110 protein-coding genes, 1 tRNA gene and 2 pseudogenes (2 of these 113 only partly in view) are annotated in these 112,337 nt (G+C 61.7%); 48 read left to right on the top strand and 65 right to left on the bottom strand.

What is annotated here, in order from left to right; translation table 11 throughout:
- The 3 genes from FQP90_RS06290 to FQP90_RS06300 form a co-directional block, all read right to left on the bottom strand.
- Positions 1-426, bottom strand: partial view of a transketolase family protein gene (locus FQP90_RS06290; RefSeq protein ID WP_144648835.1) — the 5' portion only. 570 nt of this gene lie to the left of the window's left edge; the window shows 426 of its 996 coding nt (coding positions 1-426); it begins with the start codon at positions 424-426; the stop codon falls past the left edge of the window.
- Positions 423-1,334 carry a transketolase gene (locus FQP90_RS06295; RefSeq protein ID WP_144648836.1) on the bottom strand — a complete coding sequence of 304 codons (912 nt, stop codon included), beginning with the start codon at positions 1,332-1,334 and terminating at the stop codon, positions 423-425. The genes FQP90_RS06290 and FQP90_RS06295 overlap by 4 nt, the downstream gene beginning before the upstream one ends.
- A gap of 63 nt (positions 1,335-1,397) precedes the next feature.
- Positions 1,398-2,735 (bottom strand): MFS transporter, encoded by a 1,338-nt coding sequence (locus tag FQP90_RS06300; protein ID WP_144648837.1) that lies wholly within the window; start codon positions 2,733-2,735, stop codon positions 1,398-1,400.
- Positions 2,736-2,939: 204 nt separating this feature from the next.
- Here FQP90_RS06300 and FQP90_RS06305 point away from each other — a divergent pair, with 204 nt between their 5' ends.
- From FQP90_RS06305 to FQP90_RS06325, 5 genes are all read left to right on the top strand, one after another.
- Positions 2,940-3,782 (top strand): sugar phosphate isomerase/epimerase family protein, encoded by an 843-nt coding sequence (locus tag FQP90_RS06305; protein ID WP_144648838.1) that lies wholly within the window; start codon positions 2,940-2,942, stop codon positions 3,780-3,782.
- 22 nt (positions 3,783-3,804) lie between these two features.
- Positions 3,805-4,578, top strand: coding sequence for an SDR family NAD(P)-dependent oxidoreductase (locus FQP90_RS06310; RefSeq protein WP_144648839.1), 774 nt, complete (start codon positions 3,805-3,807; stop codon positions 4,576-4,578).
- Between the two features lie 40 nt (positions 4,579-4,618).
- The gene (locus FQP90_RS06315) at positions 4,619-6,358 is read left to right on the top strand and encodes a dihydroxyacetone kinase family protein (protein WP_144648840.1); all 1,740 of its coding nucleotides are present in this window, start codon (positions 4,619-4,621) and stop codon (positions 6,356-6,358) included.
- A 9-nt stretch (positions 6,359-6,367) separates the two neighbouring features.
- Entirely contained in the window at positions 6,368-6,826 is a 459-nt protein-coding gene (locus FQP90_RS06320; RefSeq protein WP_144648841.1) for a ribose-5-phosphate isomerase, read from the top strand.
- Between the two features lie 237 nt (positions 6,827-7,063).
- Entirely contained in the window at positions 7,064-7,525 is a 462-nt protein-coding gene (locus FQP90_RS06325; protein WP_144648842.1) for a phage tail protein, read from the top strand.
- 28 nt (positions 7,526-7,553) lie between these two features.
- Here the strand turns inward: FQP90_RS06325 and dnaB are convergent, their stop codons facing one another.
- Positions 7,554-8,939 carry a replicative DNA helicase gene (gene dnaB / locus FQP90_RS06330; RefSeq protein WP_018779423.1) on the bottom strand — a complete coding sequence of 462 codons (1,386 nt, stop codon included), beginning with the start codon at positions 8,937-8,939 and terminating at the stop codon, positions 7,554-7,556.
- A gap of 591 nt (positions 8,940-9,530) precedes the next feature.
- On the opposite strand from dnaB, the gene FQP90_RS06335 reads away from it, so the two are divergent.
- The 3 genes from FQP90_RS06335 to FQP90_RS06345 are packed head-to-tail and all read left to right on the top strand — an operon-like array spanning position 9,531 to position 11,041.
- Positions 9,531-10,004, top strand: coding sequence for a hypothetical protein (locus FQP90_RS06335; protein WP_144649105.1), 474 nt, complete (start codon positions 9,531-9,533; stop codon positions 10,002-10,004).
- A gap of 7 nt (positions 10,005-10,011) precedes the next feature.
- On the top strand, positions 10,012-10,587 hold the full coding sequence (locus FQP90_RS06340) for a hypothetical protein (protein ID WP_144648843.1): 576 nt from the start codon (positions 10,012-10,014) through the stop codon (positions 10,585-10,587).
- A 28-nt stretch (positions 10,588-10,615) separates the two neighbouring features.
- On the top strand, positions 10,616-11,041 hold the full coding sequence (locus tag FQP90_RS06345; RefSeq protein WP_144648844.1) for an acyl-CoA thioesterase: 426 nt from the start codon (positions 10,616-10,618) through the stop codon (positions 11,039-11,041).
- A gap of 52 nt (positions 11,042-11,093) precedes the next feature.
- On the opposite strand, the gene FQP90_RS06350 is transcribed toward FQP90_RS06345, so the two are convergent.
- The 7 genes from FQP90_RS06350 to FQP90_RS06380 all read right to left on the bottom strand — a co-directional run bounded on the left by FQP90_RS06350 (position 11,094) and on the right by FQP90_RS06380 (position 18,208).
- Positions 11,094-11,447, bottom strand: coding sequence for a zf-TFIIB domain-containing protein (locus FQP90_RS06350; protein WP_244296541.1), 354 nt, complete (start codon positions 11,445-11,447; stop codon positions 11,094-11,096).
- A gap of 49 nt (positions 11,448-11,496) precedes the next feature.
- The gene (locus tag FQP90_RS06355) at positions 11,497-12,123 is read right to left on the bottom strand and encodes an FMN reductase (RefSeq protein ID WP_144648846.1); all 627 of its coding nucleotides are present in this window, start codon (positions 12,121-12,123) and stop codon (positions 11,497-11,499) included.
- A 90-nt stretch (positions 12,124-12,213) separates the two neighbouring features.
- Entirely contained in the window at positions 12,214-13,188 is a 975-nt protein-coding gene (locus FQP90_RS06360; RefSeq protein WP_144648847.1) for an alpha/beta hydrolase, read from the bottom strand.
- A 48-nt stretch (positions 13,189-13,236) separates the two neighbouring features.
- Positions 13,237-14,313 carry an alpha/beta hydrolase gene (locus tag FQP90_RS06365; protein ID WP_144648848.1) on the bottom strand — a complete coding sequence of 359 codons (1,077 nt, stop codon included), beginning with the start codon at positions 14,311-14,313 and terminating at the stop codon, positions 13,237-13,239.
- Positions 14,314-14,376: 63 nt separating this feature from the next.
- Positions 14,377-14,889 carry a GNAT family N-acetyltransferase gene (locus FQP90_RS06370; RefSeq protein WP_144648849.1) on the bottom strand — a complete coding sequence of 171 codons (513 nt, stop codon included), beginning with the start codon at positions 14,887-14,889 and terminating at the stop codon, positions 14,377-14,379.
- Between the two features lie 38 nt (positions 14,890-14,927).
- Complete coding sequence (locus FQP90_RS06375; RefSeq protein ID WP_144648850.1) at positions 14,928-17,438, bottom strand: ABC transporter permease; 2,511 nt, start codon at positions 17,436-17,438, stop codon at positions 14,928-14,930.
- Positions 17,438-18,208 carry an ABC transporter ATP-binding protein gene (locus tag FQP90_RS06380; RefSeq protein ID WP_144648851.1) on the bottom strand — a complete coding sequence of 257 codons (771 nt, stop codon included), beginning with the start codon at positions 18,206-18,208 and terminating at the stop codon, positions 17,438-17,440. Before FQP90_RS06380 ends, FQP90_RS06375 begins: the two co-directional genes overlap by 1 nt.
- Before the next feature lie 135 nt (positions 18,209-18,343).
- Between FQP90_RS06380 and FQP90_RS06385 the strand changes: the two genes are divergently transcribed.
- Positions 18,344-19,594, top strand: coding sequence for a CaiB/BaiF CoA transferase family protein (locus FQP90_RS06385; protein ID WP_144648852.1), 1,251 nt, complete (start codon positions 18,344-18,346; stop codon positions 19,592-19,594).
- Complete coding sequence (locus FQP90_RS06390) at positions 19,591-20,580, top strand: hydroxymethylglutaryl-CoA lyase (RefSeq protein WP_144648853.1); 990 nt, start codon at positions 19,591-19,593, stop codon at positions 20,578-20,580. Before FQP90_RS06385 ends, FQP90_RS06390 begins: the two co-directional genes overlap by 4 nt.
- A 4-nt stretch (positions 20,581-20,584) precedes the next feature.
- Here the strand turns inward: FQP90_RS06390 and FQP90_RS06395 are convergent, their stop codons facing one another.
- Together FQP90_RS06395 and FQP90_RS06400 are read right to left on the bottom strand one after the other, a co-directional pair.
- Positions 20,585-21,034, bottom strand: coding sequence for an SRPBCC family protein (locus tag FQP90_RS06395; RefSeq protein WP_144648854.1), 450 nt, complete (start codon positions 21,032-21,034; stop codon positions 20,585-20,587).
- Positions 21,035-21,115: 81 nt separating this feature from the next.
- The gene (locus tag FQP90_RS06400; RefSeq protein WP_144648855.1) at positions 21,116-21,409 is read right to left on the bottom strand and encodes a DUF4287 domain-containing protein; all 294 of its coding nucleotides are present in this window, start codon (positions 21,407-21,409) and stop codon (positions 21,116-21,118) included.
- Between the two features lie 125 nt (positions 21,410-21,534).
- Between FQP90_RS06400 and FQP90_RS06405 the strand changes: the two genes are divergently transcribed.
- Positions 21,535-21,936, top strand: a complete 402-nt coding sequence (locus FQP90_RS06405; protein WP_244296543.1) for a hypothetical protein — start codon at positions 21,535-21,537, stop codon at positions 21,934-21,936.
- A 133-nt stretch (positions 21,937-22,069) separates the two neighbouring features.
- Positions 22,070-22,957 carry a hypothetical protein gene (locus tag FQP90_RS06410; RefSeq protein WP_244296545.1) on the top strand — a complete coding sequence of 296 codons (888 nt, stop codon included), beginning with the start codon at positions 22,070-22,072 and terminating at the stop codon, positions 22,955-22,957.
- 5 nt (positions 22,958-22,962) lie between these two features.
- Here FQP90_RS06410 and FQP90_RS06415 read toward each other — a convergent pair whose 3' ends face one another.
- Both FQP90_RS06415 and FQP90_RS06420 read right to left on the bottom strand, forming a co-directional pair.
- Positions 22,963-23,700: a GAF and ANTAR domain-containing protein gene (locus FQP90_RS06415; RefSeq protein WP_144648856.1), complete on the bottom strand. Its 738-nt coding sequence runs from the start codon at positions 23,698-23,700 to the stop codon at positions 22,963-22,965.
- A gap of 59 nt (positions 23,701-23,759) precedes the next feature.
- Positions 23,760-24,659 carry a diacylglycerol/lipid kinase family protein gene (locus tag FQP90_RS06420; protein ID WP_144648857.1) on the bottom strand — a complete coding sequence of 300 codons (900 nt, stop codon included), beginning with the start codon at positions 24,657-24,659 and terminating at the stop codon, positions 23,760-23,762.
- Between the two features lie 199 nt (positions 24,660-24,858).
- On the opposite strand from FQP90_RS06420, the gene FQP90_RS23580 reads away from it, so the two are divergent.
- Positions 24,859-25,962, top strand: coding sequence for a hypothetical protein (locus FQP90_RS23580; protein WP_244296547.1), 1,104 nt, complete (start codon positions 24,859-24,861; stop codon positions 25,960-25,962).
- Positions 25,963-26,089: 127 nt separating this feature from the next.
- On the opposite strand, the gene FQP90_RS06430 is transcribed toward FQP90_RS23580, so the two are convergent.
- Complete coding sequence (locus tag FQP90_RS06430) at positions 26,090-27,145, bottom strand: hypothetical protein (protein ID WP_144648858.1); 1,056 nt, start codon at positions 27,143-27,145, stop codon at positions 26,090-26,092.
- A 101-nt stretch (positions 27,146-27,246) separates the two neighbouring features.
- Here FQP90_RS06430 and FQP90_RS06435 point away from each other — a divergent pair, with 101 nt between their 5' ends.
- Positions 27,247-28,416: a flavin reductase family protein gene (locus FQP90_RS06435; RefSeq protein ID WP_144648859.1), complete on the top strand. Its 1,170-nt coding sequence runs from the start codon at positions 27,247-27,249 to the stop codon at positions 28,414-28,416.
- 102 nt (positions 28,417-28,518) lie between these two features.
- Here FQP90_RS06435 and FQP90_RS23585 read toward each other — a convergent pair whose 3' ends face one another.
- Positions 28,519-29,157, bottom strand: a complete 639-nt coding sequence (locus tag FQP90_RS23585; protein ID WP_242703174.1) for a LysE family translocator — start codon at positions 29,155-29,157, stop codon at positions 28,519-28,521.
- An 82-nt stretch (positions 29,158-29,239) separates the two neighbouring features.
- Between FQP90_RS23585 and FQP90_RS06445 the strand changes: the two genes are divergently transcribed.
- Positions 29,240-29,713, top strand: a complete 474-nt coding sequence (locus FQP90_RS06445; protein WP_144648860.1) for a MarR family winged helix-turn-helix transcriptional regulator — start codon at positions 29,240-29,242, stop codon at positions 29,711-29,713.
- Positions 29,714-30,759: 1,046 nt separating this feature from the next.
- On the opposite strand, the gene FQP90_RS06450 is transcribed toward FQP90_RS06445, so the two are convergent.
- Positions 30,760-31,119 carry a cupin domain-containing protein gene (locus FQP90_RS06450; RefSeq protein ID WP_144648861.1) on the bottom strand — a complete coding sequence of 120 codons (360 nt, stop codon included), beginning with the start codon at positions 31,117-31,119 and terminating at the stop codon, positions 30,760-30,762.
- A 294-nt stretch (positions 31,120-31,413) separates the two neighbouring features.
- Between FQP90_RS06450 and FQP90_RS06455 the strand changes: the two genes are divergently transcribed.
- Positions 31,414-33,021, top strand: coding sequence for an MFS transporter (locus tag FQP90_RS06455; RefSeq protein WP_144648862.1), 1,608 nt, complete (start codon positions 31,414-31,416; stop codon positions 33,019-33,021).
- Between the two features lie 349 nt (positions 33,022-33,370).
- On the opposite strand, the pseudogene FQP90_RS06460 reads toward FQP90_RS06455, so the two are convergent.
- The 7 genes and pseudogenes from FQP90_RS06460 to FQP90_RS06490 all read right to left on the bottom strand — a co-directional run bounded on the left by FQP90_RS06460 (position 33,371) and on the right by FQP90_RS06490 (position 39,554).
- Positions 33,371-34,409, bottom strand: a pseudogene (locus FQP90_RS06460) (NAD(P)-dependent alcohol dehydrogenase).
- A gap of 12 nt (positions 34,410-34,421) precedes the next feature.
- On the bottom strand, positions 34,422-34,616 hold the full coding sequence (locus FQP90_RS06465; RefSeq protein ID WP_144648863.1) for a hypothetical protein: 195 nt from the start codon (positions 34,614-34,616) through the stop codon (positions 34,422-34,424).
- A 12-nt stretch (positions 34,617-34,628) separates the two neighbouring features.
- Positions 34,629-34,868 carry a hypothetical protein gene (locus tag FQP90_RS06470; RefSeq protein WP_144648864.1) on the bottom strand — a complete coding sequence of 80 codons (240 nt, stop codon included), beginning with the start codon at positions 34,866-34,868 and terminating at the stop codon, positions 34,629-34,631.
- Positions 34,865-35,983: a tartrate dehydrogenase gene (locus FQP90_RS06475; RefSeq protein WP_144648865.1), complete on the bottom strand. Its 1,119-nt coding sequence runs from the start codon at positions 35,981-35,983 to the stop codon at positions 34,865-34,867. Before FQP90_RS06475 ends, FQP90_RS06470 begins: the two co-directional genes overlap by 4 nt.
- The gene (locus FQP90_RS06480) at positions 35,980-37,527 is read right to left on the bottom strand and encodes an aldehyde dehydrogenase family protein (protein WP_144648866.1); all 1,548 of its coding nucleotides are present in this window, start codon (positions 37,525-37,527) and stop codon (positions 35,980-35,982) included. Before FQP90_RS06480 ends, FQP90_RS06475 begins: the two co-directional genes overlap by 4 nt.
- Before the next feature lie 44 nt (positions 37,528-37,571).
- On the bottom strand, positions 37,572-38,849 hold the full coding sequence (locus FQP90_RS06485; protein WP_144648867.1) for an NAD(P)/FAD-dependent oxidoreductase: 1,278 nt from the start codon (positions 38,847-38,849) through the stop codon (positions 37,572-37,574).
- Positions 38,850-38,879: 30 nt separating this feature from the next.
- The gene (locus FQP90_RS06490) at positions 38,880-39,554 is read right to left on the bottom strand and encodes a haloacid dehalogenase type II (RefSeq protein ID WP_144648868.1); all 675 of its coding nucleotides are present in this window, start codon (positions 39,552-39,554) and stop codon (positions 38,880-38,882) included.
- A 359-nt stretch (positions 39,555-39,913) separates the two neighbouring features.
- On the opposite strand from FQP90_RS06490, the gene FQP90_RS06495 reads away from it, so the two are divergent.
- The 7 genes from FQP90_RS06495 to FQP90_RS06525 all read left to right on the top strand — a co-directional run bounded on the left by FQP90_RS06495 (position 39,914) and on the right by FQP90_RS06525 (position 47,239).
- Positions 39,914-40,849 (top strand): ABC transporter substrate-binding protein, encoded by a 936-nt coding sequence (locus FQP90_RS06495; RefSeq protein ID WP_144648869.1) that lies wholly within the window; start codon positions 39,914-39,916, stop codon positions 40,847-40,849.
- A gap of 7 nt (positions 40,850-40,856) precedes the next feature.
- The gene (locus tag FQP90_RS06500) at positions 40,857-41,792 is read left to right on the top strand and encodes an amino acid ABC transporter permease (protein ID WP_242703073.1); all 936 of its coding nucleotides are present in this window, start codon (positions 40,857-40,859) and stop codon (positions 41,790-41,792) included.
- Positions 41,789-42,556, top strand: coding sequence for an amino acid ABC transporter ATP-binding protein (locus FQP90_RS06505; protein ID WP_144648870.1), 768 nt, complete (start codon positions 41,789-41,791; stop codon positions 42,554-42,556). The genes FQP90_RS06500 and FQP90_RS06505 overlap by 4 nt, the downstream gene beginning before the upstream one ends.
- A gap of 2 nt (positions 42,557-42,558) precedes the next feature.
- On the top strand, positions 42,559-43,695 hold the full coding sequence (gene solA, locus FQP90_RS06510; protein ID WP_144648871.1) for an N-methyl-L-tryptophan oxidase: 1,137 nt from the start codon (positions 42,559-42,561) through the stop codon (positions 43,693-43,695).
- Positions 43,696-43,774: 79 nt separating this feature from the next.
- Positions 43,775-45,028 (top strand): aspartate aminotransferase family protein, encoded by a 1,254-nt coding sequence (locus FQP90_RS06515; RefSeq protein WP_144648872.1) that lies wholly within the window; start codon positions 43,775-43,777, stop codon positions 45,026-45,028.
- A gap of 25 nt (positions 45,029-45,053) precedes the next feature.
- Positions 45,054-46,508: an NAD-dependent succinate-semialdehyde dehydrogenase gene (locus FQP90_RS06520; RefSeq protein WP_144648873.1), complete on the top strand. Its 1,455-nt coding sequence runs from the start codon at positions 45,054-45,056 to the stop codon at positions 46,506-46,508.
- Between the two features lie 38 nt (positions 46,509-46,546).
- Positions 46,547-47,239 (top strand): GntR family transcriptional regulator, encoded by a 693-nt coding sequence (locus FQP90_RS06525; protein ID WP_144648874.1) that lies wholly within the window; start codon positions 46,547-46,549, stop codon positions 47,237-47,239.
- Between the two features lie 190 nt (positions 47,240-47,429).
- Here the strand turns inward: FQP90_RS06525 and FQP90_RS23240 are convergent, their stop codons facing one another.
- Positions 47,430-47,741: a hypothetical protein gene (locus FQP90_RS23240; protein WP_167510421.1), complete on the bottom strand. Its 312-nt coding sequence runs from the start codon at positions 47,739-47,741 to the stop codon at positions 47,430-47,432.
- Positions 47,742-47,743: 2 nt separating this feature from the next.
- Between FQP90_RS23240 and FQP90_RS23980 the strand changes: the two are divergent.
- Positions 47,744-48,252, top strand: a pseudogene (locus FQP90_RS23980) (glycogen debranching N-terminal domain-containing protein); the annotation flags it as partial.
- A 989-nt stretch (positions 48,253-49,241) separates the two neighbouring features.
- On the opposite strand, the gene FQP90_RS06540 reads toward FQP90_RS23980, so the two are convergent.
- Together FQP90_RS06540 and FQP90_RS06545 are read right to left on the bottom strand one after the other, a co-directional pair.
- A complete protein-coding gene (locus FQP90_RS06540) occupies positions 49,242-49,994 on the bottom strand; it encodes a FadR/GntR family transcriptional regulator (RefSeq protein WP_167510422.1) in 753 nt (250 codons plus the stop codon).
- Between the two features lie 81 nt (positions 49,995-50,075).
- Positions 50,076-51,101 (bottom strand): threonine ammonia-lyase, encoded by a 1,026-nt coding sequence (locus tag FQP90_RS06545; RefSeq protein ID WP_144648879.1) that lies wholly within the window; start codon positions 51,099-51,101, stop codon positions 50,076-50,078.
- Between the two features lie 359 nt (positions 51,102-51,460).
- Here FQP90_RS06545 and FQP90_RS06550 point away from each other — a divergent pair, with 359 nt between their 5' ends.
- The 5 genes from FQP90_RS06550 (at position 51,461) to FQP90_RS06570 (ending at position 55,705) form a co-directional block, all read left to right on the top strand.
- Positions 51,461-51,979, top strand: a complete 519-nt coding sequence (locus FQP90_RS06550) for a RidA family protein (RefSeq protein ID WP_144648881.1) — start codon at positions 51,461-51,463, stop codon at positions 51,977-51,979.
- A 277-nt stretch (positions 51,980-52,256) separates the two neighbouring features.
- Entirely contained in the window at positions 52,257-52,991 is a 735-nt protein-coding gene (locus tag FQP90_RS06555) for an SDR family NAD(P)-dependent oxidoreductase (protein WP_144648883.1), read from the top strand.
- 35 nt (positions 52,992-53,026) lie between these two features.
- On the top strand, positions 53,027-54,433 hold the full coding sequence (locus tag FQP90_RS06560; RefSeq protein WP_242703175.1) for an NAD(P)/FAD-dependent oxidoreductase: 1,407 nt from the start codon (positions 53,027-53,029) through the stop codon (positions 54,431-54,433).
- 81 nt (positions 54,434-54,514) lie between these two features.
- A complete protein-coding gene (locus FQP90_RS06565) occupies positions 54,515-55,219 on the top strand; it encodes a GntR family transcriptional regulator (protein WP_144648885.1) in 705 nt (234 codons plus the stop codon).
- A 180-nt stretch (positions 55,220-55,399) separates the two neighbouring features.
- Positions 55,400-55,705, top strand: a complete 306-nt coding sequence (locus FQP90_RS06570) for a hypothetical protein (protein ID WP_144648887.1) — start codon at positions 55,400-55,402, stop codon at positions 55,703-55,705.
- A gap of 742 nt (positions 55,706-56,447) precedes the next feature.
- On the opposite strand, the gene otnC is transcribed toward FQP90_RS06570, so the two are convergent.
- From otnC to FQP90_RS06590, 4 genes are all read right to left on the bottom strand, one after another.
- On the bottom strand, positions 56,448-57,077 hold the full coding sequence (gene otnC / locus FQP90_RS06575) for a 3-oxo-tetronate 4-phosphate decarboxylase (RefSeq protein ID WP_144648889.1): 630 nt from the start codon (positions 57,075-57,077) through the stop codon (positions 56,448-56,450).
- Entirely contained in the window at positions 57,074-58,360 is a 1,287-nt protein-coding gene (otnK, locus tag FQP90_RS06580; RefSeq protein WP_207605258.1) for a 3-oxo-tetronate kinase, read from the bottom strand. The genes otnC and otnK overlap by 4 nt, the downstream gene beginning before the upstream one ends.
- A 29-nt stretch (positions 58,361-58,389) precedes the next feature.
- Positions 58,390-59,070, bottom strand: coding sequence for an aspartate/glutamate racemase family protein (locus FQP90_RS06585; RefSeq protein ID WP_144648890.1), 681 nt, complete (start codon positions 59,068-59,070; stop codon positions 58,390-58,392).
- An 82-nt stretch (positions 59,071-59,152) separates the two neighbouring features.
- Entirely contained in the window at positions 59,153-60,055 is a 903-nt protein-coding gene (locus FQP90_RS06590; protein ID WP_144648892.1) for a LysR substrate-binding domain-containing protein, read from the bottom strand.
- 168 nt (positions 60,056-60,223) lie between these two features.
- Between FQP90_RS06590 and solA (FQP90_RS06595) the strand changes: the two genes are divergently transcribed.
- The 6 genes from solA (FQP90_RS06595) (at position 60,224) to FQP90_RS06615 (ending at position 65,676) form a co-directional block, all read left to right on the top strand.
- Entirely contained in the window at positions 60,224-61,408 is a 1,185-nt protein-coding gene (solA, locus tag FQP90_RS06595; protein ID WP_144648894.1) for an N-methyl-L-tryptophan oxidase, read from the top strand.
- Positions 61,409-61,462: 54 nt separating this feature from the next.
- Positions 61,463-62,134, top strand: coding sequence for an HAD-IA family hydrolase (locus FQP90_RS06600; protein ID WP_144648895.1), 672 nt, complete (start codon positions 61,463-61,465; stop codon positions 62,132-62,134).
- 571 nt (positions 62,135-62,705) lie between these two features.
- A complete protein-coding gene (locus FQP90_RS06605) occupies positions 62,706-63,596 on the top strand; it encodes a site-specific integrase (RefSeq protein WP_242703176.1) in 891 nt (296 codons plus the stop codon).
- Entirely contained in the window at positions 63,593-63,838 is a 246-nt protein-coding gene (locus FQP90_RS23595) for a tyrosine-type recombinase/integrase (protein ID WP_244296549.1), read from the top strand. Before FQP90_RS06605 ends, FQP90_RS23595 begins: the two co-directional genes overlap by 4 nt.
- On the top strand, positions 63,831-64,184 hold the full coding sequence (locus FQP90_RS06610) for a helix-turn-helix domain-containing protein (RefSeq protein WP_144648897.1): 354 nt from the start codon (positions 63,831-63,833) through the stop codon (positions 64,182-64,184). The genes FQP90_RS23595 and FQP90_RS06610 overlap by 8 nt, the downstream gene beginning before the upstream one ends.
- A gap of 400 nt (positions 64,185-64,584) precedes the next feature.
- A complete protein-coding gene (locus FQP90_RS06615) occupies positions 64,585-65,676 on the top strand; it encodes a Fis family transcriptional regulator (protein ID WP_244296551.1) in 1,092 nt (363 codons plus the stop codon).
- 737 nt (positions 65,677-66,413) lie between these two features.
- On the opposite strand, the gene FQP90_RS06620 is transcribed toward FQP90_RS06615, so the two are convergent.
- From FQP90_RS06620 to FQP90_RS06645, 5 genes are all read right to left on the bottom strand, one after another.
- The gene (locus FQP90_RS06620) at positions 66,414-67,463 is read right to left on the bottom strand and encodes a PDDEXK nuclease domain-containing protein (protein WP_144648901.1); all 1,050 of its coding nucleotides are present in this window, start codon (positions 67,461-67,463) and stop codon (positions 66,414-66,416) included.
- A gap of 302 nt (positions 67,464-67,765) precedes the next feature.
- Entirely contained in the window at positions 67,766-69,100 is a 1,335-nt protein-coding gene (locus tag FQP90_RS06625) for a hypothetical protein (RefSeq protein WP_144648903.1), read from the bottom strand.
- Positions 69,101-69,176: 76 nt separating this feature from the next.
- Entirely contained in the window at positions 69,177-69,605 is a 429-nt protein-coding gene (locus tag FQP90_RS06630) for a DUF4913 domain-containing protein (protein WP_144648905.1), read from the bottom strand.
- Between the two features lie 15 nt (positions 69,606-69,620).
- Positions 69,621-70,061, bottom strand: coding sequence for a TraM recognition domain-containing protein (locus FQP90_RS06635; protein WP_244296555.1), 441 nt, complete (start codon positions 70,059-70,061; stop codon positions 69,621-69,623).
- A 200-nt stretch (positions 70,062-70,261) separates the two neighbouring features.
- Positions 70,262-70,636, bottom strand: coding sequence for an iron chaperone (locus tag FQP90_RS06645; protein ID WP_144648907.1), 375 nt, complete (start codon positions 70,634-70,636; stop codon positions 70,262-70,264).
- 214 nt (positions 70,637-70,850) lie between these two features.
- Between FQP90_RS06645 and FQP90_RS06650 the strand changes: the two genes are divergently transcribed.
- Positions 70,851-71,528 (top strand): ABC transporter ATP-binding protein, encoded by a 678-nt coding sequence (locus tag FQP90_RS06650; protein ID WP_144648908.1) that lies wholly within the window; start codon positions 70,851-70,853, stop codon positions 71,526-71,528.
- On the top strand, positions 71,515-73,062 hold the full coding sequence (locus FQP90_RS06655) for a DUF6297 family protein (RefSeq protein WP_208759954.1): 1,548 nt from the start codon (positions 71,515-71,517) through the stop codon (positions 73,060-73,062). Before FQP90_RS06650 ends, FQP90_RS06655 begins: the two co-directional genes overlap by 14 nt.
- Positions 73,063-73,064: 2 nt before the next feature.
- Here the strand turns inward: FQP90_RS06655 and FQP90_RS06660 are convergent, their stop codons facing one another.
- On the bottom strand, positions 73,065-73,916 hold the full coding sequence (locus FQP90_RS06660) for a PhzF family phenazine biosynthesis protein (protein ID WP_144648911.1): 852 nt from the start codon (positions 73,914-73,916) through the stop codon (positions 73,065-73,067).
- Positions 73,917-73,974: 58 nt separating this feature from the next.
- On the opposite strand from FQP90_RS06660, the gene FQP90_RS06665 reads away from it, so the two are divergent.
- Positions 73,975-74,397: a DUF1801 domain-containing protein gene (locus FQP90_RS06665; protein ID WP_144648913.1), complete on the top strand. Its 423-nt coding sequence runs from the start codon at positions 73,975-73,977 to the stop codon at positions 74,395-74,397.
- A gap of 141 nt (positions 74,398-74,538) precedes the next feature.
- Here FQP90_RS06665 and rplI read toward each other — a convergent pair whose 3' ends face one another.
- The 4 genes from rplI to rpsF form a co-directional block, all read right to left on the bottom strand.
- A complete protein-coding gene (rplI, locus tag FQP90_RS06670; RefSeq protein ID WP_017197273.1) occupies positions 74,539-74,991 on the bottom strand; it encodes a 50S ribosomal protein L9 in 453 nt (150 codons plus the stop codon).
- An 18-nt stretch (positions 74,992-75,009) separates the two neighbouring features.
- Positions 75,010-75,249, bottom strand: coding sequence for a 30S ribosomal protein S18 (gene rpsR, locus FQP90_RS06675; protein WP_003800144.1), 240 nt, complete (start codon positions 75,247-75,249; stop codon positions 75,010-75,012).
- 128 nt (positions 75,250-75,377) lie between these two features.
- Positions 75,378-75,959, bottom strand: coding sequence for a single-stranded DNA-binding protein (locus FQP90_RS06680; RefSeq protein ID WP_144648914.1), 582 nt, complete (start codon positions 75,957-75,959; stop codon positions 75,378-75,380).
- A gap of 50 nt (positions 75,960-76,009) precedes the next feature.
- Positions 76,010-76,315: a 30S ribosomal protein S6 gene (rpsF, locus tag FQP90_RS06685; protein ID WP_011776755.1), complete on the bottom strand. Its 306-nt coding sequence runs from the start codon at positions 76,313-76,315 to the stop codon at positions 76,010-76,012.
- Positions 76,316-76,546: 231 nt separating this feature from the next.
- Between rpsF and FQP90_RS06695 the strand changes: the two genes are divergently transcribed.
- Positions 76,547-76,885: a YnfA family protein gene (locus FQP90_RS06695; RefSeq protein ID WP_144648917.1), complete on the top strand. Its 339-nt coding sequence runs from the start codon at positions 76,547-76,549 to the stop codon at positions 76,883-76,885.
- Positions 76,886-76,972: 87 nt separating this feature from the next.
- Here the strand turns inward: FQP90_RS06695 and FQP90_RS06700 are convergent.
- Positions 76,973-77,055 (bottom strand) — tRNA-Leu (locus FQP90_RS06700).
- Positions 77,056-77,173: 118 nt separating this feature from the next.
- Between FQP90_RS06700 and FQP90_RS23245 the strand changes: the two genes are divergently transcribed.
- The gene (locus tag FQP90_RS23245; RefSeq protein WP_167510423.1) at positions 77,174-77,338 is read left to right on the top strand and encodes a hypothetical protein; all 165 of its coding nucleotides are present in this window, start codon (positions 77,174-77,176) and stop codon (positions 77,336-77,338) included.
- A 9-nt stretch (positions 77,339-77,347) separates the two neighbouring features.
- Positions 77,348-78,007, top strand: coding sequence for a DUF1345 domain-containing protein (locus FQP90_RS06705; RefSeq protein ID WP_244296557.1), 660 nt, complete (start codon positions 77,348-77,350; stop codon positions 78,005-78,007).
- Between the two features lie 94 nt (positions 78,008-78,101).
- Here the strand turns inward: FQP90_RS06705 and FQP90_RS06710 are convergent, their stop codons facing one another.
- The 4 genes from FQP90_RS06710 to FQP90_RS06725 form a co-directional block, all read right to left on the bottom strand.
- Complete coding sequence (locus tag FQP90_RS06710) at positions 78,102-79,505, bottom strand: amino acid permease (RefSeq protein ID WP_144648918.1); 1,404 nt, start codon at positions 79,503-79,505, stop codon at positions 78,102-78,104.
- 220 nt (positions 79,506-79,725) lie between these two features.
- Positions 79,726-81,033: a M18 family aminopeptidase gene (locus tag FQP90_RS06715; protein WP_144648920.1), complete on the bottom strand. Its 1,308-nt coding sequence runs from the start codon at positions 81,031-81,033 to the stop codon at positions 79,726-79,728.
- Positions 81,034-81,070: 37 nt separating this feature from the next.
- On the bottom strand, positions 81,071-81,997 hold the full coding sequence (locus tag FQP90_RS06720) for an intradiol ring-cleavage dioxygenase (protein ID WP_244296558.1): 927 nt from the start codon (positions 81,995-81,997) through the stop codon (positions 81,071-81,073).
- Positions 81,998-82,069: 72 nt separating this feature from the next.
- A complete protein-coding gene (locus FQP90_RS06725) occupies positions 82,070-83,011 on the bottom strand; it encodes a LysR family transcriptional regulator (protein ID WP_144648922.1) in 942 nt (313 codons plus the stop codon).
- Between the two features lie 123 nt (positions 83,012-83,134).
- Between FQP90_RS06725 and FQP90_RS06730 the strand changes: the two genes are divergently transcribed.
- The 3 genes from FQP90_RS06730 to FQP90_RS06740 are packed head-to-tail and all read left to right on the top strand — an operon-like array spanning position 83,135 to position 85,769.
- On the top strand, positions 83,135-84,127 hold the full coding sequence (locus FQP90_RS06730; RefSeq protein ID WP_144648924.1) for a DUF1852 domain-containing protein: 993 nt from the start codon (positions 83,135-83,137) through the stop codon (positions 84,125-84,127).
- Between the two features lie 20 nt (positions 84,128-84,147).
- On the top strand, positions 84,148-85,194 hold the full coding sequence (locus FQP90_RS06735; RefSeq protein WP_144648926.1) for a methionine synthase: 1,047 nt from the start codon (positions 84,148-84,150) through the stop codon (positions 85,192-85,194).
- A 2-nt stretch (positions 85,195-85,196) separates the two neighbouring features.
- Positions 85,197-85,769: a flavin reductase family protein gene (locus FQP90_RS06740; RefSeq protein WP_144648927.1), complete on the top strand. Its 573-nt coding sequence runs from the start codon at positions 85,197-85,199 to the stop codon at positions 85,767-85,769.
- Between the two features lie 118 nt (positions 85,770-85,887).
- On the opposite strand, the gene FQP90_RS06745 is transcribed toward FQP90_RS06740, so the two are convergent.
- The 5 genes from FQP90_RS06745 to FQP90_RS06765 form a co-directional block, all read right to left on the bottom strand.
- A complete protein-coding gene (locus FQP90_RS06745; protein WP_144648929.1) occupies positions 85,888-86,580 on the bottom strand; it encodes a response regulator in 693 nt (230 codons plus the stop codon).
- On the bottom strand, positions 86,577-87,866 hold the full coding sequence (locus FQP90_RS06750) for a sensor histidine kinase (protein WP_144648931.1): 1,290 nt from the start codon (positions 87,864-87,866) through the stop codon (positions 86,577-86,579). The genes FQP90_RS06745 and FQP90_RS06750 overlap by 4 nt, the downstream gene beginning before the upstream one ends.
- Positions 87,867-87,886: 20 nt before the next feature.
- Entirely contained in the window at positions 87,887-88,738 is an 852-nt protein-coding gene (locus tag FQP90_RS06755) for an ABC transporter permease subunit (protein WP_144648933.1), read from the bottom strand.
- A gap of 2 nt (positions 88,739-88,740) precedes the next feature.
- Positions 88,741-89,685, bottom strand: coding sequence for an ABC transporter ATP-binding protein (locus FQP90_RS06760; RefSeq protein ID WP_144648934.1), 945 nt, complete (start codon positions 89,683-89,685; stop codon positions 88,741-88,743).
- Positions 89,686-89,842: 157 nt separating this feature from the next.
- Entirely contained in the window at positions 89,843-91,345 is a 1,503-nt protein-coding gene (locus tag FQP90_RS06765; protein WP_144648936.1) for a bifunctional phosphatase PAP2/diacylglycerol kinase family protein, read from the bottom strand.
- Between the two features lie 79 nt (positions 91,346-91,424).
- Between FQP90_RS06765 and FQP90_RS06770 the strand changes: the two genes are divergently transcribed.
- Entirely contained in the window at positions 91,425-92,129 is a 705-nt protein-coding gene (locus FQP90_RS06770; protein ID WP_144648938.1) for a phosphatase PAP2 family protein, read from the top strand.
- Here FQP90_RS06770 and FQP90_RS06775 read toward each other — a convergent pair.
- The 7 genes from FQP90_RS06775 to FQP90_RS06805 all read right to left on the bottom strand — a co-directional run bounded on the left by FQP90_RS06775 (position 92,074) and on the right by FQP90_RS06805 (position 103,912).
- Positions 92,074-93,261: an MFS transporter gene (locus tag FQP90_RS06775; protein WP_144648940.1), complete on the bottom strand. Its 1,188-nt coding sequence runs from the start codon at positions 93,259-93,261 to the stop codon at positions 92,074-92,076. The genes FQP90_RS06770 and FQP90_RS06775 overlap by 56 nt on opposite strands.
- A complete protein-coding gene (locus FQP90_RS06780) occupies positions 93,258-94,025 on the bottom strand; it encodes a DeoR/GlpR family DNA-binding transcription regulator (protein WP_144648942.1) in 768 nt (255 codons plus the stop codon). Before FQP90_RS06780 ends, FQP90_RS06775 begins: the two co-directional genes overlap by 4 nt.
- Before the next feature lie 154 nt (positions 94,026-94,179).
- On the bottom strand, positions 94,180-95,862 hold the full coding sequence (locus FQP90_RS06785; RefSeq protein ID WP_144648943.1) for an ABC-F family ATP-binding cassette domain-containing protein: 1,683 nt from the start codon (positions 95,860-95,862) through the stop codon (positions 94,180-94,182).
- A gap of 69 nt (positions 95,863-95,931) precedes the next feature.
- On the bottom strand, positions 95,932-97,902 hold the full coding sequence (locus FQP90_RS06790) for a penicillin-binding transpeptidase domain-containing protein (RefSeq protein ID WP_167510424.1): 1,971 nt from the start codon (positions 97,900-97,902) through the stop codon (positions 95,932-95,934).
- Between the two features lie 115 nt (positions 97,903-98,017).
- A complete protein-coding gene (locus FQP90_RS06795; protein ID WP_144648945.1) occupies positions 98,018-101,866 on the bottom strand; it encodes an NPCBM/NEW2 domain-containing protein in 3,849 nt (1,282 codons plus the stop codon).
- Between the two features lie 112 nt (positions 101,867-101,978).
- The gene (locus FQP90_RS06800) at positions 101,979-102,635 is read right to left on the bottom strand and encodes a response regulator (RefSeq protein ID WP_144648947.1); all 657 of its coding nucleotides are present in this window, start codon (positions 102,633-102,635) and stop codon (positions 101,979-101,981) included.
- Positions 102,632-103,912: a sensor histidine kinase gene (locus FQP90_RS06805; protein ID WP_144648949.1), complete on the bottom strand. Its 1,281-nt coding sequence runs from the start codon at positions 103,910-103,912 to the stop codon at positions 102,632-102,634. Before FQP90_RS06805 ends, FQP90_RS06800 begins: the two co-directional genes overlap by 4 nt.
- A 194-nt stretch (positions 103,913-104,106) precedes the next feature.
- On the opposite strand from FQP90_RS06805, the gene FQP90_RS06810 reads away from it, so the two are divergent.
- Positions 104,107-105,186, top strand: a complete 1,080-nt coding sequence (locus tag FQP90_RS06810; RefSeq protein WP_144648951.1) for an ABC transporter permease — start codon at positions 104,107-104,109, stop codon at positions 105,184-105,186.
- A gap of 24 nt (positions 105,187-105,210) precedes the next feature.
- Positions 105,211-105,912 carry an ABC transporter ATP-binding protein gene (locus tag FQP90_RS06815; RefSeq protein ID WP_144648952.1) on the top strand — a complete coding sequence of 234 codons (702 nt, stop codon included), beginning with the start codon at positions 105,211-105,213 and terminating at the stop codon, positions 105,910-105,912.
- Here the strand turns inward: FQP90_RS06815 and FQP90_RS06820 are convergent.
- On the bottom strand, positions 105,875-106,303 hold the full coding sequence (locus FQP90_RS06820) for a winged helix-turn-helix transcriptional regulator (RefSeq protein WP_144648954.1): 429 nt from the start codon (positions 106,301-106,303) through the stop codon (positions 105,875-105,877). The genes FQP90_RS06815 and FQP90_RS06820 overlap by 38 nt on opposite strands.
- Positions 106,304-106,400: 97 nt before the next feature.
- Between FQP90_RS06820 and FQP90_RS06825 the strand changes: the two genes are divergently transcribed.
- On the top strand, positions 106,401-107,006 hold the full coding sequence (locus FQP90_RS06825) for an NAD(P)-dependent oxidoreductase (protein WP_144648956.1): 606 nt from the start codon (positions 106,401-106,403) through the stop codon (positions 107,004-107,006).
- A gap of 6 nt (positions 107,007-107,012) precedes the next feature.
- Here the strand turns inward: FQP90_RS06825 and FQP90_RS06830 are convergent, their stop codons facing one another.
- The 5 genes from FQP90_RS06830 to FQP90_RS06845 all read right to left on the bottom strand — a co-directional run.
- The gene (locus FQP90_RS06830) at positions 107,013-108,458 is read right to left on the bottom strand and encodes a phytoene desaturase family protein (protein WP_144648958.1); all 1,446 of its coding nucleotides are present in this window, start codon (positions 108,456-108,458) and stop codon (positions 107,013-107,015) included.
- Positions 108,451-109,962 (bottom strand): glycosyltransferase family 87 protein, encoded by a 1,512-nt coding sequence (locus FQP90_RS06835; protein WP_208759955.1) that lies wholly within the window; start codon positions 109,960-109,962, stop codon positions 108,451-108,453. The genes FQP90_RS06830 and FQP90_RS06835 overlap by 8 nt, the downstream gene beginning before the upstream one ends.
- Before the next feature lie 156 nt (positions 109,963-110,118).
- A complete protein-coding gene (locus FQP90_RS23250) occupies positions 110,119-110,259 on the bottom strand; it encodes a hypothetical protein (RefSeq protein ID WP_167510425.1) in 141 nt (46 codons plus the stop codon).
- A 600-nt stretch (positions 110,260-110,859) separates the two neighbouring features.
- Positions 110,860-111,441 carry a histidine phosphatase family protein gene (locus tag FQP90_RS06840; RefSeq protein ID WP_144648960.1) on the bottom strand — a complete coding sequence of 194 codons (582 nt, stop codon included), beginning with the start codon at positions 111,439-111,441 and terminating at the stop codon, positions 110,860-110,862.
- Positions 111,438-112,337, bottom strand: partial view of a CCA tRNA nucleotidyltransferase gene (locus FQP90_RS06845; protein WP_144648962.1) — the 3' portion only. It continues 570 nt past the right edge of the window; the window shows 900 of its 1,470 coding nt (coding positions 571-1,470); its start codon lies beyond the right edge, outside the window; its stop codon occupies positions 111,438-111,440. The genes FQP90_RS06840 and FQP90_RS06845 overlap by 4 nt, the downstream gene beginning before the upstream one ends.

A 112,337-nucleotide genomic window follows, 5' to 3' on the forward strand; every position in this document is an offset into this window, starting at 1 on the left:
CTCGGTGGCCTGGTGGCTGGGTCCGTAGCCGGTGGTCAGGCCGGGGAGTCCGCCGATGATGTTGACGTTAAGGTTGGGCTCGGCGATGTCCAGGCAGAGGAAGTCATACGCACGCCGGGCAGCGAACACCGAGTAGGTGGAGGCGAACGGGATCAGTCCGGTTTCGGCCATGCCGGCGGCGGCGCCGAAGAGGAGCTGCTCGGCCATGCCCATCTGGAAGAAGCGCTCAGGGAAGGCCTTGGCAAAGATGTGCATGTCCGTGTACTTGCCAAGGTCAGCGGTGAGTCCGACAATCCGGGAGTCCGCCTCGGCGGCTTTGACCAGCGCATGCCCGAACGGCGCGGACGTGGTCTTCTGGCCGGGATCAGCGAAGGACGCGATCATGGCGGAGGTCTTGAGTTTCGGTTTGGTGGTCACTGTGCTCATGCTGAAGCCGTCCCTTCGTATCCTGCGGTCAGCTGTTCGCGGCAGATCTGCCACTCGTGCTCTTCGATGCGCATGAAGTGCGCTTTCTCGCGGGTTTCCAGCAGCGGCACGCCGCGGCCTACCTTGGTGTCGCAGAGAATCACCGACGGCTGTCCGGAAGCAGAGGTTCCCGCAACCGCCCTGCGGGCGGCGATGTTGTCGAACGCTGCCAGCAGCGCCCCGACGTCGTTCCCGTCCACGCGCTGCGTGTACCAGCCGAATGATTCCCATTTCTCGGTGACCGGCTCCGTGCGGAGCACGGTGTCGGTGGCGCCGTCGGCCTGGAGGGCGTTGATGTCCACCATGGCCGTCAGGTTGCCCAGCTGGTGGTGGTGCGCGCCCATGGCGGCCTCCCAGGTGGACCCCTCATCGAGTTCGCCGTCGGAGAGGAAGTTGATCACGCGGGATGCGGAGCTTTGGAGGCGAAGGCCCAGAGCCATTCCGACGGCGATGGTCAGGCCGTGGCCCAACGAACCGCCGGAGATTTCCATGCCCGGGGTGTACGTGGACATGCCGGACATCGGCAGGCGGGAATCGTCGGAACCATAGGTTTCGAGTTCGGCTACTGGAACGATTCCGGCTTCGGCCAGCGCCGCGTAGTGGCCGATTGCGTAGTGCCCGGTGGAGAGCAGGAACCGGTCGCGGCCCTCCCAGTGCGGATCGTCAGCACGGTAGCTGAGTTGGTCAGCGTAGACGGCGGCCAGCATGTCAGCGGCGCCGAGAGCCTGGCCGACGTAACCCTGGCCTTGGACCTCGCCCATGGTCAGGGCGTAGTGGCGGATGCGGTAGGCGGCGGCGCGGATGCGGTCGATGCGTTCGGGTTCGGGGGCTGCCACGGCGGCAGCCGTTTCAACGGATGAGAGAGTCACTGGATTCCTTCCGGGGTCGGGCGCGTACCGATGGGGAGAACGCGCCCGACGTCGAGGGGTGCTTTAGGCGTTTACCGTCTGGGGAGTTTTGCTGGCGGCTTCTTCGGCGAGAGCTCGCTCGCGCCTGCCCCAGGTTTCACGGGTGATCAGCGCTGCCCACAGGCCGATGGCGGCGTAGACGCTGAACAGCAGGGCCGGGCCCATCCATCCCATGCTGACGAACAACAGGGTGGTGATAAAGGGGGTGAAACCGGAGACCATGGCGGAGATCTGGTAGGACAGCGACGCGCCGGAGGAGCGGGTCTTGGCCTGGAAAAGCTCCGGGAACCATGCACCTTGGGCGCCGGCCAAGGAGTTCTGGCAGACGGCGTAGGCGATGACGATGGTGGCGATGATGAGGAGGAACACTCCGGTGTTCACCAGCATGAACATCGGGATGCCGAACACCACCGCGAAGGCCGTGGACCAGATGTACACAGGGCGGCGACCAACGCGGTCCGTCAGTTTGCCCCAGAAGTATGTTGCGAAGATACCGATGCCGGCCGCGATGCAGAGCGCCACCAAGGTTTCGGTCTTGTCGGCCAGGTTGTTGGTGTGCAGGTAGGAAATCATGTACGTCACGGAAACGGCGTAGCCGGCAGTTTCGGCGATGCGGAGGCCGATGCCGCGGACGATGTTGCGCCAGTCGGTTTTGATGACCTCGACGATGGGGGACTTCACGATGTCGCCCTTGGCCTTGACGTCCTCGAATACCGGGGACTCGGGAACCTTGGAGCGGATGATCAAGCCAACAGCCACAAGCACGATGCTCGCGAGGAACGGCACCCGCCAGGCCCACTCACTGCCCAGGCCCACGCTGCTGAGGAAGACAAGGTTGGCGAGCAGGAGGCCAACGGGGAAACCGGCCTGCACGATGCCCGTGAACTGGCCTTTCTTCCGCCACGGTGCGTGCTCGTAGCTCATCAGGATGGCGCCTCCCCATTCAGCACCGAAAGCCAGGCCCTGGATGATGCGGACCAAAACCAGGAGCGCGGGAGCAAGGAGACCCACCTGCGAGTACGTCGGCAGGAGGCCGATGGCGAATGTTGCCAGGCCCATGAGGATCAGCGACGCAACGAGCACCGGCTTACGGCCGAGCTTGTCGCCGAGGTGGCCACCGATGATGCCACCCAACGGACGGGCAGCGAAGCCGACGCCGAGGGTCGCGAAGGAGGCCAGGGTGCCAGTCACCGGGTCGGCGCCCGGGAAGAACGCCGTACCGAAGTACAGTGCAGCGGCGGTGCCGAAACCGATGAAATCGTAGGTTTCGATGACTGCGCCAACGCCGGAACCGACGGCGACGCGCTTTGCTTCCTTGGTTCCATGAACCGGACCACGCATGGTCAGAGCTTCATTGCTCATGAGTGTCTTTCCCTTTCAAAAGTGCGGCGCTTCTTCGGCAACCCCACTGTCGACAGTCAACATAATACGTCAACTGTGACCGAGGACACCAGCAATGTCAACAGTCAACTTCGAAGGTTGACTGTTGACATTCAACGCCACTAACGTGGTCTCCATCACTACGGTCCCTCTCTGGCGAGGGCCCCAACTTGAGGATCAACGACGATGTTTCATCAACGACTTGGCTGCTCGTCCATCAGCTTTCGCCACCAGGATCTGGCCGCAGCCCTGAACACCATGGGCCGCCTCGGCTTCGAGGAAATCGACCTCGGTGCACTCCCGGGCGTCTGCGACCATGTGCCCTACGTACTGGACGCCAAGGCCGTGGAGGCGGTTGCCGCCGTCGTCAATGACACGGGCATGCGTGTCCGCTCGGTCAACGGCGACGTCGGCGACTTGAACGCTACGCTCGACGCCGGCGCTCAGGCAGCGCGCGAACGGCACCTCGGGATGCTGCTCACCCTGGCCGCCAAGACCGGCGCGAAGGCGCTCGTCCTGCCATGCGGGGCCATCGACCATGATCCCCTGCGGAGCGTGGAAGAGGACATCGACGTCGTAGCAGCCCAACTGATCCATGCTTCCAAGCGCGCGGCGGAGTTCGGCGTCGAGCTGTGGACCGAATCCCTGCATTACTACCGGCTGTGCTGGAACACCGAACGCGCGCAGCTGCTGGCCGACCGCCTCGCCGGTTCCGACGTCGGAATCGTCATGGACTTCAGCCACATCGTCGCGTCGGGTGGCGACCCAGTGGACTTCGTGGACCGCTTCTCCTCCCGGATAAAGCACGTCCACCTCCGGGACGCCGTGCCGGCCACAGCCAACGATCCGGGGAATATCAACCTCAGCATCGGCAACGGCCAGGCCGACTTCGGCGCCGGACTCGTGGCACTCAGGGACATGGCCTACGCCGGCCATTTCTCCCTGGAACTCGAAACCCGGGACGTCACCCACGACGAACGCCCCGCTGCTGCAGCCAAAGCGGCCAGCTACATCTCAGACCTCATCTAACAACCACCATCCAAGGAGCACCATGACCACCATCCAGCGCACCGCAGTCCTCACCGGAGCTACCTCCGATCGCGGCATCGGCCTCACCACCGCCCGCCGCTACGCCAACCAGGGCTGGGGCATCGTTATCCTGGACCTCGACGGGGAGAAGTCCGCCAAGGTTGCCGCCGAGATTGCCAACGAATTCAACGTTCCGGCCTTCGGCTACGAGATCGACGTCGCCAACGAAGCTTCCGTCACCGCAGCCCAGGCCGCCGTGGCTGCAGAAGTCACCGCCGGAAACCTCCCGCCCGTTGGAGCCCTGGCCAACATCGCCGGCATCACCTCCCCCGTTCCGTTCCTGGAAACCACGCTTGAGCTGTGGCACAAGGTCATGGACGTCAACGCCACCGGCACCTACCTGGTCACCAAGGCGTTCCTCCCGGGCATGATCGCCAATGGTTGGGGCCGCATCGTCAACATGTCCTCGGTGTCCGCGCAGCGCGGCGGCGGCGTGTTCGGCAAGGTTCCCTACTCCGCAGCCAAGGCCGCCATCCTAGGCTTCACCAAGGCGCTGGCCCGCGAAATCGGTGAGACCGGCGTGACCGTCAACGCCATCACCCCCGGCGCCGTGGACACCAACATCCGCGTCGGCAGCACCGAAGAGCAGGAAGCCGCCATCAATGCCGGCATCCCCCTGGGCCGCAACGCCACCACGGAGGAAGTTGCCGCAGTGATCACGTTCCTCTCCTCCGAAGACTCCGCGTACCTCACCGGCACCACCATCGACATCAACGGCGGCAGCCACATCCACTAAGTCCCTCAGCCAGTCCGAAATCCAGAACCAGGTACCCACCATGACCAGAATCTTCAACGATCCCGCCGACTTCGCTGACGAAGCCCTCGCCGGTTTCTGCGATGCCCATTCGGACCTCGTCCGCCAGGTGGAAGGCGGCGCTGTCCGTCGCAGTCGCCCGGCAACTCCGAAGGTCGCCGTCATCACCGGCGGCGGCTCAGGACACTACCCGGCTTTCGCCGGCATCATCGGGCCGGGCTTCGCTGACGGTGCCGTGGTGGGCAACATTTTCACCTCGCCGTCGTCGCAGCAGGCCTATTCCGTGGCCAAGGCCGCCAACTCCGGAGCCGGCGTCGTGTTCACCTACGGTAACTACGCCGGCGATGTCATGAACTTCGGCATGGCCAGTGAGCGCCTGAATGCCGAGGGAATCACCACTCAAAATGTGCTGGTTACGGACGACATCGCCAGTGCCTCCCTGGAGGAGATCGAGAAGCGCCGCGGCATAGCCGGTGACTTCGTGGTCTTCAAGGTCATGGGAGCTGCTGCCGAAGCCGGGCTGGACCTTGACGCCGTGGTTCGTTTGGGGCGCAAGGCGAATGAGTTGACCCGGACCATTGGCACGGCGTTCAGCGGCTGCACCTTCCCCGGTGCCGACCAGCCATTGTTCAGCCTTCCCGAAGGACAGATGGGCCTGGGCCTTGGTATCCACGGCGAACCCGGGCTGTTCGATACCAAGCTGCCGTCCGCCGTCGAACTTGGCCAGGAACTGGTCCGGCGCGTCCTCGCCGAAACTCCGGCGGCGTCCCGGCGACTCGCTGTGATCCTCAACGGCTTGGGTTCAACCAAGCATGAGGAGCTATTCGTCCTCTGGCGGACCGTGGCTCCCCTGCTCCGCAAAGCCGGCTACACGCTGGTGATGCCCGAGGTGGGCGAGCTGGTGACCAGCCTGGACATGGCCGGCGCTTCGCTGACGCTGACGTGGCTGGACGACGAGCTTGAGCAGTACTGGACCGCTCCGGCACTGACGCCGGCGTACCGTCGGGGTGCTGTGGGCTTTGACGTCGCTTCCTCGGACACAGCCGAAGATGCGTTGGACACCACCGCCGCTGCCGACTACTCCTCCACAGAGGCCTCCCGCGCCTACGCCCGGCAGTGCCTGAAGGCCTTGGACACCACCGCAGCATTGTTGCGCGACTCGGAGGCGATGCTGGGCGACATGGACGCAATCGCTGGCGACGGTGACCACGGCCGCGGCATGGTCCGTGGATCCGCCGCCGCTCACGACGCGGCCGCCGTTGCTCTTGAACGCGGCGCGGGAGCCGGTTCCCTCCTTGCCGCTGCGGGCGATGCCTGGGCAGACAAGGCCGGAGGTACGTCGGGCGTCCTGTGGGGTGCCGGGCTCCGCGCCTTTGGTGAGCGCTTGGGTGACGCAGAGACCCCGACGCCGGACGTCCTCGCAGAGTCTGTTCGCGCCTTCGCGGACCGCATCGCGAGCCTTGGAAAGGCCGAGATGGGGGACAAGACCATGATGGATGCCCTGCTTCCGTTCGCTTCCTCGTTGGAGGACCGCGTGGCTGCCGGGACTGACCTGGAGAACGCGTGGGCAGCTGCTGCGGCCGACGCCACCGCCGCCGCTGCCTCCACTGCGGAACTTCGCCCGTTGAAGGGCCGTGCCCGGCCACTGGCCGAGAAGAGCATCGGCACACCGGATCCAGGGGCGACGTCGCTCGCCATGGTGTTCGCCGCCGTCGGGCCTCATTTCACTGCAGTTCCCGTCCCCGCCGCAGCAACAAACTAGGAGAATTTCATGCGCATTATCGTGGGCGCCGACGAAGCCGGCGTTGATTACAAAGACCGAATCATGGCCGATCTTCAGACTGACTCCCGGATTACCGAAGTGATCGACATCGGGGTGAATCGGGCAGACGAAGACTTCACCAGGCCCTACCCTTACGTGGGCATCGCTGCCGGAGAGATGATCCGCGACGGTAAGGCGGACCGGGCCATTCTCTTCTGTGGCACGGGAATCGGCGTAGCGATCGCGGCCAACAAGGTTCCGGGCATCAGGGCGACGGCAGCCCACGACTCGTTCTCCGTGGAGCGGTCAATCCTGTCCAACGACTGCCAGGTCCTCACCATGGGCCAGCGCGTGGTGGGCGTGGAGCTCGCCCGTCGCTTGGCCAAGGAATGGATCGGCTACGCGTTCGATCCCAAGTCCGGGTCAGCCGCAAAGGTCAAGGTGCTGAGCGACTTCGAGGGCTGTTAGGGGCACGTATCGGTTACTCGGCCCTTCCCGTCCTCGACCTCCGGGAAGGAAACCGTGGTTTAGACGGCATGAAGAACCAAAACAGGAAAATCAGGGCCAGCATGAATTGTCGCGGTGGTATCGCGCTCCACGACTATCCGCGTCTAGCGTCGGTCACGGCCCGGCAACGCGTCGTTCGATTGGCCCGGTCCGCCCCATCAGTAGCATTGGTCCAAATACGCCGGACCAGGAGAGCTGTTGCCCTACATCGTTGACTTCAAGAACGTATCTACCGTGGGACTTGAGTCCTCGCCCGTGGCCGAGGCCGCTGCCGGGCTGCGGGCCAACGAAGCCCGCTATTACAAGAACAAGTACGACCACGATTTCACAGTAAGCCCCGCCGAAGAGCTCCCCGAGGTAGTGGACAGGGTGAGCCGGATCCTCAAGGAAGAACGCGACATCGTGATCAAGTCCAGGCCGCTGGAAGCCACAGCTTTCCAGGTGGAGGACTTGCAGATGGCATACGTTTTCTACGAGTCGGGCCTGTCCATCAATGTCATGTACAGCACGGGCGAGGGAAAGCGGGCTGTGGGCTTTAAGCTCGCCGACGGCATGGACGTCCCCGAGGAACTGGACTCGAAGTTCAAGTTCGCCCGCCAAAAGTCGAAGCTGGCCGGAACGATCCGTGGCTCCTACTTCGTGATCAAGGGCGAGTACTGAGCCTAAAGCCCAGCAGCCTAGGGCAGGCCTAGAACCCGCCGCCACCGCCGGTATCGCCTGCCATGTTGGCGAAGCGTGAGTAGTGGCCCTGGAAGGCAACCACGATGTCCTTGGTGGGACCGTTACGGTGCTTGGCAATGAGGATGTCGGCTTCGCCGGCACGCGGCGATTCTTTGTCGTAGACGTCTTCACGGTGAAGCAGGATGACCATGTCGGCGTCCTGCTCGATGGAGCCTGATTCACGGAGGTCGGAGACCATGGGGCGCTTGTCCTGGCGCTGCTCGGAACCACGGTTCAGCTGTGACAGCGCGATGACGGGAACCTGCAACTCCTTGGCGAGCAGCTTGAGGGCGCGCGAGAACTCGGAGACTTCCTGCTGGCGGGACTCCACCTTCTTGCCGGAGCTCATGAGCTGGAGGTAGTCGAGGATCACCAGCTTGAGGTCATGCTGCTGCTTCAAGCGACGGCACTTCGCCCTGATCTCCATGAGCGACATGTTGGGGCTGTCATCGATGAACAGCGGAGCGTCGTTCATGCGGCCCATGGTGGTGGCGATCTTGGACCACTGCTCGTCCTTGATGGTGCCCTTGCGGAGGTCCTGCAGGCCGATAGTGGCTTCTGCGGACAGAAGACGCATGGCGATCTCGTTCCGGCCCATTTCCAAGGAGAACATGACTGTAGCCAGGTTGTTCTTGATGGCGGCGGAGCGCGCGAAGTCCAGTGCGAACGTGGACTTACCAACAGCAGGACGGGCTGCGATAACAATCATCTGGCCCGGGTGGAGTCCGTGCGTCAGTTCATCGAGTTCGTAGAAACCGGTGGGAACGCCGGTCATGCCTTCGCCACGGTGGCCGGACGCTTCGATCTCGTCCACGGTGGATTCCATGACGTCCTTCAACGCCACGTAGTCCTCAGCGGTGCGCTTTTCCGCAACTGCATAGACCTCGGCCTGTGCTTGGTTGACGAGGTCTTCCACCTCGCCGTCCTGGCCGTAGCCCATCTGGACGATCTTGGTACCGGCGTTCACCAAGCGGCGGAGCACAGCCCGCTCTGCGACGATCTCGGCGTAGTATCCCGCGTTGGCCGCGGTGGGAACCGTCTGGATGAGTTCGTGGAGGTAAGCGGGACCCCCGATTCGGTTGATCTCGCCGCGCTTGGTCAGTTCGTCCGAGACCGTCACGGCATCGGCAGGTTCGCCGCGACCGTAGAGGTCGATGATCGATTCGTAGATCGTCTCGTGCGCCGGACGGTAGAAGTCATGTCCGCGGACGATCTCGACGACGTCGGCTATCGCATCCTTGGACAGCATCATGCCGCCGAGTACTGACTGCTCAGCAGGAATGTCCTGGGGAGGTTTCCGGCTCGAGTCGGAAGCGCGTGTGCCCTCGATTGAGTCCAAGTGCGTAACTGACAAAGCCGTCCTCCATTTGTGTACCGCTGCAGAGATGTGGTCCCTGGCGGTCCGTAAAGCGCAGTGTGTGGTTACGGGCCCCGCCTGGTGCATCTGACGATGCCAGTCAGGTCAGACAAAATAGCCGTATCCACAAGTTATCCACAGTCGATTTCCTTGGTCCTCCAAAACCAGCTGAATTTTCGGAGCCCCAGAAAGCCTGCGTGGGATATTCGTGCCCTAAATGGACACTTCAGACACGTTACAGCAGCGGCCTGATACCCCCTGTGGAAAACCTGTGGAGTACCACCCCCACGTTGTGCACAGACTGTGGGTTAGTCTGTGGATAGAGAAATTCTTTTGAAGGAAAGTAGCCCCTGACCTGCGAAAACGTTCCTCACACGCTGTGGACCAAAGAAAGATTCTGCGGATATTAATCCACAGATCGAAAGGTTCAGTCATTCGCTCGGGCCGGCTAAACCCCCGCAAACATGCCCCAAATGTGATGCATCTTACAGTGAGGGTCTCAATTTGACACCGTCCTCTCAGAAGCTTATGCCGGAGGTGGAATGTGCTGTGGATAACGGAGTTCTGGCATAAGCTCTAGGCATGGGGATGAACTTTGGTGACGTGTTGACGATTGCCCTTCCGCTTCTCGTCCTCGTTGGGCTGTTATGGGCGCTCACAGCAGCCTTCAAGCCGCGCGACACGGGCGTTTCCGACGCCGAGAGGTACCAGCGCGAACTGGCCGCCCGTTCTGCCGCGCATCAGGCCTCCCAAGTGCAGGAAGCATTGGCGCTCCGCGCCCGTATCGAGGCCACCACCAAACCGAGCCAGAACGAGGCCAGCCATAGGGAGCAGGCGGAGAACTCCAGGACTGCCCTCCAGGCCCAGGCAGCACGCTCACATGCTGCCGGCCAAACGGGCCATCAGCCGGCAGTACTTCCGAATGGCCAGCTGAATCCGCAGCTGGCCTTCGAGCTGCAAAACCTGGTCCGCAGTGGGAAAAAGATCGAAGCCATCAAAGTCCTGCGCCAGGCCACCCATTCAGATTTGCTTACCGCCAAGAACTACGTAGATCGGCTCTGACAACGCCATGGATTCCATCCTCATCCCGCTCCTGATCCTCGTTGCGGTCATTGCGGGCGTGCTCCTTCTTATTCGCTCTTTCACCAAGCGCTCGGCTGAAAGCAAAGCTGATCTCGCAGCTGCGAATGCCCCCAAGGATCCCGTGGAGCTGGCCAAGGAATCTGCGGCCAAGCTGAATCAGGAACAGCACCGACAGCTCTATTCGCTCATCGCGCAAGGACAGGGCATGGCGGCCATCAAGCTCTACCTGCAGGCTACGGGCGAGGGCCTGCGGGCGTCCCGGAACGCCGTGGGCGCACTGGCTGCGCATCCTCAGCCGTTTACGCCCGAAGCCCCGGCCAAGGACCTCCTGGCGGACGACGACGACGAGCCGGAGCGCTTCCCCTACCGCTACCGTGCAATCGTCAGCAAGGGGGACGTGACCCGGGAAGTGAGCAGCAACATGCTCAACGATGAGATCTACGGACGAATCCGCACGCTGGCAAAAAGCGGTGACGTGGAGGGTGCGGCACTCGCTTTGACGCGCCATTCGGACATCAACATCAAGCAGGCCCGCGAATTCATCGAGCTGCTGGGTGACTGATGTAGCAGTACCGTCGAAGGGGCGCTGAATGGCGAGGGCACCAATCGTTTACAAGACCACGCACCGGGTCAAGTTCTCAGAGCTCGATCCTTACAACCACGTGAACACCGGCGTCTACGTGTCCTACTACGCAGATCACCGGATGGAAGGCCTGCGGGAGTATGTTGGCTGGGATCTGGAGACTCTGGGCAAGCTGCCATTCATGGTCTGGGTCCGGAGGATGGAAATCGATTTTCTGCGTCCCGCCCGGGGCGATCAGGAGATCGTCATCACATCGTTCGTGCGCGAATTCCGTGGTTCCAACGCACTGATCGAGTGCTCCATGGCGGACTCCGGCGGAAATCCCGTATCGCGCTGCCTCATGACGGTTGCCTACGTCGACAAAGAAACGAGTCGCGCAAGTGACTGGCCCGCCGACGTGATGTCGCTGTTCTTCGAGAAAGAAACCTCCTGAGCGCATTCCCTGCCCGTCGGGGCAGGGACCACTTCCGCCCCGGCCACGGAGACTAAAAGTCGAACAGATCCCCCAAGAAACCTTCCTTCTTCTTGCGCTTACGGCCGTACTGGTCGCGATCGCCATCGCGGCGGTCGTAGTCCCTCCGGTCGTAGTTCCGCCTGTCCCTATCCTCGTACCGCGGCTGCTGGGGCCGGGACTCGAAGGGGTTGTAGAGGGGCGGCGGCGCAATTGGTGGCTGGGACGGCGCGGCGGCAGGCCGGGCAGGTCCGGGAATGGTTTCTGCCGCGACGCGATCAATGATCTTGTCCAGCTCTCCGCGATCCAGCCACACTCCCCTGCACTGCGGGCAGTAGTCAATCTCCACGCCGCTTCGTTCGCTCATCACCAGGTCAATGGAATCCACAGGACACTTCATGCTTGCCCCAACGACCGGACCCGGCAATTAGTTCGCCCTATCTGCCGGCTGATATTCCAGCGAGCAGCTGCTCGAACGGCAGCGACTCCAGGGCGTCGTTCTTGCGATGCGGCTGGGGGCCGTTGAGCAATTGCACGAGTTCACCCGCAGCCCGGTCCACCCGCGACGAGAGGGGCGATCCGCCGTCGTCGGTGTTTCCCCAGTCCTGTGGTCCCGCAAAGACGCCTGTTGCCGCAGTCCTGGTGCGCAGGTAGCTGAACAGGGGGCGCATGGCGTAGTCAAGCACCATCTGGTGGCGGTCGGTGCCGCCCGTCGCGCCGAGCAGCACGGCCTTGCCGTCCAGGGACTTGGGATCGAGGACGTCGATGAACGACTTGAACAGACCGCTGTAGGAGGCGCTGAAGACGGGGCTGACGGCGATGATGGCGTCGGAATCCTCGACGCCGGCGATCACCTCTGCGAGGCGCGGGGCGGCATAGCCGGTGACGAAATTGTTGGCGATGTCCACGGCGAGGTCGCGTAGTTCCACGACGTCGATCCGGGGCTCGTAGCCGGCCGCACGCAACTGCCGCTCGGTAGAGGCGGCCAGCTGATCGGCCAGCAAGCGGCTCGACGACGGGACGCCGAGTCCGGCGGAAAGTACGGTGATGCGGCGGGTTTCCATGGCATTCTCCTGTGCTCGTTCATCCAGCTTACATGCGTTTGCATCTAAATCAATGAACGGAGGGGCGCTCGAAAGTATTCCCCTAAGGCCCTAGGGCGTCCCCAGTTGCCTCAAGAACGCCACGGAGGCTGCGGAAATCTGCTCTTGCGCCACCTCTCGGCTGATCTGCGGATCCCCGTCGCCGGGCTGCGGACCGTAGCTCCCAAAGTAGGCATGGTTTCCGCCCTGAACCACGACGAAGGTGGCATCGAGGGGCAGCAAGTCGCGGGAAGCCTCGATCTTCGCCGGCGTACTGAGACCATCCCTGGTTCCGGAAATGGACAGGACCTCCAGCCCCGCGCGGTCACGCAAGGAGTCCAGCGGATATGAGCCGTAGAGGAGCAGCCCACTCACGTCCGGGTTGCCCAGGGCGAAGGAACTCGCGGTGACACCGCCCAGTGAATGCCCTCCCACCGCCCACGTTGCAATATCCGGGTGGTCCGCCATGACGCCCCGCGCCTGGTTTCCGTCTAACAGGCTGAGGTTCAGCGGTGTCTTTAGGATGACCACCAGGAATCCCGCGTCCACGGCCGGCTTGAGGATGTCCGCGTACGCCCGGGCCTCCACGCGTGCACCGGGGTAGAAGATCAATCCCTCTGTGGCTGGCGCGCCCTCTGGCGTCATGGTGATCGCAGTCGGCGACTCTGCCACGGGCGCCTCCGTTGATCCCGGGGCGGCGGCGCCAGCCTGGTAGGCGAACGGGTTGAGCCAAACCAGCATGGCCACCAACGCAAGGACGGCAACCCGCCCTGCCCACGCCCCCACAGCGCGCACGGCAGAACGGCTCCGGAATGCCTGGCGGCCTCGCCACAGCAAGACTCCCCACACGACCCCGACCACGACTGCCGCCACCAACAGCGACGGCAGCAGGGGATGCCCACGCAGGACAGCAGGGTTACCCACCAACATCCAGGCCGGGGCCAGGATCAGGGCCGCAACACACGCCGCAGATGCCCAGTACAGGGAAGTCCACGACAGGGCGGGGCGGCGCGTTGTGGCAGGTTCCTCGGAATTTGTGGTCACCATCCAAGAATAGTTCCATCATGGAGATAATTCCCAAACGACAGAAAGCTACTACCGCCTGGCGGCGTGAGTGGACAGGAAGTCAAAAGTCCTGTCCCGCGCCTCGCGGGCCTCGTCGAAGTTCAGATGGAACTGGTACTCGTGCGGCAGCTCAGGCTCATGGTTTGCGGGCCAGAACAGTTCGGTCACCGGCACGCCGGCCTCTTTCAAGCGGTTGCTGTACGGTACGGACTGAAGCCACGTGAGACCGTCGCCATTGCCGCCGCTGATGAACGTCGGCGGCAGGTCGGCAGTGACGAAATCAATGGTGGACATGGTGGCTCCCGCATAGGTGGCGGACCAATCCTTGGTACCGGTGTAAGCCCAGAGGGAGGTCTTGAAGCCCCAAGCGACGATGCCGCTCAGGTCAGCCATGGCCCGGAGGTCATAGACCCCGCAATGCAGGATGGTGGCGGCAAGCTCAGACTTTTGGAGCGCGGGCGTGATTCCCATCAGGTTGGCGTATTCAGGGTTCACGGTCAGCGTTGCCATCTGGCTGGCAAGCTGGCCGCCCGCAGAGTCGCCGGCCAAAACTATCCGGCTGGTATCCACGTTCAGCTCCGCGGCGTGCGCCTTGATGTAGGCAAGTGCGTCATTAATGTCCCGCACCGCAGTGGGGTAGGTGGCCTCGGGTGCGATGGGGTAGCTCAACCCGATGGTGGTGTAACCCTCCGCAGCGAGTATCTGAAGGTACGGATTCACATCGCGCTGGGCCCCGGAAATCCAAGCTCCCCCATGGATCCACACCACAGCGGGAAGCGGCGCGGTGGTCCCGGCAGGACTAAAGACATCGAAAGTTGAACCGGGCTTGTAGACAACACCCATTTCCGACTGCAGCGGTGTATCCGGGACGTATGGCGTCATCTCATCGATGGTCGCCTGCGCCCCACGCTCAAAGACACTGCGGATCAGCATCGCGGAAGGCCACGGAGTAGCCGAAAGAGCCAAGAGGACTACCAGCACCAGCAAGATCGCCAGGTCCAGCTTCCGCAGCCGTGACGATCGTTTTCGTGGAGGGCGCGAACCCGTACCGATACCCACTGATTCGCCCTGCTTCGTGCTGGCCTGGATCGATTCCAACGGTCCCATCACACACTCCCCCGGTCGGTGCACCTGTGGACCATGCTAAGGCCGCAGCAGCCTATCCCAACGTCAGTCCAACGGCCGTGCCGCTGAAAGCAGGACCCCCTCGCCGCCGTCGAACGTCACCGTATGAAAACCGGGACCACGCGCGACCTCCCGGAACCCCCACCCCCGGTGCAGGGCCAGCGAGGCCTGATTACGGGCATTGACCACATACCAGGCCTCGTTGGCCCGCTGCCAGATCCAGTTCAGCCTCGCTTCGGTGAGCTCCCCGGCCAGCCCCCTTCGGCGGAAATCGGGCAAAACTGTGACGCCAGCCAGATAATGGCCGGCCGGCGCCGGTCCGTCCGCAAAATCCCAAAGGTGCGTTTTCGCCCAACCCACGACGGCGACGCCTCCGCCCGCTGCCACGTTCGGTGACAGCTCGGCCACCAGGACCAAACGCTCGGGGTCGGCGATCGCCGCTTGGATGCTCGATGTGAAGCGTCCGGCGTTCGCGGGAGAAGTCCGCGCCGCGGCCAGGTCCACCGCAACGATGCCGGGCAGATCAGCTTTAGCGGCGGGTCGGATCACGAAAGTCATAGCGTGAGTCTAGTTTTCCCCCCGCGGCAGATCGGCCCCTACTGCCGCGACCCGATCTCGTCCATGGGTCGCCTCCGCAAGGTAGAACGGGTGGACACGGCAACAGCGATCACTGCCAGTGCACACATGGACCCGATCACGGTGAGGCTCGGGAGCACCGAGAGGTGCGGGAGCGGATGCCCGCTGATGCCGACACTCATTCCTACGAGCGGCGGAACGGCAATGGCGACACCGAACATCACTGCTAGTACTGCGACTATCAAGGACTCCTTCCGCATCATGGCGCGGACCTGCCTTCTACTGGCTCCGATGAGCTGCATCAATGCAAACTCGCGTGATCGTTGTCCTGTGGCCATCATGAGGGTATTCACCACGGCAATCGCAATATAGCCAAGGATCACCACTAGAGCCACCACGCTCACCCACCCCTGTTGCGACCGTTCCGCCGCACCGGCCGCGCCCAAACCGCTGCCACCACTCACCTCAAAGCCGGAATCCGACAACACCTGACGCGTGGCATCACTATCGTCGCCGGTCCCAACCAGCGCAAACCCGTTAAGCCCTGAGGCTGTGTGGGAACGCACCACGTCATTGGACATGGTCACATCGCCGAATCCCAACCCGCGTTCGTAAATTGCCACCACCGTTGCCTCCAACGGCGCGCCATCACCAAAGTAGCCAGCCACGTCGTCGCCCACGTTGAGTCCAAGTGCCTGCCGCGCGTTACTGCTCAGGGCGATCCGGTGGTCTCCTGTGAGGGCTTCCAAGGATCCCTCCTGCACCTTCAGGTCCATGGTTCCTGCTGTGGCCAGTGGACGAATGCCCTGCAGAACGAAACCGGAACTGCTGGGCGGCTGGTCTCCGTACGCGACGGCCTGCTGGAGCACCGCCTGGCTCACGGTTACGGGATTAACCACGGCAACACCGGGTGTCGCCGCGATGTCCTCCACGCGCTCGTTCGAAAGACCGCCGGGGGCGCTCACACGCAGTTGGGCAACGACGCCCGCCTGAGCCTGAAGGTTCGCCTCATTGGCCAGGATGGAGGGCGCACCGATTTGGACGAGTCCCAATGAGATCCCCAAGGCTATGGGCGTGATTGCCGAGGCGAGCCGAGGCGCGTTGGCCGCGCTGTTGGCCGAGGCGAGGTAGGTGGAAGCCGACTTCCAGTGAAACAACGAGGCGATCCAACGAACGGCGAAGGCAACCAGTACGGGTCCAAGCAGAGCGAGCGAAATGATGAGGATGATCGCGGCCCCCGCTGCCGCACCTGCGGCACTCTGTCCCCTTACGGCCAAAGGCACCGCCGAGAGCAACAGTCCTGCCGCGCCCAAGGCGATACCGGTGATACGCCGCGCGCGACCGATCGATACTGGACCATTCGCGGCTTCCTGCAGCGCCTCCACGGGGTCGATCCGGGCGGGGCGCCTGGCCGCGATCCTGGCTGCGCTCCAGCCGGCGACGAGCACCAGGATGGTGGCGCCCAGAGCCGGCAGCGGGCTGAACGCGAGCGCGAAGTCACCTGGGATCAGGCCGGCTTGCACGAATGCACTCTGAAGCACAGTGGCGAGCAGATAGCCTGGCGCGGCACCAAAGATTGCGGCGACGAGGCCCACCGCGAACACTTCCCTGGCAACCAGACGGTGCACTTGGGCGGGTTCTGCTCCGACGGCACGCAGCAGGGCGAAGTCCCGGCGCCGGGACTGCATGGAGAGGGACAGCGTGCTTGAGACAATGAACATCGCCACGAGCAGGCACGTACTTGCGAAAGCCGCACCGACAGTTACCAGTGAGGAGCGGGCCGCCCCGGAGTCGAGGAACTCCACATCACCCCTGGCGTCTCCGGTTTGCACGCTGAGGTTTGGGAACTTGGCGGCGATGTCCGCCGCGAGCGCCACGGGTGCGGTGCCCTCAGCGGCGGCGATACCCAGCACTTGCGCGGCGCCGCCACGCGGATCCAGTTGCGCGATCCTATCCTCGCTGAGAAAGGCGTGTTCCGCCCGTACTGGTTCTACCGGCGCAGCGGCGATGCCCATAACCCGGTATTCGGCACGGATTCCGCCGTGTGCCAGAGGGACGATGTCGCCGATTGCTGCAGCCGTGGACTCTGTCAGCACCACTTCGTCAGCCGCCGAAGGGGCTCGCCCCTCCCGTATCCCGAACCCGCTCATGGACGATGCGGACCAAGGATGTGCATCGATGCGGCGCTCTGCGGACGCCATTGGAACCGTGACATCCGCAGCTACGGAAGCGACCCCCGGGAGTTTGGAGATCTCCTGCTCAGTTCCAGCCGGAAGTAAAACGCGTTCAATCAATGGCACCGGGAGGTCCCCGTAGATCGACAGGGACTGTTTGCCGCCAACCACCACATCGGCCGCTGAGTAGCGTTCGGGTACCAAGCCGCCACGAAGGCCGGACTCGATGAGTACGCCGAGGCCCGTCATGAGCATGGTGGCGACAAAAACCGACACCGCTACCCCCGCAAAGCTGATGCGGTTTTGACGGAGATCGGCGCGGACCAGTCGGTTGAAGCTGAGGTTTTTGTTGGCCATCACCATTCCCCCAGTGAGGTCATCCGGCGGGTGATTTCCGCCGGAGTGGCGCCGTCGAGGTGTCCTGCGAAGGCACCATCGGCGAGGAAGAGGATCCGGTCTGCCTGGGAAGCCACTACCGGATCGTGTGTCACAACAACCACCGTTTGGTGAAGCTCTCGGGCGGTGTGCGAGAGCAAATCCAGCACCTGCTTGGCGGAGCGGGAATCCAAGGCCCCGGTGGGTTCATCACCGAACACCACGTACGGTCTGGTGATCAACGCCCTGGCAATCGCAACCCGCTGCTGCTGTCCACCGGAGAGCGCGGAAGGGCGGCGGGACCTATGCTCGGCCAAGCCCACAGAGTCCAACAGGAAGTCCAACCAGCTTGGTTCCACGGACTTGTTGCCGAGCAGCAGCGGCAGGCATATGTTCTCCTCAACAGAAAGAGCCGGCAACAGGTTGTATGCCTGGAAGACAAAGCCCACGTGGTCGCGCCGGAATGCGCTGAGCACCTTCTTGGACAGGCCCGAAATCTCTGTGCCGCCCAGCCGCACCGACCCACTCGTGGGGGTGTCCAGACCCGCTGCGCAGTGCAGCAACGTGCTCTTTCCCGAGCCGGATGGTCCCATGATCGCTGTGAAGCTTCCCCGTTCCAGGGTGAACCCCACACCATCCAGCGCGGTGACTGATTGCGGCCCTGAGCCGTAGACCTTGACGATGGATTCGAGGCTGAGCACCTCGGCGGTTTGATGCGTCGCTTGGGCGATGCCAGGAAGAAGGGAAGTCATGTTTCAACGCTAGGGCGGTTGAACTCGTCTACCCATCCTGCCAACCACCGTAACGATGGTGGAGCTGGCTATACCGTGCCAGAGTGTAAGGAGTTTCCATCTGCTGCTCTTTCCAGCCACGCACGAAAGAAGACCATGACACACCAAACAATCGCCCCGCTGGACGGCGTCCGGGTCCTGGAACTCGGCAACTACATCGCCGCGCCCACCGCCGGCAGGCTGCTGGCCGACTTCGGAGCTGAGGTCATCAAGGTGGAGCGGCCCGGCACCGGCGACGAATTGCGTAACTGGCGCCTGCACAAGGGCAATACCTCCATGCTTTACCGCACCCTGAATCGCAACAAGAAGTCGGTGGTGCTGGATCTCCGCACGGCGGCGGGCAAGCAGGCAGTGCTGGAACTTGTGGCCAAGTGCGACATCCTGCTGGAGAACTTCCGGCCTGGCACCCTGGAAAAGTGGGGACTCGGTCCCGAAGTCCTCAACGAAGCCAACCCAGACCTCATCGTCACCCGCATTTCCGCCTTCGGACAGACGGGGCCGCTGTCCGAGCGGCCCGGTTTCGCCGCCGTCGCCGAAGCGTACGGAGGCTTCCGCAACCTGGTCGGTGACCCGGACCGGGCCCCCGTACGCGTGGGCGTCTCCATTGGAGACTCGATCGCAGGCCTGTACGCCGCCTTCGGTTCCATGATGAGCCTCTACCAGCGTGAAGCACGACGCCGGGACTCGGCTGGCGCTGTTCCGCTCACCGAGCGCATCATCGACGTCGCGCTGAACGAAGCCATGTTCTCCATGATGGAATCGCTGATCCCGGACTACCAGGCCTACGGCGTGGACCGGCAGCGTGTCGGTGGCCGTATGGAGGGGATCGCTCCCTCCAACGCCTACGTGTGCAAGGACGGCGCCAGCATCGTGGTGGCCGGCAACGGGGACTCAATCTTCCAGCGGTACATGCAGACCATCGGCCGCCCGGACCTGGCCGAGGACACGTCGCTCCAAACAAATGCCGGGCGCTGGGCGAAGCGTGAAGAGCTGGATCAGGCCATTGGCGAATGGGCCTGCGCGCTTTCAGCTGCCGATGCCTTGGCTGCCCTGGATGCGGCCGGCGTCCCGGCAGGTCCCATCTACACAGCCGCCGACATCAGCACGGACAGCCAATACGCCGCCCGCAACATGATTCAGAAGTTCGACGTTTCCACGGGCGAGGAAATTCTGCCCGGAGTGGGGTTCCCCGGGATTGTTCCCGTGATCGGGGACCAGTCCCTGCCCATCCGGAACCTTGGCCCCGACCTAGGCGAAAACACGCGAGAAATTCTTGGCGGACTCCTGAACATGGATGCCGCACAGATCGATGCGGCTTCAGGCCGCGAGGAGGCCCTCCGACCATGAAGCGCTTCGAAAGTCCCCTTGCTGCAACACTGGGCCGTGCCATCCTTCGGGATGTCACCCTGCGCGACGGTCTCCAGCTCACGGGCAAGCTCCTGCCTACGGAGCAGAAGATCGAAACAGTCCGCGAGCTGCTGCGTCTGGGCGTACCCGCCATCGAACTCGGCTCCATGGCGCGGGCCGATCTGGTGCCCACCATGGCGAACACGCTGGAAGTGGTCCAGGCGCTCAGCCCGGAGGAACTGGAAAAGTGCTGGATCTGGGTGGCGACACCGGGCCACGTGGCCAAGGCATCCGCCGCCGGAGCGCGGAACTTCCAGTACTGCTTGTCTGCCTCGGATTCGCACAACAAAGCAAACATCGGGCGGACTACGGACGAAAGCCTCGCCGCACTGCCTGAGGCTGTTGAGTACGCGCGAGCAGTGGATGGCCGGATTCAGCTGTGCATCGCGACGTCCTTCACCTGCCCCTTCGAGGGCTACGTCCCGGAGGAGCGCATCCTGTCGATCGCCAACGATCCCCGCGCTGAAGGCACCACGGACATCGTCATCTGCGACACCCTGGGGCAGGCTGTTCCGGCCCAGGTTGCCCGCCTGATCTCCCGCGTGCGCGACGAGTCCCCTGCCCGGCGGATCGTGTACCACGGCCACGACACCTGGGGGCTGGGCGTTGCCAACACCCTGGCGGCCATCCAAGCGGGCGCTGCCATGGTGGACGGTGCCCTCGGTGGGCTGGGAGGCTGCCCGTTCGCGCCCGGCGCCAGCGGCAACACCTCCAGCGAAGACATCTTGTTCGCCACCCGTCCCGAATGGCTGACGCCCGAGGTCTTCGGCGAGCTGGTAGTCCTGTCCGAGAAGTTGCTGGAAGAGTTGGGCGAACCGAACCGCTCCAAGGCCGCCCAAGGTGCCCGCTCCCGGGCTGAAGCCTTTGATTGGGTCATGGGGAACCATTTCCTGGTCACCACCGCCATTCCCGAACCCGGCATATAGCTTTCTAGTTCTGCCGTCCCGCTCCACCTTTGGCCATGAGCTCCAGCCGTTTCAAGGTCTCGCGGTTTCGGACTCCAATCATGGGGTCCCTGAGGGCCTTGGGTACCAGCTTGCCGGGGCCCTTGACCGCGTCCTCACCTAGGGAGACGCGGCATTGAGAGCCTCCGAGGTCTTCCAGGGTGATGATCACTTTGGCCTCCCCCATCGGCCAGCCCCTGGCCAGCAGCACAAGTTCCCTGCCGGGTTCCATACCGGTGACACTGGTGCTGTCATTGATCAACAGAGGCCAGGCTCCCACGGAATGATGGAGTTTGGAACCGGTCTGCGGCCACTGGTCATCCACGGCGCGGATCCGCGAGGCACCCACCACCCAGCCGGAGTAGAGCCACCCATCAGCAATCACTTTCCAAACGTGGGCCGCGGGAACGTCGAATACCTGGGTCACTGTGGACATGTGGATCCCTTCTGACACTGGGTGGCCGTGGCGATGACCTTAAGCTAAGCATGCTTATTGATTGCTGGCCACAGCCCCTTCCTACGTGCCCGGCTTACTGGCCTTGCCGTCCAACCACAGGGTGTCCGATTCATCCCGGTGCGTGCCGTCCGATCCCACATGCTTGCTGTCGATCTTGGGCCCCTTTTTGATGACATGCACCAATGCCATCCCGTGGCCCCGGCCCAGATCGTAGTCGGCTTTGAGCCATTCAAGGATGGTGCCTGCTTTGACGGACGGGTCCTTGAAACCCTTGCTATCCGCGATGTCCACCAGCTGCCGAGGAGTCAGTCCGGTCTTGTCTTCAATGGCGTCGAGGTAGGCCTGGAACGACATCAGTGTCGCCTTTCATCTTCAACTTCATGGAGGAATTGCATGCGTACGTGCCGATATCGTACCCATGCCCGGGGAATCAGTGCCCTACCGCCGTGTAGTCTGAGGTCTCCGATTTGGGGGAATCTATGACTCGAAGACGCAACGCGCAAACCCGTCAGCGTGCAGTAAAGCTTTCAGTGCTCACTCTGGCCCTGGTCTCTATTGCATGGCTCGGCTCTGTTCTCTGGGCGGCCATCGATGAAGGAGCAGTCCCACCCGACGCAGCCTTCCACGCTGTTCCGCCACCCAGCCAAGCCGGGCCGATCTCCACGGGATGTGGATCGGGAGGTTGTTGGCGGGAAATGGTGGTAGATATCAAGCCCCCGCACACTGCACAATCGCTTGCAGCCGAGATGGGTTTGGCGTCGGAACGCTGCGAGCCCATGAACCTGTGGACGCTGCGAAAGACCTGCACAGGAATCGCCGATTCCGGCGGCCGGGGGCTCCATATCTATTTGCAGTATTCGCTCCTTCTTTCCAAGTATTAGGAGCTCGAATGATGTTCCCCGATGGCTTGGACCCTGCTCCAGCTCGATTCCGCTGAGGTTTATGACCTTCTGGTTCCGGACTTTAACACCATGTCCGCAGCCCCATGGTGACCTGCTTGCCTACACTGATCGCATGGCGCACCAAAAGTGGCTACCGCTTGCCGCTTGCATGGCTCTTGGATCAACCCTGCCACTCTTGGCTGGTTGCAATTCCGGTGACTCACGGTCGCAAACCACCGGAACTTCCCAAGCCATCACCGTGGAGGTCAACCAATCCAGGGACCAGTACGGCAAGCAGGCAATCCAGCTACAGCTCACCAACACCACAGATTCGCCGCTGACGGTTAGTTCTGCGAGGCTGACGTCTGCCCTGTTCGACGGCGACATTTCATGGGAGCCGCGCGAGAACTTGATACTCCCGCCCGGCCAGCCCAAGAGCCTTCCCGCCCGGCTCCCGGCCCCGACTTGCGGGGCATCAACCGGCAGTTCCGCAGAACCACTCCGGGCCACTCTTAATTTTGCCGGACCGGGCAAAGACCCAGGCGATGCCACCATGGATGCTTCCGATCCGTTCGGCGTCCTGCCCAGAAATGCCGGCGAGTTGTGCCTTGCAGCGGACGCCGCAGCCGTCGCAACCATCGTCTTGGCCCCCGAACTGGAGGTGGCCCCAGACGGTCGCACCGCCGTCGTACGTCTTCTCATCACGCCGGCGATGGCGGCCGGGTCGCCGCAAATCATGACAATCGAGGGCATTGACGGGTCAACATTGTTGGCGGAGCCGCCCACCGATCCTTGGCCCCGCAACGTCGCCGTCTCGTCCGGCGACCCCGCAAAAGAACTGGCGCTGCGAATCCGGCCTGCGCGCTGTGATCCGCACGCTGTGGCCGAGGACAAGGTGGGGACGCTCCTGCCCTTGCGGGTGCAGGTGGAAGGCCGCCAAGGATTGGTCAAGGTTCCAGCCCCGGACCAACTTCGTGGCCGGATCTACGACTTCGTTACGGCCGCCTGCGTTGAGGGATGATCGGCTCAGTCATCAAAGTGGGCGGCCGGTTGCTGCTGCCCGGAAACACGCGTCACCATCTCCAGTGCCACAGCGTAAACCTTCTGGTTCCTGTCACTGGAAGCCCGGCGGAGGACGTCGAAGGCCTCGGTTTGGCTGCAACGGTTCTGGGCCATGATCATTCCGCAGGCCAGGTCGATCACGGTCCTGCTCTCCATCGCCGCCTTGAGGTCATCCCCGCGCTGGTCGGATGCTGCCAGCCGAATGGCCAATCGCATGGCCTTGCTTGCCATTTCGACGAACAGCACAGCGTCGGCAACCACGCGTTCCGTGAACAGCCCCGGCTCCGGCGCGAAAAAATTAAGCACGGCCGCAGAATCATCCGGCAACGTCATGGGGACGCCCAATGCGCTATGGATTCCCTCGGCGATGAGCGCCTTGGAGTAGTCCGGCCACCGGGGGTCCGAATGAACATCGCCCAGAAGCACGGGAACGCCGCTATCCAAGGCGTCCACGCAAGGCCCCTCCCCCAACGACTGCTCAATCTTGTCCAGCATCACGGCCCGCTCGCTGCTGCCGCCGATCGTTGCCGTGCGTTTCCGCCGTCGCAATGTCACGGCGCACTCGATCCGTGCTTTGGTAGCCCGGCTCACAGTGCCCGCGGCGAAACCAGTCAGCCCGTCGAGGAACGCCTTGACGTCCTCGGTCCCACCAATCAGGTCAACGAGCTGTTCAAAATCTTCCGCCCATTCTTCGGCCACCATGACGTCAAATCTAGAAGAAGCGGCAGCAGGCCACAAGCAGGCCGGGGAGGACGGGAACGCTAGCCAAGAATAGCCAAAGCTGACGGAGCACTTTCCACCCTGACCTTGACGTTGGCTTCGACACTCTTCACCTCGCCGTCAATCTGGTACGGCAAAGGCTTTAACGTGGTGAATTCGTAGCTGCTCACACTGGGCTGGTCACCCAAGCCCTGGGTGGTGGCCCGCAAGGCGGTCAACAGTACGCGCCACTTGGGCATGTGGGGAAAGACAATGACTTCGAATTTTCCGTCCGAAGGAATGGTTTCCGCCTCGCTCAACGTGGCGTACTTGGCCATCTCGTTAATGTTGGCGAAAACCAGGCTGTCGAACTTACGTCGCTTACCGTCAGACTGGCGGATGGCAAAGGGCTCGAATTTGGAGAAGGTCTGGATGACAGTGACCATTTCCTTGAGCGCACCCTTGCTGCCCTTTTCGAGCTCGGTTGCCACTACGGGGGTGAGGCCGAACCCGATGTAGGAGTGTGCGTACTCATGGGGGTCGTCTTCCTTCTGGCCAGTGTGGATCCGCAGGAGGTCAATGTTGTGGACACGGCCCTCCGCTATGGCCTCTTCCAAGGGCTTGGTCCCAATAATCCGGCTATGGTCATTAGCGTTGCCCGCGGCAAGGACTGCACAGACAGCCTGCGGGTTGTCGGCCTGCATGACACCGTTGACAACCTCGTTGTACCCACCATCGCCGCTCACTGAAACCACCAGCACGTCCCCGCCCTTGGCGGCTGCTTCCCGCGCCAAATCAACTGCATGGCCGGCGTGTTCGGTGGGCTGGAGGGTGATGTTGGGCTCGTAGCTGAGGAGATCCTTGAGATCATCGTGCAGCTGCTGCGCCAGCTCGGGCGCATCGCCTGTGCTGTTGGGATTGAAAATGATGACGATCGACTCAAAGGTCCGGGCAGAATCCATGATGTGCTCCTGGTTCAGTGCGAGGTCCCTTACAGGCGGTTGTTACCCTCGGAGGTTCCCATACTATTCGCAAAGACTCGGCGAACCTGACTCAGGTTCCGGACAACGCGGCCGCCAACCCTTAGCGGCGGGCCTCGATCAGATGCCGTGTGGAGTAGGCAACGAAGGGCTGGCCTGATCTCAGCGCCAACAGGAGCACGTGGACTCACAGGCTGCTCATGAAGCAGCCGCACGCCTCGCGGCCGAACGCAGCGCAGCCCACGCAGCCCTGGCACCGGTCGAGAAGAACCAATGGTGGGACAAAGCCCAACCATCCGACATCGCCACAGCACACGCCGTTGCGGAGGGTTGGAAAGACCACGACCCCACCGTGCTAGCCGCCCCGGAAAAGATCCGCCAGGAAGTCCTGACCCGGTACGGGATCGACACCCACGACGTCGGCACGGACACCGCATACCTCGAGTCAGGTATCCAGACCGTGACTACAGGGAAGGCACGCCAGGACGCCCTGACACTGAGCCAGGATGAAGCACGTAAAGTGGCTGCTGAACACGAAAAGGCCATGCAGCTTCTGGCAGCCGCCCGCGCCGAAGAACTCCGCGCCCAGGTCGCGAAATTCGCCCGGCAGATGGATCGCCAGCAGGTGCCAGTGGAGTACCTGGCGAACCCCGAACTGACCAAAGCACTTAAACAGGCACACAACGCAAAGACACCCAAAGCCTTGGAAGTAGCAGACGCCGCCGTGAAGGAACGCATGTTCCTGATCGGCAAGGACCGCATCAACGGACCCGACATCGACCAGCTCCGCAAAGAAGCCATGGCCAACGTGAACGGTGCAGGCGAGGAACACTTCAAAGACCCGACCTTCGTGGGCGCCGCCAAGAACCTGCACGAAGCGAAGCTGCTGGCGGAAGGCGGCTTCAAGGGCGACAAATGGTCGACGCAGGAGAAGCGATACGAGCGGGCCGAGAAAGAACTCTTCGACCGCATGGAAGGCGTCGGCCGGGAGATCGAGAACCGCGTAACCGGCAACGACAGCAGCCGGCTAAAAGACCAAGGCTTGAAAACCGAAACCGCAGCACAGTCCGGCTACGGCTCCGCCGAACACCACCAGAAATTCGCGGAGTCCCTCGCCGATACCGGCGCCAACGAAAAACAGATCCGTGGCCGCCTCGCAGCCGCCCGCAGCGAAGGGACACACCCCAGCGCCGCCGTAGCAGCAGGCAAGGCAACCAAAGCCAGGAAATCCCGTCCAGGGGCAGCAGTGGGCGCCGAGCGCAGCAAGGGCGGACCCTCTCGGTAGCCGATCAATAAGCGGATCCTCCCAAGTGCTGCATCGTCTCCGACGGAATTATGCTTGGAGTGTGCGCAAAACTGTGCAACCGCCCGAGGTTTCGCAGCTCTCAGGATGACACCGTCTTGATAACACGTCAGTTGCTCTTGAAGGACCGCTTACGGACTAGTGCGATGTCATCAGCCAGAGCTTGGGAAACAGACGGCCAAAGCCATCCCGCCGAGCCGAGATTGCTCCGCTCCCAGCTTCGGTCCAGGTATTCGCGGAAAGCCGTGGCTCTGTCTAGACGTCCCTCGAGGCTAAACTCGTCTCTAATCTTCAACGCCACATCTTGGTCCAGAATAGGGGTGTCCACAATCACCGGATCAACATAAGCGAAAAGGCAAGGCAGTCTTTTCATTGAGTAGATTCCTACAGTTGTGGGGCGACACTGTTCTGACTGGTCTATGGAAGTATCCATATGGGGACCTTCGATAAGGCGATGTCGGGAACAGTACTGAAGTGCAGCTGCAATTCCGTCTAAGGTGAATCCGAGCCCCTGCAAGTATGAGCTGATTGCTTGACGCTCGACATATCCACCCTTGCTATGAATGTTGACCTTGCGGTCGAGAAAATCTAACAGCAAAGGGATAACGAAATGCTCGGCCGCGACAGGTTGGGAAACCTGAAACAGATTGGGGAGAGGTGCCTCCTTGGGATCATAATAAACGCCATCCCCATGCAAAAGTGAACGGAGGAACTCGTGTTGTGGGATCGTGTATCCGCTGTTTCCAAACTTTTGGATAGTAATGATCTTCTCAGTGTCTAGATGTCCGCTGCCGATAAACTGAGTTGTGAACTCTAAGGCGCGGCGCATATTCCCACCCGCAACATTCTCAATCATTTGTATTAGGGGTTGGTTGAACCTAAAGTTATCAGCGAGCATCCGAAGAAAGTAATCGAGATTTTCACTCGATAGTCCGACCTGCCCAATGGGCCCGGCGCCTGGAGTACCAAGTATTTTGAGTCCGCATAAATAATGCAATATAAATCGTTCGGCGGCAACTGAATTCGTAACCATCGATTGGGACACTCCGCCGGGGCAACGACCAATCGCCCCGGTTACCGGATCTATGGTCTCAACGGCTGGAACGAACATCGACATCAACCCAGGGCGAAGGAGCAAGGCCATGCCCCACCGAAACACCACCACGCACGGTCTCCTCCGCGCCAGCCAACAGGCGATTTCCCGGAGACGCGAGCAATGACGCTCATCGGAACCAAACACCCGTCCAAAAGCCACAGGAGACAACCATGACCGACACGAAAATTCGTTCACTCGACCCAATGAAATTCCGTGAGGTTCTAGGTCACTACCCGACCGGAGTGACCGCTGTAACGGGCATCGCCGACGACGGGGAGCCCTGCGCTATGGTGGTCGGGACTTTTACTTCCGTGTCACTCGACCCGCCCCTGGTTGCCTTCATGCCTACCAGGTCGTCATTCACCTTCGACAAACTCCGCACGGCAAAATCACTGGCCATCAACATCCTCGCCCAGGATCAGGAGCAGCTTTGCCGGCGACTCGCCAAGCCCCAAGCCGACAAACTCAGGAACGAGGCCTGGAGTCTTTCCGCCGGCGGTGCACCGGTACTGGACGGCATCGTAGCCTCCATCGACTGCAGCATTGAGCAGGTTGTAGAGGGCGGAGATCACTTCATTGTCCTTTGTGCGGTTCAGGACCTGAACGTGCACAGGTCAATCGCTCCATTGGTCTTCTTCCAAGGCGGGTACGGCGGCTTTGCCATGGGCTCTTTCATGATCAGGGCCGACCAAGACCTTGCCCCCACCATCGCCCGGGCGCAGGCCCTCCGAGCGGACGTAGAAGCACTGGCTGCGGAAATCGGAGGTGAGGTCACGCTCTTTACGCGTCAGGGCGACGACGCCATTGCCGTACTCTCAGCGGTGGGCGGCGAAACCGACATCATCTCACCCCTGGGCTCCCACTACCCCCTCATCCCCCCACTGGGCGATGCGTTCATCGCATGGTCCTCGCTGCAGGACCAACAGGCCTGGCTTTCCAAGGCCTTCGGCGCAACTGAAGAAGAACTGGCCACCCTACGACGACGGCTCGAGGAGGCGCACCGGCGCGGATGGTCCCTATCGCTCGATGCACCGGGGCGGCGTGACCTGCTCGAGGCCGCCATCGGAGAGTATGGCGTAGGCGATCAACTGCCCGCCAAACAGCGGGAGATCAGTCAACGCATTGTCAAATCCGCTGGCTATTTCCCGGTAGGTGAGCTTGACCAGGCGGCGAGCCACGACGTTGCCACCATCACCGTGCCGATTCACCAACCGGAAAGCGAACCGCAGCTGATCCTGCGCCTGCTCTACCCGCCAAAGGGCGTTTCAGGAGCAACAGTGGAAGCCTGGGCACAACGCATCGTTGACTTCGCAACCGAAGCAACTCAACGACTTAATTAGTACACCAAAAGACCTGTCGCCCGGCCCTTCTGCTGCAGCGCAGGCCAACTCTGGAGTGGTGATAACAACTTGAACATCGTGTACATGGACTCACGGTTTGATTTACGCGGCAGCGGTCCTCGCGAGTTCGACCGCGTATAGCCCGGTCAGTACGATCCCCAGAACGCCGAGTACGACCGTCGCCGAGCGCATTGTTATTGTGTACGCCCGCGGGGTGAAACGATCGCGGAAGCGCGCGAGCAGCAGCGCCACGACCGCTTTCGCCCCGATCAGGGCTAGGTAAAACGCGGCAACCAGAGACAACGCGCCGAGCGGTGCCGATTTCCACTCGCGCAAGAACAGTGGTCCAAGCACGGTCGCCCACGTGATCCAAGGGTGAGGGCTGAGCAAGTTCACCAAGGCGCCCTGGAGAAGAGTACGCCACCCGTCCGTCCGCGGAGGCACGATATCAGACGCGACCTGCTCGACCGCTGCATTACGATGCCACTGCAGCCCGGCGGAGACGGCCAAGTAGACACCTCCCAGCAACCCAATCACCGAGAGCGTCCAATACGGTAGTCGTTCGAGCGCGAGGACTACCAGCACCACGACGACCGCGTCCGAAAGCACCGGCGCCACGGCCGTCGCCATTCCTCCACGCCAACCGCGGCGGAGTGTCTGTGCCACAACGAGAACGAGCAGCGGCCCGGGGCTGATGCCCGCCGTAGCGCCGAGCGACAAGCCGATTAGAAGCGCATCCATTGTTGTTTCCTCAAGTGGACTATGAGCATGACATGAATTATTATGTCAGCATAATTATGCACGCACAACTAAAGGTTGAACGATGAAGATTGAGGATGCGGACGATCTCGGCACGCTGGCTGACCTGCTACTCGACGTCGCACGGCTTATTCGAATGGTCGAACCTCTCGGCGAGGTACCAATCTTGACTGAGACGGAACAGATGGTCATGCGCGTTGTCGACCTCGCGCCAGGGTCGACGCCAAGCGAAATTGCGGACCGGTCCGTCCTCCAGCGGCCCAATGTCAGCGCTGCGCTCCGCAGCCTTGAGGCCAAAGGGCTCATCGATCGCACCGAACGGACCGGACGGAACGTCGTCGTCCGGCCGACAAAGGCTGCCGCAATCGCGCTCGAGCGGCTTCGGAAAGCACTGCGCGAGGTTATGATAGAGGCAACGGAGGAGGCCGATATCGAAGAATTGCTGTCCCTCATTGCACCACTGCGCGAGCTGGAGCTGAGACTCTTCGCACTCCGGCGGCCGACTCGGACGCAGATGAACAGGTCCGACCTTCGGTAGCAGCGCCGCCCCGTAATTCCTCCGCATGGGCGCACTCGGACGAGCGCCAGGACGCATAAGAGCCAGTTCCTGGTCCCCGAGGTCACTAGCCAGCATCGGGTAGGGAACGGGCTTAGGAGCCAGACTCTGCTGTAATTCCACTCACCCCGACGGGATGCACTTAAAATTTCGGCCGATACGAGTCCATGAGATGCTCGAGGTCGCGCGCTACATCGGCAAGAGCCCGTGTGCGCCAAGTCTGACGTGCTTGCTGGGGTTGCTTCCGGCCGAGCTCAGTTCTCCTTGAACCTCTGCTTCTCGCTGGTGATGAGGTACTCGATAGGGGGCGGGATTTACTTCCGTCTAAAGGGTCGTAAAAGAGAAGCGCCGGGGCCGCAAAGTCATCGTTAATCATGATTGCCTTTCATTTTGACTTTTCAGCAGGCCGCCATGGACGATTGGGGGCCTCCTTATCTCATATCGAACCCAAGAGGCCTCGCCGACGGTAGTTCTTACTTGCGGGTCAACCTGCTTCAGCTGCAATGGAATGATTTGAACAGATGCTATTGCAGCCAACGTGTCGGGTTCGAATGGGAAAAGCCAACCCGGCAAAATCGACATCTGCACGCGAGCGGCCCATTGCATCGAATTGCGCCGTCATGAACCGTCGTTGCAGGAAGTCCAGTTCAATTACGAGGTTCTTTCTCCAATGATGACAGGCCGCCAAAGACAGCCTCCTCCTGGTGTAATGATTGAGGTTCAACCTACGCCACCAGCCCGTGCATAAAGTCGGAACAATCGCTTCTTATCGCTCCTCCAGTATGTTTTCTGGCCGCATATATGCTGACGCGCTCAGACCTAGTTTCCCAGTCTCGAATGCGTCCTCACGGTTGGCTGTTGCCCCGTCGAACGTAAAGGGCTATTCAAGGCAGCGTACTCGCCTTCAGCACTGGCCATAAACTATTTAGTAGGCCCGCGTTGGTGAAGCGCAGTCCACAGGAAGCAGCCATGAGCGTTTTACCTCAGCGTTGGCTGCAAGCAGTCCGGCAGGCTTTCTCTCTTTCGGACTAGGATGTCGTCGTCGGTACGTTGTTGACAACCCACATCTTGCGGACGGTTTCGTGGATAGTCCACGAGCCCTCCCAGCCAGCCGGCATCACGAACAGAGTGCCCGGACCAATGTCGAAGCTGGTGCCGTCCGCTTCAGTAATGGTTGCGGACCCACTCAGTATCTGGCAGATCTCGTCGTTCTGACGCACGGAATTGGATACTCCCGGAGTTGCCTCCCAAATACCCGTCTTGAAGTCGCCCCTGGCCCAAAGGCGGAAGTCGGCATCCGTCTGACCGGGTGTAACCGAATTCTTTTTGGGGGTGTGCTCCCCTAGATCGGCTGTTGTTGTGTTGCGCATAACGATGGCCTTGACCATAACTACTCCCTCTTTACTCTTTTTTTTTTATTGAACACCGTTGTCCCGCCTCGCGGTCGGCCTTTGAAGGGGTTAGCCCTCGGATTTGCAAGCGTACGCCACAAGAAGACGCCAATTAGGCCTTCAAGAGGCAAGGCAATATTTCCAACAACGAAATAAGCGCGAGGAGAAGCCAGCAGGGCGCATCATTGCAGTCGCTTGCCCTCAACTTCACGTGCCGCTCCCGGCACAGAAGGAAAGAGAACGTCGGTTTTCCCGCATCAACACGGGGCCCGCGGAGGCGGCTCACACTGCATGCCGGACCGTACTCATCGACCGGTTTATGTTTCTTTCCGCAAAAGAAACATTGCATTGCTTGGCGTGCAGCTAATCATCTTCTTCTTATCGCATACGCTGTGGGGCATCTCATCGCACGCCCTGGAGGATCGCCTTGCACTATTCCCACCTTTTGGAGGGTTTTCGGCGCAGCATTGGCTATGGCCGGCGCGCAGCGTCTCCGGGAGCCGTCTTGGCCGCGCTTATGGTTGCCAGATTTGCGAGCCACGAGTGATTTCGAACACGAGATTCCCAAATAAGGCCAAGTCAAGCCGTCTAGGTACACGTCGAGTTGAGGCTGCCCCGCAGTTGCTTCTAGGAAGCCAACTGATTTTCAACATTGGTTTCTTTGCAGTGGTACCCTTTTTGGCTGTTGCGATGCGGAACGATTTCGGTCTGGGCGCGATGGCGGTTGGTGTTGTTCTCGGGGCGCGAACATTCGCTCAGCAGGGTCTGTTTCTCTTTGGTGGGGCGCTGGCCGATCATTGGGGGGCGAGAGAGTCGATGATCACGGGCTGCTTGGTACGTGTTTCTGGGTTCTTGCTCCTTGCGTGGGCCTCAGACTTTCCGATGTTTCTCTTCGGCGCTGTCGTCACGGGCATTGGTGGCGCGCTGTTTTCCCCCGCTATGCAGAGCCTTGTCGCAACAGCCGCAGAGAGCGGTCAGGGGAAACCGGACTATCGGAAAGAGTTGGTCGATACGGAGACATCCGCAACCCGGCCGAAGCGCGAACGTTCCTCCCTCTTTGCTTTGCTTGTGGTTTGCGGCGAAGTGGGCACCGTACTCGGCCCACTCATGGGCTCCTTACTCCTAAACACTGGCTTTGACACCTCACTGGTGACGGGCGCCGGAGTTTTTGCGTTGATGGCAGCCGTCTTTTGGCTCTTTCTGCCCAGAACCCAGCCACGTGCTTGCAGAACCAGAGCCAACACACCGAGTAATGGCAGGCCCGCCGGTCTTTGGTCTTGCCTTCGGGAAAAGAGGTTCATCGGTTTTGCTGCCTTCTACAGCGTAAATCTGCTTGCAACCAACCAACTGTACTTTGGGCTCCCGATCGAAATGGAGCGCAGCGGGGTGGGCGTAGATGCCTTGGCAGTCGTCTTTGCCTACGCCTCAATCCTGACGATTGCCCTCCAATGGCCGATCGCCGGTATCATGGGTCGCTACGGGCCCAAGCTGGCACTCCCCCTTGGATTCTTCCTTCAAGCGATGGGTTTCGCTGCCCTCGCGGTGATGGCCGTATTCCCTGCGCCATCCGCCATCCCCGTTATACCCGCCATTGCCCTGGTAACAGGCCTTGCCCTCGGAAATATGTGCGTACTGCCCGTGGCGATGGGGCTCGTCCTTGAGTTCTCCGCAGGCCGCCCGACAGGTGCATATTACGGGCTATTGGCCAGTGCCGGCGGACTCGCCGTGGTCATCGGAAACGCCGCGCTGGCCCCGCTCTACGAACACGCCGTCACTCCGTCAGCACACGCCAGCGCACCGTGGCTTCTCCTGGCCCTGACTGCAGCCATCTCAGCCGTATCGATTCGACACTTCACACCGCGGCCCCTGGCACCGAATCGCGTTCATTCATCGCCCTAAATCAAAGAAACGAAGATGACGCAAGTGAGATTTCGGTCAACACGGGAGTAGAAGTAGCTGCGAGAACTACTGTGTTTCGAGGAACCGGTTCCGCAGTGAGTCAAGCTTAGCCGTGGTCCTCCCTATCGCCTTTCGGCTATACGAGGCGTATTCGAAAACGCCATCCCCGTGAACCAGCAACTTCCGGGGTTTACCCACAGGATCTCTGCACTGCAGGCGTTCTTATCCTTGACTGTTCGGCATTGGGGTTTGCTGTGTCTACGGTATCGAGACCCAGCGGGCTGCATAACGCGCTCTAAGGCGAAGAGGCCACGGACCGCAGTTGAGTGGCAGCGACCCAGGCTCCCTGTCAACGCGTGGTGGCATCCAGGACAAACCTGAACCGGACGTCACTGGCCAAAACACGGTCGAAAGCTTCGTTGATGTGAGCACCGTCCGCCACTTCGACTTCCGCGCCAAGATTGTGGGCGGCACAAAAATCCGGAATCTCCTGGGTTTGCCGGATTTCGCCCATCTTGGATCCGCTGAGGTTTCGCCGGTCCGAGATCAGGGACCATGCGCGTTGGCTAAGGGGTTTGGACAGAAGCCCCACCAGGACCAGCGTGCCGCCAAACCCAGCAGAGAAAGGTATTGGTCCACATCGATCTCAGCGGAGACGGTGTTGATGATGAGATCGAACTTGTCCCGCAGCGCTGCGAATGTTTCAGGGTCCGACGTTGCAAAGAAGTGATCCGCTCCGAGTCGACGTGCGTCCTTTTCCTTCGTCCTGGATTGGCTCAGCACTGTTACTTCTGCTCCCATGGCGGCAGCTATTTCAGGCCCAGATGTACTAGGCCACCCATACCGACTATCGCCACCCGCTTGCCGGGTCCGGTCTTCCACTGACGTAACGGCGTATACATGGTGATTCCTGCGCACAGGAGCGGAGCAGCCGCTTGCGGCGTCAGTCCATCCGGGATCTTCAGTACGTAATTTTCATCCACGAGGATACTGGTGCTGTAACCGCCGGCGGTCGGCAGCCCATCCGACCCAGTGGAGTTATATTTGCTTGTTAATCCCTTTAGGCAGTGTTGTTCTTCTCCGGCAAGGCAGTTCATCCATTCCCGGCAGGAATCTACAAAGCATCCCACTCCGACGACGTCTCCAACGGAATGCCGCGTCACCCCTGCGCCTATGGACCCCACGACGCCGACGATTTCGTGTCCTACAACCAGTGGATATCGCACCTGAGACCATTCTCCTCGTGCGGCGTGAATGTCGAAGTGGCAGAAACCGGTGTAGAGGATGGTCAGCACCTTATGATCGCCGGGATCCCTGCGGATGATGGTCCCGGGACGACGAGGCGAGGTGGGCGACTCAACGATGTCAGCCCTGGCCTGCGAAGGCATATGGGTGTCCCTTCAGCTGGAGGTATCTTCTGGTACCTTCGAGGCGCGCCTTTCCCCCGCATGCGTGGTCCAGGCCGCCGACAGTCCTCCCCCGCCGATCGTCAGGAGCAACAGCCCGCCCACTAGATTGAGTGCGCCGTTCGCGAAGATGCAGGTGGTGCCGCCGGTAACAGCCAGGACTGCCATCACAGTTGCAAATGCACGCATGTCAAGCGTGCCTTACCAATGGCATTCGTTTTCGCTGGCGCTTCGGCAAAACTGGCACGCGACGTTCTTTTTCAAATGGGTCCACGTCTCCGATGCCTGGGTGATGCCCCGGTTGTAGCCTTTCTGCATCGGAAAGCGCTGGCGGCCCTCTTGGATGATGTCCGCGAACAGGCAGGCGTGCGATTCACCACCGCTGACGGACTGGCCGAAGTGATGGTTGGGGCGGATGTTGGTCGCTGTGTCGGTGCTCACGATGATGGCGATGCCGGTACTGCCACGGGGGTGTTGGCAGCGTCGACGGACGGAACGGCATCGATGGCGTCGATGGTGGCCAGGACCGCTGCGGTGAACTCGGAGGTGGACGATGTCCCGCCGACATCGCGGGTTCCGAGTCCTTCACGGAGGACTGACTCGAACGCCGTCTGCAGGTGACTGGCTGCTTCCGGGTGGCCGAGGTGTTCCAGCATCATTGCCCCGGACCACATCTGGCCGACAGGATTCGCGAGTCCCATGCCCGCAATGTCCGGCGCTGAACCATGTACCGGCTCAAAGAGCGACGGGAAGTCGCCTTCGGGGTTCAAGTTGGCGCTCGGAGCTACGCCGATGGACCCTGTCACAGCACTCCCGAGGTCCGACAGGATGTCCCCGAGCAGGTTGGATGCCACGATCACGTCGTAAGTCCACGGCTTCAACACCAAGTGGGCGGCCAAGGCGTCCACCAGTTCGCTGGTAAGGGTAACTTCCGGATAGAGCCGGACCGCTTCTTCAACAATCTCGTCCCAGAACGGCATGGTGTGGATGATGCCATTGCTCTTGGTGGCCGAAGTCAGTCGTCGGCCCCGTGAAGAAGCCTGGGATGCCGCGTAGTGTGCTGCCCGGGAGACTCCCAGGCGGGTGAAAATCGTCTCCTGTACGGCGCTTTCGTGCGGCTGCCCGCGGTAGATGCGTCCGCCGATTTCCGAGTATTCGCCCTCATTGTTCTCACGGACAATGAGGATATCGATCGGTTCCTTCGACGCGAGCGGCGACTTCACGCCGTCGAGCGTTTTGACCGGGCGGACGTTGATGTACTGCTGGAATTCGCGGCGGATGGGGATCAACAGCCCCCACAGCGATTCCGCGTCGGAGACCTGCGGCGAGCCGACAGCACCCAGGAAGATGGCCTCGTGCCGGGCCAGCTGCTCAAGGCCATCCTCAGGCATCATCCGGCCGTGGCGCAGGTAGTAGTCCGAACCCCAGTCGAAGTGCGTGAATTGCAGGTCCAGGGAATGAAGCCGGGCGATTCGTTCCAGGCATTCCAGTGCGGCGGGAACAACTTCCTGGCCGATACCGTCACCGGCAATAACGGCAATTTTGTGGGTGGTCATACTGCTCCGTTCGTGGTGGCGGCGAACTGCTGCCAGCCTGAGGATGTTTTAGGCAATTGGATGATGGTGTTCTTTGGTTCGGTCATTTCGCGCACGGTGTGCTTAACGCCTTCCCTTCCTACGCCGCTTCTCTTGAATCCGCCGAAGGGCATCGAGTCGATCCGCACATCACTGGTCTCGTTAATAACCACTGATCCCACGTGGAGCTTTTCCGCTATCGCCAGGGCTTCGCTGAACGATTCTGTGAAAACCCCGGCTTGAAGCCCGAACTCGGTGTCGTTGGCCGCACGAACAGCATCCTGGACCTCGATGAATGGGAGAACGCTGACCACCGGGCCGAAGACTTCTTCCCGGATCACACGGCACGCGGACGGTACGTCCGTGAGGACAGTTGGCGCATAGTGCGCACCATGCCGACGTCCGCCGACGTGGACGGTGGCACCAGCGGCCTTCGCCTCCTCCACCCAATCCTCGACGCGCCGCGCTTCTGCTTCGCTGATGAGGGGTCCGATATCTGTTGTGCGTTCCAGCTTCGGGCCGGACCGCAGCGCTTTGGTTCCGCGCACAACGTCATCAAGGACCCGGTCGAAGAGCGAAATGTGCACGTACACCCGCTGGACGGACAGGCAGTTCTGGCCAGCCACGCCGAAAGCCCCCGCCACGATCGCCTGCGCAGCTTCTCCTGCGTTCGCATCCGCGCAGACGATCGTGGCATTGTTGCCGCCAAGTTCCGAGAGGATTTTCTTGGCGCCGGCGGATGAAGCAATCCTGTCCGCCGTTTTTGGCCCCCCGGTGAAGGAGATCAAGTCCACCTGGGGGTCAGTCACAAGGGCCTCGGAAACGCCCGGGCCCGCAACGATTGCAGCCACCCGCCCGGCGGGTACTCCAGCGTCCAATAACAGCTGAATGAAGGCCAGCCCTGTCAGGGGCGTCCGTCCGGAGGGTTTAAGCACGACGCCGTTGCCTCCGATGAGCGCCGGGCCCAGCTTATGCGCCACAAGGTTCAGCGGATCGTTGAACGGCGTGATGGCTGCAACGATTCCCACAGGCTTGCGGTTGTACCAACCAAGCTTTCCCGTGCCTGCCAAGCTGTCTTCGAAAGCCAGGGTCTCGCCCTGGAGCTCTCCGGAGGCAGCAGCCGAAAGCCTGAGCGTCTCGATGCAACGGAGGACTTCGCGTTCGGCTTCGTTGATGGTCTTGCTGCTTTCTGCGGCAATGATGTTGGCGAAACGCGCCGACTGTCCGCGAAGCAATGCAGCGGCCCTTTCCAAAGACTCACGTCGCTGGCGCAGGGGCCAGTCAACCTCCTGCATGTGCCGGTGGATGTGGGCAACGGCGCGTCGCACGTCCTCCGGGGTGGACGAACAGACGGTTCCCAGCAGGAGCCCGTCTTCGGGATCCCGGACTTCGACAGTCTTGTCGGTCGTGTGCCAGGTGCTTTCAAAGAAAGCACCCCCCTGCAGGTCTGCGACCTGTGTCCGCTGGTAGGCGGTCTCTCCGGCGGATTTTGGCCGCAGCCCACCCACGGTTGTCTTTGTCGTCATCCGAAGCCTTACTGGTTGATACTTGCTGTGTTGCCTGAAGGGGGTTACTTCACGCGGTCGATGATCTTGGCTGCCGCGCCGATGAAGGGCAGGAACCACGGCGGGCCGAAGTGGCCCGGCACCGGGGGGTTCTTCAGGTCGCCCCAGACGTTCGCGGATTTGTCCCCTCCCATGTAATGGGCCATGCGCTTGCCCATGTGGGCCGCCATTTGGACACCGTGCCCGCTGTAGTTGAGCGAGTAGAACAGTCCATCGTGCTCCCCGGCGTGGACCATCTGGTCCATGGAAAGGTCCACCAGGCCGCCCCAGATGTAATCCACCTTTGCGTTGGACAGGTACGGGAAGAGTTCGAGCATGGCCTTGCGGAGAATTGTGGCACTCTTGACATCCGAGTCCGGGCTGGAAAGCGCGAACCTGGCACGGCCCCCGAAAAGAAGCCTGTTGTCCGGGGTGATCCGGAAGTAGTAGGTCAGCATCTTGCTGTCCGAGGCCATGCGGCGGTTCGGCAGGATCCGGTTGACCACGTCTTCGGGCAGCGGTTCGGTACAGATGATGAAGCTGCCAACAGGAATCACCCGGCGCTGCAGCCACGGGGTGACGTTGCCCGTGTAACCGCTGGTAGCAACGAGGACATGCTTCGCCCGTGCGATGCCGCGCGTCGTATGCACGTCATGGACCGTGCCGTTGACCCGCTTGAGTTCGGTCACGCCCGCGTTCTCGCAGATCTGTGCGCCGGCGTTGGCTGCCGCGCCGGCCAGGCCGTGGGCGAACTTGCCCACGTGGAGTCCGGCTCCCAGGGGGTCCATCATGGCGCCCTGGTAGAAGTCGGTTCCGATCTCGCTGTGGATATCCGACTTCGGAATCAGCGTGACATGGTGGTCCACGAGCTTGGCCAGCAACTCCTGGGACTTCTTGAAGCCGTCGTTGTGCGACTCGTGGTAGGCCAGAGAGAGCTTGCCGAAGCGGTTGAAGTCGCAATCGATCGCGTAGTCATGGACCAGCTTCTCGATGCTGTCGATCGCGTCGTTGTACTCGCGGAAGTACTCCACGGCACGGGCCTCGCCGTACCGCTTGACCGCGGAGCTGAAACCGATGGCGAGCCCGGTCGTGGCCATTCCGCCGTTGCGGCCGGATGCCCCCCAGCCCACGGTGTGGCGTTCGAAGACCGCGACGCTCGCGCCCTGCCGGGCGAACTCAAGCGCAGCGGACAAGCCTGTAAAGCCGGCACCGATAACCGCGACGTCGACGTTATCCGGCACGGGCGTGCTGCGGTAGTCACCGGAAGGCTCGGCTGTGTCCAGCCAGTAAGGGATGAGTTTCACGGGATGGCCTTTCGCCTCAGGAAATCGGGGTCAGAGACCGAGGTGCTTGTTGATCTCGTCGAGGGACTTCACGCTGAACATGTCGTAGCCCGTAGTGACAGGGTCATAGCCACGGTCGAGCAACACAAGGTTCCGGAAGCCCAGGTCGTGCATCGGATGCACGTCATACCGTGTGTGGGAAGAAATGTGGAGGAAGTCCTCAGGCTTGGCGTTCAAGGTGTCCAGCATGTACTCGAAGGCCTGGTAGCGCGGCTTGTAGGCCTGTGCCTGCTCCGCGGTCAGCACTGCGTGGAATTCGGCGCCGAGCTTGGGGATGCTGATGTCCAGGAAGCTGTCATCCGCGTTGGAGAGAGCCACCAGCTTGTAGTTGTCGCCCATCAGCTTCAACGGAGCCGGCACGTCATCGTGCGCAACCCAACCGCGCACGGCATCTGCAAACGCCGCCCCTGCACCTTCAGTGGGTCCGATTCCCCACCGCTTGCACACGCGATCGAAGGAGTCCTGCAGGATCTGCTCGTACGGCTTGTAGTCACCAAGGACCTCGTCAAACCGGTAGCCGCGGAACTGCCTCTTGAACTCCGGCCACTGATCCTCGGAAATGCGACCATCCAGGAGTCGACGGGTAGTTGGATCGATGTCGAAATTGATGAGCGTGCCGTAGACATCGAAGGAGATGTACTTCGGGCGGAAGTTGGTCTCTGCCATGGCAATTTCCGTTCATTCGGGAGGCGGGGCGGGTCTGCCCTGGATATGGACATGTTCAACGGGAGCGAACCAGACCGGGCTGGAGCGGCCACGGGGTTGCTGCCAGATACTCGACTGTAGAAGGGAAAATTGTCAATTGTCAACAGTTTTCGACATTCAATCCAAAATCTCAACGTAACATATCACCAAAAAGTTATCTGTGGATTGTTGACAATCGACCTCTTTAGGGGTTGCATTGCTCTTAGGTACAGGAGAGATCCTCATCACATTCCCGCTCCATCGAACATCGACGGGACGCACATAACTCTCCTGATGACTGTCACATCCTCCCCCAGCTGAAACCCTCGAAGGGAAGCATCATGAAGACCATATTCAAGGCACAGACAACGGCTGCAGGCATAGCCCTGCTGCTTGCTTTGAGCGCATGCGGAGGTGCCGCCAACAGCGACTCCGCCAGCAGTGAGTCGGCGGACACCAGCCTGACCAACAACACCAGAGACATCTCCGAGGGTGTGCAGCCTGACCAAGCCGCGGTGGCATTGTTGCCGCAGTCGATCAAGGACAAGGGTGAACTGACGGTCGCCATGGACCTTCACTACCCGCCCACGACGTTCCTGGCCGAGGACAACAGCACACCGATCGGCTTGAACCCGGACGTCGCCCGGCTCATCGCCAAGAAGCTGGACTTGAAACTGAAGTTCGTGGACACGAAGTTCGACACGATCATCCCGGGTCTGGACGGCGGACGTTTCGACTTTACCGTCACCACAATGGCCAAGACCGAAGAGCGCCTGAAGGTCCTGGACATGATCGACTACTTCAAGGCCGGCAACTCGGTCGTTGTGGCGGCAGGGAACCCGCTGAACCTATCTATGGAGACCCTGTGTGGCAAGAATGTTGCAGTGACGCAGGGCTCTACCGGTCAGCTCAAGCGCCTTCCGGCACTGAGCGAGCAGACCTGCACCTCCAAGGGCCAGCCCGCGATCAACGCTGTAACGCTGCCCAACATTCAGGAAGCTCTGACGCAGCTGCACTCCAAGCGCATCGACGGCATCCTCTATGACACAACCGCTCTCGGCTGGGCAGCCAGGCAGCAGCCGGACTCCTTCACTCTCCTGGGCCGGGTCAACGTCGGCTCCAGCGACCTATCTGCCGCCGGCCTTAAAAAGGGTTCGCCGCTGACCCCGGCTATGCAGGCGGCTATCCAGTCGGTCCTTGGGACCCCGGAGTATCAGGAATCTCTGAAGACTTGGGGCCTGGATTCAGGCGCCATCACTGACGCCAAATTGAACTAGCAGGTTCATGATGAAGCAAGCAACCCTTGACCGGAGCAGACAGACAGTGGACGGCATGGATCCCGCGTTGAAGCCGCGACTGAAGCGGCGCAGCACGTTCGAGTACGTGGCCTGGGCAGTTTCGATCCTCGTGGGTGCCGGCATGCTCTACTCCGTTGCCACCAACCCGAACTTCAAATGGGGAACGGTAGCGAAGTATTTCACGGCGGAATCCATCCTGCGCGGACTGATGCTGACGATCTTCCTCACCATCGCGAGCATGGCCCTCGGTACCCTGCTGGGGCTGCTCCTGGCCATCATGAGGGCATCAAGCGTCAAACCCATCGCCATCGCCGCGGGCGCCTACATCACATTGTTCCGTGGGACCCCTGTGCTGGTGCAGCTGATCTTCTGGTTCAACATCTCCGCCCTTTACCCGAACCTGTCTATCGGTATTCCCTTCACTGATATTGGCACCGCGATTGATACGAACGCCTTGATGGGTCCGATCACCGCCGCGCTGGTGGGTCTGACCTTGAATGAGGCCGCCTATATGGCCGAGATCGTCCGTGGCGGGTTCTCCGCCGTGGGCAAGGGACAGATCGAAGCGGCTGATTCGTTGGGGATGAGCGGTGCCATGAAGATGCGCAAGGTCATCATCCCCCAGGCGATGCCTTCCATCATTCCGGCCACGGGCAACCAGGTGATCGGCATGTTCAAGGAAACCTCCCTGGTCTCCGTCCTGGGCGTGGCCGAACTGCTCCAGAGCGCCCAGCTGATCTACGCCCGCACGTACGAGACCATTCCGCTGCTGATTGTGGCCAGCCTTTGGTATCTCGTCATGACCCTGGTGTTGAGCTACCCGCAGTCCAAGCTCGAACAGAAGTACTCGCACACCTCCGTCCGGATCCCCCGCAAATCCAAAAAAGTCACTTTGACCGCACCGGAAGGAATCGCACGATGAGCACCGCCGGTACCATCCAAGCCAGCCGCATCCGAAAGTCCTTCGGACCCAAGACAGTTCTCAAAGACGTGGACCTCGAGGTCGCCAGCGGTGAGATCTGCTGCATTATCGGCCCTTCGGGCTCGGGCAAGTCCACTCTCCTGCGCTGCATCAACGGCCTCGAAACTGTTGATTCCGGCGTCCTGAAAGTCAATGGTGAAGACTTCGGGTACTACGAAACCGATCATGCCTACCACGCCCTGCCGCCCAAGAAGCTGGCACAGCAGCGGACACGCGTCGGAATGGTTTTCCAGCAGTTCAACCTGTTCCCGAACATGACCGCCCGGGAGAACGTCATGTCCGGGCCCGTTTTGGTCAAGCGGGCGGACAAGAAGGAATCAGCCAAGCGAGCCCAGGAGCTGCTCACCAGCGTTGGCTTGGGTCAGTTCGGGGATCGCTATCCCGCTGAGCTTTCCGGCGGCCAGCAGCAGCGCGTGGCCATCGCACGGTCCCTGGCGATGGACCCTGACATCATCCTCTTTGATGAGCCCACCTCGGCGCTGGACCCCGAGAAGGTTGGTGAAGTCCTCAACGTCATGCAGGATCTGGCCAAGAGGGGCATGACCATGGTGGTGGTCACCCACGAAATGGGATTCGCCCGCGAAGTCTCGGACTCCCTCATCTTCATGGACGACGGCGTCGTTGTAGAACGAGGCGACGCCCGCGAAATCCTCAGCAACCCCAAAGAACCCCGCACGCAAGCATTCCTGAAGCAGGTCCTCTAACCATGACAGATGGAAAACTCGCCGTCATCGGCCTCGGCAGCATCGGGAGCATGGCCCTCTGGCAGGCCTCCCGACTGACGGACTCCGTTACCGGATTTGAAGCGAAGCATCCCGCCCACGGACGCAGCGCCGTCGGCGGTGATACGCGTCTGTTCCGCATGATCTACAAGGGGCATCCGGGCTACTACCCCATCATGCAGCGCTCCAAGGAACTTTGGGCTGAACTTGAGGCCGAAACCGGCCAGGACATCCTCATCCGTTGCGGAGGGCTCTCCATCGGAGCAGCAAAAGGGGCGTACCTTGCCAGCGTACTCGAAACGACCCGGATAACCGGAGCAGAGCATCATCTGTTGTCCCACCGGGAATTGGCCGAACGCTACCCCCAGCACAACCTGCGGTCCGACGACGTCGCCGTCTTCGACCCGAATTCCGGCGCCCTACGAACCGATCGGGCCGTCACCGCCGCCATTGCCGCAGCCCGGGCCAATGGCGCAACGGTCCACACCAACACGGCAATTGACAGCATCACCGAAACGGAGGTCGGCGTCGTCATCACAGCCGGTGGGGAGTCCTGGACATTTGAGCAGGTTATTGTCGCCTCGGGCGGTTGGTCCCGGCAGCTGCTGCCGGTGTACACAAAGGAACACGTCGAAACCAGGCGGGTTTTCCTTTCCTGGTTCGTAGCCCGGGAACCCAAGGAGTTCGCGCCCGAACGCTTCCCCGTTTTCAGCCGCATCTATGAAGATCGCTCCATGTATGGCGCGCCGACCGTGGATGGCGCCACCGTCAAGGCCACCCTTGACGGACGCGGCAGGCCGGCCCTGGACCCCGCAGCCATAAACCGGGAACTGTCCGTGGAAGAAATCGCCGAAACCATGGAAACCGTCGCCGAGTTCTTCCCCGGACTGGTGCCGACAGTGGTACGCGCCGACGCATTCCCGGACCTGTTCACCAGTGACCGGAACCCGCTTCTGGGATACGTGGGAGACACCGGCAGGGTCTATGCCGCTACAGGCTTCTCTGGCGCTGGTTTCAAAATGGCCTCGGGTTATGGCGAGATAGCGGCTGCTGAGGCACTCGGCAAACAGATCTTCAACGGCTTGGAGTTCGTCCGACCCCAGCGTTTCAGCCCCCGCTGAACAAACCCCGCGAAGCAATAGGCTGTGACATGCATCGCCTATTGTTGACAATCTACAGTTACTAAGAAAGTATGACGACATGGCAACTCTCAGTCCCATTTTGAAGCAGGCGACCCCCGTGGTGGTCGACTATGCGGCGGGCAGCTGGATTCACGCTACTGATGGCAAGAAGTATCTCGACTTCACCACCGGAATTGGTGTCACCAGCACCGGTCACTGCCACCCGGACGTGGTCGCCGCAGCCCGCGAGCAAGTGGGCAAGATCGTGCACGCCCAATACACCACCGTGATGCACAAGCCCCTTTTGGAACTCACCGAACTCCTTGGCGATGTCCTGCCGGAAGGGCTGGACAGCGTGTTCTACGCCACGTCCGGCTCCGAAGCCGTGGAAGCCTCCATTCGCTTGGCGCGCATGGCCACGGGCCGGCCGAACATCATCTCCTTTCAGGGCGGCTTCCACGGCCGGACGGTAGCTGCGGCATCGCTGACCACAGCCGGAACCAAGTTCCGCTCGGGGTTCTCCCCACTGATGAGCGGCGTCCATATAGCCCCGTTCCCCCACTGGTACCGGCACGGCTGGGACGAGGCAACCGCCGTCGACTTCGCACTGAAGGAACTTGACTACCTGCTGATGACCATCAGCAACCCCAGCGACACGGCCGGGTTCATCATTGAACCTGTGCTTGGTGACGGCGGTTACATCCCCACCCCGCCGGCTTTCCTTCAGGGCCTCCGGGAAAGGGCCGACCGCCACGGCATTGTGCTCATCATCGATGAGGTGCAGGCCGGTGTCGGCCGCACCGGCAGGTTCTGGGGACATGACTGGGCCGGAATCCGCCCCGACGTCGTCATTACGGCCAAGGGCCTGGCAAGCGGCTTCCCTATTTCGGCCATTGCCGCGTCATCCGAACTCATGGGCAAGGCCTGGCCTGGATCCCAGGGTGGCACCTACGGAGGAAACGCAGTCGCAGCTGCAGCCGGGGTGGCAACCCTGGACGTCATCCGGCGCGAGAACCTCGTGGAAAACGCCCTGCTCCGAGGCAACGAGCTGCGGGCGGGGCTGGACAAGCTGCAGACCGAGTTCGCCGTCATCGGCAACGTCCGAGGGCGCGGCCTGATGCAGGGCATCGAGTTCACCGCCCCGGACAATACACCCGACGCAGCCACTGCACTTGCCGTGCAGCAGGCGGCCGTCGCCGAGGAGCTCCTGCTTCTTACCTGCGGTCCCCACGGCAACGTCATCCGGGTCATACCGGCACTCAATGTCACCGCTGACGAAATCCAGACCGGCCTCGCCAGGTTTACCCAGGCGATCAAAACTGCCACGTCCTGACCACCTGCTCACTGAAAGAATTAGCATGAACTCCTCCTTTGATCCCAGCAGCTTGCGAACAGACCTGTTCATTGACGGGACGTGGCAAAAGGCTGCCTCCGGCGCCACGTTTGCGGTGGAGAACCCAGCCACCAACGAGGTCATTGCCCACGTTGCCGACGGAGGCCCGGAAGACGCCGCCCGTGCTATCGAAGCGGCCGGACGGGCCCAGGCAGAGTGGGCCAGGTCCACCCCGCGTGAGCGTGCTGACATCCTGCGCCGGGCGTTCGAACTGGTCATCGCCAACACCGAAAGGCTTGCGGCGATCATGACTGCCGAGATGGGCAAACCCTTGGCCGAAGCCCGCGGCGAGGTGGCCTACGGCGCCGACATGCTCCGCTGGTTCTCCGAAGAAGCCGTACGCGTCGGCGGAGACGCCACCGGCTCCGTGGACGGCAACACCCGGATACTGGTCACGAAGGAACCCGTTGGCCCTTCGGTCCTGGTCACGCCTTGGAACTTCCCTTTGGCGATGGGCGCCCGGAAGATCGCCCCGGCCGTTGCAGCCGGCTGCACTATGGTCTTCAAACCGGCAGAGCTGACACCCCTGACCTCCCTGGCGCTGGTGGAACTGTTCAAGGAGGCAGGCCTGCCCGACGGCGTACTCAACGTCGTGACCACATCGTCCGCTTCCGTCGTGGTCAGGACCTGGACGGACAGCGGCCTCGCGCGGAAGATCAGCTTCACCGGCTCCACGGAAGTGGGCAAAGTACTGCTGCGGCAGGCGGCAGATAATGTGATGCGCTCCTCCATGGAACTGGGTGGAAACGCACCTTTCATTGTCCTGGCCGATGCTGACATCGAGAAAGCGGTGGAAGGGGCCATGAAAGCCAAGATGCGGAACATGGGTGAGGCGTGCACCGCCGCGAACCGGTTCTTCGTCCACCGCTCCGTCCTGACCGAGTTCAGCGAAAAGTTCGCCAAGAAGATGTCTGAACTTCGCGTCGGAAACGGTGCACTGGACGGGACCGACGTGGGACCGCTCATCGAGCAAAAGGGCTTGGACAAAGTACAAAGCCTCGTCGATGATGCCGTGTCAAAGGGCGCGCGCGTCCTCACCGGCGGCGGACGCCCGGAGGGGCAGGGGTACTTCTACTCCCCCACCGTGTTGGTGGACGTTCCGGGCAACGCGCAATTGATGAGCACCGAAATCTTCGGCCCCGTCGCCGCGATCACAGCCTTCGACAGTGAAGAAGAGGTCCTGCAGCAGGCCAACGACACCGAGTGGGGTTTGGTTGGCTACGTCTTCACCGAAAGCATGGATAAAGCCTTGAAGTTTTCCGCCGGTCTGGAAGTGGGCATGGTGGGAATCAACACCGGGCTTGTCTCCAACCCCGCGGCTCCCTTCGGCGGAGTCAAGCAGTCCGGCCTCGGACGCGAAGGTGGAAAGGTGGGCATCGATGAATTCCTGGAGTACAAGTACACGGCCATAGCGGTCTAGTAGATTCGATGTGTCACAGAACGAGATGAGGGGATGTCATGGCGGCACCGGAGACGATGTTCGTATTGGAGGGCCGGCCTACTGCACAGTTGATCGCCGATCAATTAAGGGAGCTGATAGTCCAGGGAGCGTTCAGCCCGGGACAACAGGTCAATGAATCTGCGCTGGCCAGCCAGCTCAGCACCTCCCGGGGCCCTCTTCGGGAGGCTTTGCAGCGGTTGTGCCAGGAAGGAATTCTGGTCAGCAAACGGAACCGCGGGGTGTTCGTTGCCGAACTTTCCGAAGACGACATCCGCGAAATCTATGCGGTGAGGGAAGCTGTTGAGCTGGCTGCCGCCACTACGCTTCTTGACTCGGGACAAGACAAAATTTCCGACACCTGCCGTGTGCTTAAAGGAATCATCAAGAACATGGCAAAGCAGGTTGCCGCTTCCGACTGGCAGGCGCTGGCCCGGCTGGACATGGAATTCCACACTGCCTTTGTCTCCGGCACGGGGAACACGCGGCTCATCAGGATCTACCAGACCCTGGCAGCGGAGACGCGGATGTGCATCCTCAGCCTGGAAGTTGCCTACCCCCGGATAGACGCGCTCGTCCAGGAGCACCAATTGATCCTCGACCATCTGGAAGCTGCGGATCGCCAAGGCCTGCAAAAGGCCATCAAACGGCACATGAAAAAAGCCGTGGAAGACCTGACCTCCACGCCGGAAGTGACGGAAATTACCGCCTAGCAACTCCCGCCGCGGAACACTGAGGCGTCAGCATCCAAACTGAGCCTTGAAAAGGGCCTCTGCCTGGTATGGACCGGGCAGAGGCTTTTCTGCGCATAGCCCTAGTAATTGTCAACAATTTACGATAGTCTTAAGCGTGACTTTCTCTGACTCTTCCAGTGCCCGAAGCAGGCGAACTGCGCTTTGGACCTCACTTGAACCAGGCGACAACGTACTGCTCCGCATGCACGGGTTTGTTCATCATCGAGGCACCGTAGATGACCGCACCCAGGACGGATCCACGATTTGGGTTATAGACCGGCTTGGGGATCGGAGGTTGTTCCACATCGAGGATGATCTTGAGCTTGACCTGGCGCCACGCACTTAGACTGTTCCGGCCCAAATCGAGGGAATCTTGCAGGAGTAGCGTCTGGTTGAAACACCAGTCCCTGCGGACGACTGCGTGATGCTCCGCCGCCGCTTCCAAGAACCCCACGTCCGTCGCCAGGGTCCGAACCCCCATCCGCTGAACATCTCGGGCGACACAATCCTGCCGCTACCACAACGGCTCTGCATGGCCGCGGGACAACGCCGTCATCGCTGCCGGTAACTGGCTTCATCAACGAAGCTCAGCGCATCGCTACTGCCCTATTTGGAGGCAGCCGACTACTCAGGCGGCCTTCCTGAACTTTTCTGCGGTTTCAGTCGGGACAACTACGGTGAACCGGATCCCCGCCAGCCTGCCTGCTCGCCGCAAGCGTGGGTCGCAACCACTCCCAGCCAGCTGATCACCAGTCTCATGCGCTACAACGCGCACGTCTCTCGCGGCAGATTCTGGATGAAGCGGCACCTCCCACCCCCCTTTGGCGATCTGCACACGACCCAACGCCCCCCCACAGCCGAGGGGACGAATGGCGATCGGCATCACCGGCTCCATGCCCGAAGTACGGGGGCCTCCTGAAGGCATGGTGTTCCACCGAGGGCGCCGTCCATGGATGGCCGAGTTTGTGGAAGAGGCATCACACAAGTATTGAGGACGGGCTTGAACTGCTCAAGGAAACCGGGGTCAAAGCGCGCCGGAGCGCCCAGGTGCCTGGGCGGGCTTGAGGATCCACAGGACAGCTGTCCCACCCACTGCCGGCATAATCTCACCTTTGACTATCAGCCTGGGCATTGCGTCGCTTCCAGCGGCGGTCCACCAACCCGATACAGGGCAATAGTGCCCTGTTCGCGATGTCTCGCTTCGTGTCCCGAGCATTCCACACACTGGCCGCTTCTTCATGGCAAACCTTTCGTCTACGCGGGCCCGAACCCGCTGGCTTCGGAAGTGCTCTCATTCTAACAATTGTCAACAATTGACGATAGTCCTTTGGTTGGAATGCGTGTTTGCGCGAGGCGTGCACCTTAGGGCTGCACTATTTGCCTGGGTACCAATAACGCGCCGATTCTGCCGGGGCAGACCTCGCATGGAGAGCGGCGGACCCGGTCGGGCGGCGAGGGATCCAAGGGCGTGCAAGACCACGCCTGGGCCAGAGCGCGAATCAACTATGTCGAGGACGAGGGTGTGGAGCAGTGGTACTGGTCCGCCGTTCGCTGGCCAAGAGAGACTAACTCGCCTGTTTCATCTGCCACGCGCCCGCGTCACCCTAACCAGATGGCCTGTTTCGCCGGGAACCGCTGGGCCATCGAGGAAACCTTCCAGACTTCGAAAGGCGAGGCGGGGATGGACGACTATCAGGTCCGCCAATATACGGGCCACTCCCGGCCTAACACCTTCTCGATGCTCGCCTAAGAATTCCTCACCGCAGTCAAGGGCAAGGAAGGGGCCCCGCAATCGGACTGGAAGGGCCTCGGAACACTCTCTTGGCCCAAGCTCCGGCGTCGTACCACTTTGCCTGAGTAAGCATCCCCCAGACCCGGGATCCGTCCTGCACCGCTCACAGTGGCGCCAAAAACATCCAACACCGACATGCGAACACCAGTACCGTAAATGACAAACGTGCCAATACACGCGACTGTGGTACTAGTTCGAGACGGTCCTAGTGAGCGGGCCCGGTTGGGGAACGACGCTGGGCAGGGTTGCAGCGTCCCGGAAGAGCAGGGTCTTGTAATCGGCATATTCCGGTGTGTCGATGTAGTCGAAATGTGTGCGCATCGCAGCTCGGGCAAGCTCGGCGTCACCGGATTCGAGGGCGGTCACGATTGGTTCGTGTGCCTCCACATCCCACATGTCGGTTTTGTCGGTCTCGGGAGGCAGTGAACTGCCGAGGATCAGCCCTTGGAGTGGGGGCAGGATGAGTTCCAGGACCGGCAGGCGGAGGGCTTTGACGATGGCCAGGTGGAAGTTCGAATGTGCGATGTGCGCATCTTTCCACTGGGAGTTCTTAACCGCTGTTCGAAATTGCTCGAAGAAGCCACGAATCCTCGCGAAATCGTCGGGTGTTCCTATGTGGGCGACTTCCGCGGTGATGGCCCCCTCAATCATGCGCCGGGCTTCCATGACCTCGCCCATTTTCAGATCTGATCTGTGTAGTCGCAGTGCGAGGGCACGGAGCAGCTGATTATCGTCTGGGCTGGTCACAAAAATACCATGACCTTGGCGAACTGCGATGAGCCCCAGGGATGAGAGAGTGCGCAATGCGTCGCGGACAACGGACCGGGAAACTCCCAGACTCTCGCACAGCTCCGCTTCTGTTGGGAGCCGACTGTCCGCAGCGTAGTCGCCGCGCACGATGGCACGCTGCAAGTGATCCACGATCTGATCACTGAGCTTCATATGTACCTCTTCACGTGTTCTTGTGCGGTCCGCCCGCCTGGGGTGGTCGATCATAAGCCTATTGGTCACCGTAGTGGCGTATCAGGTGCCCACTATCGAAACGAACGTCTCTAAGTCGATGTTGCCTCCGGTCGCCACCGTAACGGTGGTCCCGGCTGGGAGTTTCTGAGAGTGCTGGAGAACGGCGGCGGTCGCGACTGCGCCGCTTGGTTCGACGATTATTTTGGCGTGCTCTGCCAGCCAGCGCATGGCAGACACGATGGAGTCATCGGACACGGTGACCACATCATCGACGAGGAATTTGATGTGTTCCCAGGGCAGATCGCCGACCATTGGAGAGCGCAGTCCGTCAGCGATTGTCCGCCGCGTCTGTTCCCTGGTCCAGGCCACTCGGCGGCCCACAGCAAAGCTCTCTGCGAGATCTCCCGCCAGCTCTGGCTCTACGACGATGACCTTCGCGCTGGGGCGGTGCTTTTTTATTGCCGTTGCTACGCCGGCGGCAAGTCCGCCACCTCCGACGGGAACTAGGACTACATCCAGACCTTCGACCTGCTCCAGTAGTTCCAGTCCGATTGTTCCCTGGCCGGCAATCACCTGCGCGTCGTCAAAGGGAGGGATAAAGGTCATCCCACGTTCTGCAGAAAGATGCTCCGTGTGAGTCACTATCTCGTCGGGGGGCAGAAGTAGGACGGTTGCACCCTCGGACTTGGTCTGGCGGACTTTGAGCATCGAGGCTGTCTCGGGCATGACCACGGTTGCGGGAATCCCCGCGCGCCTTGCAGCAAATGCCAGCGCACGCCCATGGTTTCCGGCGGAGTAGGTAATGACGCCCTTGGTTGACTCGCTGGAGTCAAGTGCTGCAATGGCGTTGGCGACGCCTCGAAGCTTGAAGGAACCCGTTCGCTGCAATGCCTCGGCTTTCACCCAGAGGGCATCCCCGGTGGACGGATTTGGCACCGAAAGGACCGGGGTGCGCAGACATGCTCCGCTTATACGCTGTCGAGCTTGATTGAGGTCCTGCACGCTGATAAGCGTCTCAGGCCATTCCGCCCCCGGCACCTTAGCGGTCTGGGCTTGAACGCCGCCTTGCGACTCAAAGTTGCTCATGTCCTACTCACCCTCTGCTGGCCCGGAATACCTAATACGTATGATTGTTGACTATTCAAGGTAGGAAAACAACTAGCAGATTTGAGCACTGAGCAGTCTTGCGGAGCTTTTGGGATAAGGGTACGCTGATTGAAGATTGTCAACAATCATACATATCATCTTGGGCGTGTCTTTCTGAAGACGACTGAACGATTGGCCAGAGAGGGTCTTTAGGCTCATGTCGTAACAACCCCAGCCAACGAATTCGTTCAGCTTCACTGGAGGATTGCTCGGACGATTGACTTCGTGCCGAAGGGCTTACGGCTACACCAAGCTGGAGCAGGACTTTCAATCATGATTCATAGAGAGGTGGTTACAGCATGAGCCCTCCATTGCCGCAAACGGTCAAGGGTGACACTGCCGTGGAAAGGTTGGCTAACCTCGGACTGGAGCTACCCCTAGTGGCTGCCAATGCGTACTACGTGGACCACAACACGGTCGGGGAAAGCATACACATTTCGGGCCAACTGCCCTTCAGGAACGGCAAGCTGCTGGGTCAAGGCATCGTTGGCCGCGACGTTGACCTGGAAACAGGCAAAGAGTTGGCCCGTCATGCCGCGCTGAATTGCCTCGCTGCCGCTGTCCAGGCAGTAGGGGACCTTGACAAGGTCCGGGTGGTTCAAATGTTGGTGTTCGTGGCCAGCCTGCCGGACTTCGGTCTACAGTCCAAGGTCGCGGAAGGGGCGAGCGAATTGCTCATCGAGGTGCTGGGCGAGAATGGACGGCACTCCCGCACCGCCATCGGAGTCGCTGGACTGCCTTTGAACACCCCTGTCGAGATCCAGATGATCTGCGCGGCCGCTTCTCAGGGCCCAACCTGCTCTTCCGAGTCTGGATAAGGCTTCAACAGGCTTTAGAAAACTTTGTTCGCCAGAAAGTGCTTCAACAAGGACCTGAGATCAAGGAAGGGGGCATAGGAATCAATGCGGGCAATCTGGCGGTGCGGAAGTGTTCGCCTCGGCCGGCCTTGATGTCATCTTCATCGCTTTTTCACCCGGGGTCTTGCACAGGTACCACCGCGGAACGCGGGACCCGTCGAAGCCTGCGGCTAACCACATCGGGTACGACTCCCCCGGGTCTGCCCCACTTGAGAAACCCCAACTAGGAGAATCAGACATGAGACTCGATAAAGTAACAGCTTTGGTCACAGGTGCCAATAGCGGAATCGGACAAGCGGTGTGTTCCCAATTCCGACGCGAAGGGGCACGCCTTCTGCTCACCGGTCGCAGGGAACAGATCGATGGTGCGCAACCCGGGGACCTCTATGTCCCTGGAGACCTTAATACCGAAGTTTTCGTAGAAAGCCTCGCGCGGGAGGCCGCCGAGACCTACGGCACCGTTGACGTCGTCGTGCTCAACCATGGCTTGCAGGTCAGCGGTCCGCTGACGGAGATGTCCTATGAGGACGCGAAGAACACGCTTCACAGCAACCTCTTGAGCTCGTTCCTGGTGATGAAGCACTTCGCACCGCTGATGCCCGCCTCCGGTGGTTCGTTCGTCCTGATCAGTTCACGGCTCGGCATGGTGGGCAAGCCCGAGGAAGTCCTGTATTCCGCGGCTAAGGGCGGGCTGATCATGCTTGCCAAGGGTGCGGCGATCGAGTGGGCTGAGCGGAATATCCGTGTGAACGTCGTCGCCCCGGGACTGACCGCCACCCCGATCATTGAAGAGTCCTTCCAGCGCAGGGAAGACCCTGAGGCCTACCGTCGGCAGCGCGAGGGGCAGATTCCACTTCATCGTCTCGCCACACCCGAAGAGGTAGCAAACGCCGTTGTCTTCATGGCGTCATCGGAGTCCTCTTACATCACCGGGGCGGTCTTGCCCGTCGACGGCGGATACACCGCTGCCTGAACACCTCAACGCTTCAACAAACAATAAGGACAACAATGACAGCCCTTGCAGCAGAACCCCGGAACGGAGAGCTCGGCTTTTGGATGGCCGGACTCGCGGACAAGAGGCCCTCATACCCCCGTTTCACCGGGGAAGGTTCAGTAGACCTGGCCATTATCGGCGGCGGCTACACGGGACTCTGGGCAGCGTACTTCGCCAAGAAGCTCGAGCCCTCACTCTCGGTCGCGGTTTTTGAAGCGGAACAGATCGGCTACGGCGCGTCCGGCCGGAACGGCGGGTGGCTCTCTGCAATGCCAGCCGGTAACCGTGCCAAGTTCGCCCGCGCGTCCGAAGGCGGCATTGAGGCGAGCCGTGCACTGCAGCAAGAGTTTATAGCCGCTGTCGATGCCGTCATGGAAATCCTTCACGCCGAAGGCATTGATGCGGATCAGATTAAGAGCGGTGCGCTGATAGCCGCCCACACCAAGGCCGGGCTCGGCCGACTGGCTGCCAGGCGGGACGCCGAGCGCAAGTACGGATTGACCGACGAGGACGTCTACCTGCTCACCCGTGAAGAATTCCAGAAGGAAGTCAACATCTCCACAGTCCACGGCGGAATGTTCTACAAACATTGCGCCCGGATTCATCCAGCGAAACTCGTCTACGGACTCGCTGACACCATCACCCGCATGGGAGTGAGCATCTACGAGGGCAGCCGGATAGGAGCCATAGACGGCCACAGTCTCACTCTGGACGGCGGTCGGGTCACTGCCGCCAAAACGTTCGTTTGCACCGAAGGGTACTCCGGACAGCTGCTCGGGAGCAGGAGCCTCATTCCGATCAATTCTTCGATGATCGTGACCAAGCCGTTGCCAGAGGAGGCGTGGCAGCAGATTGGCTGGAACGGGCCGCAGAACCTCAACGACTCCGCGCACACCTTCATCTATTCACAGCGAACGGCAGATGGCCGGATCGCCATCGGCGGCAGGGGCCGGCCGTACCGCTACGGCTCCGGCACGGGGGGCGCAGGCGCGACTGCCCAATCCACAATTGACCTGCTGACCACCAAGCTTGGCGCCTTCTTCCCAGGCATCAACTTCGAAGTGGACCATGCCTGGTCCGGAGTCCTGGGTGTCACCCGCGACTGGAACGGCGGTGTGCAATGGGACTCAGCATCCGGAATAGGGTCCTCGACAGGCTACGCAGGACACGGCGTGACAGCGGCCTATCTGGGCGCTAGGACGCTGGCCGAACTGGCCTTTGACAGGACGACGGAACGAACCTCACTTCCCTGGGTGGGATATCGCGCACCGAAGTGGGAGCCCGAGCCCCTTCGCTGGCTGGGAGTCCACAGCATGTACAGCCTCTTTGGCTTCGCGGACCGGTGGGAAGAGCGCAGGGATTCCACAGAGACCTCCCTCCTGGCCAAATTCGGCAGCAGGCTCGCCGGACTCCACGAATAGCGGTCCGCGCCCAACGGTTCATCCCGGCAATGGCTGTTAAACCAAACGCAGTACGCATTCGCTGAAACGAGGAGGCTATCAATGGCCGCAACGAAAAGACGGTTTGCGCTGGAAGGGAGACCGACGGCGCAGCTGATTGCGGACCACCTGCGCGAACAAATCGTCCGAGGAACCATCCGACCTGGACAACAGATCAATGAATCCCTCGTGGCGAGCCAGCTCAACACGTCCAGGGGTCCCCTCCGGGAAGCACTTCAACGCCTGTGCCAGGAAGGGATCCTTATCTATCGGCGCAACTACGGGGTATTTGTCCTGAAGATTGAACCGGAGGACCTTAGGGAAATCTACTCGGCCCGGGAAACTATTGAGTCCGCCGCTGCCTGCATCCTCTTGGATCGTGGCCCGGGAAGCGTCCTGCACGCCATCGAAATCCTAAAGAAGATTGTAGGCGGTATGGCAAAGCATGCGGCCGATTCCAACTGGGAAGCCATCGCCGGGCTGGACATGCAGTTTCACTCATCTTTCGTTGCCGCAGCGGGGAATTCCCGTCTGGACCGCATCTACACGTCGCTGGCAACTGAATCACGGATGTGCATCCTGAATTTGGAAGTCTCCTACCCCAAAATGGAAGTCTTGGTGGAAGAACATCAAAACATCCTTGATCTGCTGGAAGCTGGTGACAGGGAAGGCCTCCTCGCATCCATCAGACGACACATCCAAAAGGCAGCCGAGCACCTCATTGCTGCCCAAGAAAGGCAAGACAGCCCCTTGGGCCGGACATCGTGAAACGCAGTTGGCTGCACCTCCAAACGTCTTGCCCAGCCGCGGCTGAACCCCCGACAAGGTGAAGGGGCCAGTTTTGTAGTTTCGACCGAATGCCGAAGTCATCGCTTCTCTGCCCAACCACCTCGGATCTGGCGGCTCCAATTGCTACCTAGTCCCAAACCTCATGCACGACATCAGCAGTTGCAGGCCGGGATCAGCAGTTGCGCAGAACGTATCACCGGCTGGATCACAAGTGTCGTTGCCAGCAACACCAAGCGCATCGAGCTACTGATCATCAACGAAGTCGTGCGGCTCACCAGCACCATCCTCTCGGAACTCAGAGGACACACGACTGCAGCAGCTTCGGGTGAAATTGCGGCACGCTTCGCCGAGGTAATTCGGCGCTCGGGATTCCAAAGTGCCATCTCACCCATCACTGAGAAGGTCATCGGCGACATGAATGAGTGGTGGAACCGGCCACAGCCGGGGCCACCCGATGTTTGTTGATGCTATGCACCACGAGGTCTGCGACGGGCAGCGCACATACCGGCAAGGTCTACGTCGCTTCGGCGTCACGGTCAACGGAGAACTGGACATACTTGGCGGTGCGGCGGGGGCGGCGGCGAAGAGGCAAAGTTCTGACTCTCTATACTGACCGTAAGACTCGAGCGTGGAGGACGTCTGCATCACGGTCTGCGACGGGCGCAAGGACCTGCCGGAGGCCATCACCGGTCTGGTCCCTGGCGGCGGTCCAAACCTGCATCATTCACCTGAACTGGGTCCCTTCCGCTACCCCCACCCGGCAATACTGGGACGAAATGTCTCCTTCCACCACACCCCCAGAGGTAGGAACAAAGAACCACTCGAGGAGTTCTCCACAATCTCGGCCGATATACACCATAGTCATCGGCTGGGGCGAACGCCTGGAGCGAGTTCGTGCCCTGACTAGGCTAGACGTGGAAATCTGCCGGGTCATCTGCACCACCTGTGCCATCGAATAGGTCAAGGACCACTACCATGGAGCCGCACGATGGCAGTCGGCCCTGAATGCCTTCGCCAGCGCCTTCGACGGAAGAATCGCCTAGCTGCCTGCAGCAGATGCCACCAAGATCGGACAATCCTGCACGATGCTGTACGACGATGGCTATGTCGTCGTTGTTGAGACATATGAGTGTTCCCCTGAGATAACCCTCAACCAATTTGCCATCTTTCCACCGGATCAGAAGATGTGATCCGATGCGCACCCTTCCTAGGTGCTGCTCGCGTGGAGTTGGGCCACATGGGCTGGTTGGAGGGGTCGTGTGGCGTGGCCCTGAAGGAGAAAGAACAGTCGTGCTGTTTCTTCTACTTCCTCAACGGCGTCCACTGCCTTTGCCAGGGAAGGCGCGGAAACGATCGGTCCGTGGTTGGCCAGCAGCAGGGCACGGCTCGATGCCGCGGCTTTTTCGGCTACCCCTGCCAGTCCTTGGTCTCCCGGTGCAAAATATGGCAACCGGACAAGCCGTCCAACCCTCATTACAAAGTACGCCGTCAAAGGTGGCAGAACGTCACCCTCGTCCAGGTCCTCTAGACATGAAAGGGCAGTGGCATAGGGGGAATGCAGGTGGACTGCGGCCTTGTCCTCAGGCCTGGCTAGGTACATCGCTAGGTGCAGGAATGCCTCTTTTGAGGGGCTGGCCCCGGACATGTGTTCGCCGGTGTCGGAGACCCTGGCCAGATCGTCTGTTCTGAGGTCACCGAGGGAGGCGTTGGTGGGGGTGATCAGCATTCCTCCGTCCACGCGTGAGCTGAGGTTTCCGGAGGTTCCTCGGGTCAAGCCTCTTTGGTGCAGGGACCTGGCCAGTCGAACGAGTTCAGTGCGGATTTCCGTTTCGGTCACCGGTTGTGCTCCCACGCATCAAGGAAGAGGGTACGCGTTCCGAGGTTTCCGGATTTGAGTAGGATGGCCAGCCCCGGCCCGGTTTTCGTTGTCAGCCATGGCACGCCTGGAGAGACCTCTTTCCCGACACGGGCCGTGGTGATGCCGAGCCTGCGGACTACAGCGCCGGAGGTTTCTCCGCCAGCGACTATGAGTTGGCGGACACCCAAGGCGACGAGTCCTTCGGCGATAGCGGAAAGGCTGTCTTCGGTTATCTGCGCCGCCCGGGCCTGGCCCAGTTCCTCTTGAGCCCTCGAGACTTCCTGTGGAGTGGTGGTTGAATGGATCAGGATGGGTCCGTCCGCGAGATTTTCGCGCGCGAACAGCAGCGCTTCGCCGACGACGTCCCGTCCTTCTGCGGCGGCCACGGGGTCCACCAGGAAACAGGGACGGGACTGCCGGAATGTGTCGATCTGGACGTTCGTCATCTCCGAGCAACTGCCTGCGATGACGGCGGCCGGGCCTGATGGCCGGGCGTCGCGCCTCGAGTCTGGCGTGTCGCGGAGCCCAAGGGCAACAGCAAGTCCTCCGACGAGCCCAGAGCCGCCGGTGACAAGCGGGTGCTGGAGCGCTGCGGCGCCCAGCACGGCGAGGTGGCGGTCAGTCAGTGTGTCGATGACGGCGTAATGGACACCTTTGTCGCTCAGGCTCCGGAGTCGGGATTGAACTGCCGAAGTACCGGCTTCCAGAACGCTGTAACCGATGTGCCCCACGACGTTTCTAGTTTGGGCTTGGAGCAGCCTTGGCACGCTCGAGTCCGTCATCGGCGTCAGCGGATGGTTGCGCATGGATGATTCCTGCAAGAGGTCCGTGCCTGCGAACAACACGCCGTTGTACACGGTCCGCTGTAGTGCCGGGGTTCCGGGAGCGACGACAGTGACTTGGCCTGCGGGAACGAACTCTTTGCGAAGGGCATCTGCTACGGGGCCGATGTTGCCTTCGGGGGTTGAGTCGAACGTTGAGCAGTATTTGAAGTAGAGCTGCTGAACGCCTCGGGACCTGAGGGCACGTGCCGCCACCAGCGACTCTTTCACTGCCTCAGCGGCGGGAACGCTGCGGGTCTTCAGGGAAACCACTATGCAGTCAACGTTGTCCAACTGCATCAAGGAGTCGGGGATGCCGAAGGTCTGTACTACCCGCATTCCGGCGCCGGCAAGAGTGCCGGCCACATCCGAGGCTCCTGTAAAGTCGTCGGCGATAACTCCCAACCATGGGGCATCCGTATTCATTTGAGTGGTTGACATGGTGATGTCCTTCTCGGGTAGGGACGGTGCTACGAGTCTTTGGAAGGAAAAAGACCACTGAGCTGGGCCACCCCGGAGTCGGGGGAAGCAAGAACAGTGGGTCCGTCGGGCGAGACCAGGGTTTCGTTAAGGACCCGGGCCATTGACGCCTGGGCGAGAACGACGACGTCGCACTCCCCTGCCAGCTCAGAGAACGCGGCGAGCACCAAACTGTCGTGTTTCCCGCGGTCACCTGCGCGCAGGGCGTCGAAAGCGCCCCCGACTATCCGGGGGTTGATAGTGGGCTTTTTGTTCTGCTCTTTGGCTGAGTCTTGCACGAGTCTGGTGGTCGGTCCCAGTGTTGCGGACAGGGTCGCGAGCACGCCTATCCTCTCGCCGGTCAGTACGGCCTGCTTTGCCATTGGAGCGTCAATGCGCAGGACAGGGATGGAGACGAAGTCAGTGGCGGCGGTGGCCGCTTCGCCGATGGAGGAGCAGGTCACCAACAGGGCCTGGGCGCCGGATTCTTCGGCGTAGCGAGCATAGTTGACCAGCCGGCGCCGAACATGTCCGGGCGTTGTTCCAAGGGCAATCGTGTCGTGGAGCAATGACTCGTCTACGTAGTGCATGACCCGTAGGCCGGGAACGGCATCCTTTGCCTTGGCTTCCATGTCCGGTACCAGGCCGGGCACCGTGTGCAGCATGGCAATGGTGTTCAGGGGCAGGTTCATGTTTTTCAGAATAAGACACAAGAAGATGCCAATTAAGGGAGCTTGGTAGAAGGCATTGTTTCCAATAGGGCAAGAAGAATGTTTATGCGCCTATTCTCGCGGCGAGGCCGTGTCGGAGGTGCTCAATGGCTGCACCGATCCGGCGTGGGGTCCTGTCGGTGGAGGGATAGAGGGCGTAAATATCGGCGCTGGGTGTGGGGACATTCGGGAGGACCTGCTGCAGCACTCCTTGGTGAATCAACGGGTTGACGTGCCAAGTGGAACGCATGATCAGGCCATGTCCTTGCATACACCAGTCGGTCACCACATCTCCGTCATCGCTGATCATGCTGCCGCTGACGTCTACGTATTCCTGCCCCCTCTCCCCAAAGCGCCACAATGAGTAGTCGCCGTTGTTTTCCCGTAGGACGATGCAGTTGTGTCTTTCGAGGTCCCGGGTAGTCCGCAGCGGTGCGGCGTTGTCCAGGTAGCTGGGCGCCGCACACACAATCCTGCGGTTCCGCGCAAGAAGCTTTGCCTTGAGCCTGGAGTCCGACAGGCCTCCAACGCGAATGGCGATATCGAAGTTGGTACCCGAAATGTTCAACGGCAGCGCAGAGAGCTCCAGGTCTACCCGGACCAACGGATGCTGCCGGGCGAACTCCCCCAGCAGCGGCGCAATATGCTTACGTCCAATACCCAGGCTCGAATGCACAGTGATGCTGCCTTTGAGCTCACCATGCTGAGTGGACAGTGCTTCTTCAAGATCAGTCTTCTGTTGCAAGATGGCCAAAGCGCCTGCCGCATAGAGCTGCCCCTCTTCAGTGAGGGTCAGCCGGCGGGTGCTGCGCCTGATTAGTTGTACCCCCAGGCGCGCTTCCAGTGCACTGAGGCGTTTACTCACCGCTGACACTGACTTTCCCCAGTTTCTGGCAGCTTCAGTAAGGCTCTGGGAACGGGAGATTTGTTCAAAAAAATCCAGATCGTCGATCGAGGTGAGGTCCATGACTACTTCTTTCGTTTTTGGAAACAATGTATTCCCTAACGGCCTATTAATCATAAGCTTCTTGTGTCTTATGCTGATCTGACTGGAAGCACAGCCGAAGTAGCGCCCTCCAACGGGACACCACGAATTGGCATTACGGCGTGCAGTATGGGAAGCAAGGTATAACGCGTGAGTACACTCGAAACGGACGTCGTCATCGTCGGAGTCGGCTCGGTAGGGAGCATGGCAAGCTGGCAAATCGCCTCCCGTGGTCAGCGGGTTATCGGAGTAGACAGGTTTTCCATCCCTGGACCGTTCTCTGCCTACGCTGGCGAATCGCGCATGTTCCGCAAGATCTACGCCGAAGGCGGGCATTACACACCACTTTTGCAAAGGTCACAGGATCTGTGGCGAATTCTTGAAAAAAACACCGGAACCCGCCTGCTCAACACTACCGGCGCTGTCACGATCTACGACGAGCACAATCCACGGTTGGCCTCGCTCCTTGCAGCAGGAAAGAACAATGGCCTTGACTACGAGGTGCTCCGGGGTGACGAGGCCAGGACAAAGTATCCCGAACATGTATTCAGGGACACTGACGTCACCATCTTCGACCCTGATGGCGGGTATGTAAGTTCAGAGAAGGCCGTGACCGCCGCACTCACCGAAGCTACCCGGCTTGGTGCCAAATTCCTGGGGGACCGGAAAGCCCACAGCGTTGAACCCTACGGTGACCGGTACATCGTGCGCACCGATCGAGAAGAAATCATCGCTTCCCGGGTAGTGCTCTCGCAGGGAAACGGTGCCGGCCCAGTATGCAAGGACCTCGGTGTTCACCTTTCAGTCCTGCCACAGATCCTGACGTGGTTCCCCATAGTGGACCCGGCTGCGTTCTGCAGGGCAGACATGCCGGTCTTCGTAAGGAGGGCAGAGGAGAAGGGCAGGTCGGACAAAACCCAATTCTACGGTTTCCCCAGCGCAGATGGTTGGACGGTGAAAGTCGTCGCGAGCATATTCCTGGACGAGGTTGAATCCATGGAAAAGCCCCCGACGTGGGATCCCCGGCACTTGGATACGATCCGGGCGTGGGTCCGGGAATTCATGCCAGGACTGATTCCGGACCCCGTAAGGGTTGCCACATGCGCGGACGGTCATTTACCTGATACGACCGCGTTGTTCGGCCCAATACCCGGGATGGAAGGCGTCATCGTGGCCGCTGGATTCTCCGGCCACGGCTTCAAGATGGCTTCCGGGCTCGGAGCTATCGCAGCCGAACTCCTGCTGGACGGAACAACCGCAACAGACGTCAGCTTCATGAACCCCGGCAGGTTCCTCGGACCGGATACCCGACTCACCTCCTTGGCTCTGAGCTGAGGAAAACCGGTTCGACCACGAAAAGTAACAGCAACAACAACGAACGGATTAATCATGGCAAACACAAACTTCCGGCCGAAGTACATCTCTTACGACGTCTACGGCACGCTGATCAATTTCACCATCTATCCCACAACCCAGCGCCTGCTCGATGGCCGGATACCGGATGAGCAGTGGCTTGCCTTCAAGAAAATCTTCCGCGCATACCGGTTCGACGAGATCAAGGAATACAAGCCCTACGAGCAGGTCCTTCAGAATGCCTTTGACCGCGCATGCAAGCGATTTGGCATTGGACCGACCCCTGGTGCCGGCGCAGCCCTCGCTGAGGCTGTTCGGAACGCAGTAGCCCACGAGGATGTACCGGCGCCCCTGAAGCTCCAAGGTGACAATTTCAAGCTGGTGGCTTTGTCCAACGCCGACGACAGCTTCCTGGACATCAGCATTCCCAAACTCGGTGCAGATTGGCACGCGGTCTTTACCGCTGAGCAGGCCGGGGCCTACAAGCCACGCCTCCAGGCGTTTGAATACATGCTGGACACCCTGAACGCCAAGCCTGAGGACTTCCTGCATGTCTCCGCGCACCCACTGTATGACCACATCCCGATGTACAACCTGGGCTTCCGAGACCTCGTTATGCTGGACCGCGGCGCTGAACCCTTCACGGAAGGCTACAACATCTTCACAGTGAAGTCCCTGGACGAGTTGAACAAGCACCTCGGTCTCTAGACTCCCTTCGCCGCAAACTTTTCGAACTTTCTACATAACCGGGCCTGTTGGAGCTGCTCCAACAGGCCCGGTTGCTGTGTCTCCCCGACCAGCTACACAGCAGGCGTTCATGGGCTAGAGAATCAGCTGCGTCCGAGTGTTCTGTCTCATAACAGTGGAATTCGTATAACCAAGCACGGACGGTCCAGCTAATCACTTCAGATCGACCACACAGTCCCGCTCGGAGAAACACACGAACTCATCGATGACACGACCGGTCGTATGCCCGGGGATCTATCTCGTTCAGTTAAGGAAGCAATTCCTCACACGAACCTGCAACGCTTCTAACCTGTCTATCTCATGAGACACCACCGAGGAAAGAACGACGTATGGGTGCTTATCGGCGTTGAAGTAGGACGAGTAGAAGTAGATGAGAGAACCCGTCCCATCCCGCTTTCTCGTGTTTTCGCAGGTCAGGTAGGCGTTGCAGTACTGAAGCGCCATGGGCTTGTCGCGAGTGAATGCGCGAGGCCGTGCGGCTCGGCGACGTAATCTCTCATTAGATGAGAGAATTTTGCGTACAGTTAGGTCGGTGAGCATCGAACCTGGGCGGATTCCGTCCTTTCTAACCAACGTGAATGTCGGGCTGCTGCGTGCCGAGGACCGCGTCTTTGAAGCGATGCTAGATGGCTGGCGGGCGCAGATGCTGGCACGCGGGCTGTCGACGTCGTATATCAAGAGCTCGTGCGGGACGGTCCAGCGGTTTCAGGAGCATGCGAATGAGTACCCGTGGACGTGGTCGGCGCATCACGTGGATGAGTTCCTGGCGGACCGGCGGAGCTCCGAGAAAGGTTTGGCGTTATCGACGCTGCGGGCTAATTCCGGGGCTATCAGGGCGTTCTGCTCATACCTGACTGATGGGCGCTACGGTTGGGCGGCGTTCTGCGAACGGGTTTTCTCGGACATCCCGGTGCAGGTCGTATTCGAGTGGAACTCGCCCCGGCATACAACGGATGATGCGATGCCGGCACGCCGCCGGGCGTTTACCAGGGCCGAGCTGCAGGCGTTCTTCGACGCCGCCGACGACTTGGTGGACACTGAGTTTGCCAAGGGATCCAAGCGCTGGCTTCCAGCCTTGAGGGACTCGACGGCGTTCAAGGTCGCTTACGCCTACGGGCTGCGGCGGCGTGAGCTGGCGATGCTCGAATATGTCGACTTCGGGCCCAACCCGCACGTTGAGTCTTTCGGCCGGTTCGGGGCGCTCCAGGTGCGCTGGGCCAAGGGAACCAAGGGCTCAGGCCCCCGCCGACGCACGGTTCTGACTGTCCCCGAATTCGATTGGGTCGTCGGGCTCCTTGAGTATTGGCTCTCCCCTGACGGCCGGAAACGTTTCCCCACCGCCGACCGGTCAGCCAGCCTGTGGCCCTCGGAACGCTCCGGCTCCACTGTTTTCCGCAATTTGACCGCTCTTTCCAGCGGGTGAGGAAAATCGCCGGGCTCCCGGAGGAACTTTCCCTGCACACGTTGAGGCATTCGTACGTGACGCACCTGATCGAGGCCGGCTACGACCCGTTGTTTATCCAGCAGCAGGTCGGGCACAGCTACTCCTCGACCACGGCCCTCTATACTTCCGTGTCGGCGGACTTCAAACAGAAGACCATCCAGAAAATGATCGCCCAGCGGCTGCGCAGCGGCGGCACAAATGAGGGGAACGGCCATGGCTGAACAGCGACGGATTGGCTACCGCTGGAATCTTCGGCAGCTGATGGCCCAACGGAACCTCTGGAAGACCACCGAGCTTCTCCCCCTGCTGAAATCCCGGGGTATCAATCTTTCCAACGCCCAGGTCCACCGGCTCGTCACCGGAACGCCGGAACGCATTCCAGCCCAGACCTTCGCGGCGCTCTGCGACATCCTGGAATGCACGCCCAACGACCTCTTCGAACCCTACGTGCAGATGCGCGCCGCGAAGACCGCCAACGCCCCGAAGAAGCCAGAGGACCTTGGCATCGCCCCCGGTGCGCCGATCGCTCGACGGATCCGCGTGCTGCCACCGGATGAAGATGCCTAGGCCACGAAAAGCCGGAGACCCCGTCAGATGGCCTGAACCATGCGGACGCTGCGGTGAACACCATCAAATCGCGGTCCGCTGGCCGGACGGCGGAATCTGCGGTTACTGCTACCAGCAGGCCAAAAGAACCCGAGGCACCTGCGCCTGCGGTCACGAGGGTGTCCTGCCCGGCCGCGTCGACACGCTGCCGGCATGCCGGAGCTGCTCCGGAGTCCAGCTCAACATCGACTGCATCGGATGCGGGAACGAGGATGAACTCCACTCAGGGAACCGATGCTGGTCATGCATCCTCGCGGCCACCGTCGACAGGCTCCTCAGTCCACCGGATAACCAACCACCCTCCCCGGCGCTCCGGGCAGTCGCCACCGCCTTGAAATCCATGAAGCGGGCCAACAGTGGCATGACCTGGATCCAGCAACCGCACGTCACCGCTTTCCTCCAGCAACTGGCGGCCACGCCTGTGATCACCCACACCCACCTCGACGAACTACCGGCATCCCGCACGCGCGAATACGTCCGAGGACTACTCGTCGAACACCAGGCGCTGCCGCGCCGCGATGAACTCAGCGCAAGGTTTGCTGAATGGGCCGAGCAGGCACTCGAGCGGATCACCAGCCAGAACCATCGGGACATCATCCGGCGCTACATCCGCTGGCACCACCAGCGCCGGATGAACCAGATGGACGAGGTCACCCAAGGCACCTTCCTGCGGGCCAAACAATCAGTCACCGTCGGCATCGAACTGCTGAACTGGCTCACCGAACGAGACACTGAACTCGCAGCACTGACCCAAGCCCACCTGGACCGATGGCAGGCAGAAGGCCCAACGACACGGGGCATTGCCTCACACTTCCTCGACTGGGCCACCAGAACCAGCCTTATCGATCCCTCATTGAAGCTGCAGCCCCACCGTCGCGGCACCAGCCCAAGACTCGATGCAGCCGCTCAAGCAGAGCTCGTCCGCGGCCTCAGCCACACGACCGACATGAGCCCGCGGGACCGAGCAGCGGCCATCCTTGTTCTGGTCTTTGGCCAACAGGTTTCCGACATCGTCCAGCTGACGTGGCACGACGTCAAGGTGACAGAGGATCTGGTCACGGTCACCTTCGGAGCCGTCGAGATCGCACTCACCTCGCCGCTCGATGAGCCCTGGAGAGAACTCGCAGCCACCCCGACCCACGATCAAACAGCAGCGCACCCCAACAGCAACTGGGTGTTCCGCGGCGGCGCCCCCGGCCGGCATCTTCGCGCTTCAACCCTCACCCAGCGCCTCAGCGCCGCGTTCAGCAGCCGGGCCGCCAGACTCGGAACCCTACACGAGCTTAAAATCGCTCCGGTGGCCATCATCGCCGAAGCTCTCGGCTACGCCCCGGCCACGATCGATCGCCACGCACTGGCCTCTTCGGCCAACTACATGGAATACATCTCGTCGCTCCACGCACCAAGTTCAAGTCACGACAAACCATCGCTGCCTCTTCGCAGGGGCTACTAGGCCACGCATTGCGCCTATTCCGGCGAAGCGATCCATATCTCGCCATTAGAGAGAACGCGGGCGAGGCATCCGGCGATACGTACCGCATCCTCTTCTGTCGAACCAGGCACGAGCCTGATCCCAAGATGCGAGGCCGGAAGATCTGCACTTACCACTGCTCTTTCGACACTTGGGTCTTCATCGCAGGGACTCAGCGAGTCATATCTGGGATGAATCGCACCTACATTCCAGGAGTCGTCCTCGCTGATGGAACGTTGAAACGACCCCGCTTGCGATCCAGCACAGCCCGCCAGAAGCAGGGCTAAAACTGGAGACAAGGACTTAGGAAGCGTGCTCATGACTCATGATATGGACAACTCGTGCTGGCCTCATGGTTGTTATTCCGCCTCAAGCGCCTCTTCCTCATACCGGCTGACCAACTAGCCACCGTAATCCAGGCTGCCCTGCAGCATCGACTTCTCGCAAAGCGATGGAAACCTTGACGCTAGGAGGCGCGTTCTCACCGGCCCATGCTGAAGCCTCAGCAAGGCTCACGGAATCAAGATTAAAAGCCGACACAGAATGACCGTCCACCAGGAAGACCCGAAAATCAGAGGTGGTCGATTCCCATACTGTGTCTCGCTCATCAACAAGCCGTGCCTTCATGCACTCAACCTACGACGCGGACTTCATGCGCCCGGAGCAGACGCCAACTCGTCCCACACCATCACGTCCCGCTGCCAGTTGGTCCCGAAGACTCAATCTTCTGGTTCCGGGCCGGGTTCGGCCCATTCCAGCGCGGCGACAACATGTCCTTCATTGGGCAGGGCCTTCTTTTCGTCGGCAGGGAGTTTGTCGTAGGTGTAGGCTGCGACCGCCATCGGCGAAGTTGAGCGGCCGAGGCTGTAGCGTACGCTGCGGTCGTTCTTGGTGCCGCAGATGAGAATGCCGATAGTTTCGTTGTGGTGCTCGCGGCGGAGCATGTCATCGACGAGGGCAACGTAGAAGTTAAGTTTGCCGGCGAACTCCGGCTGAAACTTCCCTGTCTTGAGTTCGATGACCACGTATCTGTTCTGGTCCATATGGAAGAACAGCATGTCGACGTAGTAATCGTCGCCGTCGACGTCGAAGTGGACTTGCCGGCCGACGAAAGCGAATCCTGGTCCGAGTTCGCGCAGGGTTTCGGTGATTCGACTGGTCAACGCCAGTTCCAGTTCGCGTTCAGCGACTTCCCCGGACAAGCCCAGGAATTCGAAGTTGTAGGGGTCCTTCGCGATTTGTTGGGCAAGCTCGGAGTCTTGCGCAACAAGCTGTTGCGCGAAGTTGGACGGAGCTGCGCCGGTCCTTTCTAGGGTTCGGTTCATGATCATGTTCAGCAAGACGTTTCTTGACCACCCGTATTGGACCGCTGCTGCAGCGTAGGAGGTGCGTTTTTCCTGTGCGTCTAACTTGTCCAGCAGGACAGTGACATGGCCCCACGGCAATTGCGCAACAGCTTGTTGCGCAATTGGACCGTCCTGCCAGGCTCCGGCGAACGTAGTCATGTACTGGATGTTGCGTGGCGAAAGGCCTTTCATCTCCGGGAACTCGACACGCAGGTCCGAGGACAGACGCTTGATCACCCCGCTCCCCCAGCCGTGCTGCTCCTGCTGAAGCCTCACGCCCTGACCGATGGCCCAGTACAGCTCGATCAGCTGGGTGTTAACGGTACGCAGAGCTTTGATCCGTGCATCCCGGACAGTGCTCTTTAGGCTGTCAAGCAATTCAGTGTAGCCACCGGGTAGGTCAACAACACGTAAGTCAGTCACGCGTCCACCCTAGTTGGAACCCCGGACAATCCGTTGCAATGGGCTGTTCTGCCGGAGGCCAGCTGGATACTTCGGCAAATGGACGCCCGCAACGCGGTACCCGCGGGGCCGGTGCCGAACACCCCGCTGCCGACGGTCAGCACTCCACCGTCCGAGAATCCCCGACCTTGGCGGCCACCCGGTCGGCTTGGTGTCTGTGTCAGGGTACCCAGCCGTTGGGTACAGCTTCTGACCACGCGCCGGGCCGAATGCCAAACGCTGCGCGCGCATGGCGAAGCAACCAGCGCATCAGCGGTCCCACGCTAGAGTCCCAGTTGTTGTTCAACCCAGGCTTGCGCGATGCTGATACCCGCATCTGAGGTTTTTTGCGCAGCACTTACGAGAAACGCCTTAAGCTTCTGACGAGCATTTAACCGCATGGTTTGTGGAGCATTCTTGTCTGCCAGCTCGTGAGTCGCGGCCACCAACTCATCTGACCCGTCAGCGCCGAACTTCTTGACCAACCTCAGCAGATCCTCGGCCTGATGTGGCAGTACAACATTTCCGTTGACGTGTTGCGCTACTACGCCTTCCACGTGATTGAAGTACTGGTTATGGATGTTTACGATTTGTTGGGCTGGGGATCGTACGAGTTCCAAAGAATCAAAACCCTCTCGCCCTGGACTTGTTGGGACTAGTTGTTCAACCAGTTGAGCTACGGATTCCAAATCCGGTTCGGATTCGTGGTCACCAAGCTCTGATTCCAGTTCCTGCCGGATAGACAGAATTCTCCGTTGACGCTCGTGCTTTGCGTCTAGTTGTAGCCTCCTCAGTCGCTTGGCATATCTCGAGACGAGATTTTCAGCTTGAGAGTTGGTTAGCCCAAGTTCGACGAGCATGCACGCGGCAGCATCCTGATTTTCGATCGTTGCAACGAACTCGCTAAAACGCCTGATTTCGGAACCCCAAGTTTCCGCAGAGACTCCGTCCTCGGAAAAGAACTCGACCACTCGCCCACTGTCCGTTTGGTACCCGGATTGCCGTACACGCTGGTGGCGGACTGACATGAGCCATTCCTGAAACAGGGTAAGAAGCTGGGCTGTTTCTTCTTCAAACAGGCGTCCGGACGGGAGGTACAGACGGAACAGCAGATTGTGAAGTCGGTCGTCGATGTATGAAACTGCAATGTTGGAAAGCTCGGCATTGCGCTTGTACACCCGCGGGCTGATGCCGTTGGACTGCAAGAGATCATTGACGCGGAGGCGTAGCGTCTCGTCCATTTCGCCGAAGTGATCGAGAGCGGCTTGGTCATTCCAGGTGTAGCCGTCCCACTCTTCCCCTTCATTGGAAGCTGCCAATAACGATGCACCACCGTACACGGCCTCATGGACCATGACCAGGCTTCGTGCCTTGGCCAAAGCTAGGATCAGCGGGACGCTTACCCGACTGAATTGCTCCGAAACGAGTTGCTCGTAGTTCCGGCGGTTCAACGTGACCACTGCCCCCGAGAGCTCTCCATCCCCGAGGATCGTGATGATCTTGTCCCAGTTAGCCGGAGAAGACGTCAGCCGCTTGGCTACGTAGCCAGCGCCCGACACTTTGATTCGGCTAGTGATGGACTCCGTAGTTACCCCGATGGTCAGGAAATAGTTTTGCATCCCAACATTCTGAGGGGTATCACCGCTCCAAGCGGCAGCGAACCCTGCGGGACCGGCGCCGAATTAGAGATACGGGCTACGCTTGCAGGGCTCTTACGTCCGGGAACCAGCCAGCGGGAGCCTTCTTGGGTTCCAGATGCTCGGGGTAGCGGTGTTCTTTCATGTCGCAGTTGTAGAAGGGACCTTGTGGGTCCAGAAGGACTCTCATGTGGTGGTCTGCGTGGTCCTTCCACCAGACACTCATGCCGGTCTTTGGATCCAGACGCAGATGCTCCCATGAACGCCACAGAGCCGCCACACGTGAGACGGCCTCCGGGTGGAAATACCACTCGATGCACCACTTGGCGGACTTTACCGTGACGCTGCGGACATACGTGGGCAGCAACTGCTCATGGAGGAACTCTTCCGCCGAGCCGTAGACGAGCCCCGGTTCTTTCTCCGCACCCTGCCCAGCTGCAACTGGGGCCGGTGTGTCCGTGCCGTAAAGGTCAAAATCAGTTGCCATGTGTGGTGCCCCTTCCTATTTCGTGACCCAGGGATTGGCTGCCGGTGCAGCTGGAATCGGGACAGCGGGTTCTTCGGGGCGGGGGCTGTATTTCTTGATGGATGCCTCCACTGTTTCCTTGTCGGGTCCGGTGTACCAGGGCATCGTACGGACGAGCGTGGCCGGTGCGCCGGAGGCAAGGACGACTGCCCGGCCCCGATCCAGTTCGGCGAGGTTGGAAACGTCGAAAATGCGTTCCTTGCCCTCCTGGCGGGACCGGCTGGAACCGGACTTACCTGAGGAAGTGGAGACGTTGATATAGCTGTAGTCACCGATCAGATCCGAGAGCGCACGGAGGAATCCTTCTTCGGCCACACCACCGCCGTAGACCTTCACGTTCGCCGCTGACCAGATTTTCCGCATGTTCGCCTCTCCCCACAGCTCCACGCCCTGGGACCAGGACTGCAAGATCCCCATGACAATCAATCCCTTGGCTCCGACAACACTTCCCCGCCGCCCGTGTCCAGATCAAGCGCACTGTGGACCGCGGCCAAGCGGTGGGACATGAGTTTGGCAAAACCCATGACGGCCGTTCTTCGGTGGCCCGGCCCTCCAGCCAATCGAAGCCCCAGCCGTTCACGTCGGCTGAAACGGCCTCGTCTACCAAGGCCTCAAATTCACGCATCAGTTTCCCCATTCTTGTTCTTCGCCGGCCCTTCCGCCGCGAGTTGCGCGGCGACGCGACCGATCAATCCGTAGGGAATCGGCTTCGCCAGGACGAACTTCAGGGTCCCTTTCCCTGCAAGGTACGGTTCCAGCTCAGCGTTCAGCGTGTCGTCACCACGTGGGACCGGGTAGATCGAGATGTGGTGCTTCCAAGCCGCGAAGTACACAACGTAATGCCCGTCAAGGGTGACGGTAGGGATGCCGTAACTGATCATTTCACCTGCACCAGGTATCGATTCGTGGATGTTCCTGCGAATCTCCTGGAGGACCGATTGGACGGCGGCAGGCTGCCCCGCAATGTAGTCGTCAACCGATGCGTGTTGCATGTACGTCCACCCTTTGCTTGCTGCTGACTGGCTCTCCCCCGGAAAGCGGCCACCTATCGAGCGGGTCATGTCCTCTCGTGCGGCCCCACAGGCCCTGCGCATGCCGATCCGATATGCGTGGACCTCACGGTTCGAGGAAGCATCGGATGCTGACCTAGGACTCACGCTAAACGCTGCAGACGGGCGGCGCCAATCCCGCCGGTAGGGTTGCAGCATGGGGACAGTCTTGGAAGCCGAAGGCTTGATGGTCGGGTATGCCGGGGCTCCGGTGTGCGGTGAAGTTTCTGCGTCAGTGGACGCAGGTGAGGTCTTGGGAATCGTCGGCGTCAATGGCGCGGGCAAGTCCACGGTGGCTCGAACCATCGCGGGCCGGCAGGCTTCGTTGGCAGGAGACGTGAAGGTCCACGGGCTTCTGATCGATCCCGACGCCGTGCCATTCCGCAGGCAGGTGTCCGCGGTCTTCGATGACGACCTCTTCTTCCCCTCCCTCACTGTGCGCGAACACCTGCTCCTCATCGCCCGCGGACACTCGCTTGATGACCCCGAAGGGCGCGTGGAGGAAGAACTCCGGTTCTTCGGGCTTGTGGGCAGGTCGCACGCAATCCCCGATGCCCTCTCATCCGGCCAGCGGCGCAGGCTGTTGCTTGCCGCCGGACTCATCCGCCCGTCGTCGCTCCTGATCCTTGATGAGCCGGAACAGCGGCTCGATCCACGGATGCGGACAGCCCTCGGTGAGCGCATCGCCGAGCACGCCAAGGACGGCGGCGCGGTGGTTCTGGTGACCCACGATCCTCAATTGCTGCTCGCTACGGCGTCGTCGTGTTTGGTCATTGATGAAGAAGTCCAGGAATTCGACCCTGAGCAGGGGGCTTCGATCATTGCGGGGTCCTGACGTACTCACCATTGAACGCCCACAGGAGAGTCGCCGGACAGCTGCTGACCTTGTGCGCTTTACCCACCGATCCTCCCGGCGCTACAAACGCAGCCGGATCTCGTGGGGTGACCGGTTCGTCGACGCCTATAGTTGGGCCCTCGGCATAGCTGTCTCCCTCACCATCGCTGCCTCCTTCGTCCTGGCCCTCCGCAACGAACTCGCGGACCGCGCGTCGACATCCACCAGCATCATCCGGGAGCAGTGGCTTGCCATTCCGGAGCCCCTGCTATGGACATCCGTGACGTTTGCTGCTCTCCTCGTCATGAGCAACCTCGCGCGGAAGCTGGGACCTGTCACCGTCAACGGACCCGAGAGCACGTGGTGGCTGACCCTTCCGATCGACCGCCGTCCCATGGTCCTTCCGCGGTTCCTCCGCAAAGTGGGCCTTGCCGCGGCCGGATCGGCGATCACCTACCTGCCCTTCAGCTTGGTGACCAGCGTTGACCGCACTCCTCTGGAACACATATTTGCGGCGCTCACATTCGGTGCGGCCGCTGTCCTGGCGATCACTTTGGCGGCCATGCAGCAGCTCCGTTCATTGGGTCCCCGGGTGGGGCGGTTGGTGACGACGGCTGCCCTGCTCGCGTGCGCGGTCCTCCCGGCGTTGTCGTCGTCTCCGTGGCCAACAGCGTTGGCAGGCGTTGCCGCCGTCGGACTCTTGGGCAGCGTAGCGCCGCGCGCAGGCGAGGTACGCGGCCACGAGCTGGTTCGCGGCGGCGCCGTGGCCGGTCATGCCGGCGCATCACTGTTCATGATGGATTCCAATGAGGTGCTGCGCGCTCTCAGCGGCGGTCAAAAGAGGGTCGACGGCGGCAGAGCAGCCGCGTTCTTCGCCCGCCCAGTGCGTGGCCCGCTTCGGGCACAGATCCGCGCCGACGTGGTGGCCTTCCTCCGGCTCAATCCACCGCTTTCTCCGCCGCTGCTGTGGATAGCCGCTTGCATCGCGGTTCTCCTTGTCGACGGCGGCCTGCCCGAGTTCGCCCAGCTGGCCGTCATCGTGGTTGCAGGCTGTGCGACGTCTTCCGGAATGGGTACCGTGGCACGGAAGACGGCCTTGGTTCCTGAACTCGACGCACTGCTGCCCCTGCATCCGGCATTGGTGCGGACCAGCCGGACGCTCATGCCGTGCCTGGCGATGGCCGCGTGGATGGCGGTACTCAGTGCGCTCTTGGTCCTCCTTGGTGCCGCTAACCCCGCCTTGATCGGAGTAGGCGCCGTGGCAGGATTCGGTATGGGTGCCGGGTCCCTCCGCTCAGCAACACGAACACCACCGGACTGGTCGGCGCCGCCAGTAGAAACCCCTTTCGGCCCAGTTCCCCGCGCTCAACTGGGTTCGCTGCTTCGCGGGCTGGACGTGACAATCCTGGCGATGGTTCCGCTGCTGGTCGCCCTGTATCTCGGCTACGTGCCGATATCCGTGATGCTGGTGCAGGTGGCGATCAGTGTCGGCATCGTCCTGCTGGTTGTGCTGACGCGGCCAAAACGCAGCTGACTCTATAGCAACACCGTGCCTTGGATGCACGTGGCCGACGCTCCGCCGATCCAGATCTCCCCACCCTCAGCCTTGACGTGGATGCGCCCGGCACGGCCCAGCACCGTGCCCTGCGCAGCGACATACTCGTCCGGAGCCCGCCCACTGCCGATCAGCCACTGGGCCGCCCCGGCGTTGAAGCTGCCTGTCACCGGGTCCTCCACCATGGCATCGCCGGGAATGAACGTACGGACTTCGAAATCGACGTCGGCATCCGGCTGGTGCGGGCCGATCACGCCAACCTTGAGGTCACCCATGGCAACGAGATCCGGTTGGATCGCCAGCACCTGTTCAGCTGATTCAAGGAGCACGCCGATCCACTGCGGGCCATTGACCAGCCACGATGCGTCTACCAGTGCCTCCTCCGGCAGCCGCAGCCCGGCCGCGAGTTGAACGCGGACAGCGTCGCTTACCGGTTCGAAGCGCGTCAGTGGCGGCGCAGCAAAAGCCAAGCGACCGGCGTCGTGCTTGACACGAACCAAGCCCGCACCGCACTCCTGAACCAGGACGCCGTCAGTCTTGGGCACTCCCCCGGCCTGAAGCCAGGTGTGTGCGGACCCAAGCGTCGGGTGCCCCGCAAAGGGAAACTCCTCGCTGCCCGTGAAGATCCGAACCTTGTAGTCCGCAGCCGGATCCGTGGCTGGCAGGAGGAACGTGGTTTCCGAGAGGTTGGTCCAGTTGGCAAAGTGCTGCATGGCCTCGCTGCTGAGGCCTTCGGCATCGACGACGACGGCAAGCGGGTTCCCGAGGTACGGCTGCTCGGAGAACACGTCAATTTGGTGGAACGGGCGGATGCGGAGGGCTTCTGAAGTCACCGCTGCAGGCTATCATCGGGTGCTGGCAGGCATGCCACGCGTCTGCGAAACTACCATCATGGCAGAGAACAAGACGCAGCCCACGGACGTATCCGTGGAGGAATTCCTGGCCGCTGTGGAGCACCCAACGCGGCGGGCAGACGGCTTCGAATTGCTGGACATGATGCGTGAGCTCACAGGCCAGGAAGCCGTCATGTGGGGTCCGACCATCGTCGGATTCGGCAGCTATCACTACAAATACGACAGTGGCCGCGAGGGTGACGCCGCCGCCGTCGGCTTTTCACCGCGCAAGGCCAATCTGGTGCTCTATGGCGTCACCGAAGGCCCGCACGCAGACAGGCTGCTCCCTGAGCTCGGCAAGCACAAGACCAGCACGGCCTGCCTCTATGTCACCAAGCTCGATGACGTGGACAGGGGTGTCTTGGCCGAGATGATCCGCACCGGCTACCAGCACGTCATGTCGGAGTACCACACGCCGTAGCCGGTCCCCCGAGTTGGCAGTTAATGACAGTTCCAAGCATCAACATTGGCATTAAATGGCATCTCGGCGGAGGACTGTGGGGAAGAAAAAAGGCCCCCGCCACCGGATTCCGGTAGCGGGGGCCTTCTTTGCAGTCAGAGACTACTTGCTTGCAACGACCTCGAGGTCGATGACAGCAGAAACATCCTCGTGCAGGCGAACGTTGGCCGTGTACGAACCGACAGACTTGATGTGGTTCGGCAGTTCAACGTTGCGCTTGTCGATGGCGCCGAGGCCAGCGGCCTCAACAGCAGCAGCGACATCAGCAGGCTTGACGGTGCCGAAGAGACGACCGGACTCGCCGGCCTTCACCTCGAGCTTGACCTTCTTGGAGGACAGAGCCTGGGCCTGTGCCTGTGCAGCTTCAACAGAAGCGTGCGCACGAGCGGCACGAGCAGCCTTGATGGACTCAACCTGCTTCTCGCCACCCTTGGTCCAGGTCAGAGCGAAGCCGCGGGGCAGCAGGAAGTTACGTGCGTAACCGTCCTTGACCTCGACAACGTCGCCAGCAGCACCGAGACCGGTTACTTCGTGGGTCAGAATGAGCTTTGCCATGTTAGTTAATCCCTTCCCTTAGCCGCGGCCAGCGCCGGAGTAAGGCAGCAGAGCAACTTCGCGGGCGTTCTTGATTGCCTGGGCGATCTTGCGCTGTTCCTGAACGGTAACGCCAGTAACGCGACGAGCGCGGATCTTTCCGCGGTCGGAGATGAACTTGCGCAGCAATGCTACGTCCTTGTAGTCGATGACAGTGATGTCAGCGGCCTTCAAGGGGTTGGACTTTGGTTTGGGCTTACGGAGTTCAGCCTTAGCCATCGTGGAGCTCCTTTTCTATGGAGCCCGTGGATATTGATCCACGGGATGGTGGTGTTCGACGGCGGTCGTCACCGAGGTGCCTTTCGGCAGTTCCGGTGAGTGTCCGGCGTCGGACTTTTATTTTTTGTTTAGAAGGGAGGTTCGGAATCCGGGCCGTTGCCCCAGCCGCCAGCATTGCTGACACCGGGCGTAGCCCAAGGGTCATCCTGCTGTTGTGCGGGCTGGTTGCCGCCCCAGGCTCCACCGGAGTTGCCGCCGCCCTGGTTTCCACCAGGAGCGCCACCCCCAAAGCCACCGGAATTACCGGCGTTACCGCCACCGAAGCCACCCTGGCCACCGCCGGAGCGCTGGGTACGGTTGACCTTGGCGTTTGCGTAACGCAGGCTGGGGCCGATTTCATCGACCTCAAGCTCGATAACGGTGCGCTTCTCGCCTTCCTTGGTTTCGTAGGAACGGCTCTTCAAACGGCCGGAAACAATGACGCGCATGCCCTTTGTGAGGGACTCGGCCACGTTCTCGGCTGCTTCGCGCCATACCGATGCGCGGAGGAACAGGGTTTCCCCGTCCTTCCACTCATTGGACTGGCGGTCAAAGGTCCGGGGAGTAGAAGCGATGGTGAAGTTCGCTACTGCCGAGCCAGACGGGGTGAACCGCAGCTCCGGGTCATTGGTGAGATTACCGATGACCGTAATAGTGGTTTCGCCTGCCATCTACTGCCTCCTTGTTCGTTCCTGCGGGGTAAAGATCTGGAAGGGGCTGATTACTCAGCAACGACCTTCTGGTCTTCAGGGCGGATGATCTTGGTGCGCATGATCGTCTCGTTGAGAGACAGCTGGCGATCAAGTTCCTTGGCGGTAGCCGGTGCAGCGGTGAAGTTCACCACGGCGTAGATACCTTCGGACTTCTTCTTGATGTCGTACGCCAGACGGCGACGGCCCCAGATGTCAACCTTTTCGATGGTTCCACCATCTGTGGTGATGACATTGAGGAACTTCTGAAGCGACGACTCTACGGTACGCTCTTCGACCTCGGGGTCGATGATTACCATCAATTCGTAAGGACGCATATGTGAACCCACCTCCTTTGGGCTAAGCGGTTACGGTATTTCCGTAACAGGAGGTTCATTTGCGATGCTGTGGCTCGCTCCCCCGCCGAAGACTCGGAAGGAGGGCGCAACACAGACTTCAATATCTTAGTGCATCTCCTGCACTCAAAGCTATTCGGCGGGATGCGTGGCAGAAACCCTCTGAACGGCGTATGTGGATAACCCAGCCTCGGTCCAGTGAATACTGGTCTCATGACCGTCCTGAAGTCCATCGTCCTCTTCGTGTTGGCTGCCGTCGCAGAGATCGGCGGAGCCTGGCTCATCTGGCAGGCAGTACGTGAGGGCAAGGCGTGGTGGTGGGCCGGACTCGGCATCGTGGCACTGGGCATCTACGGCTTCTTCGCAGCCTTCCAACCGGATGCCCACTTCGGCCGGGTCCTGGCCGCGTACGGCGGTGTGTTCATTGCCGGCTCGCTTGCGTGGGGGATGCTCATGGATGGGTTCAGGCCGGACCGCTGGGACGTCATCGGCGCCGCCATCTGCCTCGTTGGCGTGGGCGTCATCATGTTTGCGCCCCGGCCGGGCGCATAGGCCGCCGCATAAGCCGGGCGCATAGGCCGCGCGCTCACATCGGGAACTGGAAAACCCCCGGAAGGCGACCTTCCGGGGGTTTCTTTGTGCGCGGAGGGGGACTTGAACCCCCACCCCCTTTCGAGGACTAGCACCTCAAGCTAGCGCGTCTGCCATTCCGCCACCCGCGCAAGGTGATCAGGAGAACGGTGTTTCGTTTTTCTCCTCGACAGCGACAAAGACACTAACACGAAGGAGGCCAATCCGTGGATTCCGGATGTCTTCATGGCGGCCCGCTAGGGTAGGCGCATGGATGCCACACCCCTGAACACCATGGTCCTGACCGTCGTCTTCGCCGCGATCGCGCTCTATGCCCTCTACTTCGTGATCCGATCCGGCGTGCGGGACGGCATCCTCCTGGCCGACAAGAAACGGGGCACCGCCGACACGGCCGAGCACAACACCGATGGTTAGGGCGTACAAATGAGCCCAGTCAGAGTGAGGCGCTCACGGTTGCGCTTCATCGTCATGGTGGTGGCCAGCACCGCGGCAGTAATCGCCACAGGCCTCAGTGGCAATTGGGTGGACGCCCCGGCCATCGGTTGGGCGGTTGCCGCGTTGATCTATGTGGCTTGGGTGTGGCTGGTGATCGCCCGGTTGGATCCAAGTGAAACCCAGCAGCACGCAACGTCCGAGGATCCTTCCCGCGGAACCACGGACCTGCTGATCCTCGTCGCGAATCTTGCCAGCCTCGCCGCAGTGGCCGCGGTAATCGTCAACTCACATGCGGAGGCCACGGGAACCCGCTTGTACTCGGGCGGGCTTGCACTCGCTTGCGTTGCGCTGTCCTGGATGCTCGTCCAGACGCTCTTCACTCTTCGCTATGCCGAGCTCTACTACAGCCCGGAATCCGACGCCGGCGGTGAGGTGGGTGGCATCAGCTTCAACCAGGACCGACTCCCGCAGTACACGGATTTCGCCTACTTGGCCACCAGCCTGGGGATGACCTATCAGGTCTCGGACACCAACATTGGAAACCACAAGATCCGGGTAGAGGCGTTGAAACACAGCCTGCTGTCCTACTTGTTCGGTACTGTCATCCTCGCCGTGACCATCAACCTCGTCATTGGGCTGGCGCAGTAGCGCCTCACGAGGCGCCTTCCACAACACAACAGGGCAGCCGCCGTCGAACGTTGACGGAAGCTGCCCCGCTGTTAAAGGGCGCGGACGACGCCGGTCAGGAACCGATGTTGGCGCGCTCGGCTTCTGCGGTGGTCGCCTCGGGTGGGGTGGCACCACGCTTGCGGTACCGCCATACCCCAATGCCCACCACAACGGCAGCCAAGGCCAGCGACAGGAAGAGCGACTCACGGGTGGATTCGAGGATGACCATGCCGATGATGAGCGCCACGATGCTGCCAATTGCGATCCACGTGAGGTACGGGAAGAACCACATCTTGAGGTCAAGGTCCTTGGCGGCTGCGCCCATCCGTCGGCGCAGGATCAGCTGCGAGGACGCGATAACCAGCCATACAAACAGCGCAATGGCGCCCGAAGTGTTCACAAGGAACAAGAACACGGTGTCCGGGGCGATGTAGTTCAGGCCTACGGTGATGAACCCCACCACGGTGGAGGCGAGGACTGCAGCAGCCGGAACGCCGCGCTTGGAGATCTTCATCCAGGACTTGGGAGCGTCGCCACGCTGCGAGAGCGAGAACAGCATGCGGCTGGCGGTGTAGAGCCCCGAGTTCAGGCAAGAGAGCACCGAGGTGAGGACAACAATGTCCATGATGGTGCCGGCGCCGGGGATTCCGTAGAGCTCGATCACGGCGACGTACGGGCTCTTGGCCACGGAGGCGTCGTTCCACGGGAGGAGTGTGACCACGATGGCGATGGAGCCGATGTAGAAGATGAGGATGCGCCACACGGTGGACTTCACGGCCTTCTTGACGGCGTCCACGGGGTTCTCGGATTCGCCGGCGGCGATGGTGGCGATTTCCGCACCGAAGAAGGAGAAGACCACCACGAGGATGCCCGCAAGGACGGCACCAGGACCATTCGGCATGAAGCCGCCCTGATCCAGGAGGTTGGCGACGCCCGGCGCGGAAACACCGGGCATGAGGCCGAGGATAGCGGCAATGCCGGCCAGCAGGAAGATCACGATGGCGGCCACCTTGATGGACGCGAACCAGAACTCGAACTCGCCGTAGGACTTCACGGAGCCGAGGTTGGTCAGTGTCAGGAGGACCATGAGGACAAGTGCCCAGATCCACTGGTCGACGCCGGGAACCCAGCGGTGCATGATGGCGGCGCCGGCCGTGGCCTCGATGCCCAGGACGATGATCCAGAACCAGGCGTAGAGCCAGCCGATACTGAATCCGGCCCAGCGGCCAAGTGCCTTGTCAGCATAGGTGGAGAACGAGCCCGTCTCGGGGTTGGCTGCCGCCATCTCGCCAAGCATGCGCATGACGAGGATGACCACCAGGCCGGCGGCGAGGTAGGCCACCAGGATGCCCGGACCGGCCTGCTGAATGGCAGCCCCGGAGCCAACGAAAAGGCCAGCTCCGATGACGCCGGCGATGGCGATCATGGAGAGGTGTCGGGGCTTGAGGGACTTGGAAAGCTGTTGGTCAGCGTGCATGGATCGGCGCCGTCCTTTAGTTTGGGGTTGGCCACGGTGTGTGCCACTGGCCACATGACTAGTTCACGCTAGCCTGCTGCACGGCCCCGAATCCTGTGCAACTGAACATTTTGCTGATCCCCAAACAGGGACGATGCACAAAATGTAAACCCTGAGGCATCCGAAGTTTTCTATAGGAAACTTCCGTAATACCCCTGAAATGACTGTTTGAGGCTTCAGCCTAGACGGCAGTGCGGAAGAACAGCTCCGCCACCGTGGCCAGGCTCTTGGGATCTTCCACGCCGCACAGCTCCCGCGCCGAGTGCATGGACAGCAGTGGGATACCCACATCCACCGTCCGGATTCCGAGGCGGGTGGCGGTCAGGGGTCCGATGGTGGAACCACAGGGGAGGTCATTGTTGGAGACGTACTCCTGGTACGGAACGTCCGCTTCATCGCACAGCCGTGCCCAGAGCGCAGCACCTGTGGCATCCGTGGCATAACGCTGGTTGGCGTTGATCTTCAACAACGGCCCGCCGTTCAACACCGGCTTGTTCGCGGGATCATGCTTCTCCGCATAGTTCGGGTGGACTGCGTGGCCGGCGTCCGCAGAAACACAGAACGACGCCGCCAGGGCCTGCCGCCGCTGGCTCACCGAGGCGCCGAGGCCGTCGGAGATGCGCACCAGGATGTCTTCAAGGATGGGGCCGCAGGCGCCGGAGCGCGAGTTGGAGCCGATCTCTTCATGGTCAAAGGCAGCCAGAACCGCGATGGGGCCATCTGCCGGTACCGCAGAAGCGAGCGCTATCAACGCCACCAGGCCAGCGTGTGTGGAGGAAAGGTTATCCATGCGCCCCGATGCGAAGAACTCACTCTTGGCCCCGAAAACCGCGGGTGCTTGCGTGTCTGCCACCACGACGTCGTACCCGCCGATATCAGCAGCATCAACGGTGGCGCCTTCAACGCGAGCGGCGAGCAGCGCCAGAAGATCTTCGCCGGCAGGATCGCCTTGTCCAAAGACGGGGTTCATGTGCTGCTGCTTGGACAGGTGCAGGCCGTTGTCGTTGACCCCCCGGTCCAAGTGAATGGCCAGCTGCGGGAACCGAAGGAGCGGCCCCGTGGCAGTCAGGTATTGGGTACCGTCGCGCAACACCAAGCGGCCGGCCAGCTGCAGTTCGCGGTCCAGCCATGAGTTCAGGAGCGGTCCGCCATAGACCTCTACGCCGGCCTGCAGCCAACCGAACCTGCCCGTGGTGGGCTTGGGCTTGAGCTTGAAGGACGGCGAATCCGTGTGCGCGCCGAGGATGTTGAAACCAGTGGTGGGGCCTGCGTTCTCCGGGGTCACCCAGGCAATAAGCGCGCCATCGCGGATGACGTAGAACTTGCCTGCTCCTCCGTCCCACGGCTGCAGTTCGTCCAGTCCCGTGAAGCCTGCGGCGTCCAGCCGACGGGCGGCTTCGTGCGCGGCGTGGAAGCTCGACGGCGACGCCGATACATACGCGCCGAGGTCCTGGATGTGGTCAACTGCTGCGGAGGCATTCGAAGGCATGCCCCCGAGTCTAGCCCCGCTTTCGCTGTCGGCCGGGCTAAACGGTGACGTTCAAGGCGGCCGTGTAGCCGCCCGCAACGGAACCAGACATAGTCGCCAACTGGTATATGCCGCCATCGTCACCAAAGACGTTATCCGAGGTCAGGGTGGTATTCGGGAAGTTCCGGGCACTGGATTCGTAGCCTGCAGTCGCGTAGACCGCCTTGCATGCCGCTTCGGTGAGCGCGATCTGCGAGACCGTCAGCACCTGACCGGCCGCCGTGGTGTTGCTCATGGATTCGAATACCTCAAAGTGAATATGTGGCCAACGGCCGTTGTAGGCACCGGGATAAATGGTGCTGAAGGTGAGTTGCCCGTTGGCGTCGGCCTCCTGCACGCCCCGCAGGTAGTTCTCGTTCTCCAGCCCTGAATCGTAGAGCGAGTACTTACCGTTTTGGTCGCAGTGCCAGGCGTACACGGCAGCGCCTGCAAGCGGGGAGCAGCCATTCGCGTTGTCCAGCAACGTCAGGGTGACTGTCAAAGGCACGCCCTCGGCCTTGGTAGTGGACGTTCCGAAGCTGGACCTGATGTCGCGACGGACAACCCCGGATGTCTCGAGCACGTTCGGACCATTCGAGCCGTCACCCGGGTAGGGGCCCAGAGTTTCTTCCGGGATCTCTACGCCGCATTCAGCGAACGCACGGGTCACGGTACTGGTGGCCGACGCTGTCGGGGAGGCCACCGCCGTCGTGCTTTCCGTCGCCGTGGCTGTTGCGCTGGTGGTGCCCGACGGCGTCGCGCCGCCACCTCCCGTACTCGGCGTACAGGCTGCAAGGGCTGCTGCCGTGCTTGCTCCGAAGAGAACTCCCAAGGTGCGGCGCCGACTCAGGAGCGTAGACAGATCGAACTGCAGGCCGCGGTCGTGGTTCGGGTGGGGCTGCCCGGTATCCATGGGTTCCTGGGAGGACTGTTGAGGAGAAGTCATGCCTCCATGAAACGCGCGCCGCCTATGCCTTGTACATGGGAGAACTGTGGCAGGCCTGTGAATCTCAGCCAGTCAGTCGATCAGCGCCACGCCGAACTCAGCGACGACGGTCCGCAGTTCCTTGAGGTAGTGCTGCGCCTGGTCGGTGAGCGGAATTGCTGCGTGGCCGATCCAGCCGATCTCGATGCGTTCGTCAACGTCGAGCGGGATGGCGACGATCTCCGGATCGAGCTCCCCGCTGATAATGCCCGTGGAGATCGTGTAGCCGTGGAGCCCGATCATCAGGTTGAAGATCGTCGCACGGTCAGAGACCCGGATCTCCTGCTTACTGGACATGGTGGAGAGAATCTCCTCGGCGAAGTAAAAGGAGTTGTTCGCACCTTGATCGAAAGTAAGCCGCGGCATGCCGGCGAGATCATCGAGGGTCGCGCGCTCTTTTGAGGCGAGCGGGTTGTGCCGTGAAATGAAAATGTGCGGATCGGCGAGGAAAAGCGGGGTGAACGCGAGCCCGGACTCCCGGAGCAGCTTGTCGATAATCTTCCGGTTGAAATCGTTCCGGTAGAGGATGCCTATCTCGCTGCGGAGCGTCCGGACATCCTCGATGATGTCCCAAGTGCGGGACTCGCGCAGCGAGAACTCGTATTCGGCCACGTCACTGGCCTTGACCATCCGGACGAAGGCGTCGACCGCGAACGAGTAGTGCTGCGTTGACACCCCGAGCAGACGTCGCCGTGGTGGCCTGCCAAGGTAGCGCTGCTCAAGGAGAGCGAACTGCTCGACGACCTGCCTCGCATAACCGAGGAACTCTGCCCCGTCGGCGGTGAGGGTTACCCCGCGGGCGGAGCGAAGCAGGAGCGAACGGCCCACCCGGGCCTCAAGATCCTTCATCGCCGCGGACATTGTCGGCTGCGCGACGTAGAGAAGATCGGCAGCCGCTGAGATCGACCCCTCCGCTGCAACTTCTATGAAGTAGCGGAGCTGCTGCAGGGTCAGACCGCTCGAAATCTGGGGCATAGGGAAATTCTATATGAATGCATAGAAGGGCCTAGTTACCCGATATCTCCAGGAAGGTTGCACCATGGATACATCCCCTTCTGAAAGGCCGTCTCCGGCCCATCACCAACGGATTGGCAGCGCATGGCAGACGACTTCACCTTCAGCATCACCACCACCCGCTTCGACGAGGACTACTCGCCGTCGGAAGGCTCCCGGATCACGACGAATTTCGCCAACCTGGCACGGGGCGAGCATCGGCAGGAGAACCTTCGCAACGCCTTGACGATGATGCGGCGCCGCTTCAACGATCTCGCAGCCTGGGACAACCCGCACCGGGACCGCTACACCCTCGAGCTTGAGATCGTCTCCGTGCAGATACAGCTCCCCACGGAAGCCACGGATCAGCAGTTTCCGCTGTTCGAGGTTCTGGACATCCAGATCGTCGACCAGCTGAACGGGGTCCGCCACCAAGGGATCGTGGGGAATAACTTCTCCTCCTACGTCCGTGACTTCGACTTCAGCGTCGTACTGCCAGCGGCAGCAGGCGACTCAGGCAAGCCCACCATTCCCGAGGACTTCGGCGATCTTCACGGCAAACTGTTCCAGCACTTCCTCGATTCCCCGGAATGCCAGGAACGCTTCCCGCAGCCGCCAGTGGTCTGCATCAGTGTCTCCACGAGCAAGACATACCGGCGAACGGGGAACCGTCACCCGGTCCTGGGCGTCGAGTACCAGCAGGACGACTTCTCGCTGACCGATCTGTACTTCGGAAAGATGGGGCTGCAGGTCCGCTACTTCATGCCACCCGGCAGCGTCGCGCCGCTCGCCTTCTATTTCCGCGGCGACCTGCTCAACGACTACTCCAACCTGCAGCTCATCGGCACGATCAGCACCATGGAGACGTTCCAGAAGATCTACCGCCCGGAGGTCTACAACGCGAACTCCGCCGCCGCCGCCGTCTACCAGCCGAGCCTGGGAGAGCAGGATTACTCGCGGACCGGGATCGCTTACGACCGCGTAGAGCGCAGTCAGCTCGCAGTCAAGCAGGCGAAGTACACGGAGGAGCACTTCATTGCTCCCCACAAGGACCTGTTGGACCGGTGGACCGCCAAATACCCCGCCCTCGTCAACTGACCCCCGGAGAAACGTCAATCATGAACACACTTTTGCCCACCACCGTCGTCGGAAGCCTGCCGAAACCATCGTGGCTCGCACAGCCGGAGACTCTTTGGTCGCCCTGGAAACTGGAGGGAGATGCGCTACTCGAAGGCAAGCAGGATGCTCTGCGCATCGCCATCCAGGAACAGACCCGGCGCGGCATCGACATCGTCAGCGACGGCGAGCAAACCCGTCAGCACTTCGTCACCACCTTCATCGAGCATCTCAGTGGGGTCGACTTTGAACAGCGCAAGACCGTGCGCATCCGCGATCGCTACGACGCGAGCGTGCCCACCGTCGTCGGAGCGGTGCGCCGCGAGCGGCCGGTATTCGTCGAAGACGCGAAGTTCCTCCGCGCAACCACAGACCGGCCGATCAAATGGACTCTTCCCGGTCCAATGACCATGGTGGACACGCTCTTCGATGACCACTACAAGAGCCGCGAGAAGCTGGCCTGGGAGTTCGCCGCGATCCTGAACGAGGAGGCGAAAGAACTGGAGGCGGCCGGGGTGGACATCATCCAGTTCGACGAGCCCGCGTTCAATGTCTTCCTCGATGAGGTCAAGGACTGGGGCGTGGCTGCCCTGGAGAGAGCGGCAGAGGGACTGCGCGCGGAGACCGCCGTGCATATCTGCTACGGCTACGGGATCAAGGCGAATACTGACTGGAAGGCGACGCTCGGCTCACAGTGGCGGCAGTACGAGGAATCGTTCCCGCTGCTGCAGAGCTCCAGCATCGACATCATCTCGCTGGAGTGCCAGAACTCCCATGTGCCCATGGACCTCATCGAGCTCCTCCGCGGCAAGAAAGTCATGCTCGGGGCAATCGACGTCGCAAATGAGACCATCGAGACCCCGGAGGAGGTCGCCGACACCCTCCGCAAGGCCCTGCAGTTCGTCGATGCGGACAAGCTCATCCCCAGCTCCAACTGTGGCATGGCACCTTTCCCCCGGGACGTCGCACTGGCCAAGCTGAGTGCTCTCAGCGCAGGGACGAACATCATTCGCGAGGAACTCGCCCGCTCCGCCCCCGGGGTGTCATAACCATGTTTCACGCCTACCCCACTGACACTTGGCTCGAGGCTCCGAAGCAAAGCTTCCCGTCCTCCCTCTCGGCCGACGAATTCAAAGCACTGTTCCGTGGCCACCCGGGAGGTGTCGCCGTCATCACGGCGGATGCCGGCGAAGGTCCGGTGGCGCTGACGGTATCGTCGGTGGTGTCAGTGAGCGCGGAACCTCCGTTGCTGATTTTCTCGGTCTCGGCACTGTCCTCTGCGTCCGAGGTGCTTTCACGCGCCGAAACCGTCGTCGTGCACCTGCTGGACGCGCACGACATCGACTTGGCGAAGTTTGGAGCAACCCCCGGCGCCGACCGCTTTGACCAGACACACCGCTGGTCCACCCTTGCAACGGGCGAAGCGGTGTATGACGATGTCCGCGCCTGGGTGCGCTGCGCCGTCATCAACCGCATGGAGGTGGGGACCTCCACCATCATCGCCGTTCACGCCCTGGAGTCCCGCGTGATGCGTGACGTCCATGCTGGCGAACACGGCGACGCCCTGGTCTACCACAACCGCTCATGGCACCGTTTGGGCGAACATTCCAAGCATGAAGGCTGAGCGCCGCGCCAACAACGCGAGGCAGCAAGAAGAACGGCGCACGACGGCGGGAGCATAACTCCCGCCGTCGTCCTCATGGCACGGCCAGAACTGATATGTGGCCGGATCTACTGATCCGTCAGTAATCGGGGTTGCTGGGCACCACGAGTCCGGTTTCGTAGGCGTAAACCACAACCTGCACCCGGTCCCGCAACTGCAACTTGCTGAGAATCCGGCGCACATGGGTCTTCACCGTCGCCTCGGACAAGAAGAATTTGTGGGCGATTTCCGCGTTGGACAGGCCCTCCGCGATGGTCGTGAGGATCTCGGTTTCCCGCGGAGTGAGTTCGTCCAGCAGCGGGTCCCGGTGGGGAGTGGGCGGATGACCGGGAACAGCTCCCCCTCGGACATACGTTTCCAGGAGCCGCTGCGTAACCCGCGGAGCGACCACCGCGTCACCACTGGCCACCAAGCGCACGGCATGGACCAGCTCAGCGGGGGCAACGTCCTTCAGCAGAAACGCGGAAGCTCCGGCTTGCAGCCCCGTGAAGGCATACTCGTCCAGGTCGAACGTGGTGAGGATGATGACCCGGGCCTCGGAACCGGAGTCCGAAATACGTCGGGTTGCCTCGATGCCGTCCATGGCGGGCATCCGGACGTCCATCAGCACCACGTCCGGCTGCAACTCCTCAACGCGGCGCACGGCCTCAATGCCGTCCGAGGCCTCGCCCACCACGTGGAAGTCCTCTTCGCCTTCAAGAATGAGCCGGAAGCCCATCCTCAGCAGTGGTTGGTCGTCCACCAGCAGCACTTTGATGATGTCTTCGGTCATGATTCCCCCTTGTCGCCGTTCCAGCGGAGCTCGGCGTGGACCGCCCAGCCTCCCCTTTTGCTGGGACCGGCAGTAACGATTCCAGCATAGATTCCGGCGCGTTCGTTCATTCCTGCGATGCCTTGGCCTGTCCCCAGGCTGCCCACGGATTCGCCACCACCCTCACGGGTTCCACGGCCGTCGTCGAACACGTCAATGGTGACCAGGTCGCCGTCGCGAGCCACTTGGACGTCAACGCGGCTGAGCGACCGACCGTACCGCAGGACGTTCGTCAAGGATTCCTGCACAATCCGGTAAACGGTCAGTTCAAACGCCGGATCGGCCGGGAGGCCCGGCCCCGTGTGCGCGTAGTGCAGCGGCAGCCCGGCCGTTCGGAACCCCTCAAGGAGCTTTGAGAGGTTATGCCCCGACTCCAGCGGGGTCAGCGGTGCAGGCCGGCCGGAATCATCCCGCAGGACCCCAAGGACGCGGCGCATATCCGCCAAGGCGGCCCGGCCGGTTCGGGACAGCTCGCTCAGCACCTCACCGGCACGTTCCGGGTCCTTCTTGACCACCACCGCCGCGCCGTCCGACAGGCTGATCATCACAGTCAAGGAGTGCGCCACGACGTCGTGCATTTCGCGGGCGATCCGGTTGCGTTCGGTGACTTTGCCCAACTGCGTGGTTCGTGCGGCCCACGCAGCGATCTCCGCTTCGTGTTCCCTGCGCTGACGCACCGAAATGCCGATGCCTGTTGCCAGGAGGTTGGACAGCATGATGGTCACGGCCGTGGCGATGTTGTTGATGAGATGGAAGTTTTCCGGAACGTCCTGCAGGTTGTCCATCTCGCTGGGACTCGTCCACATGAACAGGTAGAGAAGGCTCAGCGGCAGGCTTGCCGCCACGAAAACCACCAGTGACATCCCTCGCCCCCGGAGGGATGCCAGCGCATACAGGGCAAACCACAGGCCTGCCGAAACGTTGGAACCCCAAGGGTTGAGGATGGTGGCCGCTATCTCCAGAAGACCGACGGCGAGAACCACCTGAAGGGGGAACCGGCGCCTGAAGATCAGGGCAGTGGCGATCAACAGCAGTATGGCAACTACAAGCCATTTACCGTCGATGGCCGACGGAATGATGGTGGGCAGTGCCAACAGCACGTAGCAGAGGACCACCACGGCATCCATGGCGCGTGGATGCTTGTAGAAGTAGCGCCGGATCCTGCCCCTGCGGCGTTGGGCAATTTCAGCGAAGGACGCGTCGGCCGCAGTGGCCGGCGCGTCCTTCACCTGTGGAGCTTCAGTCATGGATTGAGCCTAGACGGAGGCTAGACGTCCCGCTTCTTCAGCAGGACCATGGCCAGTGCAACCGGCACCACTACCCAGGCGCCCAGAACCAGGGCCGCCTGCCACGCTTCCAACGTTTCCGGAACATGCTCGACGGCGGTCAGCGGGCTGATGGTGCTGGTGGGAAGGTACTTGTTGGCTTCCTTGAAGAAGTCGCCGGGAATGAGCTGGAAGGCGATCGGGGCCACGAACAGGAGCCCCACCAGGCTCATGATGCCGCCTGCCGAGTTGCGGACGATCGTGCCGAGCGCCATACCAATGGCTGCCACGGCCGCCACGTAGAGGCTGTTGACCAAGAGGAGCTTCACGGACTGCGAGCTGCCAAGGTCCAGCTTGAGGTCGTAGTTATCAACGATGGGGAGCGACACCAGTCCAGCGATGTAGATGGACACCGCCGTCAGGAGGAAGGCACTGACCATGACCACGATGAGTTTGGCCAGGAACGGCGAGAGCCGCTTGGGAACGGCCGCGAACGTGGAGCGCGCCATACCGGTGGTGAACTCGGAGCTCATGAGCAGGACGCCCAGGGAGCCGAGGATCAGCTGGGCGAAGGAGATACCGGAGGTGGGGATGCTGACGGCCAGGTCCCCGCCCTGCGCTGCCATGGCGGCGGCGGCCTCGGGGTCGTTGGCAACCTGCTCTGCGAACTGGCCCGTTCCCCAAGCGGAGAGAGCCGCGAAGCCCACCATCACCAGTGCCGTGGAGGCCAGGAGGATAAGGGTGGACATCAGGGTCCGGAACTTGATGAATTCCGAGTTGAGTACGCGGTGGAACGCCGGTCCGGGACCGACGGAGTTGCGGATGGACTTGCGGTCCACAGTGGTGGTGCTCATGTCTATTTCCCTCCGGCCTGGGCGGGAGCCGAAGCCCCGGTGGTGATGTGCGAGTGGTATTCGACCTCGTCCTTGGTCAGTTCCATGTACGCCTCCTCCAGGCTGGCCTGGAGCGGTGTGAGCTCGTAAACCATGACCTGGTTGTCCAAGGCGGTCCGGGCGATGCCGCGGGGATCCAGCCCGGAAACTTCCAGCAGCTCGCGCTCGTGGACTTCAACGGAAACACCGGTGCCGGCGAGCAGCTGCATCAGCCGCTCCGGCTGGTCGGTGCGGACGCGTGTCCGGGCCTGGCCCTTGCCGGTGATGATTTCTGCAATGGGGGCGTCGGCGATGATCTTGCCGCGACCGATCACGATCAGGTGGTCCGCCGTCAACGCCATTTCACTCATGAGGTGGCTGGACAGGAACACCGTGCGACCCTCGGAAGCCAGGTATTTGACCAGGTTGCGGACCCAGACAACGCCTTCCGGGTCGAGGCCGTTGACCGGTTCGTCAAGGATGATGGTCTGCGGATCGCCCAGCAGCGCAGCGGCGATGCCGAGACGCTGACCCATTCCGAGCGAGAACCCCTTGACCTTTTTCTTGGCAACGTCGCTGAGGCCGGTCATCTCGATGACTTCATGGACCCGGCTCTTGGGAATGCTGTGTGTTGCGGCCATGGCCAGCAGGTGGTTGTAGGCAGTGCGGCTGGTGTGGACTGCCTTTGCATCCAGCAGGGCACCGATTTCACGCAGGGGCGCCTTGTGCTGGGCGAACGGTTCGCCGTTCACCGTCACAGAACCTGCCGTGGGAGAGTCCAGCCCCATGATCATGCGCATAGTGGTGGACTTGCCGGCACCGTTCGGGCCCAGGAAGCCCGTCACCCGTCCGGCTTGGACAGTGAAACTGACGCCGCCGACGGCGGTCTTCTCGCCGTAGACCTTGGTCAGGCCTTTTGCTTCGATCATGGAAGCGTTCCCTCCTCGGAGCACATGAGTGTGCAAGTGAGTTTTGAATGTACTCACAACGCTACTCACGGAGGGGAAGTAAATCGCCTGTCTCAGGGATGATTCAGGGTTCAGTCAGGGTAGTCCTCGCGGATGACCTCCCCCGCGCCCAGCCGCCTTAAGCTGTTGGCAGGGGGGAGTAGACCCGCAGTTCCCGCGGCTTGACCGTGAACGTAGCACTGCGGACCCCTGGCTTCGGTTCCCCATCCACCGCCAGGACCAACGGCTGCCCGATCGCCTCAATAGTGATCTCCGTAGCTTCCGTCAGATGGGTGACCTTGGACGCTGCAACCGTGCCAGTCACGACGGCCCACAACAACCGTGCCCGGGCAAAGGGCTCATCCGCCGTGATCATGCGGAGGTCGAACACACCGTCGTCCAACACCGGTCTGCGAAGCGGCGCATGGTCGCTTGGGTAGAACCTTCCACGGCCCATATAGAGAATCCAAAGCTTGTGTTTGACGCCGTCCACGGTGAGGGTGGTGGGGGAGTTCACGCCGAAGGTGCGCAACGACGCCACCACACTCGCAAGCGGCTTGCCCATGGCCGGCTGAAGCCGTTCCCTGCGGCGGACCAGATTGGGATACACGCCCACACTGGCGGTATTGAGCATGGCCAGCTCGCTGGTCTCAGGGTTCTCCGGCAGGCCCCGCTGAACCACAACGTGCCCCAAGTCAACGGCCGCAGCCTGGCCTTTGGTCACTGCCTCGATCGCGTCATCGATGGAGCTTGTGCCAAGGTCGCGGGCAAAGTGGTTGAGCGTTCCGCCCGGCAGCACCAGGAGCGGCAGTGAATGCTCGACGGCGGCAGCCGCCGCAGTGCCCACCGTTCCGTCGCCGCCCCACACGCCGAGCGCTACGGTGCCCGGCCGGGTGGCCGCGGCCTCCACCTGGGCCGCAACATCGTCCCCCTCGGCGATCTCGCGTATATAAGCCTTCGGGAATATAACTTTCAGGAGTTCGCCCGTTTCGGGGGTGTAGGAGCCACCCATGACGTTGATCGCGATACTCAGCCCCTCGCCGTCGTGAATGGCGGGCGCCTCTGCCGGCGTACGGCGAGGTGTGGGTTCGGCGGGCCTGGCCGGCCACCACCTGCGGGTCAGGAGAGCGGCGCCGGCTCCCAACGCGGAACCAAGCACCACGTCCGAGGGCCAATGGGCACCCGTGTGCACACGCGAGTAGGCAACCCCCGCGGCGATCGGGGCCAGGGCCGTCCCGATCGGTGGGGAAACGATTCCGGCACCCACGGCGAATGCCACAGCGGAAGCGGAGTGGCCGGAGGGCATTGACGAACTGGTGGGCTGCGGATTGACGAAACGAAAGAGGGGGAGATGCTCCGGGAGCGGCCTGGTTCTGGGAAGGGCCTTCTTGAAGATGAGGTTGGTGACGCCGGAGGCGACGCCCAGCGCCAGCAATCCGTGAAGTGCGGCCCTGCGTGGCTTGCCGGGGAACGTGGCCATGATCCCCGCGATGCCGAACCATAGCTTTCCCTTGGTTGCGGCGGAAGAGAGCCTCCGGAAGAAGACATCGTGATCGCCTTGGGGCTGCCGGGAGACAGCCCGCACCAGGAAGTGGTCGAATCTCGCAACACGTTTGGGTCCCTTGCCCACGAAGCCTCGCATCCCATCACAGTAGCCCTTTTGTGCGACGTGCCCCGAAAGCGGGCGATGTACGCCCAGCAGCCGTGGCTACGATGAATGGATGATTCGTGTCCTGCTTCCGCGCCAACGGCCAAGTTGGCAACTGGTCACACCCGGGGTGCTCCTGCTGTGCGCCTTCGCGGTGCCGGCCGCGATGCTGCTGACGGGGCAGGGCGAGCCTGCATTCAACGCCGTTGATACCACGTGGCAGGCCTACTCGTTCACCCTGCACTCGCCCTTCTGGGACAGCGTGAACGCCATACTCAATTGGGCCGGGTACGCGGGGATCCTTGCGTTCCACGTGGTGCTCGCGATTGCGCTCCTGGTGTGGCAGCGCCCCATGGCGGCCGTCTTTGCTGCGACGTCCGGTATCACCGCCCTGGCCCTTACGCAGTTGGCCAAGGCCGCAGTGGGCCGTGACCGTCCTCAAGGAGCCCGGGTTCTGACCGATACGGGTTCATACCCTTCAGGGCATGTATCGGCCACTACGGCATTCCTCGTGGTTCTGGTGATCCTGATCGGACGCTGGTGGATGAAGTTGCTGGCAGCTATTGGGGTCATTGCGATGATGGTCAGCCGGACCTACCTGTCCGCCCACTGGCTCAGCGATGTCCTGGGTGGTGCTTGCCTGGCCGCTGGAGTGGTTCTGCTGCTCTGGTGGCGCTTCCGCGATATATGCATCAAGGAGAATGCAGAAGCCGACGGTAAGACTATTTGGGCGGCAAGGGCTTTGCAACGCCGGCAAGCAGCAGAGCGAGCAGAATAGGCGCTCCGATGGCCAGCAGGGCCAAGTGGATGCCGGTGTGGTCACCGAGGTAGCCCAGCAGCGGCGGTCCAGCAAGGAACGCGATGTAGCCGATGGTGGACACCACGGAGACGCGGGCTGCGGCATGTTTGGGATCGTCCGCGGCGGCTGACATGCCCATGGGGAAGGCCAGCGCCGCACCAATCCCCCACAGGGCTGCACCAATTCCGGCCAAGACCACGTTGCCGGCAAAAACAAAGAGCGCCAGCCCCACGGCGGCGGCAGCCATGCTGGCCCGGAGAACCGTCACTCGGCCAAACTTGTCGATCGCTTTGCCACCGAGGAAACGCATGATCGTCATAGCCAGGACGAACAGAGCGAACAGCAGCGCACCGGTGGATTCCGACGCTCCCAGGCCGTCCACTGCAGCCTTTGCGATCCAGTCGTTGCCTGCGCCCTCGGTGAGGGTCGCACCCAGGACCACGACGCCGATGAGCAGCGTCCTGCCGTCCCGCCATGCCGTGGGTCCCTTCTCAACCGGCGCGCCGCCGTCGTGAATTTCTGCGGCTTGGTGCGGGAGGAAGTACCGGGGGACCGTCAGCGCAAGGACGACGGCGATGGCGGCAATCACCAGCAGGTGTTCGGGCAGGCCGACACCCAGCTGGGAGAGTCCGGCGCCGATCAGCGCGCCCAGGAAGGCGCCGCCGCTGAACGCCGCGTGGAACTGCGGCATGATGGTGCGCTTGAGCCGGTGCTCAACGTCAGCGCCTTCAATGTTTTGGGCCACATCCCACAGGCCGATACCAATCCCGAAGAAGAAGAGGGCAATCGCCGTCGCCGGAACCGAGGCGGCCATCAGCGAGAAGGCGATCGCCGCACCCGCGGCTCCCGCCACGATGCCCGCCACACGAACGGTGTTCGCGGTGCCGATCCGGCCCACCACCCACCCAGCGGACGGCAGGGCCAGCAGGGACCCGACGGCGGTGCACAGCAGCAGGGTGCCCATCTGGCCGGACGTCAGGCTGAGAGCCTCGGTCACGGCCGGAATGCGGGCAGCCCAACTGGCGAAGACCAGACCGTTCATGCCGAAGATCAGGAACGTCGCCACCGCTGCGGCGTTGACGTTGGTGGTGCTTCTGGTGCTGGTGGTCATGCAATCACAACTTCCACGGAGAGTTTGTCGAGCCGGGCAAGATCTTCGGGGGATGGTTCCAGGTCCGTCACTATGACGTCCACGGTATCCATGGCTGCCACCAAGGCAACCGCACTGGCATTCCATTTGCTTCCCGACGATGCGACGATCACGCGCGCCGCAGATTCCAGCCCGGCACGCTTCACCGCCGCATCATCGAGGTCGTGGGCCAGGAGGCCGTCCTTGAGGTTGAGCGCGCAGGGGGTTACGACGGCGGTGTCGAACCTTAGCGAGCGGATGTTGGCTTCCGTCATGGGTCCCCTGAAGGACTGCTCGCCCGGGACGAGGCTGCCTCCCGGGAGGATGAGTTCGGGCGGCCGGCCATCCTTGGTGCTGGTCAGGGCCTCGACGCCATGGAGGGACATGGGCATGACGGTGAGTTCGCGTTTTCCCAGCCTGCGTGCGATCTCTGTTGCGGTTGAGCCACTGTCCAGCCACACGTGCTCCCGGTCCCTAATGAGCCCGTCAACGGCCTTGGCTATGCGGTCCTTGGCCTCGTGGTCTTCCAGTTCGCGCTGCCCATAGCCCGGGTTGTCTCCACGCGCCACCAAACTTCGGGCGCCCCCGTGGACGCGTTTCAGGACTCCGTGAGCTGCGAGAATCTCAAGGTCCCTGCGGATGGTGGCCCCGGAGGCCCCCGTCGCAACGACGAGTTCATCAACGGTGGCTTGTTCGCGTGTGCGCAGCAGCTCGCCAATGAGCCGGTGGCGGTCAGCAGTTCCCATTCTTCAACCCTAGCAAGGCCTGCGCACTTAATCATGCCAGGTGATCATTTGCGCACGGACCTTCTCTCACATCCCACCCCATAAACGGAAACGCTCCTGCAGCAAGTGCAAGAGCGTTTACCGGAAAGCGTTGGGATGTGAGAGAGCGTCGGAACTACCGGGCGCGCTCCACGCGCTTCTCGTCCCACACGGGTTCCTCGGATTCGTAGACCTTGCCGTCAGAGCCGAAGATGAGAAAACGGTCAAAGGACTTGGCGAACCAACGGTCGTGGGTGACGGCCAGGACCGTGCCTTCGAAAGCATCGATGGCCCGCTCCAAAGCCTCGCCGGAGTGCAAGTCCAGGTTGTCGGTGGGCTCGTCCAACAGCAGGAGAGTGGCACCGGAGAGTTGAAGCAGCAGGATCTGGAAACGTGCCTGCTGACCACCGGACAGGGACTCGTACTTCTGCTCCGACTGGCCGGCCAGTCCGTAGGAGTCCAGCGCCCCGGCAGCAGCCTCGCGGGGGAGGCCCGAGCGGTGCTCGTCACCGCGGTGCAGGATCTCCAGCAGCGTCCGGCCAAGAAGATCCGGGCGGACGTGGGTCTGAGCGAAGAACCCGGGCCTGATACGGGCACCCAGCTTCACGGTTCCATCGTGCGGCACTTCGGCAATCACGACGTCGGACACCGGCAGGTGCTCCCGTTCCGGATCCGTGCCGCCGGTAGCGAGCAGCCGCAGGAAGTGGCTCTTGCCCGATCCGTTGGAACCCAACACGCCTACCCGATCACCGAACCAGATCTCCGTGGAGAACGGCTTCATGAGACCGGTCAATTCAAGCTTTTCGGCCACGACGGCACGCTTGGCCGTGCGGCCACCCTTGAGGCGCATCTTCACGTTTTGCTCGATGGGCAGTGCCTCAGGCGGCCCGGCTTCCAGGAACTTGGCAAGGCGGGTCTGCGCTGCCTGGTACCTGTTGGCCATGTCCGAGCGGAACGCGGCCTTGTTCTTGTACATGTTGACGAGTTCCTTGAGCTTGACGTGCTCCTCGTCCCAGCGCTTCCGCAGTTCTTCGAACCGGGCGTGACGGTCGGCACGGGCCTCTACATACGAGCCGAAGCCGCCACCGTGGATCCAAGCACCGGCACCATTGATGCCGGGCTCGAGCGTGACAATTCGGCCGGCAGCGTTGTTGAGCAGCTCACGGTCGTGGCTGATGAACAGCACCGTCTTCTTGGACTCGTTGAGCTTGCCCTCCAGCCAGCGCTTGCCAGGCACATCAAGGTAGTTGTCTGGTTCGTCCAGGAGCAGGAGCTCGTCCGGACCGGCGAACAGTGCTTCCAGCACCAGGCGTTTCTGCTCGCCACCGGACAGCGTGGAGGCGCGGCGGAATTGGGCCTTGTCGAAGGAAATTCCCAGCGCAGCCATGCAGACTTCGTCCCAGACTGTCTCCACGTCGTAGCCGCCCGCATCTCCCCAGTCCACAATCGCTTGCGCGTACTTCATCTGGGTGGGCTCGTCGTCGTGCTCCATCATGGCCAGCTCTGCGTCCTCAACCGCCTTGGCAGCAGCGGCGAGCCCGGCCTGCGCGGTTGAAACCAGGAGGTCGCGGACCGTGGATTCATCGCGGACCTGGCCCACGAACTGCCGCATGATGCCCATGTTCCCGGACCGGCCCACAACGCCTTCGTCCGGCGTGAGGTCGCCGGAGATGATCTTGAACAGCGTTGTCTTACCCGTTCCATTGGGTCCGATCAACGCCGTTTTGGTGCCGTCCGGGACCTTGAAGGTCACGCCGTTGAGCAGCTGGGTGCCGTCGGAGAGGAAGTAGTCGATGCCGGAAACGTCAATATGGGCCACGTTTCAATACTCCCACGGCGCGCTATTAACGCTCGACGGCGATACCCGGAACCGCCGTCACCCCTCCGCTCAGCCCGCCGCCGTAAGGAACGTCTTCAGCAACGGCCCGCTGGTGGTCGCCCCCAGCCCGCCGTCTTCAACGAAGACTGCAACCGCCAGGTCACCGTGCGTAGCGACGATCCACGCGTGCGTCTTGGGCGGATCGTCGTTGCCGAATTCCGCCGTACCCGTCTTCGCTCCAACCGGAGCGCCCGGAACCTGCGCGAGGAAGCCTGCGTGGCCGGAAGTCACCACGGCCCGCATCATGCTGGAGAGCGCAGTGGCTTCCTCCTTGGTGATCGGTTTGGTGGACGCCGGGGCGGCGATTGCCGCGGCAGAAGCGGACGACGGCGATGCGCTGCCACTTTCCGTGGGAGTCGCGCCGGGGCTGGAGTTTTGGGCTGCGTCGGCGTTCAGCACGAGCTGCGGCGAAACAGGCGCGCCGTTGCCAACGGAAGCGGCCATGATGGCGGCAGAGAGCGGCGAGAAGAGTACCTTGCCTTGGCCGATCATGGAGGCTGCGTGCCCGGTACCTTCAGCGGCGCCGGGTACGGAGCCCAGGAATGCGTCTGCGCCGAGCTTGGGAGCTTCTACCGCCACGCCCAGGGCTTGGGCTGCCGACTCGAGCTGGTCCTGGCTGACGGTGTCGCGGGCGTTGATGAAGGCGGTGTTGCACGAGTGTGCGAAAGCGTCGATCAGCGGCACGGAACCCAGCGAGGTCTCCGGGTAGCCCTCTGCATTCTTGAAGGTGCGGCCGTCAACGGTCAGGGTGGACGGGCATTCCACCTTGGAATCGGGCGTGGCACCGTTGCGGAACATCGCCAGTGAATCGACGATCTTGAAGGTGGAACCAGGAGCGTACTGCCCGAGCATGGCCGTGTTGTAGCCGTTGCTGCCCGGTCCTGAAGCTGCAGCCAGGACAGCTCCGGTGGAGGGCCTCAATGCCACGATGGCTGACGCCGGCCCAACTCCGGCCAACGTTTCCTCAGCCAACTGCTGCAGTTTCAAGTCAAGGGTGGTCTTGAGCGTGGTGCCGGGAGCAGGCAGTGAGGAGAAGAACACCTTGGTGCCGGGCGTTTCGCCTTCGGACTTGGCCTCGGAACTCGCAATGACTTCCACGCCATCCTTGCCGCGGAGCAGGGAGTCGTACTTCTGCTGCAGCCCGCCGGTTCCGGTGGTGTCTCCCGCACGCAAGGCGCCGTTGGACTTCTCAATTTGTTCGGCACTGGCTTGGCCCACGCTGCCCAACAACGCCCGGGCAAAGGTTCGGGTGGGAGCCAAGGCCATGGAATCCAGGATGCTTGCACCGCCGGGAATGGCCTTGATCTTGGCTTCGGTGATGTCAGCTGTGTAGGCGCGGAGGACGAGGCCCTCCACGAACGCCTGTGGCCCCGAGGCAGCAACCTGATTGGCGTATTCCTCGGCGTCCAGGCCCAGCAAGGCAGCCATGGCCCGCGCTGAGGCGTCTGCTTGTTCGGCAGGTATCTTCGTCTTGTCCACTCCCACGCGGAAGACGGGCCGGTCCTCAACGATCGGAGCGTCACCGGCGCCCAGGATCTGACCACGCTGGGCAGGGACAGTCTTAACGGAAAGAGTCTCGCCTTCGGAAAGCTGGGGTGCCAGCAGGGCAGGACCCCATTGAACCGCCCACTTGTCGCCGGACTTCTTGAGGGTGGCCTCAGAGCTGTAGTCCCACTTGGCCGAACCGATGTTCCAGCTGTAGCTCAAAGGGAAGGTGGCGGTGTCGCCGTCGAGCTTGACGTCACCTGACTGCACTGACGGTTTGGCGTCGAGCCCCTCGAAAACTGCCTTGAGTTCATCGTTGGCCGCGGCAGCGTCTTTACCGTCGACGGCGATCTGGCCGACGTCGAGCGCTGACAACGAGGACGCCAGCTGCTTGGCTGCTCCCTCCGCGCCGGCCCGGCCGTCATCACAGGCAGTCAGTGAGCCAGCCATCACGAGCGTTACAAGGCCCAGGACAAGGTTTCGTGTTTTCCCCATTTGCGACATTATGCCCGGTTCCCCTGACAGTTTCTTGTCCCGGCCAGCAGACGGACAGCCGCCGCCTGCCACCCCCGGAAAGAGGCGGCAAGCGACGGCTGTCAGCACAAGCGACTTACGGGGCACAGGTGAACTTGGCATCACCCCAGACACCATGTGCGCCATTGATGGAACCGGATGGGTCAACAACCAATTCGACATACGCCACGCCCGTCAGGTCAACGGACACCGATTCCGGAGCGAATCCCGGGGTGTACGTGCGCGACTGGTACTTGTTCACCCCGTCGGTGTTGACCTTGAAGATGATGTTGCCGCCGAAGCCGCTTTCAAGGCCCACTTGCGACGTAAACGAAGTGCACTTGCCACCCAGGTAATAGGTGATCTTGGAGGCAGCATGCACGCCGAGGCCCTTCGAGAAAACAGGCTGCTGACCGGTGGCGGGATCAGTGTAGTTAATGGCCAGCGGCTTGTCCGGGGACGACGCGGAGTCCTTGTTGGCCACGTTCTTGCCGATTACTCCGTAACCGTTCAATGCCTGGACCCACGGGGTTTCCGAGGCGAACACCGAGCCATGCGGAACGTCCGGCAGCGGCTGCGAGGTCACCTTCCAGTCGAAGAACTTCACCCGGGTGTCGGTGGGCAAGGTGACGGAGGCCAGTTCCTTGGTGGGGTTAAGCCGCACCGTGTTGGAGAACGCTTGGTACTTGTACTGGGTGTACTCCGGCGACGGACCGTTGGCGTTGTTGCGGCCTTGTTCGGAAACTGCGAGCAGGGCGCCGTTCAGTACTGAGGGCTGCAGCCAGTTCGGGAAGAAGATGGACTGTTTCTCAGTGGATCCGTCAGCATACGTCAAGGTCAACGTAGGGCTCGTTCCATTGCCCACCGCGGCCGATCCGAGGACAGCCAAGTGTGTTCCCTTGCCCTTCACGGCGATGGTCTGCGCGGACAGCGCCACCGAGTTGGGGACATCGGGTCCCACGGCCGGCCATGTGTAGTCCACCTGCGTCGGCTTCCCGGCATCCACCGTCACCGTACTGCCCGGCCTGACACCGCCCGCCGGAACCGTGGCGGCAGCCAGCTGCTCGGCAGCGAAGGTGGCCCCTCCGCCGTCGAAGTTTCCGAGCGCCTTGCCCGCCACCGTGGTGATGGAGACGGTGTTGTAGGCCGCAGCCAAGGACCCGTAGGCGACATAGATCTGGTTGCCGCCGGTCACCGATTGCTTGGAGCCGGAAGCAGTGTACGACGCCGATACCCGCACGGTCTGTTGGCCCGCCTTCGCGCTGGAGCCGGGTTTGATGACGAACGTGGCAGTGGTTGTGGCGCCGCCTTCGACCTTGGCCGCCGTCGCGCCGGAGGAAGAGACAACAGTCCAGCCCTCGGGAAGAACCGGGGTGAGGACCACATTGCTCTTGGCCTTGGTTCCGGTGTTCACAAATGCCGCGGTGACGGTGGTTTCCTGGTCCTGGAAGACCTGCTGGCCGGTGGTCACGCGGACTTCCGCTGCGGTGTCTTCCTGGCTCTTGCCGCCCAGCGGGCCGGCCTGCTGGAGTTGAACCGTTGCGGACTGGTTGGAAGCGATGGACCCGGTCTTTACCCAGATAGTGCCGTTGTTGGCCTCGTCGAAGTACCAGCCGGTTGCCGCAGCTGCGTAAGCAGCCTGGGTGGTGTGTTGGGTGAGTTTGGTTCCACCGATTTTGACGTCCTTGGGTGCCGCGCCTGCATGGACTTTTAGCTCGTAGGGGCGGGCTGCGGCCTTGCCGGTGTATTCGCCCGTCCGTTCACCGATTGTTACCTTGACGCTGCTGTTGCCGGTACCTGGCGCGTCTACGGAGAAGAGCTGGCTGGAGGACTTGCCGTCCTTGAATTCGCGGGTGACCTTGTCATCCTCATAGAGCGTGAAGGTGTCCTGGCCCTTGGCGTAGACGTCCAAGGTGATCATGGAGTCTTCCGGGACCAGGGACGCATTGCGGGCCACGATGCCTTGCGGGATCACCGCTCCGGCACGAACGAATACAGGCAGCTTGTCCAGGGGTGCGTTGTAGCCGTTGAGGATCTGGCCGCCCTGGTAGAGCTTGCCGGTCCAGTAGTCCACCCACTGCTGTCCTGCCGGGAGGAAGATTCCGTTGCGGACGTCGGTCTGGGTGAAGACCGGTGCCACCAGGAAATCGGATCCAAGCATGAACTGGTTGTTCGCTTCGGCCCCGTAGGACCACTGCTGGTCAGGGAATTCGAGGGCCATGGAGCGCATCATGGAGACGCCGGTGGTGGAGGATTCCTGCGCCAAGGAGTAGATGAAAGGCATGAGCTGCTGGCGGAGCTGCAGGTATTGGCGGTTGATGGCTGTTGCCTCGTCGCCGTAGAGCCACGGGCGCTTGTCCGTCGCGGCCCAGCCGGACATGGAGTACAGCGCCGGAGCGAAGGCTTTCCACTGGAGGTCGCGGACGTAGGACTCGGCGGACCCGCCAAAGATGCCGTCAACGTCGCCGGTGGTGAATGCCAGGCCCGAGTTGCCGGCGCCGGTGAGGGCCGAGACCTGCCAGCGGACGGCGTCGAGGTTTCCTGAATGGTCACCCGTCCACTGCATGCCGCACCGCTGGGAGCCGGCCCAGCCTTCCACCATCAGGGAGGTGCCGCGGGCGTTCGAGTACTGTTCGATACCACCGTGGGCAGCCTCGCAGCCCGTGAGGGCCTGACGGTAGCCTTGGCCCACCCATGCGACGTCCAGCTTGCGGAGCCGGACTCCGGCCTCGCCCACTTCATATTCCTGGTTGGTGAGGGAGCGTTGCGTCCAGAGGCCAACCTTGAGGTCGGTTTCGTCCTCGATGTTGCTCACGGTTTCCGGGAGTTGCTGGTACTCGCAGCCGTAGCCGTCGTTGACCAGCATCCAGCCGGCGGGCATATCATTTTCAACGAACTTCCGCGCTGTCTTGATGGCGTCGGGAGTTTTCTGCTTGGCGCCGTCGGGATCGCCGTATCCGGAGGACGAATAGCCCGGGTTTGAGCGGTTGTAGCAGTCGGCGTCGCCATATTCCAGGGCGTAGACCGGGGGCATCATCGGCTTGCCGGTCAGCGTGGTGTATGCGCCCAGGGACTGTTTGTAGTCGCCCACGAAGTAGTAGGCGTCAAAGCGCTTTTCCTCATGCGTGGTGGTTGGCTGGCCGCCGAAGTTGTAGGAGCCGCGGGCAAACGTGTCGCGGAGGACGCCGTAGCCCTTGGAGGACATGTAATAAGGCACGGCGTTGGGGTAGCCGTCGTCGTCCCAGTCGAAGTTCTTGGCGATGTTGATCAGTGCGCCGGTGTGGACGGAGCGGCCATTCTGCATGCCGCCGCCGATGAATTGTTCACCGTCCTGCTGCGCAAGGTGCTGGGTGGCCGAATTTGCCCCAAAAGTGATGGGAACGGACTCTTCCAGGACCAGGGAACCGTCAGCCCTGACGACGCGGAGCTGGGTGGAGGCTTTGTTGATCTCGACGCTGATCTTTGCAGTTTTCAGGACCAGCCAGTCGCCGTCGGTGACCGTGGGCGTGGTGCCGGGGAACTTGTCTTTGCCCACCACGATGTTGGCGGTCCTGGCCGGGTCGCCTTGGTCGGTATTGGCCGGGTCCGTGAATTTTCCGCTGGGATCGGCTTCCAAACGGAAGTTGCCGTCGTCCAGGAACGTGACGCGGATGGCGCCCTTTTCGGTGGAGAGATCGACGACGTGGCCGGACTGGGTAAAGCCGGTCACCGCCCCGAGGGGTACTCCGGCAGCATCGACGGGTACTTCCGGGGTAACGGCTTTGATCGCCGCGGGATCACCGGGTGCGGCATTGGCGGCGGCGGCAAAGGTGAGGGCGGGGATGGTTCCTGCGAGAAGCAGCGAGGCGAGGCCGAGGGATGCGACCTTCCTGGCTAACGAGTTTTTTCTGGTGCGTCCGAAGCTGTTGGGGGCAGCTCCGGACAGACCCAAGGAGGGTGCGGACATGTGAGCCAACTTTCGACGAGTGACAGTTTGTGATCTAACTCATAGCGAAACGTGCACTAATCGTCACTGCTCGAAGGCGAAAGGTCAACCGTTTCACCAAAATTGGCGCGGTCTAATGGCCGCGGATGATCCTGCGTTGCGTCGCGACGGCGATGGCAGCCGTGCGATTATCCACGCCGAGCTTCGAGTAGATGTGCACCAAATGGGTCTTCACCGTGGCCTCGGAAATGAAGAGTTGCTTGGCCATGGCACGGTTGCTCATGCCGGTGGCCAGCAGCTCCAGCAGCTGGACCTCCCTGCCGCTCAATGCCGGAGAGGGATTCCGGATGCGGCCCATAAGCCGGGCCGCAACTTCAGGCGCCAACGCCGTTTGACCGGCCGCGGCGGACAGGACCGCCTGCCGGATCTGCTCCGGCGGCGCGTCCTTCAGCATGTAGCCGCTGGCGCCGGCCTCCACTGCGGCGAGGATGTCGGCGTCAGTGTCGTACGTCGTCAGAATCAGGACGGGTGGAGGAGGGCTGCCGGCCTCACCCGCTTTGATCTTCCCGGTGGCCGTCACACCGTCCATGCCATCGCCCATCTGCAGGTCCATGAGCACCAGGTCCACGGGCTCGCCGAGCGTGTGCAGCTTGCTGAGCTCAACCAATGCGGCATCACCGTCGGACGCTTCCGCCACCACGCTTACGCCGGGGAAGTCGGCCAGCATCGCCCGGAGACCAGCCCTGACCACCGGATGGTCGTCCACCAGCAGGACACGAATGTCACTCATACGGCACCTTCCCCCGCAGGTAAGGGCACCCGCATCGCCACGACGGTTCCCTCACCAGGAGCCGACTCGATCTCCAGGCTGCCGTCCAAAGCGGCAAGCCGCTCACGCAAACTCAGAAGCCCGACGCCGGTGCCGTCGCCGCGTGCTGTACCGGCCGCCGTCGACGGCTGGAAACCTATGCCGTCGTCGAAAACGTCCAGCGTCACCTCCGTGCCAAGGAAGGACAGGGTTACGACGGCGGCGCGCGCGTGGGCGTGCGCCCACACGTTCGCGAGGGATGCCTGGGCGGCCCGGAGCAGGGTGGTCTGGTACGTATTGGGCAGCTCCACAGGCGTACCAACCAACTCGAAGCGGCAGCGCAACGCCGTACCCCTGGCAGCGGCCTCAGTCTCGGTCTTTTCGCAGAGCCGACGCAGCGTGTCCACCAGCCCGGACTGTTCAAGGTCCGGCGAACGCAGTCCCCGCACGAAACTGCGCGCCTCCGCCAGGTTGGCCGATGCCGTGTCCTGGACGATCCTCAGCCGCTCCTGCGCCGTCTCCACGTCGCCGCCCTCCAGTGCTTTCTCTGCGGACCTGCCCATCAGGACAATGCTTGAAAAGCCCTGCGCCAGCGTGTCGTGGATTTCCCGGGCCAGCCGTTCGCGCTCGGCCATGGTCCCGGCGTCGTGCTGGGTTTTGGCAAGTTCCGCCCGGGTCCGGCGGAGATCGTCAGCCACGATCCGCTGGTTCTCCGCCTCGAGGAACAGTGCACGGTACGCCAGTCCGGTGACCACAGCGAACCCGGCCCCGAACACCGGCCCCAGAACCATGGCCAGTTGCAGGCCGCCGTCGGACAATCCCCGGCTGTGGAACCACAAGGCGCCCACCAGCAGGGCGGTGCTCGCTGCGATCGCCGGCAATGCCAGGCGACGGGGGAGCAGGTGCAACTGCAGGAAGAACAGTGGGAAAGCGACCCAGGCGAAGTCGCTGCTGACCAGCAGGAGCAGCAGCCACAGCAGCATCACGGCGCCCAGCCACAAGCGTGCATACATCGAGGGATTGAACCGCGAGGAGTCGGTTGCGTGGCGTTTCTCAAGGATGGTTCCTGCGAGGTAGACCAGCGCCAGGAGGGCGGACAATCCCAGGCCAGCCACCACGGTCATCGGAGAGGGTGTCCCGGCAGTTCCAACACCGGTCAGCAACCGCACCATCGCCACTAGCAGCAGCACCGCGAAACCCACGTGCAGGCAGACGCGCAGCACGCGAAGGATTGTGGCGGCGCCTGCGGGGGTCTGCATGCCTCCCAGCGTATCCCCGGCCACCTCCCAAACGGCCCGGAATCCACGTCCTGGAGCCTGAATCAACCATTCGGATGATCGTCGGTTCAACCCCTCGGCGCCGGCCAATCCATCCGGCTCCCGATGTCCTCCCTACCCGTCTTCGGAAGAGTTGATGGTGCCGGGACCAAGCCCGCACCAACCGAAGGAATCCGATGTTTCTCGCCATCCGCGACATCCGCTTCGCCAAGGGCCGCTTCGCGCTCATGGGCAGCGTCGTCGCCCTGATCACTTTGCTGCTGGTCATGCTCTCCGGCCTGACGGCGGGCCTGGGCAACCAGTCGACGTCGGCTATTGCTGCCCTGCCCGCGCAGCAGATTGTCTTCGGCGCACCGGCGGGCGGTGAACCGAAGCTCTCCTATACAGAGTCGGAGGTTTCCGCGGCCCAGGTGGAGTCGTGGCGGGAACAGCCCGGCGTCACGTCAGCCCAGGCGCTCGGGATCAGCCAAACACGCTTCCAGTCCTTGGGAGCGGGCAATACTCCGAGTGGCACGGCGAATGTCGCTGTCTTTGGGGGTTCCGTGGCCCCATCCGCTGTGCAGGATGGGACCGTGGTGATCGGTGAAACGCTGGCCAAAGACCTTTCGCTGGAGGCCGGCAACCGTATCCGGATGGGCGGGACGGACCTGACGGTCGCGGCCGTTGTGGAGGACCAGTGGTACTCGCACACGGGCGTGGTCTGGACGACGCTCGATACTTGGCGCTCCATCGCCCACGCCTCGCCCGGGACCGCCACCGTCATCGCCATAACGCACGACGCCGGAACCTCCTTGGACCTCGACGCCGCCAACGCGATGGCCGGCACGGTCAGCACGGATCCCGTGGGCTCCTTCCAAGCGTTGGCCTCCTACAAAAGCGAGAACGGGTCACTCATGCTCATGCAGGCATTCCTTTACGGCATCTCCGCCCTGGTCATTGTGGCCTTCCTGACGGTGTGGACCGTGCAGCGCACGCGGGACATCGCTGTGCTCAAAGCCCTGGGCGCCTCTTCGGGCTACGTTCTGCGGGATGCACTGGCCCAAGCTGCCCTGGTATTGCTGGCCGGAGCGGCCGTTGGCGGTGCCATTGGCTTGGGCGGAGGAGTTCTCGCCGCCCAAGCGGCGCCCTTCCTGGTCACTCCCCTCACAACGCTGCTGCCGGTGGCGGGGATCATCCTCCTGGGCCTGGGTGGTGCCGTCCTGGCAGTCCGAAAAGTCACAACGGTTGATCCGCTGCTGGCCCTCGGCGGCAACTAGAACATACTTCGAAAGGCATACACCGTGACTTCCGCACTTACACTCGTCAACATCTCCCTCGAATATCCCGATGGCGGTTCCACGCTCAAGGCCTTGGACTCCGTGGACCTGGCCGTCCGCAGGGGTGAGTTCCTCTCCCTGGTGGGACCCTCCGGCTCCGGCAAATCCTCTTTGCTCGCCGTCGCGGCCACGCTGGTCAAACCCACTGCCGGGCTGGTGGTGATCGATGGGCAGGATGTCTCCGCCCTTAAGGATGCCGAGCGCACAGAACTCCGCCGGGACAAAGTGGGCATCATCTTCCAACAACCCAACCTGCTCCCGGCACTGACCGCCGTCGAGCAGTTGCTGATCCGTGAGCATCTGCGCGGCAATCCCCTGAAGGACGCCCGCCTCAAAGCGGGGGAACTTCTGGATGTCGTGGGCCTGTCCGGCGCTTCGCACAAACGGCCACACCAGCTGTCCGGCGGGCAGCGCCAACGGGTGAACATCGCACGGGCCTTGATGGGGAGTCCCACGGTGCTTCTGGTGGACGAGCCTACGGCGGCTCTCGATCACGAACGAAGCGATTCGATTGTCCGTCTCTTGCGCCGCGTCACCGATGAGTTCCGGACGGCCACGGTCATGGTCACCCACGACACGGAATTCCTGCCCCTCACCGACGCGGTCGCGACCATGCGGGATGGCCGGATCAGCCGCGCGGCAGTCCCGTCCGCCCAGCCCAGCTAGGGGAGCCGAGGAGAGCTTCGTCCTGGGCGTCGTCGTAAGCATCGCGGGCTTCCAGGATGGTGGGGACATGGCTCTCGGCCCATTCGCGGAGCAATGACAATGGTTGCAACAGGGACTCGCCCATCGCCGTCAGCTCGTAGTCCACGCGCGGTGGTACCTGGGCGTGGACGGTCCGCGTGATCAGCCCGTCCCGCTCAAGGGCTCGCAGCGTCTGGGTCAGCACCTTGGGCGTCACAACGCTCACCATCTTCCGCAGCTCCGAGAAGCGGACGGGTCCTTCGCCCAGAACCTGGATTACCAGCGATGCCCACTTATCGCCGATGCGCTGGAAGATCACCCGTGATGGGCAGTTTGGGTCCAGGATGTTCGCGGGGAGGTCTTGGGTGTTCATAGTTTAGTATCCCTGAGGTAACTAGGTTCCTTTGAAGCTATCAGTATCTATTGGATACCTTTGACTTATTGCAAGGATACCAACCCCAAGGAGAGCAATGAAAATCGCAGTTTACGGCGCAACGGGCATGGTCGGAAGCCAGATCGTCAACGAATCCATCACTCGCGGCCACCAAGTCACGGCTATCTCCCGTAAGGGCGCAGAAGTCCCCGGCGCTTCCGCCCGGGCCGCAGACCAGGCCGACGGCCAGACGTTCGCGTCCATTGCAAAGGAGCACGACGTCGTTGTGTTGGCGACGGGTCCCAGCCGCACCGGCGGCGACCATGCGGAATGGCTTGACGCCATGGCTACCGCGTACAGCAACTCCGAGGGCACCCGCCTGATGATTGTTGGCGGCGCCGGCACCCTGGAAATTGACGGTGTCCGCCTCCTCGATTCCCCGGACTTCCCCGAGGCCTACAAGGCTGAAGCCACCACGGCAGCCAAGGCATTCGAAGCTGTGAAGCAGACTCCGGACACCATCGACTGGACCGTCCTTGCTCCCGCGCCCGTCATTCAGCCTGGTGAGCGCACCGGCGAATACACCGTGGCCAAGGATTCACCTGCCGGCAACAGCATCTCCTCACAGGACTACGCCGTAGCCATGCTGGACGAGATTGAAACCCCGGCCCACCGCCGCGCACGTTTCACCGCTGCCAACTAGGGCCTCCTACAGCCCCACCCCGAGCCCGGGTACCTGCGCCTGGAATATGTCCTTAAGGGCATATTTCGCCGCGTGGTATCCGGGCATTCCCGTAACCCCCGGACCCGGTGGCGTCGAGGATGAACACAGGTAGACACCGGCCATGGGGGTCCGCCAGGGCGCATTCGACACCACGGGGCGCTGGAGGAGACCGCGCATATCCACCAAGCCCGCGCTGAAGTCTCCACCCACATAGTTCTCGTTGTACGCCGCCAGGTCCGCCGCCGTCGTGGTTTTGGAAGCGACCACAACATCGCGGAAGCCCGGGGCATACTGCTCAATGCGTGCGGTCACCGCCTCGGCCATGTCCACGTCGGAGCCGGCGGGCACGTGGCAATACGTCCACAGGATGTTCCGGCCCGCGGGTGCCCGCGATGGGTCAACCAGCGATGGCTGTGACACCAGGACATAGGGGTCCTTGGGGTGCTTGCCCATCGCCACCAGGTTCTCGGCTTCGGCTATGGCTGCCCGCGAACCACCGACATGGACGGTTCCCGCCTTCGCCAATCCCGGGGCGGACCAAGGGACGGGTCCGGAAAGGATGTAGTCCACTTTGCAGGCAGCATTCCCAAATCGGAATGTTTCCAATGCCCGCCGGTAACGGTCTGGAACTTCCCCCCCACCCAGTCGTGCCAGTGTCGGCGGTGCCACATCCAACAGAATGGCCTTCGCCGGCCGGACCTGGTCCAGGGAGTCCACCCGCTCACCCGTATGGATAGTGCCTCCATGGGCGAGGAGGTCATCGGCCATGGCCTTGGCAATGGCGGCCGAGCCGCCCATGGGGACCACCCAACCACCAGCGTGAGCCAGGACCCCCAGCAAGAGGCCAGCGCCGGTGGCACTGAGCGATGGCAAGGCAGAGACGGCATGTGCCATGACACCGGTCAGCAGTGCGGGGGCAGCCTCTTCACGGAAGCGGCGTCCCCAGAACGGCGTTCCCTGGTCCAAGGTGGCAAGCCCAAACCTGAGGGCTGCCAGCGGATCCCGGGGGACGCGCAACAACTGGTTGGACGTAAAATCCACCACACCCTCAACATGCGCCAAGAGGGGCGCCATCAACCTGCGATAGGCCGGGCCGTCAACGCCCAGCTCCGCCGATGTCCGTTCCAACGACTGGTAGGCCAGCGCTGCCCCGCCCTCGTCCAAGGGAGTGCCGTGCTGAATCTCTGGAACCCGCAGATCCACGCGCTGCGAAAGTTCGAAGGACTTGAAGAACGGCGACGCCAACGCCATGGGATGCACCGCAGAGCACACATCGTGGAAATAGCCGGGTTCAATCAATTCCGTGGTCCGAGTTCCGCCACCAATGGTGGCTGCGGCCTCGTACAGATGGACATCGAGCCCGGCACGGGCCATCACCACCGCAGCGGCAAGGCCGTTGGGACCGGCACCGACGACGGCGACATCAGCCATCGCTCTTCACCTCCGTTTTGTGGGCTGCTGTGGATGCGGGAAGGGCAGCTTGGGTCCGCCACGGCAGCGCAGAGCGCGAAGGGCGGAAGACATCGAACCGCAACCAGTCCCGCGCACCATCAAAAGGTCCGCCGTGGGGATCGTCTTGCCCGTACGCTCGCAACGGATCCTGGGCAGGATCCCAGATATCCATGATCACGCGTGCCATCAGGTACGCGGTTGCTGCCATATGAAGTGCGACAGCCAGGACGTAGTAGGACATGTCGATGTTGTGCTGAACGGAGCCGCCGCTGGTCGCTTGGCCGAGGTACATCCAGATGGCTGCCCAATGGAGCCCTTCTGCGGCCTGCCAGATCAAGAAGTCCCGCCACCGGGGCCTTGCCAGGGCCAGAAGCGGGATGAGCCAGATGACGAATTGGGGCGAGTAGACCTTGTTGGTGAGGATGAAGGCAGCCACGATCAAGAAAGCCAGCTGGGCCAGGCGCGGCCGGTGTGGTGCACACAGGGACAGTGCACCTATGAGAACGCACGCCAGGATGAACAGGGACAGCGCCAGGGAGTTGATGGTTCCCGCGTCCATCTGCGTCCACTGGATTCGGTCGGCCACCAGGTTGTAAGCGAACCACGGTGAGCTGTACCCGGCTGGGCGCTCTTGCGAGAACTCAAAGAAGTAGCGCCATTCGGAGGGGTTGATCACGGCGATGGGTAGATTAACGGCCAGCCAGGACGCCAGCGCAGCGCCGGTGGTGACAAAGAACGTCCGCAGCTTGCCAGTCCGCAGGGCCAATAGCAGTATGGCGCCGAGTATCAGGACGGGATACAGCTTGGTGGCCGTTCCAAGGCCGATGAACACACCCGCCAGTACCAGTTTGTCCCGGGAGAAGAAGTACATGCCCAGGGCCAGCAGCCCCACGGCCCACATGTCCCAGTTGATGAAGCCGGCCAGAATCATGCCCGGGGCTACGGCCACCATGGCAGCATCCCAAGGGCGTCGTTTGTTGATCCGTGCCGTGAGAAGGACGGTGACTATCCATATGGCCACAATCATGGTGGCATTGATGTCAAAGTAGGCCAGAACGCGCTCGTTCCCCACACCTTGCCCTGGAACCAGCAATGCTGTGAAACCTGCAATGACCCCCATGAGCACGGGGTACTCGAACAGGCTGCCCTGCGTGAAGAAGGGGAAGATGCCATCGCCCAGTCCCCGGTTTTTGAAGAGCTCAGGGAAGTCGGAGTAGCAGGTGGCGTAGAACTGATCGGGAGTCTGCCAGCCGTTGACACGGCAGTAGTCCTTGGCGAGGACCGCCAGCAACGCGGCGAACACGGTCAGGATGATAAGGACGCGTTCAACTGTGAATGGCCCTGGAGAGATTTTTCCCGGAGACGAGTATTTGCCCATGGGCCCACCCACCAGCTCCGTGAAGTTGCGAAGCAGGGGATCGCTGCGGCTGGGAACCACAAAGCGGGCACGTTTTCGCTGCTGGTGCGGCTTCGTCTCCTGCATGGATCGAGCTTACCGTCATGCCGTGGCCCACGGCCCAGTGGAAGTCCCCGGTCGGAGTCCGTTAAAAGGGGGGAGCCCACGCGTAGCCGCGTGGGCTCCTTGAGGTTCAGCATGAATGTCTGGCATCTGAAACTCCTTCGGAATGGCTGAAGGGATTCAGCGGATGAGTCCCATCTGGTGCAGGACAACGTAGACGTCTTCGCGGCGCTGGTCGAGCAGCTGGCCGTTGAACAGGGTGCGGTCCTTGGGAGCATCGCTGCTCTTGTAGAAGCGCATGTCTTCGGGGCGTTTTGGCATGGTTCACCTCCTTTCGTGGAGAAATCTCCGATATTTAGGCATGACAATTAGAGCCAATTGATTCCATGAGAAATCAAAGCCTAAAAGGGCATAAATAGCCGAGGTTAATGAGGGGATAAAGCGGACCGAATCAACAGGGATTCGTCGTGCAATAGCGCGTGCTTCCTGCAGTCGACCCAACAAGAAGCTGGTTCCGAACTTTGGGGAAACTGCGCACCCGCGGCATGCTGCGTGGGTCCGCGCCTACAACTGACTACTCAGAACGCCAACCACGCAGAGTGGTGGCCATGAACACCGCCGGCATCAGGCCGGTCCGGTGAATCAGGAGTGGGTCAGAGAGCAATAACGGCGTCGATCATCAGCAGAGGCCGGGGTAGCAGTGACGGTCAACTTCCGTCCGCTAGTCAAAGTAATCATTTTTCCCAACCTCCTTTTCTGGCTGTAACAGCCTGCTGTGGCATTGTCCCGGCTGACTAACCGGTGAATGCGCGCCTGGTTCCCGGCGGGTCGCTCTGGGAACAAGATATAAGCTACCCCATGAACACGGAGTTTGACCAGCGCAATTCGCTAATTTGCCAAAAGTTTTTCTAAATTAATGGTTTAGAGGCCCCATCGGACAATTGCGGGCGTCCGCTTATCCCAACCAAGCGTGCACACCTTTGCGGTTCCCAGAATGAAGTGCCGGCCTTCGCGGGCGTCCATTTCGAGCCAACGCGCCGTGAGGATTCGGGAGAAATGTCCGTGGGCAACCACCAGAACGTTATCCATTCCGGATTCCAGGACACGCCCAATGATCTTGTCAGCCCGGGCAGCTACTTCGTCCAGCGTCTCACCGTTCGGCACGCCGTCGGTCCAGATCAGATAGTCCGGGTTGTCCTTGCGGATGAGGTCCGAGCTGATGCCTTCGTAGTCGCCATAGTTCCATTCGACAGCCAGCGGTTCATGCACGGCTTCCGGATAGCCTGCCAACTCGGCGGTGCGTCGGGCGCGACGCAGCGGTGAAGTCAGCACCAAGTCGAAGTCGATACTTTCCAGCACCTTGCGTGCTTCAACTGCCTGCTGCTCACCCTCAACAGTGAGCGGGAGATCCGTCAGGCCCGTGTACTGGCCACTCTTGGACCATTCCGTCTCACCGTGGCGCAGGATCCAGAGTTGTGGACGCGGGGAAGTCGCAGCGGTCATGATGGCTCCTCAGTTTCGGTCAAAGGCTCGACGACGGCGGACTCGGGTTGCGCTTCCCACCATGCCAGGAGCTTCTGCTCGGCTTCGTCCGGGGACAGTGGTCCGTGTTCCATGCGTTCTTCGAGAAGGAACTTGTAGGCCTTGCCAACCACAGGCCCTGGTTTCAGTCCCAGGAGGGCCATGATTTGCGCTCCATCAAGGTCTGGCCGGACTGCAGCCAACGATTCCTGCTCCAAGAGCGCCGCGATGCGATGCTCAAGGTCATCGTAGGCGAAGGACAAGCGGTCGGCCTTGCGCTGGTTACGCGTGGTGACGTCAGAGCGGGTCAGGCGGTGAAGGCGCTCCAGCAGGGGACCGGCGTCGGTCACGTAGCGGCGGACCGCTGAGTCGCTCCAGCCAGCGTCGCCGTAGCCGTAGAAGCGCATGTGCAGTTCAACCAAGCGGGAGACGGCTTTGATCGACTCGTTGTCGAACCGCAGCGCCTTCATCCGCTTCGCCGTCAGTTTCGAGCCCACAACGTCATGGTGGCGGAAGCTCACCGCACCGCCCGGTTCAAAGCGGCGCGTAGCCGGCTTGCCGACGTCGTGCATCAAGGCAGCGAACCGCAGCACGAAGTCGGGGCCGGGCACCGGACCGTCAGGACCAGTTTCAAGTGCGGCGGCCTGTTCCAGAACCTGCAGCGAGTGCTGGTACACGTCCTTGTGCCGGTGGTGCTCGTCTGCTTCCAGGCGCAGTGCGGAGACCTCCGGGAGCACGAACTCAGCCAGGCCGGTGTCCACCAGGAGATCTATGCCCACGCGGGGGTGCGCTCCGTTGATGAGCTTGACCAACTCTTCGCGGACACGCTCGGCGGAAATGATCTTGATCCGGTCGGCCATCTGGGACATGGCGAGCCG

Origin of the sequence: Paenarthrobacter nitroguajacolicus, assembly GCF_007786235.1 — a bacterium.
Taxonomy (GTDB): domain Bacteria; phylum Actinomycetota; class Actinomycetes; order Actinomycetales; family Micrococcaceae; genus Arthrobacter; species Arthrobacter nitroguajacolicus_A.

Excerpts from the sequence above, each read along its gene's own strand:
- FQP90_RS06300 (WP_144648837.1), bottom strand. The coding sequence starts at position 2,735 with ATGAGCAATGAAGCTCTGACCATGCGTGGTCCGGTTCATGGAACCAAG.
- FQP90_RS06305 (WP_144648838.1), top strand. The coding sequence starts at position 2,940 with ATGTTTCATCAACGACTTGGCTGCTCGTCCATCAGCTTTCGCCACCAG.
- FQP90_RS06310 (WP_144648839.1), top strand. The coding sequence starts at position 3,805 with ATGACCACCATCCAGCGCACCGCAGTCCTCACCGGAGCTACCTCCGAT.
- FQP90_RS06315 (WP_144648840.1), top strand. The coding sequence starts at position 4,619 with ATGACCAGAATCTTCAACGATCCCGCCGACTTCGCTGACGAAGCCCTC.
- FQP90_RS06320 (WP_144648841.1), top strand. The coding sequence starts at position 6,368 with ATGCGCATTATCGTGGGCGCCGACGAAGCCGGCGTTGATTACAAAGAC.
- FQP90_RS06335 (WP_144649105.1), top strand. The coding sequence starts at position 9,531 with ATGAACTTTGGTGACGTGTTGACGATTGCCCTTCCGCTTCTCGTCCTC.
- FQP90_RS06340 (WP_144648843.1), top strand. The coding sequence starts at position 10,012 with ATGGATTCCATCCTCATCCCGCTCCTGATCCTCGTTGCGGTCATTGCG.
- FQP90_RS06345 (WP_144648844.1), top strand. The coding sequence starts at position 10,616 with ATGGCGAGGGCACCAATCGTTTACAAGACCACGCACCGGGTCAAGTTC.
- FQP90_RS06355 (WP_144648846.1), bottom strand. The coding sequence starts at position 12,123 with ATGGAAACCCGCCGCATCACCGTACTTTCCGCCGGACTCGGCGTCCCG.
- FQP90_RS06360 (WP_144648847.1), bottom strand. The coding sequence starts at position 13,188 with ATGGTGACCACAAATTCCGAGGAACCTGCCACAACGCGCCGCCCCGCC.
- FQP90_RS06365 (WP_144648848.1), bottom strand. The coding sequence starts at position 14,313 with ATGGGACCGTTGGAATCGATCCAGGCCAGCACGAAGCAGGGCGAATCA.
- FQP90_RS06370 (WP_144648849.1), bottom strand. The coding sequence starts at position 14,889 with ATGACTTTCGTGATCCGACCCGCCGCTAAAGCTGATCTGCCCGGCATC.
- FQP90_RS06375 (WP_144648850.1), bottom strand. The coding sequence starts at position 17,438 with ATGGCCAACAAAAACCTCAGCTTCAACCGACTGGTCCGCGCCGATCTC.
- FQP90_RS06380 (WP_144648851.1), bottom strand. The coding sequence starts at position 18,208 with ATGACTTCCCTTCTTCCTGGCATCGCCCAAGCGACGCATCAAACCGCC.
- FQP90_RS06385 (WP_144648852.1), top strand. The coding sequence starts at position 18,344 with ATGACACACCAAACAATCGCCCCGCTGGACGGCGTCCGGGTCCTGGAA.
- FQP90_RS06390 (WP_144648853.1), top strand. The coding sequence starts at position 19,591 with ATGAAGCGCTTCGAAAGTCCCCTTGCTGCAACACTGGGCCGTGCCATC.
- FQP90_RS06395 (WP_144648854.1), bottom strand. The coding sequence starts at position 21,034 with ATGTCCACAGTGACCCAGGTATTCGACGTTCCCGCGGCCCACGTTTGG.
- FQP90_RS06400 (WP_144648855.1), bottom strand. The coding sequence starts at position 21,409 with ATGTCGTTCCAGGCCTACCTCGACGCCATTGAAGACAAGACCGGACTG.
- FQP90_RS06405 (WP_244296543.1), top strand. The coding sequence starts at position 21,535 with ATGACTCGAAGACGCAACGCGCAAACCCGTCAGCGTGCAGTAAAGCTT.
- FQP90_RS06410 (WP_244296545.1), top strand. The coding sequence starts at position 22,070 with ATGGCGCACCAAAAGTGGCTACCGCTTGCCGCTTGCATGGCTCTTGGA.
- FQP90_RS06415 (WP_144648856.1), bottom strand. The coding sequence starts at position 23,700 with ATGGTGGCCGAAGAATGGGCGGAAGATTTTGAACAGCTCGTTGACCTG.
- FQP90_RS06420 (WP_144648857.1), bottom strand. The coding sequence starts at position 24,659 with ATGGATTCTGCCCGGACCTTTGAGTCGATCGTCATCATTTTCAATCCC.
- FQP90_RS06435 (WP_144648859.1), top strand. The coding sequence starts at position 27,247 with ATGACCGACACGAAAATTCGTTCACTCGACCCAATGAAATTCCGTGAG.
- FQP90_RS23585 (WP_242703174.1), bottom strand. The coding sequence starts at position 29,157 with ATGGATGCGCTTCTAATCGGCTTGTCGCTCGGCGCTACGGCGGGCATC.
- FQP90_RS06445 (WP_144648860.1), top strand. The coding sequence starts at position 29,240 with ATGAAGATTGAGGATGCGGACGATCTCGGCACGCTGGCTGACCTGCTA.
- FQP90_RS06450 (WP_144648861.1), bottom strand. The coding sequence starts at position 31,119 with ATGGTCAAGGCCATCGTTATGCGCAACACAACAACAGCCGATCTAGGG.
- FQP90_RS06455 (WP_144648862.1), top strand. The coding sequence starts at position 31,414 with ATGCCGGACCGTACTCATCGACCGGTTTATGTTTCTTTCCGCAAAAGA.
- FQP90_RS06465 (WP_144648863.1), bottom strand. The coding sequence starts at position 34,616 with ATGCGTGCATTTGCAACTGTGATGGCAGTCCTGGCTGTTACCGGCGGC.
- FQP90_RS06475 (WP_144648865.1), bottom strand. The coding sequence starts at position 35,983 with ATGACCACCCACAAAATTGCCGTTATTGCCGGTGACGGTATCGGCCAG.
- FQP90_RS06480 (WP_144648866.1), bottom strand. The coding sequence starts at position 37,527 with ATGACGACAAAGACAACCGTGGGTGGGCTGCGGCCAAAATCCGCCGGA.
- FQP90_RS06490 (WP_144648868.1), bottom strand. The coding sequence starts at position 39,554 with ATGGCAGAGACCAACTTCCGCCCGAAGTACATCTCCTTCGATGTCTAC.
- FQP90_RS06495 (WP_144648869.1), top strand. The coding sequence starts at position 39,914 with ATGAAGACCATATTCAAGGCACAGACAACGGCTGCAGGCATAGCCCTG.
- FQP90_RS06500 (WP_242703073.1), top strand. The coding sequence starts at position 40,857 with ATGATGAAGCAAGCAACCCTTGACCGGAGCAGACAGACAGTGGACGGC.
- FQP90_RS06505 (WP_144648870.1), top strand. The coding sequence starts at position 41,789 with ATGAGCACCGCCGGTACCATCCAAGCCAGCCGCATCCGAAAGTCCTTC.
- solA (WP_144648871.1), top strand. The coding sequence starts at position 42,559 with ATGACAGATGGAAAACTCGCCGTCATCGGCCTCGGCAGCATCGGGAGC.
- FQP90_RS06515 (WP_144648872.1), top strand. The coding sequence starts at position 43,775 with ATGGCAACTCTCAGTCCCATTTTGAAGCAGGCGACCCCCGTGGTGGTC.
- FQP90_RS06520 (WP_144648873.1), top strand. The coding sequence starts at position 45,054 with ATGAACTCCTCCTTTGATCCCAGCAGCTTGCGAACAGACCTGTTCATT.
- FQP90_RS06525 (WP_144648874.1), top strand. The coding sequence starts at position 46,547 with ATGGCGGCACCGGAGACGATGTTCGTATTGGAGGGCCGGCCTACTGCA.
- FQP90_RS23240 (WP_167510421.1), bottom strand. The coding sequence starts at position 47,741 with ATGGGGGTTCGGACCCTGGCGACGGACGTGGGGTTCTTGGAAGCGGCG.
- FQP90_RS06540 (WP_167510422.1), bottom strand. The coding sequence starts at position 49,994 with ATGAAGCTCAGTGATCAGATCGTGGATCACTTGCAGCGTGCCATCGTG.
- FQP90_RS06545 (WP_144648879.1), bottom strand. The coding sequence starts at position 51,101 with ATGAGCAACTTTGAGTCGCAAGGCGGCGTTCAAGCCCAGACCGCTAAG.
- FQP90_RS06550 (WP_144648881.1), top strand. The coding sequence starts at position 51,461 with ATGAGCCCTCCATTGCCGCAAACGGTCAAGGGTGACACTGCCGTGGAA.
- FQP90_RS06555 (WP_144648883.1), top strand. The coding sequence starts at position 52,257 with ATGAGACTCGATAAAGTAACAGCTTTGGTCACAGGTGCCAATAGCGGA.
- FQP90_RS06560 (WP_242703175.1), top strand. The coding sequence starts at position 53,027 with ATGACAGCCCTTGCAGCAGAACCCCGGAACGGAGAGCTCGGCTTTTGG.
- FQP90_RS06565 (WP_144648885.1), top strand. The coding sequence starts at position 54,515 with ATGGCCGCAACGAAAAGACGGTTTGCGCTGGAAGGGAGACCGACGGCG.
- otnK (WP_207605258.1), bottom strand. The coding sequence starts at position 58,360 with ATGTCAACCACTCAAATGAATACGGATGCCCCATGGTTGGGAGTTATC.
- FQP90_RS06585 (WP_144648890.1), bottom strand. The coding sequence starts at position 59,070 with ATGAACCTGCCCCTGAACACCATTGCCATGCTGCACACGGTGCCCGGC.
- FQP90_RS06590 (WP_144648892.1), bottom strand. The coding sequence starts at position 60,055 with ATGGACCTCACCTCGATCGACGATCTGGATTTTTTTGAACAAATCTCC.
- FQP90_RS06600 (WP_144648895.1), top strand. The coding sequence starts at position 61,463 with ATGGCAAACACAAACTTCCGGCCGAAGTACATCTCTTACGACGTCTAC.
- FQP90_RS06610 (WP_144648897.1), top strand. The coding sequence starts at position 63,831 with ATGGCTGAACAGCGACGGATTGGCTACCGCTGGAATCTTCGGCAGCTG.
- FQP90_RS06615 (WP_244296551.1), top strand. The coding sequence starts at position 64,585 with ATGACCTGGATCCAGCAACCGCACGTCACCGCTTTCCTCCAGCAACTG.
- FQP90_RS06625 (WP_144648903.1), bottom strand. The coding sequence starts at position 69,100 with ATGCAAAACTATTTCCTGACCATCGGGGTAACTACGGAGTCCATCACT.
- FQP90_RS06630 (WP_144648905.1), bottom strand. The coding sequence starts at position 69,605 with ATGGCAACTGATTTTGACCTTTACGGCACGGACACACCGGCCCCAGTT.
- FQP90_RS06635 (WP_244296555.1), bottom strand. The coding sequence starts at position 70,061 with ATGGGGATCTTGCAGTCCTGGTCCCAGGGCGTGGAGCTGTGGGGAGAG.
- FQP90_RS06645 (WP_144648907.1), bottom strand. The coding sequence starts at position 70,636 with ATGCAACACGCATCGGTTGACGACTACATTGCGGGGCAGCCTGCCGCC.
- FQP90_RS06650 (WP_144648908.1), top strand. The coding sequence starts at position 70,851 with ATGGGGACAGTCTTGGAAGCCGAAGGCTTGATGGTCGGGTATGCCGGG.
- FQP90_RS06665 (WP_144648913.1), top strand. The coding sequence starts at position 73,975 with ATGGCAGAGAACAAGACGCAGCCCACGGACGTATCCGTGGAGGAATTC.
- rplI (WP_017197273.1), bottom strand. The coding sequence starts at position 74,991 with ATGGCAAAGCTCATTCTGACCCACGAAGTAACCGGTCTCGGTGCTGCT.
- rpsR (WP_003800144.1), bottom strand. The coding sequence starts at position 75,249 with ATGGCTAAGGCTGAACTCCGTAAGCCCAAACCAAAGTCCAACCCCTTG.
- FQP90_RS06680 (WP_144648914.1), bottom strand. The coding sequence starts at position 75,959 with ATGGCAGGCGAAACCACTATTACGGTCATCGGTAATCTCACCAATGAC.
- rpsF (WP_011776755.1), bottom strand. The coding sequence starts at position 76,315 with ATGCGTCCTTACGAATTGATGGTAATCATCGACCCCGAGGTCGAAGAG.
- FQP90_RS06695 (WP_144648917.1), top strand. The coding sequence starts at position 76,547 with ATGACCGTCCTGAAGTCCATCGTCCTCTTCGTGTTGGCTGCCGTCGCA.
- FQP90_RS23245 (WP_167510423.1), top strand. The coding sequence starts at position 77,174 with ATGGATGCCACACCCCTGAACACCATGGTCCTGACCGTCGTCTTCGCC.
- FQP90_RS06705 (WP_244296557.1), top strand. The coding sequence starts at position 77,348 with ATGAGCCCAGTCAGAGTGAGGCGCTCACGGTTGCGCTTCATCGTCATG.
- FQP90_RS06710 (WP_144648918.1), bottom strand. The coding sequence starts at position 79,505 with ATGCACGCTGACCAACAGCTTTCCAAGTCCCTCAAGCCCCGACACCTC.
- FQP90_RS06715 (WP_144648920.1), bottom strand. The coding sequence starts at position 81,033 with ATGCCTTCGAATGCCTCCGCAGCAGTTGACCACATCCAGGACCTCGGC.
- FQP90_RS06720 (WP_244296558.1), bottom strand. The coding sequence starts at position 81,997 with ATGACTTCTCCTCAACAGTCCTCCCAGGAACCCATGGATACCGGGCAG.
- FQP90_RS06725 (WP_144648922.1), bottom strand. The coding sequence starts at position 83,011 with ATGCCCCAGATTTCGAGCGGTCTGACCCTGCAGCAGCTCCGCTACTTC.
- FQP90_RS06730 (WP_144648924.1), top strand. The coding sequence starts at position 83,135 with ATGGCAGACGACTTCACCTTCAGCATCACCACCACCCGCTTCGACGAG.
- FQP90_RS06735 (WP_144648926.1), top strand. The coding sequence starts at position 84,148 with ATGAACACACTTTTGCCCACCACCGTCGTCGGAAGCCTGCCGAAACCA.
- FQP90_RS06740 (WP_144648927.1), top strand. The coding sequence starts at position 85,197 with ATGTTTCACGCCTACCCCACTGACACTTGGCTCGAGGCTCCGAAGCAA.
- FQP90_RS06745 (WP_144648929.1), bottom strand. The coding sequence starts at position 86,580 with ATGACCGAAGACATCATCAAAGTGCTGCTGGTGGACGACCAACCACTG.
- FQP90_RS06750 (WP_144648931.1), bottom strand. The coding sequence starts at position 87,866 with ATGACTGAAGCTCCACAGGTGAAGGACGCGCCGGCCACTGCGGCCGAC.
- FQP90_RS06755 (WP_144648933.1), bottom strand. The coding sequence starts at position 88,738 with ATGAGCACCACCACTGTGGACCGCAAGTCCATCCGCAACTCCGTCGGT.
- FQP90_RS06760 (WP_144648934.1), bottom strand. The coding sequence starts at position 89,685 with ATGATCGAAGCAAAAGGCCTGACCAAGGTCTACGGCGAGAAGACCGCC.
- FQP90_RS06765 (WP_144648936.1), bottom strand. The coding sequence starts at position 91,345 with ATGCGAGGCTTCGTGGGCAAGGGACCCAAACGTGTTGCGAGATTCGAC.
- FQP90_RS06770 (WP_144648938.1), top strand. The coding sequence starts at position 91,425 with ATGATTCGTGTCCTGCTTCCGCGCCAACGGCCAAGTTGGCAACTGGTC.
- FQP90_RS06775 (WP_144648940.1), bottom strand. The coding sequence starts at position 93,261 with ATGACCACCAGCACCAGAAGCACCACCAACGTCAACGCCGCAGCGGTG.
- FQP90_RS06780 (WP_144648942.1), bottom strand. The coding sequence starts at position 94,025 with ATGGGAACTGCTGACCGCCACCGGCTCATTGGCGAGCTGCTGCGCACA.
- FQP90_RS06790 (WP_167510424.1), bottom strand. The coding sequence starts at position 97,902 with ATGGGGAAAACACGAAACCTTGTCCTGGGCCTTGTAACGCTCGTGATG.
- FQP90_RS06795 (WP_144648945.1), bottom strand. The coding sequence starts at position 101,866 with ATGTCCGCACCCTCCTTGGGTCTGTCCGGAGCTGCCCCCAACAGCTTC.
- FQP90_RS06800 (WP_144648947.1), bottom strand. The coding sequence starts at position 102,635 with ATGAGTGACATTCGTGTCCTGCTGGTGGACGACCATCCGGTGGTCAGG.
- FQP90_RS06805 (WP_144648949.1), bottom strand. The coding sequence starts at position 103,912 with ATGCAGACCCCCGCAGGCGCCGCCACAATCCTTCGCGTGCTGCGCGTC.
- FQP90_RS06810 (WP_144648951.1), top strand. The coding sequence starts at position 104,107 with ATGTTTCTCGCCATCCGCGACATCCGCTTCGCCAAGGGCCGCTTCGCG.
- FQP90_RS06820 (WP_144648954.1), bottom strand. The coding sequence starts at position 106,303 with ATGAACACCCAAGACCTCCCCGCGAACATCCTGGACCCAAACTGCCCA.
- FQP90_RS06825 (WP_144648956.1), top strand. The coding sequence starts at position 106,401 with ATGAAAATCGCAGTTTACGGCGCAACGGGCATGGTCGGAAGCCAGATC.
- FQP90_RS06830 (WP_144648958.1), bottom strand. The coding sequence starts at position 108,458 with ATGGCTGATGTCGCCGTCGTCGGTGCCGGTCCCAACGGCCTTGCCGCT.
- FQP90_RS06835 (WP_208759955.1), bottom strand. The coding sequence starts at position 109,962 with ATGCAGGAGACGAAGCCGCACCAGCAGCGAAAACGTGCCCGCTTTGTG.
- FQP90_RS23250 (WP_167510425.1), bottom strand. The coding sequence starts at position 110,259 with ATGCCAAAACGCCCCGAAGACATGCGCTTCTACAAGAGCAGCGATGCT.
- FQP90_RS06840 (WP_144648960.1), bottom strand. The coding sequence starts at position 111,441 with ATGACCGCTGCGACTTCCCCGCGTCCACAACTCTGGATCCTGCGCCAC.